Raw genomic sequence first — 115,343 nt, forward strand, 5'->3', positions numbered from 1 at the left:
GAACGCAGAGGGTTCTGGTTCGGCGTCGCCGCGTACGGCGTGTGGGGGCTGTTCCCGCTGTACTGGCCGCTGCTCAAGCCCAGCGGTGCGGGGGAGATCCTCGCGAACCGGATGGTCTGGTCGCTGGTGGCGGTCCTGGCCGTGCTCGCCGCGCAGCGGAACTGGGGGTGGATACGCCCGCTGCTGCGGCAGCCGCGCAGGATCGCGCTGATCGCGCTCGCCGCGACGGTGATCTCCGTCAACTGGGGTATGTACATCTGGGGCGTCAACAGCGGCCATGTGGTGGAGACCTCGCTCGGCTACTTCATCAACCCGCTCGTCACCATCGCCTTCGGCGTCCTCGTGCTGCGCGAGCGGTTGCGCCTGGTGCAGTGGCTGGCCGTCGGCGTCGGGGCGGTCGCCGTGGTGGTGCTGACGCTGGGGTACGGCCATCTGCCGTGGATCGCGCTGACGCTGGCCTTCTCCTTCGGCAGCTACGGACTGATCAAGAAGAAGGTCGGGCTGGGCGGGGTGGAGAGCCTGGCCGGGGAGACCGCCTTCCAGTTCCTGCCCGCGCTGGGCTTTCTGGTCTACCTCGGCGTGAGCGGCAGCGGCACGCTGGGACGCACCCTCCCCGGCTCCTACGGCTGGGGCCACACCGTGCTGCTGCTGCTCTGCGGGGTGGTCACCGCGGTACCGCTGCTGGCGTTCGGCGCGGCGGCGGTGCGGGTGCCGCTGACCATGCTGGGGCTGCTGCAGTACCTCGCGCCGGTATTCCAGTTCCTGCTGGGGATCGCGGTGTTCCACGAGCGGATGCCGACCGCCCGATGGGTCGGCTTCGCCCTGGTCTGGGCGGCCTTGGCCATGCTGACCTGGGATGCGCTGCGCCAGGCGCGGCGGACCAGGAGCCTCGCGGCCGTCCGGGTGGACCGGGCGGCCGAGGGAACCGCGGTTGAACATGTGAGCTAGCGACTCCGGCCGGTGCCTGATCCGTGCGCAGCCCCTTGACATGTGCTCCGCCTGGGCATGTGATATGCGCGGTCCTGTTTGATTCCGTTGGACCGTGTCCGGCTCTGCAGGCAGGGAGTGCGATGCTCGCGAAGCGACGGCAGTCGGTGATTCTGGCCGAGATCCGCCGCAGCGGCAGCGTGCGGGTGGGGGAGCTCTCCGAGCGGTTCGGAGTCTCGGACATGACGATCCGTCGGGACCTGTCGGAGCTGGCCAGACAGGGGCTGGTGGAGAAGGTCCACGGTGGCGCGCTGCAGTCCGGCACGGCGAGCAGTGTCGAACCCGGCTTCGAGGCGAAGACCGAGTGGGAGCCCGAGGCCAAGGACGAGATCGCCCAGGCGGCCGCCGCGCTGGTGCGCCCCGGGACGGCGATCGCGCTGTCCGCCGGGACCACCACGCATGTGCTGGCGCGCTACCTGCTGCGGGTCCAGCGGCTGACCGTGGTCACCAACTCGGTGCGGGTCGCCGACGTCTTCGAGGAGGCCAGGCGGCCGGGCCGGACCGGGCCGACGGTCGTGCTCACCGGAGGAGTGCGGACGCCCTCGGACGCCCTGGTCGGGCCGATCGCGGCGCTGGCCCTGCACGACCTGCACGTGGACCTGCTGTTCATGGGCTGTCACGGCATCGACCCGGGCGCGGGCCTGACCACCCCCAACCTCGCCGAGTCGGAGACCAACCGGGCGCTGATGGAGTGCGCCGCGCAGGTCGTGGTTCTCGCGGACCACAGCAAGTGGGGGATGGTCAGCCTCAGCTCATACGCCCCGCTGGCCGCGGTGGACACCCTGATCACGGACGAGGCGATGCCCCCGGAGATCCAGGAGGCCGCCGCCGCCACGGTCGGACGTCTGATCGTGGCGGGCGCGCGACCGCCCGCCACCGACTAGCACGGCGGCGGGCAGCGTGGCGACGGGTCGTCAGGTGGGCCGGTGCGCTCGCTCAGGTCGCGTGGGTCTGTGCCGCCTGCACCAGCCCCTGCTGGAGCTTCTTCACGTCGGAGTCGGTCAGGTATGTGGTGACCGCCGCGTCGACCGCGGTGTTCCAGGCGCCGGTGGCGACCACCCCGTGCGTGAGCGAGCCGACGATGGTGTTCTTCTTCCACTCGTCCAGGGACCACTGCAGGTAGGGGTCGAACAGGGTGAGCTCGTCGGGGGTGATGCTGGAGCGGGGCGGGATGGCGCCCTTGACCGAGGTGAACGCGTCCTGGCCGCCCTGGCTGCCGCAGACCGTCAGCCAGGCGACCGTGGCCTCGCGGTCCTTCGCGCCGATCGGCAGGGTGAAGCAGTCCGAGGCGAAGAGGAAGAGCCCCTGCGTCCCGGGTACCGGCGCCCAGTTGTACTGGACCCGGGGGGTGAGCTCCATCGTCACGGTGAAGTTGGCCTCGGTCCAGTCGCCCATGATCTGGTAGGCGGCCTGGCCCTTGCCGACCAGCGCGCTGACCTGGTCCCAGCTGACCGCGCTGCCGGTGCCGGGAGCGAAGGACATGATCTCGTTGAACATGTGCAGGCCCTCGGCGACCTGCTGGGAGCCCCAGTCGCCGCCCTTCTTCCACAGCGCCGCCCAGGCGTCCGCGCCCAGGGTGCTCACCAGCACGGTCTCCATGATGTGCTTGACCTGCCATTCCTGGCCCGGGTCCCTGGAGACGGCGAGGGGGATGAAGCCCGCGCTCTTCACCTTGTGCAGGTTGGACAGGAACTGCGACATGTCGCTGGGGGCGGTCGAGATCCCCAGCGACTTGCACAGCTGGGTGTTGGACCAGAGGACGTTGATGTGGTGGATGTCCACCGGCACCGAGTAGTACTTGCCGTCGCGCTGGATCAGCTTCAGCACCTGCTGGTTGAACGACTTGTCCCAACCCTCCTGCTGGTAGAGGAAGGTCAGGTCCTCCAGCTGGCCGGCCGTGATGTAGTCGCCGACCATGGCGCCGGCCTGTGCCTGGAAGGTGTCGGGCGGGGTCTTCGCGGCCAGTCGCCTGGCCAGCACGGCCTTGGCGTCCGCGCCTGCGCCACCGGCCACGGCGTCGTTGACGAACTTGATGTTGGGGTTGTGCTGGTTGAACTCGGCAACCAGGGAGTTGAGGGCATCCTTCTCGCCGCCCGCCGTCCACCAGGAGAACACCTCGAGCGAGCTCGGGGCTCCGTTGGCTCCGGTCACCGGCTTGGCACCGCTGCTGCAGGCAGTGAGCAGTCCCGTGCCCGCAGCGACTCCTGCGACTCCTGTGGCGGCGAGAAAGGAACGGCGGCTCATGGCCATGTGTGGATGTCTCCTGTCGTGCGGGCGAGCGTGCGCCGCCGCCGCCGCACACGGCAGACACGGAGGACCGACCGACGCGTGGGGGCGGCGATCAGTCCAAGTCCTCCGCGCCGCCGCTCGGTCCTGGGACTGAGGGGAGAGGGGATCCACACGACCCGGCACGGATTTCTGTCACACGTTCAGATGAATAGGCATCATCTGACAGCCATACAAGGCCGCGAGTCAAGCTGGCTTTCATGTATCGAGACGGATTCCCGGCACATTTCGGAAAACTGTCGACGCGGAATTGTCACCACTGCGGGTGGTGCGAATGGTAGGAGGGGCGCCCGTTACTCGGACGCCCCTCCCGCTCCCGCAGAGTGACCATAGGGCCGTTTTTCGAGCCCGGCGCCCCCGCGTGTGATACCCGTTACTTTCCTGCGGCCTGCTCCAGCAGAGCCGGGGTGACAGCCCCCGCGTACACCGTGCCGTTGTCGGCCACCAGTACGTTGATGAGCTTGGTGGAGATCAGCGTGCCGCCGGGGACCTGCTTGCCGAAGCTCTTCGCGGCACTCAGCTCACCGGACAGGCTTCCCTTGCCGCTGCCCGTCCCGCTGGTGGCCGACGGGGTGAAGCTGTAGATCGTGCTCCAACCAGAGCCGATCACCTTCTCCTGCGAGCCGGCGCCGGGCTTGGCGTTCAGCGGGCCGTGATCGCCCTGAGCCGCCCCGCCCTTCATGCCCTTTTCCGGCGTGCCCGGGGCGCCCTTGGCGGTCCCGCCTGCTGGGGCCACCTGCTGCGTCACCGTCGCGCCGCTCGGCGGCGTGTAGTCGAAGGTGCTCGCCGCCGGGGTGCCGAAGGACAGGGTGGCGAAGGTGACGTTGAGGATCGAGTCGCTGCCGTCGGCCGGGTTCACCCGCACCTGCAGCGGCATGCCGTTCTTGGCGTCGACCGCGATCCGCACCTCGCCGATGGTCGAGCCCGATCCCTTGGGCTTGACGCTCAGCTCGTACACCGACTGGCCGGCCACCTTGGACGAGCCGGCGACCGACACCGTGGTGGACGGGCCCAGCGCCTTCAGCGCCTCGGCGGCGACCTGCTGCGGGTCCCTCGGCGCCGCGGACTGTGCGGTGGTGTCACCCGAGTGGACGCCAGTACTGGTGATTCCCGAGACATGGGTCGCGCTGTTGCTCTGGCCGTCGTACGCCCAGGCCGAGCTGCCGTTGTGGACCAGGGTGAAGGTACTGCCGGGATCGGTGGAGCTGATCCGCTGCCGGTCCGGTCCGTCCGCCGCCACCTGGAGCGTGTGCGTGCCGCCCGACAGCAGGGCGACGAGCTGCTTCTCGGCCTCCGCCGACTGCGACTGGGTCGCCTTGCCGGCGCCGGCGCTCGCTACCGCCGAGGGCAGCGCGCTGGTCAGGGCCGAGGGGATGCCCAGGTCCACTGTGGTCTGCACGGTGCCGGAAAAGGTCGGCACCTGGGCGGAGAGCGCCTTGGCCAGCAGCTGCTGGGCGGTGATCGACGGCAGGTCCGAGCCGGCGGCCAGCGCCGGCACGACGGCGATGCCCGCGGCCGCGACGGCCGCGATGGCGGCCGGGACCAGAATCCGGCTGCGGCCCCGGCCACGCGGTGCGGCCGCGGTCGCCTCGCCCAGCTCGTCCCCCTGGCCGGCGATGCTCTCGTGGTTCGACATTGCGGTTGTCCCTCCGTCTTCCCGGCGCGCCGCCGGGCCTAGAGCTCGTACGTCTCGGCCGTAGCGCTCCCCTCGGCGGCCACGTGCCCTCGTTCGTCCCGGAGCGGGAAGCCCACTCCTGGGAACAACTCCATTAGACGCCCCCGCCGTTCCCAGCGGATCGACCAGGGGACCGAAGCTTCTCTCCACCTCATGGCTCAGCCGACCCTGAGGCCATCTCAGGGTCGGGCCAGGGAACCGGGCGTAAGGTTCAGCACATGAAGGACCAGGAGCCCCAGGCAGTCGCCACTGTCCCCGTCGCCCCCGCGCCCGTCGCCACGCCGATCACCGCGCCCACCGCCAACGCGATGCGGCGTGCGCTGCACCGGGCGCGTGAGGGCGTCGCGCTGGATGTCGGCGAGGCCGCCGTGCTGCTGCAGGCGCGCGGGGAGGACCTGCGGGACCTGTGCGCCACCGCGGCGAGAGTCCGCGACGCCGGACTCGGAACGGCTGGCCGACCCGGCGTGCTCACCTACTCCAAGAAGGTGTTCATCCCGCTCACCCGGCTGTGCCGGGACCGCTGCCACTACTGCACCTTCGTCACCGTCCCCGGCAAGCTCAGGGCTCAGGGAGACGGCCTCTACCTCTCCCCGGACGAAGTCCTCGACATCGCCCGCCAGGGCGCCGCCCTCGGTTGCAAGGAGGCTCTGTTCACACTCGGCGACCGCCCCGAGGACCGCTGGCCCGAGGCCCGCGAGTGGCTCGACGCGCACGGCTACGACGACACCCTCGCCTACGTCCGTGCCATGTCCGTCCGCGTGCTGGAGGAGACCGGACTCCTGCCGCACCTCAACCCCGGCGTGCTCAGCTGGACGGACTTCCAGCGGCTCAAGCCGGTGGCCCCCTCGATGGGCATGATGCTGGAGACCACCGCCACCCGCCTCTGGTCCGAACCCGGCGGCCCGCACCACGGCTCGCCGGACAAGGAGCCCGCTGTCCGGCTGCGCGTCCTGGAGGACGCCGGACGCTCCAACGTCCCCTTCACCAGCGGCATCCTCATCGGCATCGGCGAGGACTTCGAGGAGCGCGCCGACTCGTTGTTTGCGCTGCGCCGGATCTCCCGCCAGTACCACGGGCTGCAGGAGGTCATCGTCCAGAACTTCCGGGCCAAGCCCGACACGGCGATGCGGGCCATGCCGGACGCGGAGTTGGAGGAGCTGGCCTCGACCATCGCTGTCGCCCGCGTCATCCTCGGGCCCTCGGCGCGCATCCAGGCGCCGCCGAACCTGGTCGACGCGGAGTACGCGCTGATCATCGGCGCCGGCATCGACGACTGGGGCGGCATCTCCCCGCTGACCCCCGATCACGTCAACCCGGAGCGCCCCTGGCCGCAGATCGACGAGTTGGCCGCCCAGTGCGCCGCCCTCGGCTTCGAACTGCGCGAACGCCTCACCGTCTACCCCGAGTACGTGAAGCACGGCGAGCCGTGGCTGGACCCGCGGGTGCTGCCGCATGTCCGCGCCCTGGCGGACCCGGAGACCGGCCTCGCCCGCGCGGACGCGATGCCGGTCGGCCTGCCCTGGCAGGAGCCGGAGGAGGCGTTCGTCCCCTCGGGTCGCACCGAGCTGCACCGCGAGATCGACACCGAGGGCCGCAGCGGCGACCGCCGCGAGGACTTCGACGAGGTGTACGGCGACTGGGAGGCGCTGCGCGAGCAGGCCGTCGCCCACTCCGTCCCCTCCCGCCTGGACGGTGACGTGAGGGACGCCCTCGCCGTGGCCGCCGACGATCCGACCCTGCTGACGGACGATCAGGCCCTGGTGCTGTTCCACGCCGACGGCCCCGCCCTGGACGCCCTCTGCTCCGTCGCCGACGACGTGCGCCGCTCGGCCGTCGGAGACACCGTCACCTACTGCGTGACGCGGAACATCAACTTCACCAACGTCTGCTACACCGGCTGCCGCTTCTGCGCCTTCGCGCAGCGCCGCACCGACGCCGACGCCTACACCCTCTCCCTGGAGCAGGTCGCCGACCGCGCCGCGCAGGCCTGGGAGGTCGGCGCGACCGAGGTCTGCATGCAGGGCGGCATCCACCCCGACCTGCCGGGCACCGCCTACTTCGACATCGCCCGCGCGGTGAAGGCGCGCGTGCCCGGCATGCACGTCCACGCCTTCTCGCCGATGGAGGTCGTCAACGGCGCGACCCGCACCGGACTGTCCATCCGGGACTGGCTGCAGCAGGCCAAGGAGGCGGGCCTCGACACCATCCCCGGCACGGCCGCGGAGATCCTCGACGACGAGGTCCGCTGGATCCTGACCAAGGGCAAGCTCCCCGCCGCCACCTGGGTCGAGGTCGTCAGCACCGCCCACGAACTGGGCCTGCGCTCCTCCTCCACGATGATGTACGGCCATGTCGACCAGCCCCGGCACTGGCTCGCCCACCTGCGCCTGCTCGCCGACATCCAGCAACGCACCGGCGGCTTCACCGAGTTCGTCACCCTCCCGTTCATCCACACCAACGCGCCGGTCTACCTCGCCGGGATCGCCCGCCCGGGACCGACCCTGCGCGACAACCGCGCCGTCACGGCCATGGCCCGGCTGCTGCTGCACGAGCGCATTCCCAACATCCAGACGAGTTGGGTGAAGCTGGGCGCCGACGGCGCGGCCGAGATGCTGCGCAGCGGCGCGAACGACCTCGGCGGCACGCTGATGGAGGAGACCATCTCCCGGATGGCCGGCTCCGCCTACGGCAGCTATGAGTCGATCAGGGGCCTGGAGGCCATCGCCACGGCGGCGGGCCGCCCGTCCGCGCAGCGCACCACCACCTACGGTCCGGTCCCGGAGGAGCGCCGGGCCGCCGCGCTGGCTTCGGACGGACACCTGCCGGAGCTGCTGCCGGTCCTGGACTAGTGACTCCAGTCCGGGCCTTCCCGGGCCTTTGCGGGCCGGTCCGGCGCCCGACGCGGTGGGTCGCTGTCGTTCCGCGACAGCGGCCCACCGCGTGCGTCGGGGGTCAGGCCGCGGCGCGGTCGCGCAGCCCGAGCTCGATCTGCTCCAGGCTGCGGCCCTTGGTCTCCGGGACCAGCCAGCGGACCAGGAAGAACAGCACGGCGTTGATCGCCGCGAACACGTACATGGACTTGCCGATGCCCAGATGGTTGTGGTCGGACATGATCGGGAAGACGGCGGTGATGATGCCGGTGGACGCCCACAGCACCACCGCGCCGACGCCCATGCCCGCGCCGCGTACCTTCAGCGGGAAGACCTCCGCCATCATCACCCACACCACCGCGCCCCAGCCGAGCTCGTACCCGGCCAGGTAGAGCACCAGCAGGATCACGGCGAGGGTGCCCAGGGTGTTCTTGTCGTGCACGTTGATCACCACATAGCCGGTCAGCGCGAGCGTGACGACCATGATGACGTTGCCGATGAGCAGCAGCGGCTTGCGGCCCCAGCGGTCCACCACGAAGACCACCCAGGCGGTGAACGCCAGCTTGGTGACGCCCAGGATGATCGCCGAGAGCAGGGCGGTACTGGTGGTGAAGCCCAGCGAGACCAGCATGGTGGGGAAGTATGCGTTGATCGCGTTGACGCCGCTGAACTGCTGGCCGACGGCGAGCAGCAGGGCGACGAACAGCATCGGGCGGATCCACTTGGCGCCCAGGTCGCGGATGCGGCCGGTCTGCTCGGTGTCCAGCCGGATCACCTCGCGGATGGTCTCGACCTCGGCGTCGATGTCGTCGGCGGCGTGCGTACTGGCGAGCACCGCGCGGGCCTCGTCCTCCTTGCCCAGGTTGAGCAGCCAGCGCGGGGTCTCGGGGAGGAAGGTGAGACCGATGACCAGGATCACGGCGGGGACCAGCGCTCCCGCGAACATCCAGCGCCAGGCGTGGGAGGGGGCCAGCCAGTAGTCGACGAGGAAGGCGATGAGGATGCCGCTGACGATGAAGATCTGGTTGAGCGAGGACATCGCACCGCGCAAGCGGCTGGGCGCCAGCTCGGAGAGGTACGTCGGCACGGTCGCGGAGGAGCAGCCGACGCCGAGCCCGATGATGGCGCGGAAGGCGACCAGCAGCCCGAAGCTGGGCGCGAGGGCGCAGGCGACGGTGCCGACGATGACGATGCCGCCGGCGACCATGATGCTGCGGCGCCGGCCGATGCGGTTGGTGAGGCGGGCGGCGAGCCCGGCGCCGATCATGGCGCCCACGGAGAGGCTGGCGGTGACGACGCCCTTGTCGAATCCGGACAGGTGCCAGACCTTGGAGATCACGACCAGGATGCCGGCGATGACGCCGAGGTCGTAGCCGAAGAGTATGCCGCCGAGGGCGCCGAAGAAGTACAGCGTGGTCGGATGGATCCTGCGCAGGGAGGAGGGCGGTGCCGCTGCGGTTTGGGTCATGCTCGATCGCCTCGTCTCGTTCACGTTCCGGGTGGGTCGGTTGCGCGCTTCGCAGGACCGGATCCGGGGTGCACGGGTGGGGCAGCAGATTGTTGTAAGGATGTCTGACGAACATGCTCTCGCTTCGGGATTGAAGCGCGCTCCTGACCGGGGGTCAAGAGCGCGCGTTCACATCCACGTTCGGTGGATGGAGTGATTTGTCTGCTGACATCCTCTTTGTATGAGCTCAATCGTTCATGTTCGTGAACTCAGATCGACATGCGGAACGATTTTACTCGTCCTTGACTCTCCTGGTGATTGCTTGAAGCGCTCGGGGCTCACCACCATGAACACACGCTTCGTCAGGACCGCATCCAGCACACAGGCAGGAAGGAGTACCTCACTCGTACCGATAGGTCAGGGACTCCGACTCCGCCTGCCTGATGTCCGCGAGAGTCAGCTCCGGCATCCGCAGCTGAGCCAGCGTCACCTCGGCCGAGCTCGGCTGGGCGTCCGCCGCGAGCCACTGCTCCGGCTTCCAGGCGGAGCTGCGCATCAGCGCCTTGGGGCAGTGCGGATACACCTCCTCGATCTCCATCACCAGGGCGCTCACCGGCGGCTTCCCCACGGCGGTGAGCTGGTCCAGCAGCTCCGGGCGCGCGCTGACGCAGGCGCGGCCGTTCACCCGCAGCGTGGTGGTGCGGCCGGGGATCACGAACAGCAGCCCGGCCCGCCCGGTGGCGATCACGTTCCGCAGCGTGTCCAGGCGCTTGTTGCCGGTCGCATCGGGGATCGCCAGGGTGCGCGGGTCGAGTACGGAGACGAACCCGGCGGGCCCGCCGCGCGGCGTCACATCGCAGTTGCCGTCGGCATCGGCGCTGGCCACGAACACCAGCGAGGCGCAGCCGATCAACTGGCGGGTCTGTTCCGTCAGTTCGTTCATCTGCTTGCGCACGGCGGCGGTGCTGGGCTCGGGGTATATCCCGCGCAGCGCGTCCAGGTCGTGGACGGAGTCGGCTCGGAAGGCGTCGAAAAGGCCGGACGTGGTCGTGGTCATGCTCCGACCCTAGGGTCCTGACCAGGTGTGATGCCAGGAGTTTCGGCGCATCGAGCCGTGCTCCGGCGGAGGCGTCAGCGCATCAGCTCCCCGGCGTTGACCAGTAGGGACTGTCCGGTGATCGCCCGCGCCCGGTCCGAGGCGAGGAACAGCGCCGCCTCGGCGACGTCGCCGTCGGTCGCCAGCTCCGGCAACGCCATCCGCTCGCTGAGCCGGCCCTGCACCTCCGCCTCGGGCACGCCTTCGGTGCCTGCCGTCCACTGCACGTACGCAGCGACCGCCGGGCCCCACATCCATCCCGGCAGGACCGTGTTGACCCGGATCCGGTCCGGCCCCAGCTCCCTGGCCAGCGAGTACATGGCGGAAGTCAGGGCTCCCTTGGAGGCGGCGTAGGCCGCCTGCCGGACCTGGCTGGGCGCGGCCACCGCCGACTGGGTGCCGATGAACACGACCGAGCCGCCGCGCTCGCGCAGTGCGGGGAGGCACGCGCGGGTGAGCTGCAGGGTCCCGATCAGGTTGACGTCGAGAACCCGGCGCCAGGAGGCGAAGTCGGCGTCGGCGAGGCCGCCGAAGTGGGTGTCCAGGGCCGCGACGTGGACGACGGCGTCGATCCGTCCGAAGCGCTCCACGGCGAGAGCGGCCAGCGCCGCGCAGGCGGGGTCGTCGGCGATGTCGGTGGAACGCCAGGCCGTACGGGCGGCTCCGCCGCGCCCGGCCTGCGCCGCCTCGATTTCCGCGGCGACCTTGGCGAGGTTCTCCTCGGTGCGGGCGCCGAGGACGACGTTCGCCCCGTCGCGCGCGGCGCGGACGGCGATCTGCTGGCCGAGGCCGGGTCCCACCCCTGACACCACGACCGTACGGCCTTCCAGAAGCAGCATGTCCCGACCACCCTCCCGGTATCTGATGGTGCGTCAGCTTAGGTGGGGCGGCGGGGGAAGACCAGGCCCGTGCACGCTTCCTTCGGCCGCTGCCGCTCAGCTGTCGAGCAGCAGCCAGAAGCGCTCCGTCAGCTCCTCCGGTCCAGGCGGCGGCTCGGCCTCATCCGGGCTGTCGCCGCCCCACAGCGCCCCGGAGGTGTGGCCCTCGTCGTGGAGCACCCGCAGCGCGTGGTCGATCCACTCCCGGCCCAGCGTCGGGACCAGTCGTGCCAACGCCTTCGCCTGCGGCTGCCAGCGGCCGTCGATCGCGCGCTGGAGCAGCACCTGCAGCTCCTCGCCCCGTCCGGTCGCGGCCACCAGGGCGCGCGGGGTCAGCCGCAGCGCCTGTGCCAGCAGATAGGTCTCGTCCTCGTCACCGGTCCACCGCGGGGTGGCTTCCAGCTGCGCGTACACCCTCGGCGTGAGGCCGAGCTGGCGGGCGAGCTCCTCCGGCGGCAGGCCGAGCGCCAGTCGGTGGTCGCGGATGCTCACAGCCCGTCCGCCCATCAGCTGGCCCGGCGGGCACCACAGGGCGCGGGCCAGGGCCACCAGCTGAGCCTCACTGGGGAGCAGCTCTCCGGTCTCCCAGGCGATGACCTGCGGCGGGACGGCGTACACCCCGTGCGAGGCCATGGCACGCGCCACCATCACCGGGCTCAGCCCTAGAACGCCCCGCGCCGCACAGGCGGCGGCGGGGTCGAACGGCACGGGGGCGGCGACAGGTACTGACGTGCGTCTTCGCATGTCGGCTGACGATATGTCCGACTCGCGGTGATGCCCAGGATCGGATCCTCCCAAGCGACCGCCGCAAGCCCGGGTCCGATGTGTCGGATCCGACGGTCGACTGCGGGCCGCAGCCGGGCCGTCTATGGAAACCTCACCTGATCTGACGTACCGTCAGCCAGTCTGGGGACGACGGCTGCGGAGGTCTGGTATGGCAGGCGACGAGGAACTGACGGACGACCTGGGGCAGTACGCCGCGCTCGCCTCACGCGGGCCCTACGGCGTGGAGATCGGTTCGGCGCTGATCACCATGGTGGAACCGCACCCCGGACACGAGTACGGCTACAACCGCTGGTACGAGGACGACCACTTCTACGGTGGCGCGATGGCCATGCCCTGGATGTTCGCGGGCCGGCGCTGGGTGGCCACCCGCGACCTGCAACTCCTGCGGTACCCGGAGAAGTCGGCCGTCGCCGAGCCGGTCACGGCGGGCTGCTACCTCTCCGTCTACTGGCTCACCAAGGGCCGCCACGAGGCGCACATGCGCTGGACCGTCGCGATCAACAAGCGGCTCAACCGGGACGGCCGCGTCTACCGCGACCGGACCCACGTCTTCACGTCCTTCCAGGAGCACGCGGGCGTGGCCTACCGGGACGGCGCGGCCGGTCCGCGGGACGTCCATGCGCTGGACCACCCGTACGCAGGGCTGGTGCTGCAGGTGATCGACACCCCCGACGCGGAGCAGCGCGACCGCCTGTTCGACTGGCTGCTGGAACGCGGCCTGCCCGGCAAGCTCCGCAGCGGCGGCCCGGCCGCGATGTGCGTGCTGTTCCGGCCGCTACCGCTGCCGGTCGACAAGATGTCCTACGTGAAGCCCGTGGACGGCACCGACACCAGGATCACCCTGCTCTGGTTCCTGCAGCAGGACCCCCGCGCCTGCTGGGACGCCTTCACCGGCCTCGACGCGCAGGTGGCGGAGGCGGTCCCGGGCGCGCGGGTGGAACTCGTGGCGCCCTTCGTCCCGACGCTGCCGGGCACGGACGTGTACGTGGACCAGTTGAGGTGAGGGAGAGTCAGCGAGAGACCCCCTCCCATCCACTCAGGATTCGGACGAGGGGGCCTCAGGGGCCTGCGACCTGCTCCCCAGGTCGTCAGCGCCCGTCGAAGGAGTCGCTGCTCACTTCCTTGATGAAGGCCGCCCACGCCTCGCTGGTGAAGGCCAGCGAAGGCCCCATGGGGTCCTTCGAGTCGCGTACCGCCACGCCGGTGTGCGGGGCCGCGACCTCCACACACTGACCGTTCCCCGAGTAGGAGGACTTGCGCCAGTTGAGGCTGTTGGCGTCGTTGGGGTTGCTCTGGTTCATGAGATTCCTGCTCCAGACTCAGTGCTCGTCCCCGTCAGCCGACACAGGATGCGCTGTGCCGCGTCGTGGGTTCTCTCGACTTGTGGCTACTGTGCCCCCGGAAGCGTGCAGTCGGCAAAGGAGCGAGCGTAAGGGCCCCCCAGCTGGGGGGAACTCTGCCTGATTCGGTCGAGATTGGAGTACTGCGGCTGTATCCTCCGCGCGGTCACCTCGTGAACGACTTGGCGATCTTGTCGATCAGGTCGCGCGTGTGGTCAGGATTCAGCGCCTGGGCACGAAGGTGCTCGTACATCATCGAGTAGAGCCGAACGTCAGTTTCCTTCTCCAGGTACAGATCGCTCGTCACCCCTTCGAGGTACACGACGTTGGCATCGAGTGCGTCCTGGAACTCGAGGATGGAGAACGTTCCGCTCATCCCGGGGTGTGCGCCGACGCTGTAGGGGAGGACCTGGACGGTGATGTGGGGTTGGAAGCTTCGCTCGATCAGGTGCTCCAACTGCTCCCGCATCGTCGCCGGGCTGCCCACCTCGCGGTGGAGCGCCGCCTCGTCGATGACAGCCCACAGCCGCAACGGGCTGTCCGGGTCCTTGATCAGATCCTGCCGGACCATGCGGATGTCGGTTCGCTTGTCGATCTGCTCGGGTGTCGCCTCGGGTTGGATGCCGGCCACGACGGCGTGGGCGTATTCACGCGTCTGCAGCAGCCCCGGCACAAAGAGCGACTCGTAGTTCCGTACCGCGATCGCTTCGGCCTCCAGGCCGATGTAGACGCTGTAGGGGACGTCTCCGAAGGCGTGCCACCAGCCGCGCTGGCGGGATTCCCGAGCCATCGTCATCAGGCCGTCGACCATGGACTCGTCAGTGACGCCGTAGACCTCGCAGAGGTCGCGGACGTCGCGCTGGCTGATGCTGCGTCGGCCGTTCTCCAGCCGGCTGATCTTCGACTGGGAGACCAGCAGTTGCTGGGCCACGTCCTCAGCGGTGAGACCCTTCTGCTCGCGCAGCCTGCGTAGCTCCGCGCCGAGCCTGCGACGGCGGACGGTGGGATTGATGCTGGCGGACGACACAGGTCCTCCGGCTCTCGTCTTGGCGGCAACGGGATTGGTTGGAATCCCTTCTCTCCAGCAGGATGCCACCGTGAGGGGTCCTCATGTGGGCCAATCCGCTGGGATCAGGGCGCGCGCGCAAACGCCGACCGCCGCCCCCCGCCGCGAGGGTGGTCGCGGCAAGGGACGGCGGTCGGCGGATCAGGAGGGGTCAGCGCGCGGCGGCACGCACCATCCCCGGTAGTGCGGAAGGGCGTCCGGTCGGCCGGGCAACCGGCCGTCCGGGGGCGGTACCCCGGACCTGGGGCGCGGGAAGACCGTTCTGCACGTCCATGACGGCGTGCGCGACCATCCCGCCAAGCGGGTCGTACCGGATCAGGTCCCGGAGGCGTGACCTCGAGGAGCGACCCTCGTTACCCGGGTAGAGATGCTTCCCAAGACCCACGGCGTGGGCCAGGGCTGCCAGCGCGGCGGTCCGGGGGTCCGGGGGTACTCCGGTCCGGATGGCCGTGTCCAGCCGTTCCTTGATCGCGCTGTTCGTGCAGTCGTCGGACGCCTGGTACCGCGTCGTCGGCAGTACCCCGCACACCTGTCCGGGCACTGCCCGCACCATGTCGCACCGCTCCAGGTGCGCCAGGTACGTCTGGCGCAGCCCCAGGCGGGGCCCGCCGATCCAGTGCACGGCACGCACCGCACTGCCACGTCTGCGCAGCAGTTCGAGCGCGTGGTCCAGTGTCGGGTCGCCGGTCGGTCGTGGATTCACCACGGCGATCCGGTCCCCGTCCGGGACTATTCTTCCAGCCATGGCCAGCTCGACGAGCTGTGCCCCGGCCAGTCCGAGGTCAAGGGTCTGCGGTTGCGCGGTGGTCCCGGTCTGCGGGTCCAGCGCGAGCAACAACAGTTCCTCGGGAATTGTTCTGCGGCTCTTGCCCATCCAAGCCTCCCCGCGTGGATGAAGACAGAGTGACGCCTCTCACACCCTGCTGTCGAGAGTGCCTCGAGAGTGACACGACACCGTGATCTCGGGAACCGTCCCGGCGAGCCTCACGTCTGCCAGTGGAGTGGCTGGTACGACAAAGGAATCGCCGGTGAGAGCCGCTGCGAGCCAGCGTTGTCGTGGTTGTGAAAGAAACTTGAAGGAGGGGCGTCCGGTTCCGGGCGCTTCTTCGGGCGTGCGAGGAGGTTGGGTTACGTGGGCGAGTCCCCCGACAGGGTGGAGCGGAACGGCGAAGCGGGCGGGAGTCGGGCGGCGAAGCCCGAAACCTGGCTCGCTCGGTCCGGCACGGCCGAGGCCGACGCCGAGGCCGGAGCCGCCGCCAGGCGGGACCCCCGGGAGAGCGTGCGCGTCTCGCCTGCCCCCGGCGCGGGCGCGGATGACCGCGTCGCCGAACCCACCAGCCACGAGGTGCGCGTCGACTCGCCCACGACGGCACTGCGCGTTGCTCTGGACGAGCCCACCCGCACGCTCCGCCAGTCCGCTCCCCCGGACGACGGCGCCCGGGAGCATGTCGAGCCCGACGCGGACGGCCAGGCGCCGCGGGCAGAGCAGGAGGTAGAGGTATACGCAGAGGCAGACGCAGAGGCAGAGGCAGAGGTAGAGGAGCAGGAAGAAGCGGTCGCCGCCGATCCCGGCACCCCACCCACCGACACCCCTCCGCCCCCCGCCCCAGCCCCGACGTCGGCTCCTGCCTCGGCTTCAATCTCAACCCCGGCTTCGACCTTGGCTCCGACCCCAACCTCGGAACCGACTCCGACCGCGCCGACGGAGTCGACCTTGTCTCCGGCTTCGGCCCCATCCCCGGCCTCAGCGGCGGCTCCCACCCCGGCTTCGACCTCGGCCCCAACCCCGGCCTCAGCGGCGGCTCCCACCCCGGCTTCGACCTCGGCCCCAACCCCGACCTCGACTCCGATCCCAGCCTCGCCCTCGACCACGACCACGACTTCGGCCCCAGGCCCGACTCCGACCCTGACCTCGGCCCCGACGTCGGTCGCAACCCCAGCCCCGACCTCCCCGCAGACCCCAGCCCCGGCCTCCGCGCCGACCCCAGCCCCGACCTCCCCGCCGACCCCAGCGCTGGCCTCGGCTCCGACCTCCGCGTCGCCTTCGGCCCCGGCCTCCGCGCCGCCCTCGGCTGCACCGCCCGCGGAGCGCGCCCCGCACGCCCCGCGCGGCTCGCACCCGGCAGGCGCGCGGGCGTACGGCGAAGGGGCGAGCGCAGCGGCGATCGCCGCTGCGGCCGAGCAGACCCGGCCCATGTCGCAGGTCGCCCCGCCCCTCCCCGACACCGCAGTCTCCCCCGCCGAGCACCGGCCAACTCCCGCCGCGATCCAATCGTGGGACGCCTCGCCCTCCCCCGAGACGACCTCCGAGGCACTGGAGATCCTGGCCACCCTCAGCAGCCGTCCGGCCTCCCCGCTCCGCCGCGCGATCAAGCGGATCAGTCTGTGGGGCGGCCTGCTGTGCCTCGTCCTGGCGATCCTGGCCGTGGTCCAGGTGCTGCGCCCGCTGCCGAAGGTCAACCTCCGGCTGACCGCCGACTCGACCTACGCCTTCACCGGCTCCACCCCGGCCCTTGCCTGGCCCGCCAGCGGGCAGGCGACCGCCGAGGTCCCCGGTCTCGGCACCCTCGGGCACAGCGGCTCGGACAACCCGGTGCCGATCGCCAGCGTGACCAAGGTGATGACCGCTCATCTCGTCCTCAAGGACCACCCGCTGAGCACGGGTGAGCCCGGGCCGACGATCACCGTCGACCACCAGGCCGCGCAGGAGTACACCACCGGCCTGGCCGGCGGCGAGTCCGTGATGAAGGTCACCGAGGGTGAGCAGATCAGCGAGTACCAGGCCCTGCAGATGCTGCTGATCCCCTCGGCGAACAACATCGCCCGCCTGCTCGGCCGCTGGGACGCGGGCTCTGACGCCGCGTTCGTGACGAAGATGCAGGCCGAGGCGACGGCGCTGGGGATGTCCAAGTCGACCTACACCGACCCCAGCGGCCTCGACGGAACCACCAGGAGCACCGCGAACGACCAGCTCAAGCTGGCCGGAACGGTGATGCAGGACCCGGTCTTCCGGGAGATCGTCAGCACCCCCTCGTTCACTCCGCCCGGGAACGCGTTGACGTACAACAACAACAATCTGCTGGGCAAGAACGGCGTCATCGGCATCAAGACCGGCTCCAGCAGCGCGGCCCTCGGTTGCCTGATGTGGGCGGCGCAGCAGCAGATCGGTGGCACCACGCAGACCATCGTGGGCGTGGTGCTGAGCCAGCCTGCCTCGAAGAGCACCGGCGGCTGGCTGCCCTCGGTGCTGATCAACAGTCAGAAGGTCGTCGTCAGTGCCGAGGGCACGCTGCAGGCGCACACCGTCGCGAAGAAGGGCGACGTGGTCGGCTACGTGGACGACGGGCTCGGCGGCAGGACCCCGGTCGTGGCCTCCAAGGACGTGACGGTCGTCGGCTGGAGCGGGCTGTTGGTGAACGTCACGCTGGTTGCCGCCGACGGCGGGGTTCCGCACACCGGCACGGCGGGCACGACGGTCGGCATGCTGGAGGTGGGATCCGGGCAGAACGCCCAGAAGATCCCGGTCACGCTCCAGCGCGAGCTGTCCCAGCCCTCCCTCGGAGCCAGGCTGACCCGACTCGGGTAGCCGCTTCCCTCCTTCTCCCAGTGACCCGGTGCACCTGTGCACCGGGTCACTGCCGTTCGTGCGGGTGCGGTGATCCATTCAAATGCCCACATAACGGCACCAGGTGGGACCACCGGCGGTGACGGGCATCACAAACCATTGTGGTTTCAACGGCCGCCTGCCTAGCGTGCGAGGCGTCCGCACTTATGCGGAACAGACACCTCCGGAACGCCGAGTCCTGCCACCGGAGGCGTCGAGACCCGACACACCGCACCACGGCAGGAGCGGGGGACCCAGGTAAGTCGCCGCGATCACGCGATCGCGGCTAGGGGTGAAGCCGTGCAGCGCACGGCCGGGCAACTCCAGCCCGAATCCGACAGCTCACCTCGTAGGCGTGGGAGAGGAACTCTTCTTCATGCTGTCCAGCACCGGGCGCCGTCGTGCCCCGAAGGCCCGCCGCAACACCACCCAGCGCCTTATCGCCTCGGCCGGCCTGACCGGCGTCGGCCTCGCCATCCCCCTGGTCAGCGCGACCACCGCCTCTGCCGCCTCCGTCTCGACCTGGGACGCGGTCGCCCAGTGCGAGAGCACCGGCAACTGGTCGATCAACACCGGTAACGGCTACTACGGCGGGCTCCAGTTCTCCGCCTCCACCTGGGCCGCGTACGGCGGCACTCAGTACGCGTCCTCGGCCGACCAGGCCACCAAGGACCAGCAGATCGCCGTCGCGGAGAAGGTCCTCGCCTCGCAGGGCCCGACCGCCTGGCCCGTCTGCGGCCCGCAGGCCGGCCTGAGCCAGGGCGGCGCACCCGCCTCCGTCAACACCTCGTCGTCGTCCACGACCTCCTCGTCCTCCTCGGCGTCCGCGTCCTCCGGCGCCACCACTCCTTCCACCCACTCCGCGTCCACCTCTTCGACCACCACCCCGTCCGCCGGCACCACCGCCGGCAACTACACCGTGGTCTCCGGCGACTGGCTCTCCACCATCGCCGGCAAGGAGCACGTCTCCGGTGGCTGGCAGCGCCTCTACGCCCTCAACAAGTCCACGCTGACCGCGGGCCCGAACGTGATCTACCCCGGTCAGCGTCTCTCCCTCGGCGGCGGCGTCGCGTCCAAGTCCTCCACCAGCTCGGACGCCGGCTCCAGCACGAGCTCCAGCACCACCGCCAGCACTGACGCCGAGTCCGGTTCCGACGCCGCCTCCGCTGCCGCCTCCCACTCGGCTTCCGGCTCCGGCTCGGCGGTCACGCAGGCCACCCAGGCCGTCTCCGCCGCCACGACCAGCAGCACCGTCAGCGGCAACATGGCCGCCGCGGTCGCTTTCGTGAAGGCGCACGTCGGCGACGCCTACGCCTACGGCGGCACCGGCCCGTCCAGCTGGGACTGCTCGGGTCTGGCGCAGGCCGCCCTGGCCCAGGCCGGGATCTCCATCCCGCGCACCAGCCAGGAGCAGGCCTCCGCCAGCACCCGCGTCTCGCTGAGCTCGCTTCAGCCCGGTGACCTGCTGTTCTGGTCCAATGACGGCACCGCTGCCGGTGCATACCACGTCGCCGTCTACGTCGGCGGCGGCGAGTACGTCGAGGCCGCCAACCCGGGCGCCGGTGTCAAGACCGACACCATCAGCAACTGGGCGCCGGACTTCGCCGGCCGCATCAGCTGATCGCAGCTCTCCTGCCTCACCGCCCGGCATCGTGCCCCTGCAGCCGACGAACCGTCAGCCGCAGGGGCACGATGCTGTCGGCTGGGCCGCCGCCGCTGACGCGGAGCGACGTCTCGCAAGCGCGCCTCGCGCCTCCTTGCCGGGCATCGCGGGTCGGCCGTGGTTCGATATGAACCAGTTCGCGGTATTCGCTTCCCGCCCGTTTCGCGCGCCCGGCCGAGTCGCGGCCGGTGTGCGGCGCTGGTTTCCTGGAGCAGGCGCCCGGTCCGCTTCGCGGGGAGGCGTTCACCCCGGTTCACGCCGAGCCAGACCACAGGAGAGGGCGCACCATTGCACACCATCGAACTGACGCCGGCCGTGTTGGAAGACCTTCGGCGTCCCCGGCGCTACCCGGCCGTGTCACTGCTGATGGCCACGCACCGCCGCGAACCCGACAACGCACAGGACCCGATCCGGCTGCGCAACCTGCTGGCCGAGGCGAAGAAGCGCATCGCGGCCGACCCTGAGGTCTCCCGGGAGAGCCGGATCGACCTGGAGCGGCAGCTGGACCAGGCCGCGTCCCAGGTCGACCTGGTCCATGCCGAGGACGGCCTGCTCATCCTGGTCGCGGCCGGTGAGCACCAGGTGTGGCAGTTCGCCGCGCCCACCGCCCCGCCGGAGCGCGTCCTGCTGGAGTCCACGTTTCTGACCCGGAACCTGATCGCCGCCCGGCAGTACCGGCGCCCGTACTGGGTGCTGACCCTGTCCTTGCAGGCCGCCCGACTGTGGGAGGGCACCGAGGACGCGTTCGCCCCCGTCACCGGACACGGGTTCCCGGTGGAGCCCGAGATCCCCGACCCGCAGGACGCGATCCCCGGGCCGAACTTCGGCAACCGTCCCAGTTCAAAGCGCGACGAGCGGGTGCGCCAGTACCTCCGGTCGGTCGACAGCGCGCTCGGCAAGGCCCTGGCCGCGGAGCGGCGGCCGGTCTTCGTCGTCGGTGCGATCGGCGACGTCACCCGCTTCGAGGAGGAGTCGGACCATCAGGTGGACGTGGCCGGCCGGCTGGACCACGGCGGGCTCGACCAGGTGACCGGGCACCAGCTCGCCGAGCTGCTGCGCCCCACCTTCGCCGCACACGCGAAGGCGCGGACCGCGTGGGCCCTGGACCGGCTCGACGCAGCCCGCGGGCAGCGCCTGTTCGCCGGCGGCGTCGACGAGGTGCGGCAGATGGTGCGGGCCGGACGGGTCGCGCTGCTGCTGGTCGAGGAGCACCTGCAGGTGTCCGCTGAGGCGGTTGGCGAGCATCTGGTCGTCCCGTCGGGCGGCACGACCCGGGCAACCGTGGACGACGTGGTCGACTCGATCGTCGAGGCCGCGGCGGACTCGGGAGCAGAGGTGCGCTTCGTTCCCGACGACACGCTCAGCGACGACGGCCGCATCGCCGCTGCGCTGCGCTACTGACGGCTACTGGCTACTGGCGGCTGCTGACGCGTGCCGCAGCCCCGCCGCCCGCCCCGCCCTCTTTCCGGGGCCGGCGGCGGGGCTGCGGCACGCGTCAGCCTGGTCCGTGCGAGAAGGGGTTGCCGAGGCTGCTGGTCCTCAGGGCAGCCCGCCGGGCCTTGAGATGCTCCTCGCGTGCGGTCCTGGCGGCGGCGCGAGTGGCGTGGTGTGCGGCCCTCACGTCGGCTCCCGCCGCGTCGGCCGGGACTCGGGTGAGGGTGCCGTGGTGCCGGGCGGCAAGCTCGTCCGCGACGGCGGCTCTGACCTCGACCGCGTCGACGAACAGGGCGGTGCCGCCGACGGGGATTCGCTCGCTGAGCATGCGCAGGTGATCCTCGATGCCGCTCTCCGCGTGCGTCGTGTCCACCTTCGTGTCCACGACATCGCCCGCCGCAAGGCCGGGCGTCCAGCCGAGCAGGACGCCCAAGGGGCCGCCCACGACGGCGATCACGTTCCCCAACAGGCCGCCTGAGAGGCTGTCCGCGTCCCCGGGCGTCGAGCTGAACGTGTCGGCCGTGCGCAGCACTCCGTCGCCGTCGCGCTCGACGACGGCGGCCTGGAGCAGTCCCGGCAGGAGATCCGTGATCTCGGCGAAGGCCTCGACAGTCTGGTCGCGCTCGGGAAAGGCGAACAGCAGGATGTTGCGCTCCTGGCTCATGACGTCACCTCACATCGCGGGCTCCGCCCTCAGATCGCGTGCTCCGCCGCGCGGACGCTGCCTCGGAGCGAGAAGGCGATGCAGACCTCGACGACGCCCACAGCCAGCAGCCACCAGCCGGCCAGCAGCGTCAGTGCCGAGACGGATCTGAGCGGCTCGACGACCAGCAGGATTCCGCCCAGCACGGTGATCAGGCCCAGGAACATCTGCCAGCCCCGGGCCGGCATGCCCGGTTCCGAGACCGCGAGCGCGACCAGCGTGACGCCGCGGAACAGCCAGCCGAACCCGATCCACAGCGCGAGCAGCACGATGGACTGGTCGAAGCCGCGGAAGCAGATCAGGCCCAGCATGATCGACAGTGCGCCGCCGACGAAGCTCAGCACCCTGGCGGCGGTCTGCACATGGATCGCGAAGGCCACGATCACCTGGAGAATCCCGCTGACCAGTAGGTAGATCCCGAACAGCACGCCAACGACCCGCAGCGTCTGATGCGGCCAGGCAAGGATCAGCACGCCCAGTGCGATCGAGCAGAGGCCGGCCGTCAGAACGGTCTGCCATGCGGAACGGGCCAGCACCGCCAGCGGCGTGGCAAGCGAATCATCCAGTTTTGCACCCATGTCAGCATCATCCGGCGGTCCCTTCGGTGCCGCCTGTCGAACCGGCACCACACCGGCCGACCGCGCCGGTCGTTCCGGTGGTCGCCCGGCTCGCGTTCGGCCGAACGGCCGAGCCCGGGTCCGTCCGCCGTGCGCGACCGGTCAGGGACTCCAAGGATGGGGCACGAGCGGGTGCAGAGCCGTCGGCCCACCTGCGGACCGCTGCGGGCGGCCGTCTTCACCAGCCGGACTCACAAGGGGAAGGGACCCAAGCGATGGTGCGTTATCCGACGAGTGGCGACCGCGCGGTGGCTGTCGATCTGGGTACAGCCCAGATCCGCATCTACCGAAAGGGTGACGGTGTCGTGGTGGACGAGCCCAGCGTCGTGGCGCTCGACCACCACACCAGCACGCTCTGCGGCATCGGCCTGAACGCCAAGAGCATGCTGGGACGGACCCCCGCCGCGATCACCGCGTGCCGACCGCTCGACTGCGGCATCATCATCGACTTCGAGGCCGCCCGGCTGCTGCTGCGCTACTACCTGGCCCAGGTCCGCCGCTCCCGCTACGCGATGCGCCCCATCGTGGTCACCGCCATGCCGGTGGGCCGCACCGGCATCCAGACTCGCGCGGTCGCCGAGGCGTTCCGGCAGGCCGGTGCCGGCGGCGTGCATGTCGTCGACGCGCCTTTGGCCGCCGCGGTGGGGGCCGGGATGTCGGTGCAGGGACCGGGCGGATCGATGGTGGTCGACATCGGGGCCGGGACCACGGACGCGGCCGTGCTCGCGCTGGGCACGATCGTCACGGCGCAGTCGCTGCCGGTGGCCGGGAACGCCTTCGACCAGACGCTCATCGAACACGTGCGCCAGCATCATGCCCTGCAGCTGAGCTCAGTGGCGGCCGAACAGCTGAAGATCGCCGCAGGATCGCCGGAGGCGCGCGCCGACGGCAAACACCGGATCGAGGTCCGCGGCCGCGACTGCGCCAGCGGCCTGCCCAGGACGCTGCAACTGCCCGCGGACGAGATCCATGAGGCGCTTGAGCCCCCGATGCGAACGGTGGCCCAGTCGATCCACGAGGTCCTCGGCCAGGCCCCGACCGACCTGGCCGTCGACGTCATGGAACGGGGCATCGTGCTGACCGGTGGAAGTGCCCAACTTCCAGGACTGGACGAGGAACTGGGGCGCCGCCTGGGCGTGCCCATCATCACCGCGGAGGAGCCGCAGTTCGCCACGGCACGCGGGCTGGGCGCGTGGATCGAGGGTGCGAAGGCCTCTCGGCGCCCGCTTCCGCAGCTCGCCTGAGCCGGAGGCGGCACTGTCGCTCCCCAGGTCGTAAGGTCACAGCCCGGTGCCGGGCGTCGCCACTGCCCAGGTCGGCCATAAACCGTTTCACTGAGTGCGTACTACCATCTTGATCAGCCACTGCCCGACGCATGCTCGATGAGCGCTGCCGTGACAGGCTCCAGAATGAACTGATTCACTGGACGGCAAAGGGCCCCCGGCTCGATGACCGGGTAGTTCGTTGATCATGAGGACGGGGCGCGTGGTTCGCAACGCAGGCATCAAGGACGTCGCGCAACAGGCCGGGGTCTCGGTGGGCACGGTTTCCAATGTGATCAACCGACCGGAACTCGTCTCCGAGGACACCAGGATCCGGGTTCAGGCCGCCATCGCGCGCCTCGGCTACGTCCGCAGCGAGTCCGCCCGCCAACTGCGGGCCGGGCAGAGCCGCATCGTGGCCCTGCTGGTCCTCGACATGGGCAACCCCTTCTTCGTCGACGTCGCCCTCGGCGCCGAGCGCACGGCCCGGGCCGCAGGACTCGGCGTCATGCTGTGCAACAGCGCGCAGAGCCCCGCCGAGGAGGCCGACTACCTCTCGCTGTTCGCCGAGCAGCGAGTCCGCGGCGTCCTGGTCACCCCGGCCGACAGCTCCGGACGCAACCTGGAGGCGTTCCGGCGCCACAACATTCCCTTCGTCCTCGTCGACCGGCAGGACACCTCCGCCCAGGGATGCTCGGTGTCCGTGGACGACGTCGCCGGCGGCGCTCTGGCGCTCCGGCACCTGACGGCGAGCGGACACCGCAGCATCGCCTACGTCAGCGGGCCGCCGCACCTGGCCCAGATCCGCGACCGTCGCACCGGCGCCCTCGCAGCACTCGCCGAGGCCGGACTTCCGCCGGAGAGCCTGGTCGAACTGCCCACCGAGCGCCCGGACGTGGCCGCGGGCCGCGACGCCGGCGCCCGCCTGCTGGGCCTGGCCTCCCGTCCCACCGCCGTCTTCTGCGCCAACGACCTGCTCGCCCTCGGTCTGCTCCAGGCCATGTACAGCGCCGGCATCTCCGTCCCGGGCGACCTGGCCATCGTCGGCTACGACGACATCGAGTTCGCGGCGGCAGCCGCCGTCCCGCTCACCTCGGTACGCCAACCAGCCGCCACCATGGGCACCCTGGCCGCCCAGTTGCTGCTGGAGGAGACCGGTGAGAACGCCGACCAGCACCAGCACCGCCAAGTGGTGCTCCAACCCGAGCTGGTCGTCCGCAGCTCCAGCGTCACCCGGCGCTGAGCCGCCGCTGAGCCATCGCTGAGCCGCTGCTGAGCCGTCGCTGAGTTGTGACTGAGCCGCCCGCGGACCTCAGTAGCTGGTCAGGCTGGAGCTCCGGACCACGAGTTCCGGCTGGAGTACGACCCGTTGGTGTCGGTGCTGGTCGGCGGCAGGACCGGTCTCCTCCAGCAGCAGCTGTGCGGCCATCGCGCCCATGGCGGCGGCGGGTTGGCGTACCGAGGTGAGCGGGACCGCCGCCGCGGCGGCGAACTCGATGTCGTCGTAGCCGACGATGGCCAGATCACCGGGGATGTTGACCCCTGCGGCGAACATGGTCTGGAGCAGGCCGAGGGCGAGCAGGTCGTTGGCGCAGAAGACGGCGGTGGGACGGGAGGCCAGGCCCAGCAGCCTGGATCCGGCGTCGCGGCCCGCGGCCACGTCGAGCCGGTCGACCGGGACGTCCACGAGCGCGTCCGGCGTCAGCCCGGCCTCCGCGAGCGCGGCGAGCGCCCCCGCGCGTCGGTCGCGGACCTGATGCAGGTGCTCCGGACCGCAGACGTAGGCGATGCTGCGGTGACCCGCTGCCACCAGGTGGCGCGCGGCGAGCGCGCCACCGGCGACGTCGTCCACAGAGACCGAGCACTCCCCAGCCCCGCCGCCCACCCGGTCCACCAGCACGAAAGGTATGTTGTGCCGGCGAAATCCCTCCAGGTTCCGTCCGGTCGGATCGGCCGGAGTGATGAGCACACCGCGCACCCGCTGCTCCGCGAACAGGGAGAGGTACTCGGCCTCCTCCAGCGGACTCTGCGCGCTGTTGCAGACCGTCACGCCGAGGCCGGCCGCGCGGGCGGTGCGCTCGGCCCCCCTGGTCAGCTCGACGAAGAAGGGGTTGCCCATGTCGAGGAGCAGCAGGGCAACGATGCGGCTCTGTCCGGCGCGCAGTTGGCGGGCGGACTCGCTGCGCACGTAGCCCAGGCTCTCGATCACGGCCAGCACCCGCAGCCGGGTCTCCTCGGAGACCTTGTCCGGGTGGTTGATGACGTTGGACACCGTGCCGAGCGAGACGCCCGCACGCCTGGCCACGTCCTTGATCCCGACCATGTCTGCCACGTGCTGTCCTGCCAGTTTCACGCCGCCATCCGAGGCACTGTGACCTCGGGCAGGGCTCGTCGTCGTATGGGTGAGTGACGGTCAGGCGAGATGGAAGATCTCGGCCAGCGGCACCATCGCGGCGTCCGGGGCCGCTCCGTCCAGAGCCTCGAAGAACTCCGCCATCTCCGCCTGCCAGCGTTCGTTGACCTCGGTCCGCGCCATCAGGCCGCGCGCGCGGTCGAAGTCCTCGGTCTCCAGGTATCCGACGAGCAGCCCGTCGTCGCGCAGGAAGAGCGAGTAGTCGGTCCAGCCGGCGTCGGTGAGAGCGGCGAGCAGCTCCGGCCAGACCGCGCGGTGGCGGGCTCGGTACTCCTCGAGACGGTCCTGACGGACCTTTAGCAGGAAGCAGACCCGCTGCACGGTGTTCCTCCTTGTCCGGAGGGCGCCGCCACCGGTGGCACGCGGCGGCGCCCTCCTCGGGCCTAGCAGCGACTCAGAAGTTGAACTGGTCGATGTTGGACTTGTCGAAGACGGTGGGCTGGCCGAGCAACACCACGCCCTTGTCCCCGATGGTGAAGGTGCCCAGGTCACCGGCCTTGAAGGTCTGCCCGGCGGCGCCGGTGATCTGCCCGGAGGCCAGCGCGGTGGCGGCGTAGGCGGCGAGGCTGCCGAGCTTGGCCGGGTCCCACAGCTCGAAGCCCTGGACCGTGCCGTCCTTGACGTAGGAGCGCATGTCGTTGGGCGTGCCCAGGCCGGTCAGCATGACCTGGCCCTTGTACTTGGATCCGGTCAGGTACTGGGCGGCGGCCTTGATGCCGACGGTGGTGGGGGAGATGATCCCCTTCAGGTTCGGGTACTGCTGCAGCAGGCCCTGGGTCTGCTGGAACGAGGTCTGGGCGTCGTCGTTGCCGTAGGCGATCTTGACGAGCTTCATCTTGGCGAACTTCGGCTGCTTCAGCTCGTCCTGCATGTAGCCGATCCAGGTGTTCTGGTTGGTGGCGGTCTGCGCCGCCGAGAGGATCGCGATGTCGCCGGTGTAGTTGAGCTGCTTGCCCAGCAGGTCGACCTCGCTGCGCCCCAGCGCTTCGGAGCTGGCCTGGGAGACGAACAGCTGCCGGCAGTCGGGGTTGGTGTCGGAGTCGTAGGTGACCACCTTGATGCCGTTGGACATGGCCTGCTTGAGCGCGGTGCACAGCGCGCCCGGGTCCTGCGCGGACACCGCGATGGCGGAGACCTGCTGCTGGGTGAGGGTGTTGACGTAGGAGACCTGTCCGGCGGTGTCGGTGCCGCTGCTGGTGCCGACCTCCTTGTAGTTCTCGCCGAGTGAGCTGAGGGCCGCCTTGCCGCCGTTGTCGGAGATGGTGAAGTAGGGGTTGTTGACCTGCTTGGGCAGGAACGCGACGGTCAGGCCGGTCTTGGTGGCCGCGTTGGGGGCCGCGGACGCCGACGAGCCGGCCGGGGCGCCGGTCGTGGCCTTGTCGGTACTGGTCTTGGTGGTCCCGCCGCAGGCGCTGAGGCCGAGGGCGAGTGCGGCGGTTGCGGCGAGGGCGATTCCGGTGCGGCTGGTGGAGGTGAGTCTCTGTGACATGGCGGTGGTGTTCCTCTCGCTGCTGTGGCAGCAGATGGGCAGGCTGACGCCTGAACCGGATGGGTGACGACGACGGTTTCGGGCGGGCGGACGGGACTCGCTCCCCAGGTGGTTAGGTGGCCGACGCTGCTGCTTCCGGCGCCGGGCTCTCCGGCGCGGTCTTCCCGAGCCCTATCGCTCCCCAGGTCGTTAGCTGCCGGGCTACCCGGGGGCCGAGCACGGAGGTCACCAGCAGCACTCCGGTGACCACGATCTGGGACTGGGCGGACACGTTGACCAGGCTCATCACGTTCTGGAGGGCGCCCAGCAGGAACACTCCGGCGATCGCGCCGCCGACCGTGCCCCGGCCCCCGTCGAAGTCGATCCCGCCGAGCAGGACCGCCGCGACGACGGACAGTTCGAGCCCGGTGGCGTTGTCGTAGCGGGCGCTGGCGTAGTGCAGGGCCCAGAACACGCCGGTCAGCGAGGCGACGAAGCCGGTGGCGACGAACATCGACAGTTTGAGCCGCTTGACCCGGATGCCGACGAACCGCGCGGCCTCCTGGGAGGCGCCCACGGCGAAGAGCGAGCGGCCGATCCGGGTGGCGTGCAGAACGACGACCGCGACGATCAGCAGGACCGCCCAGGGGATCGCCGCATAGGGGACGAAGGTCCCCGCGATCCGGCCGGAACCGAAGTCCAGGTACTGCTGCGGGAAGTCGGTGACCGAGTTGGCGCCGAGGACGATCTGCGCGATGCCGCGGTAGGCGGCGAGGGTGCCGATGGTCACCGCCAGCGAGGGCAGCCCGAGGCGGGTGACCAGCAGGCCGTTCACCAGTCCGCAGGCGATGCCCAGCAGCAGGCAGATCGGGATGATCGTCTCGATCGCCATGCCGCCGTTCCACAGCGCGCCCATCACGGCCCCGGAGAGGCCTGCGGTGGAGCCCACCGAGAGGTCGATCTCGCCGGAGACCACCAGCATCGTCATCGGCAGGGCGATCATCGCGATCGGCAGCGTGTTCCCGATGAGGAAGGAGAGGTTGAGGGCGTTGCCGAAGTTGCCCACGAAGGAGAACGAGCAGACCAGCAGGACCAGCAACAGCACTCCGACCACGGTGTCCCAGCGGACGGCTCCGCGCAGGCGGGCGGTGATCGCGGTGTCAGCCATGGCGGGCACTCCTTGTCTCCGCTGCCCTCTTGCGCAGGACGTTCGCCACCCGGAGGGCCACGACCCGGTCCACGGCGATGGCGAGGAGCAGCAGGATTCCGTCGATGGCCTGGACCCAGACCGAACTGACGCCGATCGAGGGCAGGACGCTGTTGATGGAGGTGAGCAGCAGCGCGCCCAGGGCCACCCCGTACACGCTGCCCGACCCGCCGGTGAAGGCGACGCCGCCGACCACCACAGCGCTGACGACCGTGAGCTCGAAGCCGCTGCCGGTACCGGAGTCGACGTTGCCGAAGCGGGCCAGGTACAGCGCGCCGGCCAGACCGGCCAGCGCGCCGCAGGCGACATAGGCGGTGAGGATGCGCTTTCGGACCGCGACGCCGGCCAGCCGCGCGGCCTCGGGGCTGGACCCCAGGGCGTAGAACTCCCGGCCGCTGCGGTAGCTGCGCAGGTAGTAGGCGACGGCGACGAGCACCAGCGCCGCCAGGACCGCGAGGTACGGGACGAACGCCAGGCCGTCATGGCCGAACGAGGTGAACCCGGAGGGCAGATCGCCGGCGGTGATCTCGCGGGAGCCGACCCAGATCGAGTCGACGCCGCGGATGATGTAGAGCGTGCCCAGGGTCACCACCAGCGCGGGGACCTGACCGATGCTCACCAGAAGCCCGTTCAGCGCCCCGAAGGCGGCACCCAGCACGACGGCGATCAGGGCCGCGACGACGGGGTTGCCGCCGGACTCGAGGAACGAGCCGGCCGCGAAGGCCGAGACCCCCAGCACCGAGCCGACCGAGAGGTCGACGTTGCGTGTGATCACCACTATCGCCTCGCCGACCGCGACCAGGACCAGGATGGTCGCGTTCAGTAGAAGGTCCTTGACGCCCTGCTCGGACAGGAAGGCGCTGTTGTCGATCTGGGTGGCCGTCAGCATCAGTACGAGGACCGCCAGGATGGCGAGCTCGCGCATCTTCAGCACGCGGTCCACCAGCGCCCGCGGGGCGGGGGCCGAGAGCTGAACGGGTTCCAGCGTCGTCGTCATGCCGCCCTCCTGGTCACGCCGGTGGCGGCCGCCATCACCGACTGCTCGGTGGCTTCGGCCCTGGGGATCTCGGCGGCGATCCGGCCTTCGTGCATGACCAGCACCCGGTCGGCCATGCCGAGGATCTCGGGCAGGTCCGACGAGATCATCAACACCGCGACGCCTTCTGCGGCCAACTGGGACAGGAGCCGGTGCACCTCGGCTTTGGTGCCGACGTCGATGCCGCGGGTCGGCTCGTCCACGATCAGCACGCTGGGGGCGGTCGCCAGCCACTTGGCCAGCACCACCTTCTGCTGGTTCCCACCGGACAACGTGCCCACGACGTCGGCCAGCCGGGCGTACTTGACCTGGAGTCTCACCGCCCAGTCCACGGCCCTGCTGCGCTCGGCGGCACGGTTCATCAGCCCGGCCCGGGAGGTCGCGCGCAGCCCGGTCAGCCCGATGTTTCGCTCGATCGACATCTCCATCACCAGGCCCTGAGCCCTGCGGTCCTCCGGGACCAGCGCGAGCCCCGCGGCCATGGCCAGGCTCGGCGCGCCCGGCCTGAGTGCCCGGCCGTCGACCGACACCTCGCCGCCGTCCCAGCGGTCCACACCGAACACGGCCCGGGCCACCTCGCTGCGCCCCGCACCCACCAGCCCGGCCAGGCCGACGATCTCGCCCCGGCGCACCTCGAACGACACGTCGGTGAAGACGCCCTCCCTGGTCAGCCGGCGCACGCTGAGCGCGACCTCGCCGATCTCGGTGGCCTGCTTCGGGTAGAGCTCGTCCAGGTCGCGGCCGACCATGCGGCGGATCAGGTCGTCCTCGCTCAGGCCTTCGACCGGCTCGCTGGCGATCCACGCGCCGTCCCGCAGGGTGGTGACCCGCTGGCAGAGCGCGAAGACCTCCTCCAGGCGGTGCGAGATGAACAGGACGGCCGCACCCTGCTCGCGCAGGGTCCGCACCACGCCGAACAGACGGCCCACCTCGCTGCCGGTCAACGCGGCGGTGGGTTCGTCCATGATGAGGACGCGGGCGTCGAACGACAGTGCCTTGGCGATCTCGACGAGCTGCTGGTCGGCGATGGAGAGCCCGCGCGCCGGCTGGTCGGGGTCCAGGTCCACGCCGAGCCGCCGGAAGAGGTCGGCGGTCGCGGTCCTGACGGCGCGGTGGTCCACCCGGCCCAGCGAGCGGCGGGGCTGGCGACCCATGAAGATGTTCTCGGCCACGGAGAGGTCGGGGAAGAGAGTCGGCTCCTGGTAGATGACGGCCACACCGGCGTCGCGGGCCTCGGCCGGGCCGTGGAAGACGACGGGGGCGCCGTCCAGCAGGACCGTGCCCTCGTCCGGCCGGTGCACCCCGGCCAGGGTCTTGATCAGCGTGGACTTGCCCGCACCGTTCTCACCTGCCAGGGCGTGCGCCTCGCCCGCATGCAGCTCCAGCGACACGTCGCGCAGGGCACGCACGGCGCCGAAGGACTTGCTCACCCCCTTGAGCGCGAGGACCGGAACCAGGTCCGGGTCGGGGAGGGTCATGGGGAGTCTCCTGGGTCTCCAGGCCGGGGGGCCTAGGGGTGAAATGTTTCAACGGAGTTGCCGTGAAGTTAGCCGTGGCCCTCGGGAGCGTCAAGGGATGCCCGTCGGTCCGTGCGAGGGCGTGATCGGCCGGGGTATCGGCGGGCATACCCGGGCGGGCGCTCCGAGCTGCGCAAATGCCGCAACGGCTGACTCCATGGGCGTTTGACACGATTCAGTAACGTCGCCTGCGGACGGTGCCTGGAGCCGGGCCTGGTCGCCTGGTTCCCGGGCTCCGGCTGAGTGGATGGGCCCCGCCTGTACGGCCCTGGGGTTGAAACGTCATCAAAGTGTGGCCGGCGGTGCGGCGGTCCGGAGTGCCGACCGCCTACGGGGGTGAGCCCTTGACGAGGTGCCGAGCGGTCGATAGCTTCGGACCACTGAAACGATTCACGATGTTCGATCGGCTCGCGATGGGCCGTACTGAGCGCTTACCAAGAGGTGACCATGACTGACGTGTCGGCCGTGAAGGCGGCGCTCAAGTCCCAGCGGATCGAGACTCCGTCCTGGGGCTACGGGAACTCCGGCACCAGGTTCAAGGTCTTCGCGCAGCCCGGCGTGCCTCGCGATCCGTTCGAGAAGCTGGCGGACGCGGCGCAGGTACACGCCGCGACGGGGGTGGCTCCGGTGGTCTCGCTGCACATTCCCTGGGACCGGGTCGAGGACTACGGCAAGCTCGCCGAGCATGCCGGGGGGCTCGGACTGCGACTGGGCGCGATCAACTCCAATGTCTTCCAGGACGACGACTACAAGCTGGGCTCGGTGACCAACCCGGACCCGAAGGTGCGCCGCAAGGCGATCGACCACCTGCTGGACTGCGTCGACATCATGGACGCGACCGGTTCACGCGACCTGAAGCTGTGGTTCTCCGACGGGACCAACTACCCGGGCCAGGACGATGTCGTGGCACGTCAGGACCGTCTGTCCGAGGCACTCTCCGAGGTGTACGCACGGCTGGGGACAGGGCAGCGGATGCTGCTGGAGTACAAGCTGTTCGAGCCGGCCTTCTACACGATGGACGTTCCGGACTGGGGCACCGCCTACGCGCACTGCGTGAAGCTGGGGGAGCGGGCGCAGGTCGTGGTGGACACCGGGCATCACGCGCCGGGCACCAACATCGAGTTCATCGTCGCCTTCCTGCTGCGCGAGCGGAAGCTGGGCGGCTTCGACTTCAACTCCCGCTTCTACGCGGACGACGATCTGATGGTGGGCTCGGCCGACCCGTTCCAGCTGTTCCGGATCCTGCACGAGGTCGCCAAGAACGGCGGCTTCGACGAGGCGACCGGGGTCGCGTTCATGCTGGACCAGTGCCACAACATCGAGGCGAAGATCCCCGCGATCATCCGCTCGGTGATGAACGTCCAGGAGGCCACCGCCAAGGCTCTGCTGGTCGACCGTGCCGCGCTCAGCGCCGCGCAGCGGACCGGGAACGTGCTGGACGCGAACGCGGTGCTGATGGACGCCTACAACACCGACGTCCGCCCGCTGCTGGCCGAGGTCCGCGCGGAGCAGGGCCTGAACCCCGATCCGATCGCCGCCTACCGGGCCACCGGCTGGGCCGAGCGCATCGTCGCCGAGCGGGTCGGCGGGGAGCAGGCCGGCTGGGGGGCGTAGTCCGCGCGCCTCGACCCGACCGCGGGCCGTACCGCAGCGCCCGTCGAGGCGTCGGCGCGGCCCGCAGCGCCACTGCCTCGCCGTTGCCTCTCTGGTGCCCCTCCCTGCCACCCCCTGCCACTTCGCTTGCCTCTCCCTTCCACCTCCCTCCCCTGCCCGGGACCACCGAAGGATCTGCTCACCATGACTGCCACCCCGCACCCCGAGGTCGACGCGCTGCTGGCCCGTTCGAACCGGCTGGGCGCCGACCCGCGCAACACCAACTACGCCGGCGGCAACACCTCCGCCAAGGGCACCGGCACCGACCCGGCCACCGGCCAACCAGTGGACCTGGTCTGGGTCAAGGGCTCCGGCGGCGACCTGGGGACCCTGACCGAGTCGGGCCTGGCCGCCCTGCGCCTGGACCGGCTGCGCGCCCTGGCCGGTGTCTATCCGGCGGTGGAGCACGAGGACGAGATGGTGGCCGCCTTCGACTACTGCCTGCACGGGCGCGGCGGCGCGGCCCCGTCCATCGACACCGCCATGCACGGTCTGGTCGACGCCGCCCATGTGGACCACCTGCATCCGGACTCCGGCATCGCGCTGGCCACCGCCGCCGACGGGGAGAAGCTGACAGCCCAGTGCTTCGGCGACACCGTGGCCTGGGTTCCGTGGCGCCGTCCCGGATTTCAGCTCGGCCTGGACATCGCCGCGATCAAGGCGGCCAACCCGCAGGCCGTCGGCTGCGTCCTGGGTGGCCACGGCATCACCGCCTGGGGTCTGACCAGCGAGGAGGCCGAGGCCAACTCGCTGTACATCATCCGCACCGCCGAGGAGTTCCTGGCGGCCCAGGGCACGGCCGAGCCCTTCGGCCCGGTACTCACCGGCTGCGAGCCGCTGCCGGAGGACGCCCGCCGCGAGCGTGCGGCGATCCTGGCTCCGCTCATCCGTGGCCTGGCTTCTAGCGATCATCCCGTGGTGGGCCACTACTCTGACGCCGCGCCGGTGCTGGACTTCCTCTCCCGCGCGGAGCACCCGCGCCTGGCGGCACTGGGCACCTCGTGCCCGGACCACTTCCTGCGCACCAAGGTTCGCCCGCTGGTCCTGGACCTGCCGGCCGGCGTGCCCCTCGGCGAGGTGACGGAGCGTCTGAAGACGCTGCACGCCGAGTACCGGGTCGAGTACCAGGCCTACTACGACCGCCACGCCACCGCCGACTCCCCGGCCATCCGCGGAGCGGACCCGGCCATCGTGCTGGTCCCCGGCGTGGGCATGTTCTCCTTCGGAAAGGACAAGCAGACCGCCCGCGTCGCCGGAGAGTTCTACCTCAACGCGGTCAACGTGATGCGCGGCGCGGAGTCGGTCTCGTCGTACGCGCCGATCGAGGAGTCGGAGAAGTTCCGGATCGAGTACTGGGCGCTGGAGGAGGCCAAGCTGCAGCGGATGCCCAAGCCCAAGCCGCTGGCGTCCCGGGTCGCCCTGGTGACCGGTGCGGGATCGGGGATCGGCAAGGCCATCGCGCACCGGCTGGCCGCCGAGGGCGCCTGCGTGGTCGTCGCCGACCTCAACGCCGAGAACGCCATCGCCGTCGCGGAGGAGCTGGGCGGCCCGGACCGTGCCGTGGCCGTCACGGTCGACGTCACCTCCGAAGAGCAGATCACCCGGTCGTTCGCCTCGGCCGCGCTCGCCTTCGGCGGAGTGGACCTCGTCGTCAACAACGCGGGCATCTCCATCTCCAAGCCGCTGCTGGAGACCACCGCCCGCGACTGGGACCTGCAGCACGACATCATGGCGCGCGGCTCCTTCCTGGTCTCCCGAGAAGCCGCCCGCATCATGATCGAGCAGCGCCTGGGCGGCGACATCGTCTACATCGCGTCCAAGAACGCCGTCTTCGCCGGCCCCAACAACATCGCCTACTCCGCCACCAAGGCCGACCAGGCCCACCAGGTCCGGCTGCTGGCCGCGGAGCTGGGCGAGCACGGCATCCGCGTCAACGGGATCAACCCCGACGGCGTCGTGCGCGGTTCGGGAATCTTCGCCGCGGGTTGGGGCGCACAGCGCGCCGCGACCTACGGCATCGAGGAGTCCGAGCTCGGCGAGTTCTACGCCCAGCGCACCCTGCTCAAGCGCGAGGTTCTGCCCGAGCACGTGGCCAACGCGGTGTTCGCCCTCACCGGCGGTGACCTCACCCACACCACCGGCCTGCACATCCCCGTCGACGCCGGCGTCGCCGCGGCATTCCTGCGCTGACCCGCGCCCTCCTCACAGCCCGACGCTGCTCGACCGCTCGACCGCTCGACCGCTCGACCGCTCGACCGCTCGACCGCTCGACGCTGCTCGACGACCGTGCTCGACGAAGGTGAACTCCGTGCCCGCTCCAGCCCGCTCCTCCGCCTTCCCGACCGCCTTCGCCGCCGCGGACCTCGGCGCCACCAGCGGCCGGGTCATCGTCGGCCGGGTCGGCCCAGGCAACCTGGACCTGACGGAGAGCCACCGCTTCGCCAACACCCCCGTCCAGCTCCCCGGCGGCCTGTACTGGGACGTCCTGAGCCTGTACCAGGGCGTCCTGGACGGGCTCCGCGAGGCCGCCCGCAGCACGGACCTCGCGTCCATCGGCATCGACAGCTGGGCCGTGGACTACGGCCTGCTCGACGCCTCCGGTGCGATGCTGGGCAACCCCCACCACTACCGCGATCCGCGCACCGAGGCGGTGATCGAGCAGGTGTGGGCCAACGTCGGCGCCACCGAGCTCTACCGCATCACCGGCCTGCAGCACCTGCCCTTCAACACCGTCTACCAGCTCGCCGCCGCTGCCGGCACCCCGCAACTCGCCGCCGCCCGCACGCTGTTGCTCATCCCGGACCTGCTCACCCACTGGCTCACCGGGAGCATCGGGGCCGAGGCCACCAACGCCTCCACCACCGGCCTGTACGACGCGCGCACGGGCACCTGGTCCAAGCCCGTCGCGAGCGGAATCGGCCTCGACCCGCAGCTGCTGCCACCCCTGCGCCGCCCCGGCGACCCGGCGGGGACGCTGCTGCCCGAGGTGGCCGCCTACACCGGGCTGTCCGAGGCGACGCCGGTCACCGCAGTCGCATCGCACGACACCGCGTCCGCGATCGTCGCGGTCCCGGCCACTGGCACCGACTTCGCCTACATCTCCTGTGGCACCTGGTCCCTGGCCGGGCTCGAACTCGACGCCCCCGTGCTGACCGAGGACTCACGTGCGGCGAACTTCACCAACGAGCTCGGCATCGACGACACGGTGCGCTACCTGCGCAACATCATGGGACTGTGGCTGCTGAGCGAGAGCCAGCGCACCTGGGCGTCCAGGGGTCTGCCCGCGCACCTCCCGGAACTGCTCGCCCAGGCCGCCCAGGCGAGGCCCTTCGCCGCCCTGGTCAACCCGGACGCACCGGAGTTCCTCGCCCCCGGCGACATGCCGGCCCGCCTCGCGGCGTACTGCGCACGCACGGGACAGACGCTCCCGGACTCCCAGGGGGCGGTCGTGCGCTGCATCCTGGAGAGCCTGGCGCTCGCCCACCGCCACGCCCTGACCCAGGCAGCCCAACTGGCCGGACGTGACGTCACGGTGGTCCACCTGGTCGGCGGCGGCAGCCGCAATGACCTGCTGTGCCAGCTCACCGCGGACGCCAGCGGCCTGCCCGTGATCGCCGGGCCCACCGAGGCCACCGCACTCGGCAACATCCTGGTCCAGGCCCGGGCCCACGGACTGGTTCAGGACCGCGCCGCGATGCGCCGCCTGGTCGCCGAGACGCAGCACCTGCGCCACTACACCCCGCGGGGCGACGAGAGGGCCTGGGCCGCAGCCGCGGCCCGGGTCGGCCTCGCGTGATCCCCGGCCCGAACCGGGACTTCCCGCGCCCGAACCGGGACCTCCCGCGCCCGAACCGTGAACCTCCCCGCCCGAACCGGGACCTCCCCCGCGCGAAGCGCCATCTCCCCCGCCCGAACCGGAACCCCAAGGAGTCGTGATGCGCGTCGCGCTCTTCGCCACCTGCGTCAACGACGCTGTCTTTCCCGCAACGGCGGTGGCCACCGTCAAGCTGCTGGAGCGTCTCGGCGTGGACGTCGACTTTCCGACGGCCCAGACGTGCTGCGGACAGCCCCAGTTCAACACCGGCTACCGCCGCGAGACCGAGCCACTGGTGCGCCGGATGGGTCGGGCGTTCGAGGGCTACGACTACGTCGTCTCCCCGTCCGGCTCCTGCGTGGCCATGGTTCGCGACAACTATCCGCGGATCGGAGCGCGGGCTGCAGGGGAGGGCAGGGGCTCGGAACTCTCCGACATCAGCGAGTCCCTCGCGCCGCGCACCTACGAGCTCACCGAGTTCCTGGTCGACGTGCTCGGGGTGACCGACGTGGGCGCGTACTTCCCGCACGCCGTCACCTACCATCCGTCCTGCCACGGCCTGCGGATGCTGGGCCTGGCGGAGCGGCCACGGCGGCTGCTGGAGGCGGTCAAGGGCCTGGAGCTGGTCGAGCTGCCCGGCGCGGAGGAATGCTGCGGCTTCGGCGGCACCTTCGCCGTCAAGAACCCGGACGTGTCCGCCGCGATGGGCACCGACAAGGTCCGCAACGCCGCAACGACGGGTGCGGAGGTGCTGTGCGGGGCGGACAACTCCTGCCTGATGCACCTGAGCGGGATCCTGCACCGCCAGGACATCCCGCTCCGCGCCGTGCACATCGCCGAGATCCTGGCCGGAACGGAAGCGGAGGTCCTCGCGTGAGTGGCACCTACCTGGGGATGCCTTCCTTCCCGGAGGCGGCGAGAAGCTCGACCAAGGACGTCCAGCTGCGGGCCAACCTCACCCATGCCACCCGCACCATCCGGGACAAGCGCGCCAAGGCCGTCGCCGAACTCGACGACTGGGCGCAGCTGCGCCAGGCGGGCAAGGAGATCAAGGACCGGACGCTGCGTCACCTCGACCACTACCTGTTCCAGGTCGAGCAGGCCGTCACCGCCGCCGGCGGCATCGTCCACTGGGCGGAGGACGCGGCCGAGGCCAACGCCATCGTCGCCGACCTGGTCAAAGCGAAGGGCGAGACCGCCGTGGTCAAGGTCAAGTCCATGGCCACCCAGGAGATCGGCCTCAACGAGGCCCTCGCCGCCGAGGGCATCACCGCCTACGAGACCGATCTGGCCGAGCTGATCGTCCAGCTCGGCGACGATCTGCCCTCGCACATCCTGGTCCCCGCCATCCACAAGAACCGCGAGCAGATCCGCGACATCTTCGCCGACGCCATGGGCCGCTGGGGCAGGCCCGCCCCCGGCAACCTGACCGACAACCCTGCTGACCTCGCCGAGGCCGCCCGCCTGCACCTGCGCGAGAAGTTCCTGCGTGCCAAGGTCGCCGTCTCCGGCGCGAACTTCGTCGTTGCCGAGACCGGCACCCTGGTCGTGGTCGAGTCCGAGGGCAACGGCCGGATGTGCCTGACCCTGCCTGAGACGCTGATCTCCGTCGTCGGCATCGAGAAGGTCATCCCCACCTGGCGGGACCTCGAAGTCTTCCTGCAACTGCTGCCCCGCTCCTCCACGGCGGAGCGGATGAACCCCTACACCTCCACCTGGACCGGCACCACCGAGGGCGACGGGCCGTCCGAGTTCCACCTGGTCCTGCTCGACAACGGCCGCACCGCGACCCTCGCGGACGAGGTCGGCCGCCAGGCCCTGCGCTGCATCCGCTGCTCCGCCTGCCTGAACGTCTGCCCGGTCTACGAGCGCGCGGGCGGCCACGCCTACGGTTCGCCCTATCCCGGACCCATCGGCGCGATCCTCACCCCGCAGCTGCGCGGGATCCAGAGCGAGGTCGACGCCTCCCTGCCCTACGCCTCCTCGCTGTGCGGAGCCTGCTATGAGGTCTGCCCGGTCGCCATCGACATCCCCGAAGTCCTGGTCCACCTGCGCGAACAGGTCGCCGAGCAGGGCGGCAGGGGCCACCGCCTGGAAAAGCTCGCGATCAAGGGTGCCGGCTGGATCCTGGACCACCCTGCCGTGCTCGCGGCCGGCGAACGCGCTGCGTCCCGAACCCGCAAGCTGCACCCCAAGCGGCTACCCGGGCCGGGTATCGGCCCCTGGACCGAGAGCCGTGACCTGCCCGACCTGCCCGCCGAGCCGTTCCGCGACTGGTGGAAGAAGCACCGCAACCCCAAGGACGGCAGATGAACTCCCGCCACCGGATCCTCGCCCGCGTCCGCACCGCCCTCGCCGACGTCCCCGCGGACGAGACATTCGACACCGCCGGTTGCGAACGCACCTACCTGACAGCACACCTGCCTGACGACCCGTCGGCGTTGCTCGACCTGCTCCACGTCAACCTGGTGGACTACCGGGCCCGGGTCCACCGCACCACGGCGGCGAACCTGGCCGCCACCATCGCCACCCTGCTCGCCGCCCGTGGCACTCGCACGGTCGCACTGCCCGTGGGACTGGACGGCGGCTGGCTCACGGGCGTCACTGCGACCCTGCTGCCCGACGACGGCACGCTGACGGCAGCCCGCCTGGACACCGTCGACAGCGTGATCACCGGCTGCGCCCTGGCCATCGCCGAGACCGGCACCATCGTCCTGGACGGCGGCCCCGGACAGGGCCGCCGCGCACTCACCCTCGTCCCGGACCACCACCTCTGCGTCGTCCGCGCGCCCGACCAGATCGTCGCGTCGGTCCCGCAGGCGCTCCCCCGACTCGACCCGCTCCGCCCGCAGACCTGGATCTCCGGACCCTCGGCCACCAGCGACATCGAACTCGCCCGCGTCGAGGGCGTCCACGGCCCACGCACCCTCGACGTCATCCTCATGTCGCCCGAAGGCCGGTCCGGCCGCAGCAAGATCGCCGAAACCTGTACGCAGGCAGCACCCCGGACCGGGTACGCTAGCCCTCGACCGCTCCCGCAGTGGTCACCGGGGCCGAGCGGGTCTGGTGAGGTCCGATGATCACATCGGAATTCTCCACCACATACCCACCCGACCCCGCGCCTCAGTAGCTCAGGGGATAGAGCACGGCTCTCCTAAAGCCGGTGTCGCAGGTTCGAATCCTGCCTGGGGCACACCACGCCGCCGACGCGGCAGACACGACGAAGGGCCCGTTCGGAGGCTTGATCCTCCAGAACCGGGCCCTTCTCTGCGAAGCGAACGACCAGAGCCGGTGATCCGCGCCGCGCCACTTACGCGCCAGATTGCTCCGGCGGCTCGGTCGAACGCACGCGAATCGGGGTCACGTCAGCGACGGACCACGATCCGCACCCACGACGGCCGGGTCATCCTCGACCATGGCCAGCAGGCGAGCTGAGAGCCGCCGGACGGCATGACCTCGGAAAGCATCCGTTGAGGGTGACCAAGTGATCGGCTCTCGAAGTCATCAGCGGGTTGACCTGATGTATTTCGGCCGCGCGAAACTCCGCTCCTGCGCGTCCGCCTCACAACAGCAAATGCCGCCGGCTGTCAGCTCGGCTACTCCTGCCGGGGGCGGTTCAGCCGCTGAATCACGGTGACCCCCGACTCGGCTGGCGCGCCGCCACGTTCGGGGTCGGGCTCGCGGGAGACCACGGTGAAGCCCAGTCGCCGAGGTACCGCCCCGCTGGCTGTGTTCGCCTCGTCGTGGTGGATCTCGACGTGGGTCACCCCGGGTAGTGCGAAGGCCGCCTCGACCAGGGCGGTCACGGCCATGGTCGCCAGCCCTCGCCCGGTGGAGTCGGGGTGGATCCAGTAGCCGATCTCCAGACCGCCGGGGCCGATCCGCCGCATCAGGCCGCAGGATCCGACGGCCGCTCCCTCGCAGACGATTTCATAGTCGAAGGCTCGACCAGCATCCCAGTCCTGCTGCGCTGCTGTCAGATGCTGCACCAGGGACTCCCTGCTGTATCCGGACGCCCACGGCATCCATGGCCGCAGATGCTCCAATGACTCGACCACGACGCGGTGCTGCTCGTCCACGTTGTCGAGGCCCTTGCGCCGCAGCTCGACCTGGTCATGTATGAGTGTCTCGGCAGGACGATCTTCCATGCCGCGATCCTGCCTACCGACCCGAACCAGTGCAAATGAATTGCGCGCCGCGCTCCTGGGTCGCGAAGCTGACCCGAACCCTGATTGCGGTGGGAGGCCATCGGAACGGGCAGCGGAGTCCGTTCCGTCCACAACGCCCATACCACCGCAGCCGAAACTCCTCTCCAAGCCGCCTCCGCCTGACTGCACGTCACCCTCCCCCGCAGGACTTCCGGGAGCCGACCACTAAGATGCGGTGCTCATGGGGACCTCTGACGCAATCCGTCCCACCGACAACGTGATGTCGTCCGCTGAGATCGCGGTGAACAATCTGGATCTCGACGCATTGCGGCAGTTCCTAGACACGGGCGGCGATGTCAACGACCGGGCCTGGGAGGGCTGGACGCTGTTGATGTCCGCCATCGACTCCGAGGCTTGCCTCGCCGACGACGGTCAACCGTTGCGTGTCGAATGTACTGCGCTGCTGCTCGCTCGTGGCGCTGACACCGGATTGGTGAAGCATGACGGGTCGACGGCCTTGGAGATCGCAGACGAGAGGGGGCACTGGCTCGCCGCCGAACTGATCCGGGCATGGGATGCCAGCAGTCGGGCTTGAAGCCTCTCCCCTCCATCAAGGCACCCCACGCCGCGCACAGAGCGGCGCGGGCCGCCCGGCCGCCCGCCGGGCTCGGGCCCGCGCTCTTGTCTTCGCCCCGCGCGGCCCGGCCCCGCGCGCGTCCGGCGGCTCGCCACACAGACCAGCAATGAACCAGGACGACGCCCACCAGGGCCGAGGCAGGCCCCAGACCACGGTCAGACCGATGCGTCCGGCGGGGGCGCTCCGGCTCCGGGACGGCCACGGTCCGGCCGGCGCGCACCAGTTGCTCGTGGCTGAGGTGGGGCTGCCATCCCGCCTGCCGTCGTCCCAGGCGGAGCCGAGCAGCCGGGCCCCCTGGTGTCCAGGTCGTTCGTGCAGTGGCGCGCTCCACCTGGACACCGGGCAGACGGGATGGCATCAGGGACCGTCGTGGTTCCTGCGGAGCGATACAGTGCGGCACCAGAACGAGGAGGCGGAACGTTCGATGCAGCTCAGGATGGGTGACACGCTTCTAGGGTCGATCATCGTGGAAGAGCGAGACATGCCATGGTGGCTCGGACGATTCGAGGCGGCACCCGAGTTCGACTCGGTTCGACCGCTTTTCGATGACTGGTCGCGGGCAGTGAAAGCCGCTGACGACGGTGCCATGGATGCGGCATTCAATGCGCTACGGGACCTGGGGCTTGTGATCGATCGCGCAGACGGGGCGCCGATCAGCCGCTTCTTTCTCTACATAGACGCTGACCGCGTGCGTCTCAGGTACTGACGGCAGTGTGACGGCAACGTCAACGGACACCACGGTACTTCACGGACACTCGTGGACAAACGATGACAAGCCTGTCCAGCCCTTCCGAGCGATCACCACGTCTGACGGATTCGCCTGAAAAGCGAAGGTCGATTCGGAGGCTGCACCTGACCAGGGTCGATCCCTGTCCTCGCTGAGTCGGGTCATCCATGATGACCACGTGAATCAATGGCTGAATGCCCGCAGCGGCTGGACGATAGCGCTCTGTTGCTGGGGATGCACGTTGACGGGTGCCCTGATCGCGATGGTGACGTCGCAAACGTTTTTCCATCCCCCTCACCGCTCTCTCGCTTCCCAGCTGATGTGGATCTTCGCTGGATCGCTCTTCTGCGCGATCTCGGGCGCTCAAGGCACGCTGAGGCGTCGCAGGCGCGAGAACCGGAGCCAGGGAACCCCTATGTGATCACCCAGTGTGCTTCGGAATCGGAGCGCCCAAGGCTGGGCCGTCGTTGGGCCGTGCGAGGGCAACCAAGGGTGCACAACGGTGGCAACCGCCGATCGTTCCCGTGCAGCTCAGGTGCGAGATCGTCAGTTGGGCTGCAGGTCACAGACCGACGCGTTACTTCTTCGGTTTCTGTTCCTCGGGCAGGCCGTCGATCACCACGAGGGAGCCGTCAGGCTCAAACCGCAGAACACGGGAGCAGCGAGCTGCTTCGGATACTCGATCGGTCAGCTCGGGCTGAAGCTCTTGGAAGCGTTCTTGGAGGAGATCCAGGGCCTCGTGAAGTGAACACCCCTGCGACTCGCGAATGGTCCTCAATGCGGAGATCGTTCGCTTCTCCAAGATGTCGCGATCTACGCTCTCTGGCAGTTCTTCCACAGCTCCTCCGGAGGGGTCCAACATTGGAGTAGAGCAAGACCACCCGCATTGGTCAACTGAGTTGAGCGGGCCCGTCATCGTCGGGCACGTGGACTCGTGGAAGCTTCCGCCCGGCAAGGCCGCGTTCTACGCGCTCGGCGCCGCGCAGAAGGGGGACGAGGTCGACGTCGCCCGAGCCGACGGCACCGTCGTCGTCTTCGTCCACTACGCCGGCCACCGCCGGAACTGACCGGGCGTCAGTCGGTGCGGGTCGCGCTCCACGCAGCGGCCGCGGGCAGTGGGCGCAACGGGCCGCCGCCCGGCTGCCCCTGCCGCGGCCGGTGACGCTCGGTCTCGCCGGTCCGTTCGCACGGCCGGCCCGTACGGCGGCGATGCTGGCCGCCGTCGCGTTCGGCACGATGACCGCGACCTTCGCGCTGGGCCTGACCTCGTCACTCAACGCCGTCGGCGCGGCCGAGAACCGCGGCGACTCCACCGCAGCGGTCCTGGTCAGGACGTTCGGCCCGCCGACCGGAGGCGTCGGCGGCCCCGGCGGGGCGGGGGCGGCGACCGGCGGTATCACGCTGCTCTCCGCCGCCGACGACCTGCGGGTGAGCGCCGCGATCCAGTCGCAGCCGGGCACCGCGTCGTTCTACGGGGAGCGGGCGGGCAGGCCTCGGTGCCGGGTGTTCCGGGCTCGGTCCAGGCGAACCTCTACCAGGGCGACTCGCTCGTGGGCGCCCCCGAGATGATCTCCGGTCACTGGCTCACCGGCCCGGGAGAGGTCGTCGTGCCCACCCACTTCCTGGCCTCGACCGGCACCAAGGTCGGTGACACCATCACCGTGGCCGACCACGGGGTGACGGCGCGGGTCCGGATTGTCGGTGAGGCGTTCGACCCGGGCGACAACGGGATGAGGATGAACCTGGACATCTCCACCTTCGCCTCGGCCAAGGACGGAATCCCGGTCGACACCTACCGCATCGCGCTGAAGCCCGGCGTCTCGGCCGCCGACTACACCGCGAAGCTCAACTCGGCGGTGCGGCCGCTCGGCGCCGACGCGCAGGCGAACACCGGTTCGCACGGCCACGCGATGATCCTCGTCCTGGAGGCGATGGCCGCGATGCTCACCCTGATGCTGGTCACCGTCGCCGGGCTGGGGGTGCTCAACTCGGTCGTCCTCGACACCCGGGAGCGCGTTCACGACCTGGGCGTCTGCAAGGCGCTCGGAATGTCGCCACGGCAGACCACAACCCTGGTGATCGCCTCGGTGATGGGCGTCGGGGTGGTCGGCGGGGTCGTCGGGGTGCCGGCCGGGGTCGCGCTGCACGACTACGTGCTGCCGGTGATGGGACACGCTGTGGGCAGCACCCTGACGCCGCAGATCATGTCCGTCTACCACGCGCTGGAGCTGGTCCTGCTTGGGCTGGCCGGAGTGGCGATCGCGGTCCTGGGCGCCATGCTGCCGGCGAGTTGGGCGGCCAAGGCTCGAACCGCTGTCGCCCTGCGCACCGAGTAGCCATCTCGGCAGAGCGCTGCCGCGGTGTCCCGCACGTCGTGGACGTGTGGGACACCGCGGCCTGCTACGTGCGGCAGTGGGAAAGCGTCACACTGCGGACTTGCCGTTGCGGCGGCGGAGCGCGAAGGTGCCGCCGAGGGCCGCGGCGGCCAGGAGGGCGGCGCCGCCCGCGCTCTCGACGGAGTCCAGACGCGTGATGCTGCCGCCGATGCCGGTGCGCACCGGGCCGAGGGGGGCCGCTGGGGTGGTCGAGGGGGTGGTCGACGAGATGGTGAGCTCGGTGGTGCCCGTCTGGCCGTTGCAGCTGAAGGTCACGGTGTACTGGGCGCCGGGCTTGGCGGTGGAGTCGACCGTCGCGGTGGCGGAGTGCCCCTCGTTGAGGGTGACGGTGTCGAACACCCCGGAGGACACGGTGACCGAGGGGACCTCGCAGCCGGTCGCGTTCAGGGTGACCGTGCCGCCGGGTGCCACGGTGCCCGGGGACACGGTGAAGCCGAAGGAGGTGATGGTGCCACCGCCGCCCTCGGCCAGAGCCAGCGGCGCGGACAGGGCGAGGACCGCGGTGCTGACCACAGCTATCGATGCTGCAGGAGTGGTTCGCATCTGCATTCTCCCAACCCGAGGCGCATCGCTCGGGTGTGTCCCGCAGTAGCGCTTCGACTACGCCTCGTCTCCGGCGACGCTAGGGAGCACACCCGCAGGGCGCGACGCGGATGGGGCATCCGGGTGACCGGTTGTCCGCACCGTGCCGCGTGCTGCGGGTGTGCTCCCTACCTCCTGCTTCCTACTTCCAGGTGTCGTTGAGCGTGGCGCTGCCGGAGGCCGGAGTGGTGGTGCTGCGGTTGCTGCCGCTCTCCCAGGTGACGGTGCCGCTGGCGTCCTTCTTGATGTACTTGTACTCGACGTATGTGTTCGGGGGCAGGGACAGCGTGCCGGTCCAGACCGGGTAGCTCGCGGAGGACAGCAGGACGGCGTTGCTGGTGTTCCAGCCGCCGAGGGCGGGGATGGAGCCGACGACGTAGACGTTCTGGCCCCAGACGGTGGTGGCGTTCTCGCTGAACGTCTCGCTCACGACCGAGGAGGCGGAGACCACGTCGGAGGTGTCGAAGGCGACCGAGTCCATCGCCGGGACGGTGACGCTCGCGTTGCCGCTCCCGTTCACGACGAACGTCGGGCCGCTGCAGCTGCCGCCGCTGACCGCGCCGTGGACGATGTCGCAGTAGGTACCGGCCGCGAGGCCGGTCGCGAAGGTCTTCGTCTGCGCCGAGCTCTCGTTGTTGATGGCGATCCAGCCCTGGTTGCCCCGGCTGAAGGCGATCAGGTTGGATCCGTCGTCGTACCAGTTGGCCACCGACTGCCCGGCCGTGTGGTTGTGCCAGGCCACAAGGTGGTTGACGCCGGTGATCCGGTCGGTGCACTCCCAACCGCTGCCGCAGGTGGTGCCGGTGACGAAGCCGTTGCTGTCGGCCGGGGGCGAGTCGTCGCTGTTGGTGAAGTCGAATCCGGCGTAGACCTCAGGGGTTCCGTAACCCCAGGCGAGTTCGAACTCCGTCGCGAGCGTGTTGGCGGCGCCCGACTTGTAGCTGAGCGTGGAGCCGTCGCGCTCGGTGTCGTGGTTCTCGACGAAGGTCAGTTCCTTGTTGGCCGGGAGCAGGCCCCAGGAGGAGCCGAAGGTCTTCAGGTTGGCGATGCTGCCGGTGAACTGGGCCTTCAGGTCGTCGGCGTAGTCGAAGCCGAGCAGGCTGCCGGTGCCCTCGAAGGCGGAGGGCGCCAGCTGCCCGGTGCCTCCGGCCGCCACCTCCTGGGCGACGTATGGGGCGGTGCCGTCGGCGGTGGTGTTGAGCTTGCCCTCGATGGCGGCGAGGTCGGTCTCGCCGATGTGCTTGGCCGCGTCCACGCGGAAGCCCGAGACGCCGTACCCGATCAGCTTGTTGAGGTATCCGGCGATCTGGGTGCGGACGTAGTCCGACTCGGTGCGCAGGTCGGCGAGGTTGTCGAGCTCGCAGTGGGTGACCTCGGTGTAGTCGTTCCAGTTGTGGATCTGGCCGTCCGACTCCGGGCAGTCGGCCGGGTAGTGGTGGAAGTCGGCGGTGGAGTAGAGCCCTGGGTAGGTGTACTTGCTGTACCCGGTGACGCCGCCGTACGAGCTGCTGCCCTGCCCGGTCATGTGGTTGATGACGGTGTCGACGTACACCTTGACCCCGGCGGCGCGGCAGCTGGAGACCATCGAGGCGAACTGGGTCTCGGTGCCCATCCGGCTGTTGAGGTTGTAGTCGACCGGCTGGTAGATCTCCCACCAGGGGTGGCCGGAGACGGTCGTCGAGTCCTCCGGTGGCGCGACCTGCACGCCTCCGTATCCGGCGGGGCCCAGCACGGTGGTGCACTCGTTGGCGACCGACTTCCAGTTCCACATGAACAGGTTGGCGATGACGTCGCTGCTGTTCATCGCCGCGTGGGCGGTGCCCGCCGAGGCGGCCAGGGTGAGCGGGACGATGCCCGCGGTGAGCAGGGCGCCGGAGGCGAGGACGGCGCGAAGCCTCGCGCGACCTCTGCCGGCGCGTCCTGTTCCGGGTTGTGGAGCGCCGGGTTGTGGAGCGGTCGTCGGCTCGGACTGGTGGCGCATCGGGGACTCCCGTGGGGGTGGGGGCGCACGGCAGGGTGGGGTTTCGCGCGCCAGGTCGGTCCGCCGTCCAGTGCGTTGCTTCGAGGCGCGCGCAGTGCGTGGGCACGACCCTGCTCGCGCCGGAGAGGGCGCGTCAAGGGTGCTGCAGCAAGTTCTTGCAGGGCTTTGCGCAATCTTCGGCCCTGCTGTGCGCGTCGTCTGGACACCCGGCTCCTCGGGAACCTCCGCTCCCTGGAACAAACGGGCCAGGCTCGCAGGTTCCAGCGAGCATGACGACTGCTCCCGGCGCTACCGCCCCCGACGTCCTCCGCTACGCGGCCTTCACCACGGACCCGTCCGGCGGCAATCCGGCAGGTGTCGTGCTCGACGCGACCGGCTTGGACGACGCCACGATGCTCGCTGTCGCCGCCGAGGTCGGCTACTCGGAGACCGCCTTTCTCACTCCCGCGACGGAGACCGCCCCGCTGTCGTTGGCTCCTGGACGGGCGTTCGACGTCCGCTATTTCAGCCCCAGGGCCGAGGTCCCGTTCTGCGGCCACGCCACCGTCGCCACGGCCGTCGCGCTCGCCGAGCGCATCGGCTCGGGCGAGCTGCACTTCGCGACCCGGGCCGGATCGGTGCCGGTCGAGGTGGTCGGTGGACCGGACGGAACCCTGCGGGCCACCCTGACCAGCGTCGCCCCCCACGTGGACGCGGTCTCCGAGGCGGACGTCGCCGAGGCGCTGGACACCCTGGGCTGGAGCACGGACGACCTCGACCCGACCCTGCCGCCCCGGATCGCCTACGCCGGCGCCCGGCACCTCGTCCTGGCCGCGGCCACCTGCGAACGCCTGGCCGAGCTGGCCTACGATTTCGACCGCCTGGCCCGCTTCATGACGGACCGCGACCTGACCACGCTCCAACTGGTGTGGCGACAGGACGCGCACACCTTCCACGTCCGCGACCCCTTCCCGGTCGGCGGCGTCATCGAGGACCCGGCGACCGGCGCGGCGGCGGCGGCCTTCGGCGCGTACCTGCGCGAGCTCGATCAGGTCGGCCCCGCCGCCGAGCTGACGCTGCACCAGGGCGACGACATGGGACGACCCGGCCTGCTCCGGGTGGAACTCCGGGAGGGTGACCTCCGCATCCGGGTCTCCGGCACGGCGGTCCCGATCACCGCCGCCGGCTGAGCCGCCGCTCGCCGAGCGCACGCACACAGGAGGGTGTCGGTGGCCCCGGCTCGCGACGCCCGCACCGCTTTCGGCGGAAGGCCGCCGGGGATCGCCGGGGGCCGCCGGGGGCCGCCGGGGAGTGTCTCAGCTCCCCGGCGGCCCCGTGGTGTCCGCTCAGCCGGGGCTGGTCTTGGCCTTGGTGAGGTCGTAGACCGTCACACCGTCCACCGTGCTGGACGTGTAGTGCGCAGCGACCCAGGTGGCGATCTGCGACGAGTAGGTGCTGCCGCTGCTGCCGCCCATGCCCGTGCTACCGCCGATGAAGTAGTGGATCTTTCCGGCGCGGACGTACTGCTCGAACTGGGCGAGACTGGGGGCGGCGTCCGTGCCGTTGAAGCCGCCGAGGGCCATCACCGGGTCGCCGGTTGCGAGTTGGTAGCCCGCTGAGTTCTGGGAGCCGACGGCGGCGGCGACCCAGGTGTACGTGCCCGCGTCGGCCTTGAGGAGGGCGGTGATCGCGCTGCCCGGGCTGGAGCCGTTCAGGAGAGTGCCGAAGCCGCCCATCCCACCGCCCATGCCGCCCGCGCGACCCGTGCCGGCCGTTCCGCCGGTGCCGGCCTGACCCGTTCCGGCGCCGGGGGCCTGTCCGGTCGTCCCCTGGCCCTGGCCCGCGCCCTGCGGCGGCGTGCCGGGGAAGCCGCCGCCTGCGCCGCCCGGGCGCACACCGGTCCGCCCACCCGCACGACCCGCGCCCCCGCCGAAGCCGCCGCCCCCGCCCCCGCCGAAGCCACCGCCCGACACCGTCGGTCCCGCGCTGGGCAGCGAGCCGCCGTGCGCGGTGCCGACGGTCTGGATCGTGTACGCCGCCGGTCCGGCCAGCGACGCCGCCAGGCCGATGATGGCGAGGGCCCGGCCGAAGCCGGCCGGGAGATGCCCGACGAAGACCAGTCCCAACGCGGCCAGCAGGCCCACAATCAGCACGGTGTACCGCAGCCACGGGAGCCAGTCCGCACTTCGCTCCAGCAGCACGAACGACCACACCGCCGTCGCGCCGACGACCACGGCCAGCCCGATTGCGGCGAACCAGCCGCGTCGCTGCTCCCAGAGCAACCCCGAGCCCATGCCGACCAGCGCCGCGATGTAGGGGGCCAACGCGACGTTGTAGTACGGGTGGAAGATGCCCTTCATCAGACTGAACGTCAGAAACGTCGTCAGCAGGGCCAGACCCCAGAGCACGAACGCCGCGCGTCGGGCGTCGACGCGCGGGCGGCGCCAGGTGAGGAACAGGCCGGCGGCCAGCAGCAGGAACGCCGCCGGGAGCAGCCAGGCGATCTGCCCGCCCATCTCGGAGCCGAAGAGGCGGCCGAGCCCGGTGCTGCCCCACATCCCGGTGCTGGTCGCGCCCCCGCCCCCACCGCCCACGCTGCCGGTCTCGGAGCCGCTGAGGCGCCCGAAACCGTTGTAGCCGAAGGTGAGTTCCAGGAAGCTGTTGTGCTGGCTGCCGCCGATGTACGGGCGGTACGCGGCAGGCGTCAGCTCCACGACGGCGACCCACCAGCCGCTGCTCACCACCAGCACCAGGGTGGCGATCAGCAGTTGCCTGATCCGGCGCCACAGGCCGGTCGGGGCGAACAGCAGGTAGGTGAGACCCAGCGCGGGCAGGATCAGGAACGCCTGCAGGGTCTTGGTGAGGAAGGCCGTGCCCACGCAGGCCGCGGCGAGCACCAGCCAGCGCGTCTGCGCCTGCTCCTGGGCCCGGAGTACGGCGTAGCCGGCCAGGGCGAGCAGCAGCGCGAGTAGCGCGTCGGGGTTGTTGAAGCGGAACATCAGCGCCGCGACCGGGGTGAGTGCGAGGGCTGCGCCGGCGATCAGCCCGGCGGCGGGGGAGAAGCGGCGGCGTACGGCCGCGTACACGACGGCGACGGTGGCGACGCCCTCCAGGGCCTGCGGAGCGAGGATCGACCAGGAGTGGACGCCGAAGATCCGGGTGGAGATCTCCATGACCCACAGGGACGCCGGGGGCTTGTCGACGGTGATGAAGTTGGCGGCGTCGGAGGAGCCGTAGAACATGGCCTCCCAGCTCTTGGTGCCTGCCTGTACCGCCGCCGAGTAGAACTGGTTGGCCCAGCCCGAGGCGCTGAGGTCCCAGAGGTAGAGGACCGCGGTGACGAGGAGGAGGCCGAAGAACGCGGGCCGAACCCAGCGCGGGTCGCCTGCGGCAGGCGGCGCGGGTTCGGCGACTGGCCCAGGGGCAGGTGGTTGGGGATCGACCCGGAGCTGCGGGGCGGTCTCGGTCATCGGGCACCTTCTCGTCGAGGGGCTGGGTGGTCCCCCTCAATCTCGCCGAGCGCGCTGTTGTCGAGGTGTGCCGATGCTGTGCGGGGACTGTCAGTTCGCGGGCGCGGGCGCGGGCGCGGGCGAAGGCGCGAGCGCGAATCCGGGCCCGGATCCGCAGATGGGCAGCCGCACGGTGAAGGCGGTGTCGCCCGGGACGCTCCGTACGCTGACGTCGCCGCCGTGGGAGGCGGCGACAGCCGCGACGATGGCGAGGCCCAGGCCGGTGCTGCCGGCCGCGCGGGAACGGGAGCTGTCGCCACGGGCGAAGCGCTCGAACACGGTCGGCAGCAGTGCGGGTGGGATACCGGGGCCGTCGTCGGCGATCCGCAGTTCGCAGCGGTTCCCCTGCGCGGTGACCGACGCGGTGACCGTCGTGCCGGTCGGCGTGTGCTTGCCCGCGTTGGCGAGGAGGTTGACCAGGACCTGGTGCAGCCGGTGCGTGTCGCCGTTCACCATCACCGGTTCGTCGGGCAGTTCGACCTGCCACTTGTGGTCGGGCGTGGCGGCGTGGGCGTCGCGGACCGCGTCCACGACGAGGGGCGACAGGTCGACGGGCTCCCGCTCCAGCGGGCGCCCCGCGTCGAGGCGGGCGAGCAGCAGCAGGTCCTCGACGAGGCGGGTCATCCGCGCCGCCTCGGACTCGACCCGGCTGAGCGCGTACGCGGTGTCGGGAGGCACGGCCTCGTGTCCGCGCCGGGTGAGTTCGGCGTATCCGGCGATGGACGCCAGGGGGGTGCGCAGCTCGTGGCTGGCGTCGGCGACGAACTGGCGGACCCGGGTCTCGCTGGCATGGCGTGCGGCGAGGGCGTTGGCGACGTGGTCGATGAGTCGATTCAGCGAGGAGCCGACTTGTCCGGCCTCGGTACGGGTGTCGGTGTCCGCGGCGGGCACGCGGACCAGCTTGCCGACCTCGCCCCGGTCCAGCGGCTGCCGCGAGATGCGCACGGCGGTGGCGGCGACCCGGTCCAACGGCCGCAGCGAGAGCCGGATCAGCGCGAACGAAAGAAATCCGGCCACGATCAGGCCCGCGACAGTGACCACCGCCTCCACCGCGATGAGTTGGCTGACCGTGGATTCGCTGCTCGCGAGCGAAACCCCGACGACCAGGGTCTCGCCGTTCACCTGCTGCGAGCTGACCAGATAGTCGCCCAGAACGGGCAGGCTGATCCTCTCGTTCTGCACAGCACCGGCGGCTGCATCCAGTGGCGCCGCCTCACTGTTGGTGACCTGCGTCACCGATCGTTGCGGTGCGGTGCTGGTGTCAGTGCTGTTGGTGATGGTGCCCGCCGTAACGGCACCATCACTGTGTATCCAGGCACCGAGCGTGGAGTCAGGCAGACCCAGGAGGAACTTCAGGCTGTCGGCCGGCTGGGGCACAGAGGGGCTGGGGCCCGGTCCGTCGCCGGCGGAAGTGAAGCGCATCGTCTGACCGAAGGCCTGCTGGAGTTTGACCTCCGCGGCAGCGTTCAGGTTCTGCTTCAGGTTCAGCGTGGTGGCGAGCGCGATCGCGCTGCTCACCACGGCCAGCATCACCGTCGTGGTGACCAGCAGTCTGGTCCGGAGGGACCAGGTTGACCAGCGGCGGAACCGGCTCGCAGTCATCTCATCGCCTCGGCGTGCCCGCGCCAGCGTCCGCGGGCTTGAGGACGTACCCGGCGCCGCGCATGGTGTGGATCATCGGTGCGCGTCCGGCGTCTATCTTGCGGCGCAGGTAGGAGATGTACAGCTCGACGACGTTGCCCTGTCCGCCGAAGTCGTAGGACCACACCCGGTCCAGGATCTGCGGCTTGCTCAGCACCCGGCGCGGGTTCCGCATCAGGAAGCGCAGCAGTTCGAACTCGGTGGCGGTGAGCCGGATCGAGTCGTCGCCGCGGAACACCTCGCGGCTGTCCTCGTCCAGGGTGAGGTCGCCGACGACCAGCACCGACTCGGCCCGCGCGGCAGCCGCGCCCGAGCGGCGCAGCAGCCCGCGCAGCCGCGCGACGACCTCCTCCAGGCTGAACGGCTTGGTGACGTAGTCGTCGCCGCCGGCCGTGAGTCCGGCGATGCGGTCCTCGACGGAGTCCTTGGCGGTGAGGAAGAGCACCGGCACGTCGTGCTGGTCGGCGCGCAGGCGGCGCATCACCTCCAGTCCGCTGAGGTCGGGCAGCATCACGTCGAGGATCACCGCGTCGGGGCGGAACTCGCGAGCGGCGCGCAGCGCTTCCGCGCCGTCGCCGGCGGTCGCGGTCTGCCAGCCCTCGTAGCGCAGGGCCATGGAGAGCAGGTCGGCCAGCGGGGCCTCGTCGTCGACGACGAGGACGCGCACGGGGCTGCCGTCGGGGCGGCGAAGATCGGCGGGGGCCGCCTCGGCGGCAGGGGGCATGGTGGTCATGCCGATACCGTGCCCAGGCCAGATGAGAAAGACATGAGCCGAGTCTGTGGCGGCCCTGTGGATTTGGTGCCGATCTTGTGTTCCGAAGCCGTCAGTCCGGTCAGAGCGCCGAAGTCACAGCGGTCACACCGGTCGCAGCTGTCACAGCAGGCCCAGATCGCCCAGTTCCTTGTGCAGGTCGCTCCGGCTGGGGTCGACGGCGGTCGACGTCTGCGCCGACGAGCGCGTCGGCGTCTGCGCCGGCAGCAGCCCGCCCGGGGCCGGGCCTGCCGCCGCCGGTACCGCCCTCGGCCGTCGGTCGCGCAGCAGCCATGCCCCGATGATGCCGCCGACCAGCCCGCCCAGGTGGGCCAGCCAGCTCACCCCGGGGGTGCCGGGCAGTGCGATCGTCACCAGGTAGGCGAAGGACGCCGCCATCACCACGCCGATGAGGGTGTCGATGAGGTGCCGGTCGAAGATGCCGCGCAGCACCACGTACCCGAAGTAGCCGAAGATCAGCCCGCTCGCGCCGACCCCGAGGGTGTTCGTCCCCTGGAAGATCCACACGGCGAATCCGCTGGTCAGGGCGACGAGCAGAGTCAGCCACAGGAAGCGCACGACGCCCCGGTAGGCGGCCAGGAAGCCGAAGACGAACAGCGGCCCCGAGTTGCCCTCGATGTGCTGCCAGCTGAAGTGCAGGAAGGGCGCGGTGAAGATGTCGGGCAGCCGGCTGGGCTGTTGCGGGACCAGCCCGTAGTCCTGGTCGAGCTGGTAGTGCCCGGCCCAGTTGACGATCTGCACGGTCCAGATGACCACCATGAAGGCGAACATCACGAAGAACGCCTTCCGGGCCTCCGCGATCATCTCCTCGGCGGTCTGCGGACCGGAGTGCGCCCCTGAGATCTGCCGCCAACCCTGCAACGCGCGCATGTGCGTACCCCCTTCCCGCCCAACTCTACGGCGGTGGGGGCCCGGTCCGGCAGCCCTACAGGGCGCTGATCCCCCAGTGGTGCGCCACACGCTCGCCGGGCTCCAGCCGGACCACGTCCTCGCCGGTGGCCAGGGCGTTCGGCGGGCAGCTCATCGGCTCCACGGCGACGCCCGCGCGACGGTAGGCGCCCGGCAGGCCGTCTCCCGAGTAGAGCTGCAGCCAGCCGATCTCCTCGCCGACCCACAGCTCGGCTCCGCGGCCGCCGTCCGGGCTGGTGAGCCGGACCCGGGCGCGCCCGTCGGCGTCCCGGTGCAGGTCGGTGAACGCCGTGTCGAGCCGGGTGTCGCCGATCGCCCTGGCCTTCCGGAAGTCGTACCCGGTGCCGCCCACGTCCTCCCGCCCGGTCGGGATCAGGCGCTCGTCCACCGGGATCCAGGTGTCCGCGGGGAGTTCGAGCACCGCGTCGTCCAGGCTGCCAGGGCCCAGACCCAGCGTCAGGTACGGGTGCGCGCCGATGCCGTAGGGGGCGGCGGTCGGGCCGACGTTGCGGGCGGCGACCTCGACGCTGAGCCCGCCCTCGCCCAGCCTGTACGAGGCCGTCAGTTCCAGGATGTGCGGGTAGCCGTGCATCGGGTAGAGCCGCAGTCCGAAGCGGACCGACGCGGCGTCCTCGGCGACGACCCGCCAGGGGAGCCAGCGGACGAAGCCGTGGCTGGCGTTGTGGGTGGCCGGTTCGCTGATGTCGAGCTGCTGCTCCTGGCCGTTGAACGCGTACCTGCCGTCGCGGACCCGGTTGGGCCACGGAACCAGCAACTGCCCGGCGCCGCCCGGAGGCGCCTGCCCCACCGGGTACTTGACGACCAGGGGACGCCCCCGGTGGCTCAGGCCCCGCAGTCCCGCGCCTACCCCGGTGAGCACCGCACGGTAGTCCCCGTACTCGATCACCTGTTGCGGGCCGGTGGGGGAGAGCGGTTCGGACTGCTCGTTACGGGGCGTTCGGTTCGCGTCAGCCATGACCACATCGTTGCACGAACAGGCACATCACAGACGCCCCAACGGTCGCGTTCCATCCCTTGATCTTCGCAGGGAATCCCGGCCTTCAGGCCGGGCGGGAATGCCATCCCTGGCCCGGAGGCGCGAAGCGCCGGAGCACAGTGCGCATTGTCGGTGGCGTGTGGCATGTTGCTCACATCAACGACCGAAGGGGGTGGGTTGGATGCTCCGTGCGTACAAATTTCTCCTGCGGCCCACCGTCGGTCAGGCCCAGGCGCTGGGCGAGATGCTGCGCGATCACTGTTCCCTCTACCACGGGGCTTTGCAGGAGCGCCGTGACGCCTTCCGGCACGTCTCGAAGACGAGTGTGAAGTACGGGATGCAGTCCGCGCAGCTCAAGGAGATCCGGGTGTTCGACCCGGAGCGTCAGGGCCGGTGGTCGTTCTCCTCGCAGCAGGCCACGCTTCGCCGTCTCGACAAGGCGTTCGCGGCGTTCTTCCGCCGGGTCAAGTCCGGCCAGACGCCCGGCTATCCGCGCTTTCGCGGTCAGAGCTGGTTCGACACGGTGGAGTTCCCGAAGGACGGGGACGGCTGCCGCTGGAACGCGACCCCGCACGACCCCGTTACTCGTGTCCGCTTCCAGGGTGTCGGGCACGTCAAGGTCAACCAGCACCGGACCGTGGTCGGCAAGGTCAAAACCGTCTCGGTCAAACGCGAGAGCCGTAAGTGGTTCGTCGTGCTGACCGCCGAGCAGGAGCAGCCCGAGCCGCTGCCCGCGACCGGCAGCGTCGTGGGTATCGACCTGGGCATCGCCAACTTCCTCGCCGACTCCGGCGGCCGGTTCGTCGCGAACCCCCGGCACGCACGCGCCGCCGCCGCGAAGCTCGAAGCCGCACAGCAGGCGCTGTCCCGGTTCCCGCGTGTCGGGCGGGACAAGCGCACCGGCAACCACCGGCGCGCGGTGCAGAAGGTCGCCGCCCTGCACGGCAAGGTGCGTCGCCAGCGGCTCGACCACGCGCACAAGACCGCCCTCACCCTGGTCCGTGAGCATGACTTCATCGCGTACGAAGACCTCAAGATCCGCAACATGTCCCGCGCTGTCGCGCCCAAGCCCCACCCCGAGCAGCCAGGCGTGTTCCTGCCCAACGGGGCAGCCGCGAAGACTGGACTCAACCGCTCGATCATGGACGCCGGTTGGGGGGTGTTCCTCACGATCCTCACCAGCAAGGCTGAAAGCGCCGGTCGGGAAGTGATCGCCGTGGACCCCCGCAACACCTCCCGCACCTGCCCCGCGTGCGGGCACACCGCGAAGGAGAACCGGCCCACCCAGGAGAGGTTCCACTGCCAGTCGTGCGGCCACAGCGCACACGCCGACACAGTGGCAGCCACCAACGTTCTACGGGCCGGGCTGGTCCGTCGCAACGCCAACTCGGCATAGCGAGAAGCCCCCGGCTTTAGCCGGGGGAGGAGTCACAGCAACTAGTGCTAGCGTTTCCCAGCATTTGGCATGTGTTCGATTGGCGGGGGTGCCAGTCACGGCCGTCGGCAGCGCTGCGGACGGCGTTCGCGCAGGCGGGGAACAGGCCGGGGCATCACGGCTGACCCGCACTTGAGTTCAGGGCAGGGGCACAGCGTTGACAGCAAGACGTGGTCGAAGCACGGCTCGGCATGGACGGTCGAAATCGCGGGTATGGGCCGGCGCCGCTGTCGGACTAGCCGTCTCGGCACTGGTGATAGGCGCGGTGGCCGAGGCTGCGCCGGGCAAGCTGCCGGCACCCGTGGCCAGCCCCGTCCCCGCCTCCACACCGGCGGCGTCCGTCTCGCTGCAGTCGGACTTCACGGCGGCGGCGGCCGAGTTCCACGTCCCGGTCGGCGTGCTGCTCGCCGTCTCGTACCAGGAGACCCTCTGGGAGTCCCACCAGGGCCGGCCGAGTGCCACCGGCAACTACAACGTCATGGGGCTCACCCAGGTCAACGCCTCCGACCTCCGGCCCCTGTCCGACGCGGAGAAGAAGGCGGACCTGGACGCCCGGGGTGACGGACGCAAGCGTCCCGCACCCACCGGCAAGCTGCTCGCCCAGGTCGACACGGTGGACACCTCCGTCCCCGCCCTGCACACCCTGGACGCGGCGGCGGCGCTGACCAAGCAGCCCGCGGCGGCACTGCGTGACGACATGCGGCAGAGCGTCCGCGGCGGCGCGGCCCTGCTCGCCTCCTACGAGCAAAAGCTGAACGGCTCGCTGCCGACCGACCCGGGCCAGTGGTACGCGGCGGTCGCCACGTACTCGCAGGGTCAGGACGCCGGTACCGCGCGGCAGTTCGCCGACCGGGTCTACACGACGATGGCGCAGGGCGCGTCCCGCACCACGAGCGACAACCAGTCGGTGACGCTGGCTGCCCTGCCCTCGGTCCGGCCGCAGACGTCAGCGACGGCCCGGCTCGGACTCGCCCCGCGCGACGCCGGAGCGACCGCGACCGCCTGCTCGGACATCCCGAGCGGGCTGACCTGTGGCTTCGTCCCCGCCGCAGCGAGCAACTTCGACGTGGCGCAGCGCCTCACCGACGGCGACACCATCCGCTACATCGTCCTGCACGACACCGAGGGCTCGGCGACCGGAGCGGTCACCACCTTCGCGACCGCGAACTCCGGGGTCAGCGCCCACTACGTCGTCGCCGCGACCGGCGGCGTGACCCAGATGGTGCAGGTGAAGGACAGCGCCATCCACGCCGACAACAAGACCGTCAACATGCACTCGATCGGCGTCGAGAACGAGGGCTTCGCGCTGCAGTCCGGCAGCTGGTTCTCCGAGCAGGAGTACCAGACCTCCGCCGCGCTGGTGAAGAACCTCGCCAAGAACTACGGCATCCCGCTGGACCGGGACCACATCCTGGGACACGACGACGCGCCGTACGCACTCGACCTGCCCGCGCTGGGGTCCGCGAACCCCGTGGTGAGCCAGCACTACGACCCGGGTCCGTACTGGGACTGGAGTCACTTCATGACCCTGCTGGGCGCTCCGCTCAGCGGCAACGGCACCGCCGTGGTCGGTGGCACGGTGACCGTCGCCCCGCCGTACACGGCGGCCAACGAGCCTGCGCTGACCGGCTGCACGGACCAGAACCACAATCCGGTCGCCTGCACCGCACGCCCCGCCAACTTCGTCTACCTGCACAACGCCGCTTCGGCCACCGCTCCGCTGATCGGCGACTCGCTGCTGAACTCGGTCGGAATGGCGTCCGCCGGGACCACCGGCGGTGACGTCAGCGACAAGGCCGTCTACGGCCAGACCTTCGTCGTGGCCGACATCGCGCCTGACTGGACCGCGATCTGGTTCGGCGGCAAGAAGGCCTGGTTCTACAACCCCGGTGGCCAGAACGCCTATGCGAACAGCAATCCCGCGCTGACCCTGATCTCCCCCAAGGCCAGTGCGGCGATACCGGTGTACGGACGCGCCTATCCGGAGACGTCCGCGTACCCGGCCTCGCTGAGCACGCTCGCCGCCTCGCCGCTACAGCAGCTCACTCCGCTGCCCTACACCATTCCCGCTGGGCAGGCGTATGTCGCTGCGGCCGAGGTGGCCGGCGACTACTACAACTACGACAACAACGGCTGCAGCCCGGCGACGGCCTGCACCGAGCTGATCGGAACCACCCAGTACTACCCGATTCGCTACAACCACCGGATCGCCTACGTGATGGCGTCCGATGTGCAGACCACGGTCCCGCTGACCCCGCCGACCGGCACCTACGTGCCGGTCACGCCGACCCGGGTGCTCGACACCCGGAACGGCACCGGTGGCTTCAGCCAGCCGGTGGGCGTCAACTCCATGATCGCCCTGCAGGTCGCCGGCACGGCGACGGTGCCGGCGACCGGGGTGACGGCGGTGGTCATGAACGTGACCGCGACCGGCGGCAGCGCCGACAGCTGGGTCACGGTCTCCCCCGACGGACCGTCACGGCCGAACACCTCGAACCTGAACTTTCCCGCCGGGCGGACCGTGCCGAACCTGGTCACCGTCCCGGTGGTGAACGGGAAGGTGGACTTCTACAACGCCCACGGAACCGTGAACCTCCTCGCCGATCTGGTCGGCTACTACACCAGCACCGGCGGCGGCTCGACCCTGGTCAGCGCCGGGCCGACCCGGGTACTCGACACCCGGTCCGGAATCGGCGGCTTCAGCAAGCCCGTGGGGGACAACAGCACGATCAGCCTGCAGGTCGCCAACGTGAACGGCGCACCGGCGAACACCACCGCCGTGGTCATGAACGTGACCGCGACCGGCGCCACCGCCGACAGCTTCGTGACCGTCTACCCGGGCGGCCAGGCCCGCCCGAACACCTCCAACCTGAACGTCGGCCCGGGCCGTACCACGCCGAACCTCTCGATCGTCCCGGTGGTGAACGGGAAGGTGAACTTCTACAACGCCCACGGCACGGTCAATCTTTTCGCCGACGTCACCGGGTACTTCACGAGCGACGCTGGCTCGGTGTTCCACACCCTCAACCCGACCCGGCTGCTCGACACCCGCTACGGCGTCGGCGGTTACGCCGCGCCGGTGGGCGCCGGCGCCACGATCGGACTGCAGGTCGCGGGCAACTCCGGGATCCCGCTGAAGGGCGTGACCGCGGTCGTCATGAACGTGACCGCGACCGGGCCGAACTCCTGGAGCTTCGTGACGGTGTACCCGGACGGAACGAGCCGCCCGAACGCCTCCAGTCTCAATGTCTCGCCCGGTCTGACCGTGCCCAACCTGGTGATCATCCCGGTCGTCAACGGCCGGATCGACTTCTACAACTCGAGCGGGAGCCTCAACCTGTTCGCCGATGTGACGGGCTACTTCACCTCGAGCTGACCGGAACTGCCCCGCGCGCAGAGGTCCGCTGACGGACGCCCGCCGCCCCCGCGATCGGTTCGCGGGGGCGGCGGTGTCTGTCGCCTGCGGTTCTATGCGACAAATCGGACAATAGATCGTAGGTTGAACGAGACGGGCGGGCGACCGGCAGGGTGAGGGTCGCCCTATCGATCGTTCAGCAGCGCAGCCGCCAGTGCTGCCCATCTCACATCGGCACGGCCTGGACAGAGCGCCTACTGGCGATTAACTTAACGTTCGTTCGACCAGTGCAACCGGGCAGCTTGGACAGCAGGGAAGGGAGCGCCATCGTGCGCCGCACCGTATTCACCGAGGACCACGAGGCGTTCCGGGAGACCATCCGCGACTTCATCACCAAGGAGGTCGTGCCGGTCTACCCCGAGTGGGAGCAGGCGGGTCGCGCTCCCAAGGACTTCTACCTGAAGCTCGGCGAGCTGGGCGTCTTCGGCATCGAGGTGCCGGAGGAGTTCGGCGGCGCGGGGATGCACGGCTTCAAGTACCAGGCCGTCGTCACCGAGGAGTGCGCCCGCGCCGGCGTCAGCTTCGGCAGTGCCGGGGTGCACACGGGCCTGTGCCTGCCCTACCTCATGGAGTACGGCAGCGACGAGCAGAAGAAGCGCTGGCTGCCCAAGTTCGTCTCCGGCGAGATGATGACCGCCATCGCCATGACCGAGCCGGGTACCGGCTCCGACCTGGCCGGCATGACCACCAACGCCAAGCTCTCCGAGGACGGCACGCACTACGTTCTCAACGGCGCCAAGACCTTCATCACCGGCGGTGTGCAGGCCGACCTGATGCTGGTCGTCGCGCGCACCTCCCCGGCCACCCCGGAGAACCGCCGCACCGGCCTGTCCATCCTCTGCGTCGACACCACCAGCGAGGGCTACACGGTCGGCCGCAAGCTGGACAAGATCGGTCTGCGCACCTCGGACACCGGCGAGCTGTCCTTCGTCGACGTCAAGGTCCCGGTCGAGAACCTGCTCGGCGAGGAGGGCAAGGGATTCTTCTACCTGGCCCACAACCTGGTCCAGGAGCGCCTGGCCATCGCCGTCGGCGCCTACGCCGCGGCCCGCGCCGCCGTGGACCTGGCCGTGGCCTACACCAAGGACCGCAAGGTCTTCGGCCAGGCCGTCGCCGAGTTCCAGAACACCAAGTTCGAGCTCGCCGCCTGTGAGGCCGAGGTCGACGCGGCCCAGGCCGTCGTGGACCGCGCCCTGGAGCACTTCGAGACCGGCGACCTGACCGCCTCCGACGTGGCCAAGGCCAAGCTGTTCACCACCGAGGTCTGCTCCCGGGTCGTCGACAAGTGCCTGCAGCTGCACGGTGGTTACGGCTACATCCTGGAGTACCCGATCGCGCGCCTCTATACGGACAACCGCGTGTTCCGCATCTACGGCGGCACCAGCGAGGTCATGAAGCTCGTCATCGCGAAGTCCCTCGGTCTGTAGCTCCCCAGCTCGTAAGGCCAACTGACGCACCCCCATCCCCGGTACGGCCGGACGGCGCCCCCAGTGCCCTCCCTTCGTACCGGGGTTTCTGCTGCTCTGCGGCTGTTGCGCCGGCCCCTTGGGCCCCTTGGCCCGCTTGGCCCGCTTGGGCGCGCCTGCGACGCGGAGAGCGGGGCGAAATGGACAATAGGGTTAAATCTCCCATATTTGTCCGAGCGGAAGGTCGCGACCATGGAGACTGGCGGTTCCCCTCGTTCGCCCCGCAGGCCCGGCCTGGTCCTCGCCCTGGCGGGCGCGGTGCTCGCGGCGGTGGCGGGGTGCACCAGTGCGCCGTCCTCGTCCGGTTCCGCCCCCTCGCCGAGCGTCAGCAACGACCTTCAGACGGACTACCAGAACACGGTCAAGGCAGTGCTTCCCTCGGTCGTGCAGATCACCGCGCCGAACAGTCTCGGCTCGGGCATCGTCTACGACAGCCAGGGTGACATCGTCACCAACGCCCACGTCATCGGCACCGGGAACAGCTTCCAGGTGACCCTGGCCAACAGCTCCACCGTGCTCGACGCGACGCTGGTGTACTCCTATCCGGTCAGCGACCTCGCCGTCATCAAGCTGACCAAGCCGCCATCGAACCTCAAGCCGGCGACCTTCGTCGACAGCAGCAAGGTGGAGGTCGGCCAGATCGTGCTGGCCATGGGCAACCCGCTGGGACTGGAGAGCAGCGTCACCCAGGGGATCGTGTCGGCCGTCGGACGCACTGTGTCCGAGCCCGGCAGCGCGGGCTCGGCCGGGGTGACCATCCCCAACATGGTGCAGACCTCGGCGGCGATCAACCCTGGCAACAGCGGCGGGGCCCTCGTCAACCTCTCCAACCAGATCGTCGGGATCAACACGCTCGCGGCAATCTCCGCCGGCGAGAGCGGGGCGCAGGCGCCGGGTATCGGCTTCGCGATCCCGAGCTCGGCGGTGACCAATCTGGCCAATCAGATGATCAAGGACGGCAAGGTCACCAACTCCGGCCGTGCCGCCCTGGGCATCACCTCACGGACCGTGCTGACCAGCGCCGGGGACACCACGACCGGCGCGGGCGTGGTGTCCGTCATCAGCGGCGGGCCCGCCGCGCAGGCGGGGATCCAGCCAGGTGACGTGATCACGAAGATCGGCAACACGGCCATCCTGAGCTCCGGTCAGCTGAGCGAGACGCTGGCCGGTCTGCAGCCCGGGCAGAAGGTCCAGGTCAGCTACGAGCGCGGTGGCAACGCGCAGACGACGACGGTCACCCTCGGCACGCTCTGACCCCTCCGCCCTGGCCGCCTGGTCCCGACTTTTCTGCCCCGCCTCCCCGCGTGCGCGCTGCCTATCCGCGCGGGGAGGGGAAGTGCCCCGCTGCTCCTCGGAGCGGCGGGGCACTTCCATCTGCGGACGAGGGCACCAGCGCGGACGCGGACACGAGCGGACAGGGACACCGGCGGACGCGGATCCGCCCGAGCTGGAGTGCTGCCGACGCGACTCCTGACGGATCGTCAGATCGGCGCTAGCCTGGCGGACATGGAGAGCTTCCCCTGGATCATTTCGGTGGACGACCACACCGTCGAGCCGCCGCACGTCTGGCAGGACCGCCTGCCCGCCAAGTACCACGAGGTCGGCCCGCGCATCGTGCGCGCCCCGCTCGCCGAGATGACCTTCGTCGGGGGCCGCTTCGCCCCGCGGATGGGCGAGCCCGGTAGCGACGGACCGCTCGCCGACTGGTGGGTGTACGAGGATCTGCGCCGCCCGCTCACCAGGCTTGACACCGCCGTCGGCTACCCCAGGGAGGAGGTGCGGCTGGAGGCGATCACGTACCAGCAGATGCGGCCCGGGTCGTTCTCGATACCCGAGCGGCTGGAGGACATGGATGTCAACCATGTCCAGTCGGCCCTGTGCTTCCCGACCTTCCCGCGCTTCTGCGGGCAGACCTTCACCGAGGCCAAGGACCACGACCTCGGGTTGCTGTGCGTGCGCGCGTACAACGACTGGATGGTCGAGGAGTGGTGCGGTCCGTCGGCGCGGGGACGCATGATCCCGCTGGCCATCGTGCCGCTGTGGGACGCGGAGCTGGCCGCGGCGGAGGTGCGCCGCAGTGCCGCGCGGGGCGTTCGGGCGGTCTGCTTCAGCGAGATACCCCCGCACCTGGGCCTGCCGAGCATCCACACGGACGCCTGGGACCCGTTCCTGCGTGCCTGCGAGGAGACCGGCACGGTCATCGCCATGCACATCGGCTCATCGTCGCGGATGCCCTCCACCTCGGCGGACGCGCCGCCGGCCGTGGGGTCGACCATCACCTTCGCCAACTGCTGCTTCTCGATGGTGGACTGGCTCATGTCGGGGAAGTTCGACCGTTTCCCGGGCTTGAAGATCATGTACGCGGAGGGCCAGATCGGCTGGATCCCCTACATCCTGGCCCGCGCCGACGTGGTGTGGGAGGAGAACGCGGCCTGGGGCGGGGTCGCCGACAAGGTGCTGACCCGCCCCAGCGAGCTGTTCGCCGAGCACATCTACGGGTGCTTCTTCGACGACCCGCACGGCGTCCGGAACCTGGACGCTATCGGGGCGGCGAACGTCCTCTACGAGACGGACTATCCCCACTCGGACTCGACCTGGCCCAGGAGCCGCGAGGTCGCCGAGTCGCAGATGGGCCACCTGGAGGCCGACGTGGTCGAGCAACTGGTGCGCGGCAACGCCATCAAACTGCTGGACCTCACGCCGGAGGGGCTGTGGAAGGGGTCGGCCAGTGCCTGAGAACGCCGCGCCCGAGAACGCCGTGCCTCAGAACGCCGCGCCCGAGACCGCTGTGAGAGAGACCGCTGTGAGAGAGACCGCTGTGACAGAGACCGCTGTGGCAGAGGCCGCTGTGGCAGAGGCCGCCGCGCCCGGGACCGTTGGGCCCGAGTTCGGTGTCCAGCTTCCCGTGCAGTCGCAGAGCACGATCTACGTCGAGCCCTGGGAGACCGAGGCAGGCCCCGCCGAACTCGCCCAGGCCGCGCAGGCCGCCGACCGACTCGGCTACGCATACGTCGCCTGCTGCGACCACGTAGCGATCCCCCGCCGCCTCGCCGGGCCGATGGGCGCGACCTGGTACGACCCGGTGTCCACGCTCGCCTGGCTGGCCGCGCTCACCACCCGCACCCGGCTGCTCTCGCATGTCGCCGTGGCCCCGCTGCGGCATCCGCTGCTGTCGGCGAAGCAGTACGCCACGCTGGACCTGCTCAGCGGCGGCCGGCTGGTCCTCGGCGTGGGCGCGGGGCACGTCCCCGAGGAGTTCGCCGTGCTCGGGGTGGACTTCCACCGGCGCGGGGCGATCCTCGACGAGACGCTGCAGGCCCTGGACGTCGCGCTGCGCGACGAGTACCCGACGCACGAAGGCCCGCGCTTCCCCTTCACGGGCCTGGCGCTGAGCCCCCGCCCGGTGCAGCGCCCCCGTCCACCGCTGTGGGTCGGCGGTTCCTCGCCGCGCGCGGTGCGCCGCGCGGCCACCCTCGGCGAGGGCTGGCTGTCGCAGGGCGACTCGCTGGCGTCGCTGCCCGCGCAGCTGGAGCTGATCCGCTCCGCCCGGGAGCAGGCCGGTCGGGGCGGACCCTTCGCGGTGAACGTCATCCCCCCGACGCTCTTCGTCGGCGAACCGGGCTGGGACACCGGCTCGCGAACCGTCACCGGCAAGCCCGAGCGCCTCGCCGAGCTGCTCCGCGCCTACGTCGAACTGGGGGCCACGCACCTGCAGTTGCGGCCGCGCAGCCGAAGCCTGGCGGAGTACCTGGAGCAGCTCGAGGCTGTCGCCACCGAAGTCCTGCCGCTCGTGCGGTGACGGTGGACCCGAGTCCCCGGACCCCGCGACCCCGGACCCCGAGACCCCGAGACCCCGAAGAGGAGCCCTTCATGCCCAAGCTTGACGGCCGTACGATCCTGATCACCGGTGCCGCCCGGGGTCAGGGCGAGCAGGAGGCGCGGCTGTTCGCCGCCGAGGGGGCGCGGCTCGTCCTCGCCGACGTCCTGGACGACCAGGGCGAGGCTCTTGCCAAGGAGTTGACCCAACAGCTCGGCGAGGACCGGGTGCGCTACCAGCACCTCGACGTCAGCAGCGAGACGGACTGGGCGGCGGCCGTCGAGACCACCCTGTCCGTGTTCGGCACGCTGGACGGGCTGGTCAACAACGCCGGCATCCTCCGCTTCAACGAACTCGTCAGCACCCCGCTGGAGGAGTACCTGGCGGTGGTTCGGGTCAACCAGGTCGGCTGCTTCCTCGGGATGCGCGCGGCCGCGCCGGTGATCGAGGAGGCGGGGGGCGGCACCATCGTCAACACGGCCTCGTACACGGCGCAGACCGGCATGGCCCTGCTGACCTCGTACGCCGCGACCAAGGGCGCGATCCTCAGCATGACCAGGGTGGCCGCGCTGGAGCTGGCGGCCAAGGGGATCAGGGTGAACGCGATCTGCCCTGGCGCGGTGGACACGCCGATGTCGAACCCGGCGAACGCCTTCGCCGGCGGCTCCGGTGCGCCGGTGATGAGCGCGGAGGACGCCGCCTCGCTGGCCGAGGCCACCGCCGAGCTCTACGCCAAGGTCGTTCCGATGCGGCGGATCGGCCGTCCCGACGAGATCGCGAAGCTGGCGCTGTTCCTCAGCTCGGAGGACTCCTCCTACATCACCGGCCAGCCGGTGATCGTCGACGGCGGCTGGCTCGCGGGCGTCTCCATTGGCTGACGGTGCGTCAGCTATTGACTGGTCCGCACCCCGATGTCAGAGTCGGGCTATATCTGATGGGTCGTCAGATTCAGATTCTATGGCTCCAGACTTCGCGGAAAACATGGACAGGACGGTGAACCAATGGAGTTCGGCATCTTCATCCAGGGCTATGTGCCCAAGAGTCGCTCCCAGGTCGACCCGCAGGCAGAGCACCATGCCCTGATGGAGGAAATGGACTACGTGGTCCAGGCCGACAAGGCGGGCTTCAAGTACGCCTGGGTCACCGAGCACCACTTCCTGGAGGAGTACTCCCACCTCTCCGCGAACGACGTGGTCATCGGCTACCTCACCCACGCCACCGAGCGCATCCACCTGGGCTCCGGGATCTTCAACCCGCTCGCCAAGGTCAACCACCCGGTGAAGGTCGCCGAGCGGGTCGCCATGCTCGACCACCTCTCGGCCGGCCGCTTCGAGTTCGGGACCGGACGCGGCGCGGGCAGCCACGAGATCCTCGGCTTCATGCCCGAACTCACGGACATGAACGGCACCAAGGAGATCTGGGAGGAGACCATCGGGGAGTTCCCCAAGATGTGGCTCCAGGACGAGTACCAGGGCTTCCAGGGGAAGCACTGGTCGCTGCCGCCCCGCAAGGTGCTGCCCAAGCCGTTCGGTCCCGCACACCCCGCCATGTGGTACGCGGCGGGCAGCCCCTCTTCGTACGAGATGGCCGCCCGCAAGGGCCTCGGCGTGCTGGGCTTCAGCGTGCAGAAGGTCTCCGACATGGAGTGGGTCGTCAACTCCTACAAGAACGCCATCCGCGACGCCGAGCCCGTGGGCGCGTACGTCAACGACAACGTGATGGTGACCTCGACGGCGATCTGCGCCGAGACCTCCAAGGAGGCGCGTCGGATCGCGGCCGCCGGCGGGCTCAACTACCTGCAGTCGCTGCTGTTCCGCTACCACGACACCTTCCCCCGCATCGAGGGCATCCCGGTGTGGCCGGAGCTGATCCCGGAGTACACCGAGGAGCTCATCGACCTCCTGGTCCAGGAGGAGCTGATGATCTGCGGGGACCCGGACGAGGTGCTGCAGCAGTGCAAGCGCTGGGAGTCGGCCGGGGCCGACCAACTGGTGTTCGGCCTGCCTATCGGCATCCCGCCGGAGGCCACCGCGACCACCATCAAGCTGATCGGCGAGCACGTCATCCCGAAGATCGACACCGATCCGGTGCACCGCACCACCCGCTTCCGCCAGGCCGCCGGTCCGCAGTAGGGGTAGGCGCAGAACCTGGCGGAGTACGACCGGGCGGGTACGGAGCGGCGGCGGCCCGCTGCCTCGTACCCGCCCGCACCACGTCACCCCTGACGCCCGCACCACGTCACCCCTGACGCCCGCTCGCCGCGACTCCTCCGGAGGGACCGACCATGCTCGACCACCTCATCCAAGGCGCGACGCTGGTGGACGGAACCGGCGCCCCCTCCCGCAGCGCCGACGTAGGCCTGCGCGGCGGGCGGATCGTCAGCGTCACCGACGCCGGGCGCAACGAGGAGACCGCCGCGACCCGCGAGGACGCCACCGGACTCGTGCTCACCCCCGGCTTCGTCGACCCGCACACCCACTACGACGCGCAGCTGTTCTGGGACCCGTACGCCACACCCTCCCTCGGCCACGGCGTCACCACCGTCGCCGGCGGCAACTGCGGGTTCACCCTGGCACCGCTGAACCCCGCCCGTCCCGACGACGCCGACTACACCCGCCGGATGATGTGCAGGGTCGAGGGAATGGCTCTGGCGGCACTGGAGGAGGGCGTCCCCTGGGGCTGGTCCTCCTTCGGCGAGTACCTGGCCGCCCTGGACGGGCACACCGCCGTCAACGCGGGCTTCATGGTCGGCCACTGCGCCCTGCGCCGTTACGTCATGGGCCCGGACGCCATCGGCGGCGCGGCGAGCCCCGCCCAGCTCGAAGCGATGGTGACGCTGCTGCGCCAGTCGATGACGGAGGGCGCGTGGGGACTGTCCACCACCCAGTCCTCCACCCACTCGGACGGTGACGGAAAGCCCGTCGCCTCCCGCCATGCCTCCCGCGAGGAACTGATCGCGCTCAGCAGCGCCGTGGGGGAGCACGAGGGGACGCAGATCGAGGCCATCGTCGCGGGCTGCCTGGACCAGTTCAGCGACGAGGAGATCTCCCTCCTCGTGGACATGTCGGTCGCTGCCGGACGCCCCCTCAACTGGAACGTCCTCACCATCGACGCCGCCGTCCCCGAGCGCGTCCCGCGCCAGCTTCTCGCTTCCTCGCGCGCCCGCGCCGCCGGAGGCAGGATCATCGCGCTCACCATGCCCATCCTCACGCCGATGAACATGAGCCTGGGCACCTTCTGCGCCCTCAATCTCATCCCCGGCTGGGGCGACATCCTCGGTCTGCCCGTTCCCGAACGGATCGTCCGGCTCGCCGACCCGGACGTACGGGCGGGGATGCTGCGCCGCGCAACCAGTCCTGAGGCGGGTGTCTTCCGCCGCCTCGCCGACTTCGGGCGCTATGTCATAGGTGACACCTACTCGGCTGCGAACGCCGGGCTGAGCGGGCGGGTCGTCCGCGACATCGCCGCCGAGCGTGGCCAGGACCCGTTCGCCACTCTCGTACAGATCTGCTCCGCCGACGACCTGCGTACCGTTCTGTGGCCGATGCCCACGGACAACGACCTGGGGAGTTGGGAACTGCGCCGCTCCACCTGGCAGCACCCCGATGTGATGCTCGGCGGCTCCGACGCGGGCGCCCACCTCGACCGCATGTGCGGGGCCCCGTACACCACCCGCTTCCTCGGCGACTGCCTGCGGCGGCGCAAGCTCGTCCCGCTGGAGCAGGCCGTGCAGATGCTCACCGCCGACCCGGCCTCGCTGTTCGGGCTGCGCGAGCGGGGCACCGTCGCCGTCGGCAACCACGCCGACCTGGTGCTGTTTGATCCCGAGCGGATCGACGCCGGTCCCGCCACGCTCGTGCACGACCTGCCGGGCGACAGCCCCCGGCTCGATTCACGGGCCGAGGGCGTGGTCAGCGTGCGGGTCAACGGCGTGGAGACGGTCAGGGACGACAAGCTGAGCGGTGCGGTGCCCGGCACGGTGCTGCGCTCCGGCCGGGACACCCGCACGGTCGCCACGCGCTAAGCACCCTCCCAGAGCCTGCCCGCGAAGACCGGCCGGACCGGCCCTGGCGGTCAGCGCAGCAGTCCGCGTACCAGCGTCCGCTGCACGGTGGCCAGGCCGCGCACCACCCAGGGGGTGACGAACAGCACGATCAGTCCGACCGCGCAGACAGCGGCGATCTGCGGCACGCTGCTCAGGTAGACGGTGTGGCCGTGGTGGGAGTACAGCTGCAGGCCCGGCATGTCCGTGTAGGTGGGGAACACCCACTGCCACAGCGGGTAGCTGCCGTAGCCGAGGCCGATCGCCCACAGCGTCACCGTCAGCGTGAAGGAGAGGACGCCGAACGGCAGCATCAGCACGCCGTACAGCGCACCGCGCCAGCCGGTGCCGTCCTTCAGCGCCGCGACGATCCAGGCCATCAGCCCCGGGCTGCTCGGCCGTACCCGAGCGGGCGGGGTGACGTTCAGCTTCAGGCCCGAGTTCGCGCGTGCTCGCTCCATCGCCCCGAAGGCCCGGGCCCCGACGAGAGCGGCGGCGAGCAGCGGCATCCCCAGGAAGGTCACCACCAGGCCGAGGCCCAGGCTCAGCATCGTGACGATGGAGGAGAAGGTCACGATGCCGATCGGCAGGTTGAGCACCAGGTGCAGGCTCTCCCGCCAGGTGCGGGAGGTGAACGGCGCGGCCAGGAAGCCGGGTTGCGGATGTTGCCTCGACCCGGCGCCGTACTCGGAGGGATGCCTCGTGCTGTCCGCCGCCTCGCTCTTGGCCATACCCGTACCACTCATGGATTCCCGCTCTCCGCAGCTCGCTCGCCCGGCCTGCTCTCTTGTGTCTGCAAGCCTGCCGGGCGGGACGGGCAAAGGCATTGGGGCGAGTTGGTGTCTCCGGGTGGGGTTAGCCCCACCCGGGCGCCCCCACCTGAGCGGGGTCAGCCGAGTGGGGCCGGCGGCACGGTGTCAGTGGGTGTTCTTGGCCAGGCAGAGGACCAGGCTGTCACCGTGGCTGCTGGTCTGCGTGTAGGCGGCGTCGAGCCCGGCCAGGCCCTGGCAGTCGTCCATGTTGGAGCCGTTGATGGTCTTGATCACCTTGTAGTCGGCCTTGGCGTCCTTGCAGTCCAGCACCGAGACGTCCGGCTTGCTGTCGGTCCCGGCGTTGTGGACGCAGTCGCCGGCCGAGGCGGTGGTGGGGTCGCCGGTGGCGTAGTCGTAGGCGAACCAGGCTCCGCCGAGGATGACGAGGACGCCGAGACGGATCGCCATACGCCGCGCAAAACCGCTCTTCTTCGACGGTTGCGGTGCAGGGGTCTGGGCGGCGTAGCCGGGGTGGGTCTCGAAGGAGGGGGGCGTGCTCACGTGGGGACCTCATAGCGAATCGACAGGTAGGGTCGACGCACCTTATTGATCATCAGTTCGCTGCAGCCGCCCCGATGCCGAAAGGTTGTGCAGCAGCACCTCGATCGTGATCAAACAGCAGGTACAGGAGTTGAGGGCAGGTCAGCGTCCGCTGCCCGTGCGCCACGGCAGCTCGACCGTCACCGTCGTCGGACCGCCCACCGGGCTGTCGACGACGAACACGCCGTCCACGGCCCGGATCCGCTCCGCCAACCCCGCCAGGCCGCCGCCCGGGTTCTCCGTCGCCCCGCCGTTGCCGTCGTCCCGGACCTGCAGCATGAGTTGGTTGCCCGAGCGCCAGGCGTCGACCGTGGCGGTGCGCGCGCCCGCGTGCTTGGAGACGTTGGTGAGCAGCTCGCTGACGGTGAAGTAGGCGATGCCCTCCACCGCCGAGTCCGGACGCGAGTCGCGGTCCGCGCCGCCCGGCAGGTCCGCGTTGACCCGTACGCCGCCGGGCACGGTGCAGCGCGAGGCGACAGAAGACAGCGCGGCGTCGAGCCCGCGGTCCGTCAGGACGGCAGGGTGGATGCCCCGGGCCAGGTCGCGCAGCTCCTGCAGGGCGAGCTTCACCTCGCCGTGGGCGTCGGCGACCATCCTCGCCGCCGTCTCCGGGTCCTCCGTCAGCTTCTCCTTGGCCAGGCCGAGGTCCATCGCCAGCGCCACCAGCCGGGCCTGCGCGCCGTCGTGCAGGTCGCGCTCGATCCGGCGCAGGTCCGCCGCGGCGGAGTCGACGACCGTGCCCCGGTCCTGTTCCAGCTCGCGGACCCGTACGGTCAGCGCGGCGGGAGCGAGCAGCGAGGCGGCGAGCAGCCGGTCGACCGTGGACAGCCCGCGCGTGATCCAGGGCAGCACCGGCCAGAGCACGATCAGCGCGACCAGGGTGAGCGCGAAGGTGAGGACGCCCCAGGGCAGCTTGAGGAAGAGATACAGCGCGGTACGCCACGCCAGGCCGTCCGACATGACGTCGAACGTGCGCCGCCAGAAGTTGCCTCCCTCGCGACCGGCCCCGATGGGCAGCGGCTCGGCGATGTCCTCGTCCAGAAGCCCCCGGAGCAGGCCGCGCTCGATCGCGCCGAAGGAGCGGATCGCGACCAGCCCGCCGGCCAGCACCCAGAACCCCACGATGGTGAGGATCAGCCCCGCGCCGAGCGCGACGGCCGTGACGGTGAGGACGAAGCCGACGATCCCCATCGGCAGGTTGGTCATCAGGAACGCGACCTCCCGCCACATCCGCTGGTTGTAGCCGGGACGGCCCCGCTCCGCCTGTCGCGCGGGCGACGTTCGCGTGCCCGGCGTCAGGTCGGAGTCCTCCCGGGAGCCGGGCCAGGTGCTGTCGTGTGGCATGGGGTCCATCCTCGGTTACGCCGGTCGGCACAGGGGCGTCTCCTGCGAAACCAAGCCTGCCGGGGTGGGTGGCCGATGACGATGGGGCGGGTCGGCATCGTCGTAGGGGGGATAACCCCACCTCCGTGGGCGGCGGGGACATCTCGCGAGGTGGGTGCCATGCACACACTCGCTGCCTGTGGACCTAGACTCCCGTGCGTAAAGAACGTCATGGATACGTAAAGGCATCACTGCGCTGGTTGGTGCCTGGCGGGACCGGAGGCGACCGAGCATGGAGGCACTCGCGGCTGCGGCCGCGCCCCAGCAGACGGGCTATTTCCACGCCTATGCGGTGGTGGGACTGCTCGCGGTGGTCGGGGTGCTGTTCGTGGCGTCCGCGTTCGGTGCCAACCGCCTCCTGCGCCCGTACGCGCCGACGCAGGAGAAGCTGCTGGCCTACGAGTGCGGCGTGGACCCGGTGGGAGAGGGCTGGGCGCAGACCCAGGTCCGCTACTACGTCTACGCCTTCCTCTACGTGATCTTCGCGGTGGACGCCATCTACCTGTTCCCGTGGGCCACCGTCTTCGCCGCTCCGGGGTTCGGGGCGGGGACGCTGATCGAGATGTTCGTCTTCATCGGCTTCCTCGCCGTCGGCCTGCTCTACGCCTGGAAGAAGGGCGTCCTGGAATGGACGTGACCTCGCATTCGCATTCGCATGCGCACTCGACCGCCGGAGGACCGGTGCCCCTGGGCATCCCGGACGCCGCCCATCCTGGTGCTGCCCCGGAGCCGCGCACGCTCGGTCCGCTGGCCCGGCTCGCGCCGGACCCGGTGAAGGTGATCCTGAACTGGGGACGCCGCTACAGCCTGTGGTGCTTCAACTTCGGTCTCGCCTGCTGCGCGATCGAGTTCATCGCCGCGTCCATGGCCACGCACGACTTCATCCGGCTGGGCGTCATCCCGTTCGCGCCGGGACCGCGCCAGGCTGACCTGATGATCGTCTCGGGCACGGTGACGGACAAGATGGCGCCTGCCATCAAGCGCCTCTACGAGCAGATGCCCGAGCCCAAGTACGTCATCTCCTTCGGTGCGTGTTCCAACTCCGGGGGCCCCTACTGGGACTCCTACTCGGTCACCAAGGGCGTCGACCAGATCATTCCGGTGGACGTGTACGTGCCGGGGTGCCCGCCCCGGCCCGAGGCGCTGTTGCAGGGGATCCTCAAGCTGCAGGAGAAGATCGCCCACGAGTCGCTGGCCGAGCAGTACCCCGTGCCGGGGGCGGCTCTTCCGGCGGCCGCGCTGAAGCGCCCGCTCGTGGCCGGGCCTACGTCGCCGTCCACATCGGCCGACGGCCCGTCGGAAGGCGTCGCGCGATGAGCCCCGACCAGGCGCCGGGCCAGGTCCCGGACCAGACACCCGACGAGACCCCGGACCAGGGCCCCGACGAGGCCACGGGCCGGGGCCCCGACGAGGCCACGGGCCGGGGCCCCGACGAGGCCACCGACCCGTCGTCTGACCAGGCCACCGAGCAGGCCAGTGAGCAGGCTGCTGAGCAGGCCCGTGGCGGGATCCCCGCCGAGGCAGCTGCGGAAACGGTCGTGGAGGCGCCCGCCGACTCGCCCGCCGGGATCGCGGCCGCGATCGGCCCCTGGGCCACGGCCGAGGAAGCCTTCGCGCTGCTTACCGTCGACGTCCCGGCCGAGCACTGGATCGAGGCCCTGACCGCCGCGCGCGACCGCCTCGGTCTGGCCTTCTTCGACTGGCTGAGCGCAGTGGACGAGCTCGCGGAGGGCTTCTCCGTCGCCGCCCACCTCGCGCACGTGGGCACCCCGTCGGCTACTCCAAGCCGCACCACCTCTCCGGCCTCTCCGGCCTCTCCTATCGCAGGCCGTGCCCCGGGCCTGCGTCGCATCCTGCTGCGTACCCGCATCCCGCGGGACGCCGCCGCGCTGCCGACCGCGACCGGCGTCTACGCCGGTGCGAGCTGGCACGAGCGCGAGACCCACGAGATGTTCGGCATCGACTTCGTCGGGCACCCGCACCTTGCGACGCTGCTCCTCCCGGACGGCTTCGAGGGCCACCCGCTCCGCAAGGAGTTCGTCCTCGCGGCGCGGGTCGCCAAAGCGTGGCCCGGGGCGAAGGAGCCCGGGGAGAGCGACCACGGCACTGGCGACGGCGCCCCGACTCCCGCACGCCGTCGGATGCTGCCACCGGGTGTGCCGGACCCCAACGAGTGGGGACCGCTCGCCGGTACGCTCCCGCCGGTCCCGGAGCGGCCCGCCCGAGGCGCCGCGACACGTGGCGCCCGCGCGGCGGCGGGTGCGGGTGCGGGTGCGGCCGCGGGTGCCGAAGGCGTCGCAGGCGCAGCGCCCGCACCGGCGGAGCGTCCGGTGCGCGCGGACCGTCCGCGGCGTACCCGCAGCGTCGACCAGGGATCGGCCAGCCAGACCCCGCCGAGTCCGCCGCCACCCACTCCTGACGAGGAAGCGGCCGCACCGCCGTCCCCCGAGGCTCCCTCCCCCGACGCCCCGTCCCCCGAGGCTCCCTCACCCGACGCGCCCTGGCAGGTCGCCCCGCCCAAGACAGGAGACGACGCATGATCACCGCGTTTGAAGCGCTGCTGCGCTGCGTCGCCGCCCTGGCCGTCTTCCTGACCTTCCCCCTGATCATCGGTCAGACCGAGCACAAGGTCATGGCCCACATGCAGGGACGCCTCGGCCCCATGTACGCAGGCGGATTCCACGGCTGGGCGCAACTCGTCGCCGACGGGGTGAAGTTCGCGCAGAAGGAGGACATCGTCCCCGCCGGGGCCGACCGCCGCATCTTCCAGCTCGCGCCGGCCATCGCCCTGCTGCCCTACCTCTTCGTACTCATCGCCATCCCGGTCGGTCCGGGCGGCTTCGTCGGGCAGGCCCTGGACGCCGGTCTCTTCTTCGTCCTCGCGGTCATGGGCATCGGGATCCTCGGCAAGCTGATGGCCGGTTGGGCCTCCGCTAACAAGTTCTCCCTCCTCGGTGGAATCCGTACCGCGGCCCAGCTGCTGGCGTACGAGCTGCCGATGGTGCTCGCGGCGGCCTCGGTGGCCATGGCGGCGGGCACGGTGTCGCTGCCCGGTATCGTCGGCGCCTTCCAGTGGTGGTGGGTTCCGTGGCAGATCGTCGGCGGCTTCGTGTTCTTCACGGCAGGGCTGGCGGAGCTGCAGCGGCCGCCGTTCGACATGCCGGTGGCCGACTCCGAGATCATCTTCGGGGCCTACACCGAGTACACCGGCCTGCGCTTCGCGCTGTTCCTCCTTTCCGAGTACGCGGGCATCCTCGTTCTCTGCGCGCTCACCACCGTGCTCTTCCTCGGTGGCTGGCACGGCCCGCTCTCGGCGGACCTCGGCTGGTTGTGGACCCTGCTGAAGACATTCGCCCTCGCCTTCGTAGTGATCTGGCTGCGTGTCACCTATCCGCGGCTGCGTGAGGACCAGCTGATGCGCTTCGCCTGGATCGTCCTTGTCCCGCTCGCGCTCGCCCAGCTCGCCCTCACCGGCATCGTCAAGGTGGTGATCTCCTAGTGGCTCCCCTTCCCGGCACCCACTCCGCCAGGACAGGCTCCTCCGGCGGCTTTCCCGGTCGCGGCCTGGCCAAGGGCCTCGCCGTCACCCTGCGCACGATGACCAGGCGCACCGTCACCGACCAGTACCCGAATGTCCAGCCCGAGCTGCCGCCGCGTTCCCGGGGCGTCATCGCGCTGCTGGAGGAGAACTGCACGGTGTGCATGCTCTGCGCCCGCGAGTGCCCCGACTGGTGCATCTACATCGACTCGCACAAGGAGACGCTTCCGGCGGTCGAACCCAACGCCCGGGCCCGTACCCGCAACGTGCTCGACCGCTTCGCCATCGACTTCTCGCTGTGCATGTACTGCGGCATCTGCATCGAGGTCTGCCCCTTCGACGCCCTGTTCTGGTCGCCTGAGTTCGAGTACTCCGAGACGGACATCCTCGACCTCACCCACGAGCGGGACCGGCTCCGCGAGTGGATGTGGACGGTCCCCGCGCCGCCCGCGCTGGACCCCTCCGCGGAGGAGCCCAAGGAGATCGCCGCCTCCCGGAAGGCCGCGGACAAGCTCGCCGCCGCCGATGCTGCCGCTGCCGCCGAGGCCGCCGCCGCCAAGGCCGCTGCCGCCGAGGCCACCGAGGCCGCTGAAGCCGCCCACCCGGCTCCCGGAGAGGAGTCGGCTCCGTGACCGCCTTCCCGTCGCTGTCCTCCGCGGGCCACTCCTTCCTCTCGCCCACCGGCGTCGAGATCGTCTTCGTCCTGGTCGGCCTGGGCGTGCTCGGCGCCGCCCTGCTCACCGTCACCACCAAGCAACTGGTCCACGCCGCCCTGTGGTTGGTGGTGGCCCTCGGCGGCCTCGCCCTGGAGTACCTGCTCCTCACCGCCGAGTTCATCGCCTGGGTGCAGGTGCTGATCTACCTCGGCTCGGTCGTCGTCCTCCTCCTCTTCGGCCTGATGCTCACCAAGGCCCCCATCGGTCGCTCGCCCGACGCCGACTCGGGCAACCGCTGGGTCGCCCTCGGCGTCGCCGCCACCGCCGCCGCGACCCTGGTCACCCTGGTCGTGGACGCCTTCCGCAGCACCTGGATGGACCTCGCAGCGGGCAACGGAAGCACCAAGGCCAACGGCACGGTGCTGTTCCGCTACTGGGTCCTGCCGTTCGAGGCACTGTCCGTGCTGTTGCTCGCCGCTCTCGTCGGAGCCGTCGTCATCTCTCGCCGTCACCGAGAGGAACCCTGAGCCGGATGCATCTCGCCTACCCCGCCGTCCTGGCAGCCCTGCTGTTCTGCGTCGGCCTCTACGGAGTGCTCGCGCGGCGCAACTCCGTACTCGTGCTGATGTCCGTCGAGCTGATGCTCAACGCGGTCAACCTCAACTTGGTGGCCTTCGACGTCTGGCTGCGCGACACCCTCCACGCCGGCCAGGCGCTCACCCTCTTCACCATCACCATCGCCGCCGCCGAGATCGGTCTCGGTCTGGCCATCGTCCTCATGGTGTTCCGCACCCAGGGCACCGCCGACATCGACCGGCTCCGCGAGCTGTCGGACCGACCCGGCCCGCCCGGTTCCGGCGGTAGCGACAGCATGGCATCGACCACCGACAATCCCTCCGCCGATCCCGCCTCGGCGGAGACCTCCCAGGGGAAGGCCACCGTCGCATGACCCTCGCCCTGGCGGTGCTCGTCCCGCTTCTCCCCTTCCTCGGTGCCCTGGCCGGACTTGCGGCAGGCCGCCGCGCGCCTGGTCTGGTCCGGCCGCTGGCCGTGCTGCCGACCCTCGCTGCGGCCGCCCTCGCCGTCGCGGTGGCGTGCGAACTCGGCACCGGACGGCACCTGGACGCGGCCACCCGGCTCACCCCGACCGGCGGCATCCCCATCGACCTCGCCCTGCACCTCGACGGGCTCTCGACCCTCCTTGCGGTGCTCGTCGGGGTCGTCGCCAGTTGCGTGCAGATCTACTCCACCTCCTATCTGCGCGAGGACCCGCGCTACCCCTCCTACGCCGCACTGGTCTCGCTGTTCACCGCCGCGATGTTCCTGGTCCTCTACTCCGGCGACCTGATCGTCCTGCTCGTCGGCTGGGAGATCATGGGCATCTGCTCGTACTTCCTCGTCGGCCACCACTGGGAGCGGGAAGACGCCCGCTCCGCCTCCATCAAGGCGTTCCTGGTCACCAAGCTCGGCGACATCCCTTTCCTGTTCGGCATCTTCGTGCTCGCCGGTGACGCCGGAACCTTCCGGATCAGCGGTGTCCTCAACGCCGCCGCCGACGGGCAGTTGCACCACCCCACGCTCGCCGCACTGCTGCTGCTCGGCGGCGTCGCCGGCAAGTCCGCACAGTTCCCGCTGCACAGCTGGCTCCCGGACGCCATGGCGGGCCCCACCCCGGTGTCCGCGCTCATCCACGCCGCGACGATGGTCGCCGCCGGCATCTACCTGATCGCCCGGCTGCTGCCGGTGTTCCTCCTCTCCTCCGCAGCTCTGGTCGTGCTCGCGGTGATGGCAGCCGTGACCATGGTCGGCTCCTCCCTCTGCGCCCTCGCCCAGGACGACATCAAGCGCGTCCTCGCGTACTCCACCGTTGGCCAGCTCGGCTACATGGCCGGAGCCCTCGCCGCAGGCGACCGAGACGCCGCCGTCTTCCACCTGCTCAGCCACGGCGTCTTCAAGGCCCTGCTCTTCCTCGCCGCAGGCGTCGTCATCCACGCCGCGCACACCAACTCGCTCACCGCCATGTCCCGGATGCGCGGCCTGCGCAGCCGAGTCCCCGACGCCTACTGGACCATGACGATCGGCCTGCTCGCTCTCGCCGGCATCCCGCCCTTCTCCGGGTTCTTCAGCAAGGAGTCGATCCTCACCGCCGCCGAGCACGCCGCCCACGGCGACGCCCTCACCGGCGGACTCGGCCCCTCGAGCGCCGTACCCACCTCCGTCGGCTGGATCGTCCTCGTCGCCGGGCTGCTCACCGCCCTCCTCACCGCCATGTACGCCACCCGCCTGTGGCTGCTGGCCTTCCGGCCGCCGATGCCGCGCGGCGCCGCCGCGTACCGCTCGCGGGACGTCGACGAACCCCGCGCCATGCGCTGGCCGCTGTGGCTCCTCGCCATCCCCGCCGTCGCCTTCGGACTCACCGGCCTCCACACCAACTGGCTCCCCTCCTTCCTCGACGGAACCTCACTGACGCCCTCGGGCACCACCGCCGTCCTCGGCATCTGCGTCGCCCTCGCCGGTGTGCTCGTCTGCTACGTCGCCTGGCGGCACGCCACCACGCTCGTTGCCGACGCCCGCACTGCCCCGTCGGCCCGCGCCGCCCACGAACTCGACGACGCGACCCGGCCCATCGGCACGGCAGCCGAGCCGACGCAGGTGACCGCCGATCTCTCCACCGTCCCCGGTCGCAGCCTGGACCAGGCCCTCGCCGACGCCGACACGGCGGCCCACACCGCCGAGACCGACCACGCGCCCGACCCGGCCCGCCTCCTCCTCGGACCCCTGCTCGGCCCAGCGACCAACGGCTTCGGCCTCGACCGCCTCTATGCCGCACTCGTCGTCCGCCCCTTCCTCGGCGCGGCAAGCCTCGTCCGCTTCCTCGACCGCGAGGTCATCGAGACCTACCTGGCCGGTGCCACCGGAGCGCCCCGGCTTCTGGGCGCCGCGGTCCGCCGCGCCCAGAACGGCAACGCCCAGACCTACCTGAGCGCCCTCCTGGCCGGAGCCGTCGTCCTCGCCGTCCTCGTGGCGGTGGCGCAGTGACAGCCTCCGTGACAGGTTCCGTGGCAGCTCCCGTGACACGCCGTCAGCACGACCACCCCCGCTCCGGCCGCCCGGAGGCCACCCGATGAACGCCGTCCTCATCGCCCTGCTCCTGCTGCCCCTGGTCGGCGCCGCAGCCACCCTCGTACCCGGCCTCTTCGGCCCGAACGAGCAGACCGCAGGCCGCCGCGCGCTGTACCTGGGCGTCGCCGTCACCGGAGGCACCCTCCTCCTCGCCATCGCGCTCGCCGCCGGGTTCGACCGAGGGCACTCCGCCCGGACACAGGCCGTCACCGACGTGCGCTGGATCCCGGCCCTCAACGTGCGCCTGCACCTCGGCGTGGACGGCATCTCCCTGCCGCTGCTCCTCCTCACGGCACTGCTCACCTTCCTCTGCGCGGTCTACTCCGTCCGCAGGCTCCCCGACGGCCCCGACGTCCCCGGACCTCGCGGCTACACCGGTCTGCTGCTGCTCCTCGAAACCGGCATGCTCGGCACCTTCGCCGTGCTCGACCTGCTGCTGTTCTTCCTGGCCTTCGAGGTCGTGCTCATCCCCATGTACTTCCTCATCGCCCGCTGGGGCGGCGAGAACCGGGGCCCGGCCGCATCCCGCTTCATCCTCTATACCCTCCTCGGCTCCGCGATCATGCTGTTGGGCTTCCTGCTGCTCGGGCTCGACGCAGGCACCTTCGACATGACGGCGCTCGCCCAGCGCCACGGCAGCGGGCTCTCGCACACCACGCAGATCCTCGTCGTCCTCGCCATCGGCCTCGGACTCGCTGTCAAGGCGCCGATGTGGCCGTTCCACAGCTGGCTCCCCGACGCGCACACGGCCGCCCCCACCACCACCGGCTCCGTCCTGCTGGCCGGCGTGCTGCTGAAGATGGGCACCTACGGCTTCGTCCGGATCCTGCTTCCCTCCGCGCCGGAAGGTATGACGACCCTCGCGCCCTACCTGGCGGCTTTCGCAGTCGTCGGCATCATCTACGGTTCCCTCGCCTGCCTCGCCCTCGTTCGACCAGGTGCGAAGGGCGACCTCAAGCGCCTGATCGCCTACTCCTCCGTCGGCCACATGGGCTTCGTCCTGCTCGGCATCGCGACGCTCACCCCCGTCGGAGTCAACGGCGCGCTCTTCGCCAACATCGCGCACGGCCTCATCACCGGCCTCCTCTTCTTCCTGGTCGGCGCCATCAAGGACCGCTACGGCAGCGCCGACCTCGACCGTCTCGCCGGAGCCGGAGCCGGAGCCGGAGCCGGAGCCGGAACCGGCGCGGCCCTGTACGGACGCGCCCCCCGCCTCGGCGGGCTCCTCGCCTTCGCCGCCGTCGCCAGCCTCGGCCTTCCCGGACTCGCCGGTTTCTGGGGTGAACTCCTCGCCATGTTCGGCTCCTTCCAGCCCGCCGCTGGGCTCTCCCGCCCCGCCTACCTGGTCTTCATGGCCTTCGCCGGCCTCGGCACGCTACTCACGGCCGCATACCTGCTGAGCGTCGTCCGCCGGGTCTGCATGGGAGACCCGGGAGATCCCAGGGCGAGCGCCGAACCCACCACGCCACGCTTCGCCGACGTCCAGACCTACGAGTTCGCAGCCTGGACCCCTCTCGTCGCCCTCACTCTTGTCGCCGGGCTCTGGCCGGCCGTGCTCCTCGGCCTCAGCATCCCCGCCGTCAGGGCACTCCTCGGAGGCAGCTGAGCCATGACCGATCTCGCTGTCGCCGCGGCAGGTTCGCTCATCCAGTCCATCGACTGGAGGGCCATCGCCCCGCCGCTCACCACTGCCGTCGTCGGCCTCGGCGTGCTGGTCGCCGATCTCTTCCTGCCGGCGCGGCGTAAGCCGCTCCTCGGCTGGGTCTCCGTCGCGGGCCTGGTCCTGGCGCTGCTCTCGCTGCTGCCACTGCGCCACGGCGCCCGGGCGACCTTCTGCTTCAGCACCGTAGCGGGTGCCACTGACAACTCCGCCTGCTCCTACGTCGCCGACCGCTTCGCCGTGCTCTTCCAACTGCTCGTGCTCGGCGGTGCGCTGCTCGTCGCACTGATCTCGGTTCACACCGTGGAGAAGAACAGGCTGCCCTCCGGCGAGTACTGGTTCCTGCTGCTCAGCTCCGCTGCAGGTGCCGCGCTGCTGCCCGCGTCGCGGGACCTGGCGACCCTGGTGGTGGCGCTCGAAGTCACTTCGCTCCCGGCGTTCGCCCTGGTCGGTCTGCGCCGGGACGGCAGAGGCGGCGAGGCCGCGTTGAAGTTCTTCCTCTCCTCGGTCGCGGCCACCGCCGTCATGCTGCTCGGCGTCAGCTTCGTCTATGCGGCCACCGGCAGCCTGCAGCTGACCCGCATCGCCGCCGCGCTGCCGGGCGTTCCCGGCCAGCTCAAGACCCTTGCCCTGGTCGGTGCGGTGCTCACCCTGGTCGGCTTCGCCTTCAAGATCGCCGCCGTGCCGTTCCACTTCTGGGTGCCCGACACCTACGCCGGCGCGCCCATCGCGGTGGCCGCCTACCTCTCCGTCGTCAGCAAGGCTGCCGGACTCTCCGGCCTGGCGCTGGTCGCTGTGGTCGGTTTTCATCCGTACGGACGAACCTGGGGCCTCGCCCTCGCCGTCCTCGCTGCGCTGACCATGACGCTCGGAAACGCCGCGGCGCTGCGCCAGCGCTCCGACGCCCCGTACAGCGCCGTGCGCCTGCTGGCCTGGTCCTCCATCGCCCAGGCCGGGTACCTGCTGGTCCCCATCGCCGCAGCGGGCTACGGCAGCGCGAACGGCAGCGATCCCCTCGGCGCGACCCTGGCGTACGCGCTGATCTACGGTGTGGTCAACCTCGGCGCCTTCGCGGTCGTCAGCCTGGTCGCCGGTCGCATCGACGACTATCGCGGTATGTTCGCGGCCCGCCCGGCAACCGCCCTGGCCATGGCGTTCTTCCTGCTCTCCCTGGCGGGCCTGCCGCCAGGCGTGATCGGCCTCTTCGGCAAAGTCGTGGTCTTCCGTGCCGCCGTCGACGCCCACCTCGGCTGGCTGGCCGTGGTCATGGCACTGAACGTCGTCGTCGCGCTGTACTACTACCTGGCCTGGACGGCGAAGCTGTTCCTGCCGGCCGCAGCAACCGAGGACGCCTCAGGCGCCCGCCGGGTCCGCAGCCTCCCGCTCCCGCTCCCGCTCGCCGTGTGCCTGGGCCTCGCCGCCGTCCTCGGCGTGGTCCTCTCCGTCGCGCCGCAACTCGTGCTGCAGGTCGCAAGCGGTTCCCTCTTCGGCTGAGGAGGGCACATCCTGGGCGGTCGCCCGGGAGGTACGTGGGCCCTCGGTCGCGTTTGCGCGCCCCCGCTCAGCAGGGCACAAGGGAACCAGGGCATCCGCCTCGGCCGTTGAACCGGCGAGTAGACACAAGGGCTGTGAAGAAGACGCCCCTCATCGCACGTCTTGGAGGGCACCCGTGCACCGCCGGCACAACGGTCTGAAAACCGCCGCGCTCCTCGGCGGCCTCTCGGCGCTGATCATCCTGATCGGCGGCTTCTGGGGGCGTACGGGTCTTCTGATCGGGCTGGTGGTGGCCCTGGCTACAAACGGGTTCGCGTACTGGAACAGCGACAAGCTCGCCCTGCGCGCGATGCGGGCCCGCCCGGTCAGCGAGATCGAGGCACCGTGGCTGTACCGGATCGTGCGCGAGCTCTCCACATCCGCCCGGCAGCCGATGCCCCGCCTCTACATCTCCCCGACCGAGGCCCCCAACGCCTTCGCCACCGGCCGAAACCCGCGCAACGCCGCCGTCTGCTGCACCCAGGGCATTCTCGGAATCCTCGACGAGCGGGAACTGCGTGGAGTCCTCGGCCACGAGCTGTCGCATGTCTACAACCGGGACATCCTCATCTCCTCCGTGGCCGGAGCGCTCGCCTCGGCGGTGCTGTTCCTGGTCAACTTCGCCTGGTTGATCCCGGTCGGCCGGGACGACGACGACGGTCCGGGGCTGGTCGGACTGCTGTTGATGATGATCCTCGGCCCGATCGCCGCAAGCATGATCCAACTTGCGGTCAGCCGCTCCCGCGAGTACCAGGCGGACGCCTCCGGGGCCCAGCTGACGGGCGATCCGCTGGCGCTGGCGAGCGCCCTGCGCAAGCTGGACGAGGGCACCAGAAGGCTGCCCCTGCCTCCGGAGCCGCAGCTCCAGACCGCCAGTCACATGATGATCGTCAATCCGTTCCGTCCCGGCAGCGCGGGCGGCCGGCTGTTCTCCACCCACCCGCCCATGGCGGAGCGCATCGCCCGGCTGGAGCAGATGGCCGGGTACCTCAGGTAGGACCCGTCGGGTAGGACCCGGAGCCGCCGCCGGCAAGGCATCGGGACTGCTCGTCACCCACACTGATGAGAGGCGGCGCTCCACCGCCGTCCGGAGAGGCGTAGGAGGCTTGCAGGCCATGAAGATGATGAACCTCGTCCTGAACGTCATTTGGGTGCTCTTCTGCGGCTTCTGGATGGCCGTCGGCTACGCCATCGCCGGCATCATCTGCTGTGTGTTGATCATCACCATTCCGTTCGGCATCGCGGCCTTTCGCATCGCCGGGTACGTGCTGTGGCCGTTCGGGCGCACCACGCGTGAGCGGGCCGACGCCGGGCCGGCGTCCTTCGTCGGCAACGTCATCTGGGTGATCGTCGCCGGCCTGTGGCTCGCGATCGGGCATCTGGTCACCAGCGTCCCGCTGTTCCTGTCGATCATCGGGATCCCGTTCGGATGGGCGAACCTGAAGATGATCCCGATCTCGCTCATGCCGCTGGGCCGCGAGATCGTCTCCACGGAGCAGAAGTTCGGAACCTTCTGATCGTTTCCACGCCGGCGGCGTCACCGCGGGCCACCGACAGGGCGAGCGGTGCGAGGGTCAGGCACGCGGGCGTGTAGGCCAGCAGGTTCAGCCAGTAGAAGGGGCTGCTGGTGTCCGCCCCGAATCCCGTGATCCACACCAGTCCCGCCGCTCCGCGGACGGCCAGGCCGCCCGCGACGGCCGCGCTGACCAGAGCCGCAGGCCGCCCACCGCGCCCGTTCGCCCGTGCCAGGAGCAGCGTGGCCCCGGTGAGCAGTAGTCCCGCGATCGGCAGCAGCACCGGTGGCGTGAACTTCCCGTCGAGGTTCAGCACGGCCTGCGAGAGCGACTGCTGCGACGCCGCCGGCCAGGTCGCCCCCGTGGTCCAGTAGAGATGGATCGCGGCGTCGACCGTGAGCACGGTCGCCACGACGACACCCTTGGTGTGTGTCCTCATCAGTTCCTCCAGGAAGCGGGCACGCGGACTCGTCCAGGAGGAGTCCGCGATGCGACCGGACGTTCCATCGGACTCGCAGCGGACGACCCGGAGAACTCTTCGGACCGGAGGGAACCTTTGGCCGCGGTGCCCCCTCCTGTAGGTGTGACCCGGATCCGGAAAACGCCCGACGGCCGTGTGCCGGGAGGCGGGTATGGCGACTGACGACCTCCCAGGCCTGGTGCGGAGAGCCCAGCGGGGCGACACCATGGCGATGAGCGAACTGCTGGCCCGGTTGACCCCGTACGTCACCCGGGTCTGCGGCCCGATCGCGCTTGCGGACGGTGCCGACGCCGCGCAGGAGACGCTGATCTCGGTCTTTCGGAACCTTCGTTCGCTGCAGGACCCGGCAGCCTGCTACGGCTGGGTACGTTCGATCGCGGTCCGCGAGTCGGTACGGCTCGCCAAGCGGTCGGCGCGCAGCACGCCCATGGACGAGTTCGACCACCTGCCCTCCCGCGCCGATGTGGAACAGGCTGCGGACATCCGCGACGTCCTGGCCCGGCTGACCCCCGAGCACCGGGCGGTGATCGTGCTGCGCGATCTGGAGGGGCTCGAGGAGAACCAGGCGGCCGAACTGCTCGCCCTTCCCGTCGGCACGGTCAAGTCCCGGCTGCACCGGGCCCGTGACAACTTCCGGAAGGCGTGGAGCGCATGAGCACATCCTGGCCTGTGGCCGAGTTCGACCCGGTGCGCCGCCTGCGGGTACTCGCCGCAGGCATCGCCGGTGCCCGGGTCGCCGAACAGGTCATCCATGCGCCGTTTGAACAGGTCTGGGCGATCGTCAGCGACCTGGAGCACGAACTCGGCACCTTCGAGGCTGATATGCGTCAGGTCACCGTGCGGCGTGTCGGCGACGGCGTCGAGGCGTACGCACGGGGCCGACTGGGTCTCCGGGCCCGCTTCGACGTGGACCTCGGACCTGGCTGGTGCTGGATGCAGAGCCGCTTCCTCATGATCGGAGTCGCGGCCGCCCCCGTCCCCGAAGGCACGCTGGTCGCCGCGACCGGCGGGCTGCGCGTTCCCGGCCGGGCGGCACTGATCCCGATCGGAGTCGGGACCACGAACAGACGCGCCCTCCGCCGCCTCGCCGCCCGAATCGCCCGTCCGGCCTAGAACGGCCCCCGCTCTTCGATCGCTCAGACCTCGCCCGGCCCTCGCCCGGCCGCTTCGGCGGGCCGAGGGACGGCCTGTGCAGCTGACCCTGCACAGGCCGAGACCCGTCGCCCGTCTCCCTGGCGGGTCAGCGGTAGTTGACGAACTGGACTGCGAAGTCGAGGTCCTTGCCCTTCACCAGCGTCTGGACGGCCTGGAGGTCGTCCCGGCTCTTGGAGGTGACGCGCAGTTCGTCACCCTGGACCTGGGCCTTCACGCCCTTGGGGCCCTCATCGCGGATGATCTTGGCGACCTTCTTGGCGTTCTCCTGGGAGATGCCCTCCTCGATGGTGGCGAAGATCTTGTACTCCTTGCCGGAGAGCTGCGGCTCGGCGGCGTCCAGGGCCTTCAGCGAGATGCCCCGCTTGACCAGCTTGGTCTGGAAGACGTCCAGGACCGCGTTGACCCGCTCCTCGGAGTTGGCCCGCATCTCGATCTTGTCGCCGGACCACTCGATCGAGGCGCCGACGTTCTTGAAGTCGAAGCGGGTGGCCAACTCGCGGGAAGCCTGGTTCAGCGCGTTGTCGACCTCCTGCCGCTCGACCTTCGAGACGATGTCGAAACTGGAGTCGGCCATGATCAGTGAGTCTCCTTGAGGGTGCTACGACACGGATGGCGTCGGCGACCCCGGTACGGGGTCGCTGCCGATCCAGCCTAGCCATCGCGGGCCACCTGCGCCGTCCCCCTGGCATCCCGCCGGCGTCCTTCTCGGTCCGATCAATCGAGTGGCGGAGCACCCCCTGCGATCAGGTATTGTTTACGACGTCGAACGGGAGACCGCGAGACGATCCCTGGCGGGTTGCCCGAGCGGCCAAAGGGAGCAGACTGTAAATCTGCCGGCTATGCCTACGTTGGTTCGAACCCAACACCCGCCACGGTCAGCCGAACGGCCCTGTGACCAGCACCAACGGTCCAGGGCCGTTCGCATGTCCGCTGCCGTGACTCACCGTCATCCGCAGGCGCTTCCGCGTCCTGCCCAGGGCCCCGGACACTGCGGTCTGCACGGGGTGACAGGTCGGACGAGATTCTGCGAGAGTTGACCATGACTTCGGCTTCGACTTTCGGTGTTGTCGGCAGCGGCTGGCGCGCAGAGTTCTTCGTCCGCCTGGCCGGCCTGCTGCCGGACCGCCTGACCCTGGTGGGCGCTGCGGTCCGGCGCTCCGAGAAGGTCGAGGAGGTCGGTCGGCGGTGGAAGGTCCCGGTGTACCTCACGCCGCAGGACCTGGTGAGGCATCAGCGACCCGACTTCGTCATCAGCAGTGTGCCGTGGTCCGCCAACGCGGAAGTGGTTACCGCCTTGGTCGAGGCGGGTGCACGTGTGCTCAGCGAGACGCCGCCCGCGCCCGACGCGGATGGGTTGCGGCGGCTGTGGGAGTGCGTGGGCGGCGCCCGGGTCCAGGTGGCCGAGCAGTACCTGCTGATGCCGGGCCATGCCGCCCGCCGGGTCCTGGTCGAGCGCGGCGTCATCGGGCAACCCACCAGCGTGCAGGTCTCCTCAACGCACATGTACCACGCGGTGTCGATGATCCGTGGGTTGCTGGGCGTCGGCCTCGGCCCGGTGACCGTCTCGGCCACGCGGTTCCGTGCCCCGCTGGTCGACCCCCTCAACCGGGACGGCTGGACGGGCGATGACACTCCGACAGACGCGGCGACGACGATCGCCACCCTGGACTTCGGCGGGGCCTCGGGCCTGTACGACTTCACAGACAACCAGTGGCACAACCAGCTGCGGCTGCGGCGGATCCTGATCCGGGGAAGCCGCGGCGAGATAGCCGACGACACGGTGGTACGGCTGGCAGCAGAGCGCACCATCACCAGGTCGGCGCTGGTGCGCTCGCAGCTCGGGTACGACCTCAACCTGGACGGGTACGACACCGAGCACATCTCCTTCGAGGGCGGCGTCGTGTACCGCAATCCCTTTCTCGGCCTGCGACTCATGGACGAGGAGATCGCAATCGCGTCCTTGCTGACCGCGACCGGGGCCTGGGCCCGGGAGGAGGGACCGGAGCCCTACCCGCTGGCCGAGGCGTGCCAGGACCACCTGATCGCTCTCGCGGTGGAGGAGTCGGTGCTCAAGACCACCTCGGTGCGGACCGGCACCGAACCCTGGCACAGCCCGGAATCACGCACGTAGCAGTTGGTGCAGCGGTTCCGCTGCTCACGATGTCCAGAGAGTGCAGAGTGGGGCAGGCATGTGCCCGGGAGCCCCTGATCGGGCCCGGTTGTCGCAGGACCGTGGTAGAAAGCCAGTCAACCGGTGGGGGAGCACGGGAGGCTCAACGGAGGGGACAGGGGGCGCATATGGGCGAGACAGTGGCTGTACGTGAGGCCACGAGCAGCGACGTCGACGAAGCGGTCGCGCTGTGGACGCATTCGCATGTCGTCCGGCGCAATGGCAGGCCGCTGCCGGAGGCTCATATCGACTCTGCCCACCAGCGGATGGCAGCTCCCGGCGTCTTACTGCTGCTCGCTCACGAGACCGCGCGCGAACCGGGCCTGATCGGCACGATCATCGGAGTCCAGGGCTGCGAACAGGACGGGACCGGGACACCGATCCCGGGGCTGCTCCACATATCGCTGCTCAGCGTGGCGCCGGACAGGTGGGGTCAGCACGTCGGACGGCTGCTGGTCGAGGAGATGCTCGCCCGTGCCCCGGACCGTGGTTTCGATCAGGCTCAACTGTGGACCCATGCAGATAATCTGAGGGCCAACCGGCTCTACAAGGCGATGGCTTTCCGGCGGAGCGGCCGGGTCAGAGTCGATGACTGGGGCGAGCTCCTGGTCCACTACCGTCGCGGGTTGACGGTCTGAGGCCCCAGGGCCACTGCGCGGGCCGTCCCGCACGCCGACGCGGCCGACGGCTCAATCCGGACAGAGCGGACCGCTCCGCCCCTGCCGAGGCACCGCCGGGACGGTCGCCTCGGCGAACTCCCGGACTGCGCTCGTCCTGCTGACGACCCGTCCGCCGCGCAGCACCACCCTGCTGTGTCCCGCGGACAGCACACCCCGCAGGCAGTCTCCCCGTACCGCCAGGATGTCGGCGGGGAATCCGGCTGCGACCTGGACGGCGGGCAGGCCCAGCGCCGCCCTGGCCGTGCCGCTGACCGTCTCGTAGGCCGCCGTCTGGTCCAGCTCGCCCGACGCGGCGAGCAGGAAAGCCGCCTCCAGGGGGTCCACCCGACCCACCGGGTTGGCTGCGTCCCGCAGCGCCCCGCTTCCCGCCGCGATCCGCACCCCGCCCGTCCGGAGCAGTCGCACCGGCACCGGCCAGGCGGTCCTCCCTGCGCCCGGCGGTGACTGGGAGCCCCCAACGGCGCGCACGCCCGCGCCCGTCCCGACCTCCGCACCCAGGCCAACGCCCACGCCAACGCACGCGCCCGCGCCGACGCACGCCCAGCTCTGCGGCAGCGCTACCACGAACACCCCGGCGGAGGCGAGCAGTTCAACGGAGCGTCCGGCCACCTCGGGGGGCATCAGGCCGAGTGCGGCGCACGGTCCGATCACGGCCCCGGGGCGCAGCGGGCCCAACGCCGAGGCGAGCCGGGCGAGGCGCACCGGATCGGCGGCCTGCGTGTGCAGGTCGACCGGGCGGCGCCACTCCTCGGCAAGCGCGACGACCGCGGCCACATGCCCGTCCGGATCGGGATCGAGATCGGGACGGCCGCCGACCGCGTGCGCGCCCATCGCCAGTGACTCCCGGAGCACCGCTCGCCCGTCCGCGCCCGCGACACCGGCGAGCAGCCCCGGGAGGGCCACCACCTGAAGCTCCATCAAACCGTGCAGCGCCCGCGCCGCCTGGAGCGCGGCGGTGACTGCGGTGAGCCCGTGCCCGCCGCCGACGCGTACGTGCGTTCGCTGGACCGTCGCCCCGTAGCCGAGACCGCAGAGCGCAGCCTCGGTGATACGGCGCTGCAGGGACTCCAGGCACCGTCGACCGCCGCCGTTCCCGCCGGTGCCTGCCGGCGCGCATCCCGGAGTCGCGGTGAACGCCTCGTCCAGGTGGGCGTGGGCCTCGACCGGCGCCGGAAGGAGCAGGTATCCGGTGAGGTCCAGTCGTTCCGGGGCAGTGAGGCTGCCGGCGGTGCCGACCGCCTCGATCCGCTCGCCGCTGATGCGCACGTCCACCACGCGCCCGTCGGGCAGTCGGGCCCCGGACAGCAGCAGTGGCGGTCCGCCGGGCACTGTCTGGCCGCCTTGGAGCGCGTCGGCGGGCATGGGCTGCTCCTTCCCGCCGTGGTGCGGCTCTGCGCGCGACGCCCGGCCGGGGGCGCTCAAGATCGCTGAAGGGAGCCTAGGGCGAAGCCACCGGTGCACCAGGGGAGGCGCGTGCGGCGAGCGGCGGGGCGCATAAGTCGTACCGGGCCGGGGCGTCTTGGCGGCGGTCGGCCGCACCCGTCGGCGCGATTCCGGAACGAACGTCTGAGCTGCGCTGCAACGCCAGGGCGGGGTGGGTGACCGGGCCTGAACCCCGTGCGCCGACTGGGATTCGGCGGGGCGGAAACGGATTTCACGGATCGGCCGGGGAGCGTGTAATGTCTTCCTCGGCCAGCCCCTATAGCTCAGTCGGTAGAGCGTCTCCATGGTAAGGAGAAGGTCTGCGGTTCGATTCCGCATGGGGGCTCGGATGAGAGGGTGCCCCGCTTCGGCGGGGCCCTGATCGTCGTGGCGGTGTAGCTCAGTTGGTAGAGCAAGCGGCTCATAATCGCTGTGTCACCGGTTCAAGTCCGGTCACCGCTACCATGCCAGTTTGTAGCCGATTGTAGGGTCATCCTCCCGGTCGGCTACTCTTGTCTGTGTTCATAACGTTGTCTGTCTGAGGAAGGCACTCCTGTGGCCGCCACTGATGTCCGCCCGAAGATCACGCTGGCCTGCGTGGAGTGCAAGGAGCGGAACTACATCACCAAGAAGAACCGGCGTAACGACCCGGACCGTCTTGAGATGAAGAAGCACTGCCCCCGTTGCAACGCGCACACCGCGCACCGCGAGACCCGCTGAGCTCTGCGTTCCCACGCAGGGCCGGTGTTCTCCACCAGGCCATAGGTGAAGGCCGTCCCCATTCGTGGGGGCGGCCTTCACCGCGTTCCCGGCCGCCCCCGGCCGTTCTCGCCCGCCGCCCTCCCCGCCTGTCGTGTCGTCCCTGCCCCCCGAAGCCCTTTCGAGTGCTTCTGACCAGTGAGGAGCTGCCCATGCCGCTGGATCCCTCCTTCATCGGACGGACGTATCCGCCGACCACGCCGTACGAGGTCGGACGCGAGAAGATCCGCGAGTTCGCGGAGGCCGTCGGTGACGCCAATCCCGCGTACCTGGACGCCGATGCCGCCAAGGCGCTCGGCCACCCCGATGTGATCGCCCCGCCGACCTTCCCGTTTGTGATCACCTACCGCGCAGCGGCGCAGGTCGTGAACGATCCCGAGCTCGGCCTGGACTTCTCCCGGGTGGTCCACGGCGACCAGCGGTTCGTCTACTCCCGCCCGGTCCGGGCCGGAGACCGGCTCTCGGTCACCTGCGTCATCGAATCGATCAAGTCGCTGGCCGGCAACGACGTCCTCTCGGTGCGTGGCGAGGTCCACGAGGAGAGCGGCGAGCACGTGGTGACCGCCCACATGATGCTGGTGGCCCGCGCCGCCGAGGGGGAGTGACTATGTCCGCGAACGTGAACTACGACCAGGTCGAGGTCGGCGCCGAGCTTCCGGCCCAGTCCTTCCCGGTGACTCGGGCCACGCTGGTCCAGTACGCCGGAGCCTCGGGCGACTTCAATCCGATCCACTGGAACGAGAGCTTCGCCACAGCGGTCGGACTCCCCGACGTGATCGGCCACGGCATGTTCACCATGGCCGAGGCCATCCGGGTGGTCACCGACTGGCTCGGCGACCCGGGCGCGGTCGTGGAGTACGGCGTGCGGTTCACCAAGCCCGTCGTCGTTCCCAATGACGCCATCGGCGCGCTGATCGAGGTCTCCGCGAAGGTCGCAGCCAAGCTGGACGACCGCCGGGTGCGGGTGGACCTGGTGGCGACCAGCGCCGGGCAGAAGGTTCTGGGTATGGCCAAGGCCGTCGTGCAGCTCTCCTGAGCAGGCGACCAAACCGGTGCCCGGCGGCGGAGCTCGCAGCCGGGCACCGGACCGTCCGAAGTCGTCCTGGGTGGCCCCTTGACGAAGTTAGTAATCAACCACTAACTTTCTACTCATGGCGAAGACGAGCATCAGGATGAGCGCGGAGGAGCGGCGCGAGAGCGTCATCCGAGCTTCCATGATCGAGTTTGCCCAGCGCGGCTACAACGGCACCTCCACTCAGGCCATCGCGACCCGGGTCGGCGTCTCGCAGCCGTATCTGTTCCGGCTGTTCCCCAGTAAGAGGGCCCTCTTCGAGGCCGCGGTGCGCCGCTGCATGGAGGAGGTCCGGGATGCCTTCCTCGAGGCGTCCGACGGCCTGGAGGGCGAGGCGGCGAGGGATGCCATGGGCCACGCCTACTTGGACCTGGTCGCCGACCGCAGCCGGCTGATGATGCAGATGCAGATGTACGTCTCCACCGCCGCCGCCGAGGCGGCGGGGGAGGTCGAGGTGGGTGAGGCGGTACGGGAGCTGTGGACCGAACTCTGGGACTCGGTCACCGCCCGCGCCGGGATGAGCCCGGAGGAGGCGCGCGACTTCTTCGCGCAAGGAATGCTGATCAACGCAATGGTCGCCATGGGCTTCCCGCCGGAGCACCGCCTGTGGCAGGGGTTCAACTTCGAGGACGGTTGCTGATCGGTCCGCCCGGGCTGTTCGGCAGTGGCACTCCTATGCCCGCAAAAGTTATTGATCCATAACTAACCATGGTTCCCCCGTCGGGGGACTTCATCCAAGGGAACCGACATGCGTTCGAGAAACCCAGCAGTCTGGGCCTTCGTCATCACCAGCACCGCCGGATTCATGGCAGCGCTCGACAACCTCGTCGTCACCACCGCCCTCCCCTCGATCCGTGCCCACCTCGGCGGCGGAATCACCGACCTCGAGTGGACCGTCAACGCCTACACCCTCACCTTCGCCGTGCTGCTGATGCTCGGTGCCGCGCTCGGTGACCGCTTCGGCCGCCGCCGCGTGTTCATCATCGGCCTGGCTCTCTTCACCCTCTCCTCGCTCGGCGCCGCACTCGCCCCCGGTATCGGGGCGCTCATCGCCGCCCGGGCCGCCCAGGGGGTGGGGGCCGCGCTGCTCGCCCCGGTCAGTCTGACCCTGCTCACCTCCGCCGTCCCAGCCGCCAAGCGCGGCCTGGCCTTCGGCGCCTGGGGTGCGGTGAACGGCATGGCCATCGCCATGGGACCGCTGATCGGCGGCACCATCGTCGAGCACCTCTCCTGGCAGTGGATCTTCGCCCTGAACGTTCCCATCGGTCTGGCCCTGCTGCCGCTCGCCCGGCTCCGCCTGACCGAGAGTCACGGACCGAACAGCCGCCTGGACATCCCCGGTACCGCCCTCGCCAGCGCGGGCCTCTTCGGAATCGTCTACGCCCTGATCCGCGGCAACTCCGACGGGTGGACCAGCGGCACCGTCCTCACCGGGCTCGTCACCGGCGCGGCGCTGCTGGTCGGCTTCGTCGTCTGGGAGCTGCGAACGGGCGCCCCGCTGCTGCCCATGCGCCTCTTCCGCAACCGCGCCTTCGCCGCGGTCAACACGGCCTCGATGCTGATGTCCCTGGGCATGTTCGGGTCCATCTTCCTGCTGAGCCAGTTCCTGCAGAATGCCCAGGGCTACAGCCCGATGGAGGCCGGCGTCCGGATGCTGCCGTGGACGGCCATGCCCATGGTCGTCGCTCCCATCGCAGGGGCGCTGTCGGACCGGATCGGCGGACGGATCATCATCGCCACCGGCCTCGCCCTGCAGGCCGCCGGCCTGGTCTGGTTCGCCCTGATCGTGACCGCCCACGTGAGCTACGGGGCGCAGATCCCCGCGCTGGTCCTGTCGGGCACCGGCATGGCGCTCTTCTTCGCCCCGGTCACCACGGTGCTGATGGGTTCGGTCAAGCCCGAGGAACAGGGCATAGCGTCCGGCGCCAACAACGCCCTCCGCGAGATCGGCGGAGCCCTCGGGGTCGCCGTCCTCACCTCGGTCTTCACGGCCCACGGCGACTACAGCAGTGCCCAGCGCTTCGCCGACGGACTGACGCCCGCGCTGTGGGTCGGCGCGGCGGCCATCGGCGCCGCGACCGTCGCCAGCCTGATCGTCCCCAGGTGGAAGCGAACCCGCGACGGCGCGGCGACCACCGCGGAGGTGGCCCCTTCGCTCTCCGCCGTCGCCTGACCGCACGCGTGTGCCCTGCTCACCCCCCACCGAACCAGGGGGACGAGCAGGGCACACGCGTGCGCCCCCTTAGTCTTGGAGCGTGCAGGAACTCCAGGACGCCCCTCTCGCCCCGCTGACCACCTTCCGCCTCGGCGGACCCGCGCGCAGGCTGGTGACCGCCACCACTGACGCCGAGATCGTCGAGACCGTGCGGAGCGCGGACCGGTCCGGCGAGCCGCTGCTGATCATCGGCGGCGGCAGCAATCTGGTGATCGGTGACAAGGGCTTCGACGGCACCGCGCTGCATATCGCCACCCGCGGCTACACCCTCGACGGCACCAGGCTGGACGCAGCCGCCGGAGAGGTCTGGACGGACCTGGTCGGTGAGACGGTCCTGCGCCACGGACTCGCGGGGATCGAGTTCCTGGCCGGCATCCCGGGCTCCGTCGGGGCGACTCCCGTGCAGAACGTCGGCGCCTACGGCCAGGAGGTCGCCTCCAGCATCACGGAGGTCGTCGCGTACGACCGCAGGACCGAGCGGACGGTGACCCTGAGCAACGCCGACTGCGCCTTCTCCTACCGGCACAGCACCTTCAAGGCGGAACCCGACCGCTATGTGGTCCTGCACGTCCGCTTCGCACTCGAGGACGCTCAGGGCCGGTCCACCCCGGTCCGGTACGCCGAGACCGCCCAGCGGCTCGGCGTCGACCAGGGGCAGCCCGCGGACCTGCGGGAGGCGCGGGCGGCGGTCCTGGCGCTGCGGGCCGGCAAGGGCATGGTCCTGGACCCGGAGGACCACGACACCTGGTCGGCAGGCTCCTTCTTCACCAACCCGGTCCTCAGTGCCGAACAGTTCGCTGCGTTCCTCGACCGGGTGCGCGACCGGCTCGGTCCCGAGGCCGTTCCTCCGGCCTTCCCGGCCGCCGACGGCAGCACCAAGACCTCGGCGGCGTGGCTGATCGACAGGTCGGGCTTCAGCAAGGGCTACGGCACCGGACCGGCACGTCTCTCCACCAAGCACACGCTGGCCCTCACCAATCGGGGCGGGGCCACCACCGACGACCTTCTCGCCCTCGCCCGCGACGTACGGGACGGCGTCCACGCCGCCTTCGGCGTGTGGCTCGTCAACGAGCCCGTGCTCGTCGGCGTCGAGCTCTGACGGCCAGGCCGTAAGCCGGCTCTGCTGCAGAGCCGGCTCCAGCGCCGCGGAGCAGCGCAAGCTCAGCTGACCAGCCAGGCGTCGATCCCCGCGAGCAGCCGGGCTCGTACGTCCTCCGGCGCGCGCGAGCCGCGCACCGACTGCCGGGCCAGCTCTGCCAGTTCGGCATCGGTGAAGCCATGCACCTCACGCGCCAACTGATACTGCGCGGCCAGCCGGGAGCCGAACAGCAACGGGTCGTCCGCGCCCAACGCCAGCGGCACTCCTGCCTCGAACAGGGTGCGCAGCGGCACGTCCTCCGGTTTCTCGTACACGCCCAGGGCGACGTTGGACGCCGGGCACACCTCGCACGTGATCTGACGGTCCGCCAGTCTCTGCATCAGGCGCGGATCCTCGGCCGCCCGTACGCCGTGGCCGACCCGCCCCGCGCCCAGGTCGTCCACGCAGTCCCTGACACTGGTCGGCCCGGCCAGCTCGCCGCCGTGCGGAGCCGCGAGCAGCCCGCCCTCCCGGGCGATGGCGAAGGCCCGGTCGAAGTCCCGCGCCATCCCGCGCCGCTCGTCGTTGGACAGGCCGAAACCGACCACGCCCCGGTCCGCGTAGCGGACCGCCAGTCTGGCCAGCGTCCGCGCGTCCAGCGGGTGCTTCATCCGGTTCGCGGCGACCAGAACCCTGATCCCGACACCAGTCGCCCGGGAGGCGTCGTCGACCACGCTCAGGACCAGCTCCAGCGCGGGGATCAGCCCGCCCAGCCTGGGGGCGTAGGAGGTCGGATCGACCTGGATCTCCAGCCAGCCGCTGCCGTCCGCCCGCTCGTCCTCGGCGGCCTCGAGCACCAGTCGTCGGATGTCGTCCTCGTCGCGCAGCACCGATCGCGCCATGTCGTAGAGCCGCTGGAAGCGGAACCAGCCGCGTTCGTCGGTCGCCCGGAGCTTGGGCGGTTCGCCGGAGCTCAGTGCCTCGGGCAGGTGCACTCCGTGCTTGTCGGCGAGCTCCAGCAGCGTGGCGGGACGCATGGAGCCGGTGAAGTGCAGGTGCAGGTGCGCCTTGGGCAGGAGGCGGACATCACGTTCCATCCGCAGATCTTCGCGTATTCAGCCTGATGGGGGAAAACTACGAGGTCAAGACCCTCGATCGAGTGAACCGGACGCTCGGAACCGCTCCGCGGAAAGGCCTGCCGCCCCGGCCGGAGCCGGGACAGCGGGCCTGATCCAAGCCTGGCCGGCCGTGCGTCAGTCCTGCGCCTCGCCGAGCAGCTTCTGCAGCCGCGAGACACCTTCGGCCAGGTCCTCGTCCCCCAGCGCGTAGGACAGCCGCAGATACCCGGGCGTCCCGAACGCCTCGCCCGGCACGACCGCCACCTCGGCCTCGTCCAGGATCAGCGAGGCCAGCTCCGCCGAGGTCTGCGGGCGCTTGCCCCGGATCTCCTTGCCCAGCAGCTCCTTCACCGAGGGGTACGCGTAGAACGCGCCCTCCGGCTCCGGGCAAACCACGCCGGGGATCTCGTTCAGCATCCGCACGATGGTGCGCCGACGCCGGTCGAACGCGACCCGCATCTCGTGCACCGCCGCCAGGTCGCCCGACACCGCTGCCAGCGCCGCCACCTGCGCGACGTTGCTGACGTTGGACGTCGCGTGCGACTGCAGGTTCGTCGCCGCCTTGATCACGTCCTGCGGGCCGATCACCCACCCGACGCGCCACCCGGTCATCGCGTACGTCTTCGCCACGCCGTTGACGACGATGCACTTGCCGACCAGCTCCGGCACGGCCACGGGCAGCGACACGAACTCCGCGTCCCCGTACACCAGGTGCTCGTAGATCTCGTCAGTCAGCACCCACAGCCCGTGCTCGGCCGCCCAGCGGCCGACGGCCTCGACCTCGGCGCGGGTGTAGACGGCGCCGGTCGGGTTGGAGGGCGAGACGAACAGCAGCACCTTGGTCTGCTCGGTGCGTGCGGCCTCCAACTGCTCCACCGAGACCTTGTAGCCGATGGTCTCGTCGGCCACGACCTCGACCGCGACACCGCCCGCGAGCTGGATCGACTCGGGGTAGGTGGTCCAGTACGGAGCGGGGACGATGACCTCGTCGCCCGGGTCGAGGATCGCGGCGAAGGCCTCGTAGATGGCCTGCTTGCCACCGTTGGTCACCAGCACCTGGGAGGCGTCGACGGCCCAGCCGGAGTCCCGCAGCGTCTTCGCCGCGATGGCCGCCTTCAGCTCGGGGAGCCCGCCCGCAGGCGTGTAGCGGTGGTTCTTGGGGTCGCGGCAGGCGGCGACGGCCGCGTCCACGATGTAGTCGGGCGTCGGGAAGTCGGGCTCGCCGGCGCCGAAGCCGATCACCGGACGCCCGGCGGCCTTGAGGGCCTTGGCCTTTGCGTCGACGGCGAGGGTCGCGGACTCCGCGATCGCGCCGATGCGGGCTGAGACCCGACGGTCGGCGGGACGGATGCTGGTGTCAGGGGTGGGGGAGGCAGCGCTCATACCTGCATCGTCCCAGACGCCACCCCGGTCGGGCATCGTTGTTTCACTGCTCGAACGCCCTACCGCCCGGTCACCGCCCGGACCTTCGAGGGGGAGCCGCAGATCAGAGAGCATCCAACTCATTCGACCAATCACGGTTCCACCCCCTACACTCAACCCTCGATGGACCCGGCCGACGGCTCGGGGCCTGCGCACACCGCGCAGTCACCCGGATGCGGTAGGTTGGGGCACGCGAATCCGGCCCGCCCGGATTCAAAGGGTCGTAGCTCAATTGGTAGAGCACCGGTCTCCAAAACCGGCGGTTGGGGGTTCAAGTCCCTCCGGCCCTGCTGTCCGCTCTGTTGCCATCACGGAACAGGCGGTACCCTCAGCAGTGCATTTACGAGCTCGCAACATTGCGAGTCTCGACAGGTACCCGATTTCAGGTGAGGGACGAGTGACGGAGACCGTGGGCTCCACCGCGACACCTGATCGTGGTAACGCGGAGGACGAACAGGGCGAGGCCCTGTCGCGCCGCGACCGCAAGCGCGCCAACAAGGCGGCTGGCAAGGACGGCAAGAAGAAGCGCGGCGACCGGCCGAACATCTTCGCCCGTACTGCCCTTTTCTACCGGCAGATCATCGCCGAGCTGCGCAAGGTCGTGTGGCCCAGCCGCAACGACCTGACCACGTACACGACGGTCGTGATCGTCTTCGTCGTGGTGATCATGGCACTGGTCTACGGTCTGGACACGGGCTTCTCCCAGCTCGCCAAGGTCGTCTTCGGCTGACGCCGGCACCTCCGCAGAATCTCTCGGTGCAGCGCCCCGCGTTGTGCCGCACCTTCGCGGGACAATACTGTCCGGGCGCTCCGCTACCGTTGTGTCGGTATCGTTGAGTATCCGAGCCGTCCGCAGCCAAGCCCTGCTTCTCCCTGTGGACGGTCCGGAACCGTCCCACCTTTCATCTCCAGGAAGAAGCAGCCAACGTGTCTGAGTCCCACCTGTACGACGCCGCGCAGGCCCCCGAGGCTGACGAAGCCGTCGAGTCGGCCGACGCTGCGGAGCAGGACGCGTCTGCGTGGGCCGAGGCCGACGACTCCGCCGAGCAGATCATCGACAACGTCGATAGTGACGCCGACGAGGTCGAGGCTGCCGACGACGCCGACGGGCTCTCCGCCGAGGAAGAGGCGATGAGCGTGGTCACCTCCGAGGAGTCCGAGGCCCTCGAGGCCAGCGAAGGAGCCGAGGCCGAGGCCACCGCGGAGGACGAGGTCGAGATCGACCCGATTGTCGCCTTCCGTGAGGAGCTGCGCATCGCTCCCGGCGAGTGGTACGTCATCCACACCTACGCCGGTTACGAGAACCGGGTGAAGTCCAACCTGGAGCAGCGCGCCGTCTCGCTCAACGTCGAGGACTACATCTACCAGGCCGAGGTGCCCCAGGAAGAGGTCGTCCAGATCAAGAACGGCGACCGCAAGACCATCCGCCAGAACAAGCTCCCCGGCTACGTGCTGGTGCGCATGGACCTGACGAACGAGTCCTGGGGCGTCGTCCGCAACACTCCCGGTGTCACCGGCTTCGTCGGCAACGCCTACGACCCGTACCCGCTGACGCTGGACGAGGTCGTCAAGATGCTCGCCCCGGATGTCGAGCGCGCCGCGGCCAAGGAGGCCGGCCGGCCGTCCAACGTCCGTCCGTCCGAGGTCCAGGTCCTGGACTTCGAGGTCGGGGACTCGGTCACCGTCACCGACGGCCCGTTCGCCACGCTCCAGGCGACGATCAACGAGATCAACCCGGACTCCAAGAAGGTCAAGGGCCTGGTCGAGATCTTCGGCCGGGAGACCCCGGTCGAGCTCTCCTTCGACCAGATCGCCAAGAACGACTGACGTCCGGCACCGCGTCATCCGAGGGCCCCGCACCGCTTCGCCGGTACGGGGCCCTCGCGCATGGGTAGGACCCCCCACGACAGTGAGCTGGCAGGGGGAGCAGATATGGACACCGCCGGGATGGTCGCCCTGCTCCATCGCGCCGCCCTGGCCGAGCACGACGTCACGGGCGTGCTCGCGGTCCATCGCGATCCGACCGCCGACCGGCGGCTGTCCGAACGGGTCGACCGTGAGATGCGCAACCGGATCGCCGAGCTCGGGGGTTTCGGCGGATTCGCCGGGGCCGACGGCTTCGAGGACTTCCCGGCCGCCTCGGACTTCCCGGGCATGGAGCACGACACGCCCGACGGCGCTGGCCCGGACGGCCGGATGAGCTTTCGGCTCGCCGCGATCGACCGCTATCGGTGCGAGTGGGCCGACAGCGGCCGGGTCGAGGTCTGCGACGGCGTCGGCGCCTGGGAGTTCACGCCGGCCGACCCGACCGAGCCCGCACACGTCGTCGACCCATGGACGGACGCGACGCTCTTCGGCCTGTTCGATCCCTCCTGGCTGCTCTCCGGCTACGACCTGACGGTCCGTGAACCGGCGGCCGCTCCGGCCACGGCGGCCGGACGCCCGGCCTACCGGCTGTGTGCCGTGCCGCGCGAGGCCGCCGGACCCGGCCCGGTCCCCGGCCGGGAGGCCTTCCTCGACCGGATCGAGGTCGCGGTCGACGCCGAGACCGGCATCCTGCTCCAGACCGCCGAGATCTACGAGGGCCGGCCCGCAAAGACCAGGGAGCTCACCTCGCTGGCCTTCGGGAAAGGGAAAGGGACAGCCACAGGGACGACAGGGACGGGGGCGGAGTGGGACGAGTGCGACTTCCGCCCTCCCGCAGGCACACCCGTCGCACCCGAGCGCCCCGGCGACTTCGTCATCCACGCGCCCGTCCCGGCGCGGGTCATCGCTCACGGGGTGGGCATGGGCGTGCAGTACCTCGCCTGGCGGACAGCCGGATTCCTGCTGCGCCGCAGCGCCCACGTCGAGGAGTCCGCGCCCGACCAGGAGCCCTGGTGCGACCTCCTCCCCGCGCCCGAGCCCCTGGAGGAGGCGCCGCCGAGCCGCGACGAGCTGGCGGTGCTGCTGCACCGTGGCGGACGGTCCCTGCCCCTGCTCAGGGCCGAGCTGCACCACTGGACCGATCTCGCGGCGTTCCTGCGGCAGCTCCGCGGTCCGCGCGAGGACGACACCGCGCCGCCCGCCGGCTTCGAAGCGGAGCTGGCCGGATTCGCCCCACCGCGCAGCCACGCGATCAGCCGCTTCACTCTCGCCGGGCTGTCCCGCTACCGCGTCGAGTACCTGCGCGGTCCGCTCCCCGTGGCCGACGCGCGGGGCGCCCGGATCGTCAGCTGTGACGGCGTCCGCCGCTACGCCCTGCATCCGAACCGCCTGGTGACCGGCCTGCCTGAGCAGGTCGAGTGGAGTATCGGCAGTCTCGTCGACCCGGCCTGGCTGCTCTCCGCCCAGCTCACGCCGCACGGGTACGTCCGGCTCGGCGGGCGCCGCGCCGTCGCGGTGACCGCCGTGCCTCGCCGGCGTTCCGCCGCGGGAGCCGGTCGGCCCTTCCGCCGGGCCGAACTGGTCGTCGACGCCCAGTCGGGCATCCTGCTGCGCCTGACTCAGGGTGAGCCGGGCGAGATCACCGAGTGCCGCGAGCTGCGCGGGCTGGAGGCGGTGGCGGCCGGGACCAGCGCCGGCGACGGACTGTTCCGGCTGGCCGCGCCGCCCGGCGTGCGTACGGTGGAGAGCAGCGGAGGGCCGCTGGGCGACCTGGGGCTGCCGGCGCCGGTACGGGCGGCCGTGGGTGCCGCGACGCACCTGGCCAGCGGGGTGGCGCTGGCCGCGATCCTGCTTGCCCGTCGGCGGCGCCCGGTCCGGGGTGGACGCTCCCGCGACCAGTGAGTTACGGCCTGGGGAGCGATAGGGCTCGGGTCAGCGCACGCCGTCCGGTGCCTTCGATTGCAAGGCGCCGGGACGCCCTTGTAGCGGAGCTACTGGGGCCCCGCGGCGCCGGCCGCTGATGTCAGAGCGGCAACGCGGCAAGCGGAGGTGCCGGACGGCGTGCGCCCGAGCCCTATCGCTCCCCAGGCCGTTTAGGCTCGCCGCCCCTTTCGGGCTATCCTGGTTCGATGTGTGCGCAGAGCCAGGCCGTCCGGCCGGCGAGCCACACGGAAACCCAAGGCCCCGCCGCCGCGCTTCAGCGTGCCGGTCGGGAACACCTCTCGTAAGGACCCGGAGAGAGCATGCCTCCCAAGAAGAAGAAGGTCACGGGGCTTATCAAGCTCCAGATCAACGCCGGCGCGGCCAACCCCGCGCCGCCCGTCGGCCCCGCGCTGGGCCAGCACGGTGTCAACATCATGGAGTTCTGCAAGGCCTACAACGCCGCGACCGAGTCGCAGCGTGGCATGGTCGTGCCGGTGGAGATCACGGTCTACGAAGACCGTTCCTTCACCTTCATCACCAAGACTCCGCCGGCCGCTCGCCTGATCCTCAAGGCCGCGGGCGTGGAGAAGGGCTCCGGCGAGCCGCACAAGACCAAGGTCGCCAAGATCACGGCTGCCCAGGTCCGCGAGATCGCCACCACCAAGCTGCCCGACCTGAACGCCAACTCCCTGGAGCAGGCCGACAAGATCATCGCCGGCACTGCCCGGTCGATGGGCATCACCGTCGAGGGCTGAGTACCTCTCAGCACTTGATCGGTAGTGGTAGGGCCGAGCGCGGCCCGCAGCCACCACAACTCCACGTCTTTAAATCCACAGGAGCAGCAGTGAAGCGCAGCAAGGCTCTGAACGCCGCGGCGGAGAAGATCGACCGCGAGCGTCTGTACGCCCCCCTCGAGGCCATCCGCCTCGCCAAGGAGACCTCCACCTCCAAGTTCGACGGCACCGTCGAGGTCGCCATGCGTCTGGGTGTCGACCCGCGCAAGGCCGACCAGATGGTCCGCAGCACCGTCAACCTTCCGCACGGCACCGGCAAGACCGCCCGGGTCCTGGTCTTCGCGACCGGTGACCGTGCCGCGGCTGCGGAGGCTGCGGGTGCCGACATCGTCGGCGCCGACGAGCTGATCGACGAGGTCGCCAAGGGCCGTCTGGACTTCGACGCCGTCGTGTCCACCCCGGACCTGATGGGCAAGGTCGGTCGCCTGGGCCGCGTGCTCGGCCCCCGTGGCCTGATGCCGAACCCGAAGACCGGCACCGTGACCCCGGACGTGGCCAAGGCCGTGACCGAGATCAAGGGCGGCAAGATCGAGTTCCGCGTCGACAAGCACTCGAACCTGCACCTGATCATCGGCAAGGTGTCCTTCGACACCGACAAGCTGGTCGAGAACTACGCCGCCGCCCTGGACGAGGTGCTCCGCGCCAAGCCGTCCGCGTCGAAGGGTCGCTACATCAGGAAGATCGCGATCAGCACGACGATCGGCCCCGGCATCCAGGTCGACCCGAGCCGCACCCGCAACCTCCTCGTCGAGGAGGACCCCGCGTCGGTCTGACGACCGAGCGAGGCAGCAGTCGCGTTCTGACGGGCCGGTACTTCTTCCGCAACGGAAGGGGTACCGGCCCGTCCGCATGTCGGTGGCCCGGTGTAGCGTCTGCTCGCAGATCTCACACGAACCACAGGGGGGTTCCACATGCGTACGACCCGCACGCTCTGTATCGCCACCGCCATGACCGCAGCGCTGGCGGCTCTGAGCGCCTGCTCCGCCTCGACCGAGAAGGCAGCGACCGGCGCGGCCAAGTCCGCCGTCGCCACCGTCGCCGATGCGATGTCGCTGACCACCAAGACGACCGCCGGCTACACCTCCTCGAAGGTGAAGATGACGATGGTCATACCCACCGCCGGCACGATGACGATGTCCGGGTCGATGTCCCGCAATCCCATAGCGGTGGATCTGACCATGAACACCGCGCAGCTCCCTGACGGCATGCACCTGCTGATGTCCGGGGCCACCGAGTACATCAACATGGGTGCCGCCGGTGCCAAGCAGTTCAGCGGCAAGCACTGGCTGAAGATCGACTTCGCCTCGCTCGGCGCCCAGGGCAAGGCCCTCGCCGACTCCCTCAACAAGAGCGGCGGCCAGGACCCGTCGACGGCGGTGAAGCTGATGACCTCGTCCGGGGACATCAAGCGGGTCGGCCAGGAGACCGTGGACGGGGTGTCCACCACGCGCTACTCCGGCACGGTGGACATCGCGAAGCTGGCCGCCGCCGCGGACCCGGCTTTCAAGTCGCTCATCGACCAGGAAACCAAGCTGGGGATGTCCACGGAGACCGTGGACATGTGGGTCAACGACCAGAACCTCCCGGTCAAGGTGCACGAGACGGCGGCGACCGCCAAGGGCACCATGGACATCACCATCCAGTACTCGGACTTCGGTAACACCCCGGTACAGATCACCGTGCCGCCGGCCGGTGACACCACGGATCTGGGCAGCCTGATGAAGAGCACCGGCTGACGCCTGCCGCACCGCCCGGCGGGCGATTTGCCCGCCGGGCCCGTTGTCACGTACCTTGGGGACTGCCAAAGACCGCTGGTCGTTGCTACCTGCCCTGCGAAGGGTCAGTGTGGTGGCCGAAGGATCCGCGAAGGATGCGGACGACCCGCGCAGGATGGATGAGGACAATCGCGCTCCGGGTGCGTGCCGCAAGGCATGTCACGCGTTGAGCATGTTGAAGCCCCGTGCGCCTGCGCCGGGGCTGTCGTGTTTTTTCTGAGCACTTCTTCCGGCGGGACGGGCGTAGCAGGTCGACTCAACGGTCGGCCACGCATCGACATCACGGAAGGAGGCGTAAGCCTATGGCAAGGCCCGACAAGGCTGCCGCCGTCGCCGAGCTCACGGACAAGTTCCGTGACTCCAACGCGGCCGTGCTGACCGAGTACCGCGGTCTGACCGTGGCGCAGCTGAAGAAGCTGCGTCGCTCGCTCGGCGACAACGCCAATTACGCCGTGGTGAAGAACACGCTGACCAAGATCGCTGCCAATCAGGCCGGGATCTCAGAGCTTGACGACCTGTTCGCGGGTCCGACGGCTGTCGCCTTCGTCGCCGGTGACCCGGTGGAGTCGGCGAAGGCTCTGCGTGACTTCGCCAAGGAGAACCCCGCACTGATCATCAAGGGCGGTGTCCTTGATGGTAAGGCGCTGTCCGCCGATGACATCAAGAAGCTCGCGGACCTTGAGTCCCGCGAGGTGCTGCTCGCCAAGCTGGCGGGTGGCCTGAAGGCGTCGATGGCCAAGGCCGCCGCCACCTTCCAGGCCCCCCTCACGGAGTTCGTCCGCACTGCGGAGGCGCTCCGGGCCAAGGTCGAGCAGGGCGGTGCCGGTACGCCGGCTCCCGCCGCCGAGGACGACGCTCCCGCCGCGGAGTAGGACCCTCGCAGCGGGCCCGTACGCCCGCCTATCCGTACATCCGGCACCTGCCGAAATAGTGGAAGGACGCCATCATGGCGAAGCTGTCCCAGGAAGAGCTGCTCGAGCAGTTCGCAGAGCTGACCCTCATCGAGCTCTCTGAGTTCGTCAAGGCCTTCGAGGAGAAGTTCGACGTCAAGGCTGCCGCCCCGGTCGCCGTCGCCGCCGGTGGTGGCGCTGCCGCCGTGGCCGACGAGGTCGAGGAGCAGGACGAGTTCGACGTCGTCCTCACCGCCGCCGGTGACAAGAAGATCCAGGTCATCAAGGAGGTGCGCTCCCTGACGTCCCTCGGCCTGAAGGAGGCGAAGGACCTCGTTGACGGCGTGCCCGCCACCGTCCTGGAGAAGGTTGCCAAGGACGCCGCGGAGAAGGCCAAGGCTGCCCTCGAGGCCGCTGGCGCCTCGGTCACCGTCAAGTAATTTCGATTACCTGATCGGCGGTCTGCTCGCGCACCTGGTGCGCCGAACGGACCGAGCGCTCTGCACCGCCGAGGCGGTCACCCACTTGGGTGACCGCCTCGGTTTTTTGTTTGCTCCCCTTTCCCTGTCCCATCTATGACGATTCGCCACTTCTGTCGCCTGCCTGCTCCTCAGCATGTGCGGGGGCGAGTATGGTGATCGTCGTCGCTGCGGGTACGACCTGCCCGCAGCGGGCGCCGCGGAGTGTCCGGGGTCCACTCCGGAGCCGTACAGCGGTCGCCGAGCGGCCACCCCACCAGGGCAGTCGCCCGGCCCGACCGCCGGCGTCGGGCCTCGCCGGAGTGGGGTCGGCGGTGAGGTCGACAGGGGCTCGCCCTTGACGAACGGCACGCGGCGCGCAATTCTCAGGACGCGAGGTTGTGCACGCGGCGGGAGTCCCCGAACCGTGCGGAGCAGCGGTGAGCAGGACCGGTTCCAGCTGTGGGCCAGAACCACGGGCCCGCGAATCTTCCGGATCGCAGGCATGGAACCAGGGTGTGGTGGGGAATACACACCCAGTAGGCAGTGACCGCCCCAGGGGGCGCCCTCAGCGAGGGTGATCCCGCGAGGTAGGGAGTTCGACGATTCGGTCTCCGAATCCGGACTGGACAGCAGTGTGCCTTGTGGCTACACTGTCCCTTTGCGCTGCCTTTTAGCTGCTCCGTGACTCGACCCCCGGAGTCTGCACTACCCCGACCAGGGGTGGCACCCCGTTTGCGCACTGGCTCTGACCTGGAGATATGTCCGGGTTGTCGGCCCGTGCGGAAGCGCGGATGCTACCCGTGAGACGGGTGGGCCCGGTACGCGCGTAGTGAGTCCGAGCCCTCGGAAGGACCCCCTCTTGGCCGCCTCGCGCAACGCCTCGAACAACTCCGCATCCACCGCACCGCTCCGTATTTCCTTCGCGAAGATTCGTGAGCCCCTCGAGGTTCCCAACCTCCTCGCCCTGCAGACCGAGAGCTTTGACTGGCTCCTCGGCAATCAGGCGTGGAAGGACAGGGTTGAGGCGTCGCTCGCAGAAGGACACGATGTCCCGCAGAAGTCAGGTCTGGAGGAGATCTTCGAGGAGATCTCCCCGATCGAGGACTTCTCCGGTTCGATGTCGCTGACCTTCCGCGACCACCGCTTCGAGCCCCCCAAGAACTCGATCGACGAGTGCAAGGACCGCGACTTCACGTTCGCGGCTCCGCTCTTCGTCACCGCCGAGTTCACCAACAACGAGACCGGCGAGATCAAGTCGCAGACGGTCTTCATGGGCGACTTCCCGCTCATGACCCACAAGGGCACCTTCGTGATCAACGGCACCGAGCGTGTCGTCGTCTCACAGCTGGTGCGCTCTCCGGGCGTCTACTTCGACACCACCCTGGACAAGACGTCCGACAAGGACATCTACTCCGCCAAGGTCATCCCGTCCCGCGGTGCCTGGCTCGAGCTCGAGATCGACAAGCGCGACATGGTCGGTGTCCGCATCGACCGCAAGCGCAAGCAGTCCGTCACCGTACTGCTGAAGGCCCTCGGCTGGACCTCCGAGCAGATCCTGGAGGAGTTCGGCCAGTACGAGTCGATGCGCGCCACCCTGGAGAAGGACCACACCCAGGGCCAGGACGACGCACTGCTCGACATCTACCGCAAGCTGCGCCCCGGCGAGCCGCCGACCCGCGAGGCCGCGCAGACGCTTCTGGAGAACCTCTACTTCAACCCGAAGCGCTACGACCTCGCGAAGGTCGGCCGGTACAAGATCAACAAGAAGCTCGGCGTCGAGCAGCCGCTCGACGGCGGCGTGCTGACGGTTGACGACGTGCTGGCGACCATCAAGTACCTGGTCCAGCTGCACGCGGGTGAGACCGAGACGGTCGCGCCCAACGGCAACACCATCGTGGTCGAGGACGACGACATCGACCACTTCGGCAACCGTCGTCTGCGTAATGTCGGCGAGCTGATCCAGAACCAGGTCCGTACGGGTCTCGCCCGTATGGAGCGCGTCGTGCGCGAGCGCATGACGACTCAGGACGTCGAGGCGATCACGCCGCAGACCCTGATCAACATCCGGCCGGTCGTCGCCTCCATCAAGGAGTTCTTCGGCACCAGCCAGCTGTCCCAGTTCATGGACCAGACGAACCCGCTGTCGGGGCTGACCCACAAGCGTCGTCTGTCCGCGCTGGGCCCCGGTGGTCTGTCCCGTGAGCGGGCCGGCTTCGAGGTCCGTGACGTGCACCCGTCCCACTACGGACGCATGTGCCCGATCGAGACCCCGGAAGGCCCGAACATCGGTCTGATCGGTTCGCTCGCCTCCTACGGCCGGGTCAACGCCTTCGGCTTCGTGGAGACCCCGTACCGCAAGGTCGTCGAGGGCATCGTCACCGATGACCTCGACTACCTGACCGCGGACGAGGAGGACCGGTTCGTCATCGCCCAGGCCAACGCGCCGCTGACCGATGACAACCACTTCGCCGAGGGCCGCGTGCTGGTCCGTCGCCGTGGTGGCGAGATCGACTACATCCCCGGCGTCGAGATCGACTACATGGACGTCTCGCCGCGCCAGATGGTGTCGGTCGCGACCGCCATGATCCCGTTCCTCGAGCACGACGACGCCAACCGCGCACTCATGGGATCCAACATGATGCGCCAGGCCGTCCCGCTGCTGAAGAGCGAGTCGCCGCTGGTCGGCACCGGCATGGAGTACCGCGCCGCGGTCGACGCCGCCGATGTCATCGCCGCCGAGAAGTCCGGTGTGGTCCAGGAGGTCTCCGCCGACTACATCACGGTGGCCAACGACGACGGCACCTACACCACGTACCGCGTGGCCAAGTTCACCCGCTCCAACCAGGGCACGGCCTTCAACCAGAAGGTCATCGTGGACGAGGGCGCGCGCATCGAGGTGGGCCAGGTCCTCGCCGACGGTCCCTGCACGGACCAGGGCGAGATGGCGCTCGGCAAGAACCTGCTTGTGGCGTTCATGCCGTGGGAGGGTCACAACTACGAGGACGCGATCATCCTGTCGCAGCGCCTCGTGCAGGACGACGTCCTCTCCTCGATCCACATCGAGGAGCACGAGGTCGACGCCCGTGACACCAAGCTCGGCCCGGAGGAGATCACCCGGGACATCCCGAACGTCTCCGAGGAGGTCCTCGCGGACCTGGACGAGCGCGGGATCATCCGCATCGGCGCCGATGTCACCACCGGTGACATCCTGGTCGGCAAGGTCACGCCCAAGGGCGAGACCGAGCTGACCCCGGAGGAGCGCCTGCTGCGCGCGATCTTCGGCGAGAAGGCCCGTGAGGTCCGCGACACCTCGCTGAAGGTGCCGCACGGCGAGCAGGGCAAGATCATCGGCGTCCGCGTCTTTGACCGTGAGGAGGGCGACGAGCTTCCGCCCGGCGTCAACCAGCTGGTCCGCGTCTACGTGGCCCAGAAGCGCAAGATCACCAACGGTGACAAGCTGGCCGGCCGCCACGGCAACAAGGGTGTTATCTCCAAGATCCTTCCGGTCGAGGACATGCCCTTCCTCGAGGACGGCACCCCGGTCGACATCGTCCTCAACCCCCTCGGCGTCCCCTCCCGAATGAACCCGGGACAGGTACTGGAGACCCACCTCGGCTGGCTCGCCAAGACCGGCTGGGACGTCTCCGGACTCGGCGAGGAGTGGGCCCGCCGGCTGCAGAAGATCGGCGCCCACAAGGTGGAGGCCGGTACCAACCTGGCCACCCCGGTCTTCGACGGCGCCCGCGAGGACGAGATCACCGGTCTGCTGGACCACACCACGCTCACCCGGGACGGCGACCGTCTGGTCGGCTCCTCCGGCAAGGCGCGGATGTTCGACGGACGCTCCGGTGAGCCGTTCCCGATGCCGGTCTCGGTCGGCTACATGTACATCCTCAAGCTGCACCACCTGGTCGACGACAAGCTCCACGCCCGTTCGACCGGTCCGTACTCCATGATCACGCAGCAGCCGCTGGGTGGTAAGGCACAGTTCGGTGGTCAGCGCTTCGGTGAGATGGAGGTGTGGGCGCTCGAGGCTTACGGAGCCGCCTACGCCCTCCAGGAACTCCTCACCATCAAGTCCGACGACGTGCTCGGCCGCGTGAAGGTCTACGAGGCCATCGTCAAGGGCGAGAACATCCCCGAGCCCGGCATCCCCGAGTCCTTCAAGGTGCTCATCAAGGAGATGCAGTCGCTCTGCCTGAACGTGGAGGTGCTGTCCTCGGACGGTATGTCCATCGAGATGCGTGACTCCGACGAGGACGTGTTCCGCGCCGCGGAGGAGCTCGGTATCGACCTGTCCCGGCGCGAGCCGAGCAGCGTCGAAGAGGTCTGACGGAGGTTCGGGTCCACGCCGCCAGGCGTGGGCCCGTCACCCCCAGGACCCCCTCAGACCAGCGTTAACTTCGACCCCGAAGGTGGGACTGACGACCCGTGCTCGACGTCAACTTCTTCGATGAACTCCGTATCGGCCTTGCGACCGCTGACGACATCCGTCAGTGGTCCCACGGCGAGGTCAAGAAGCCCGAAACCATCAACTACCGCACCCTCAAGCCGGAAAAGGACGGACTCTTCTGCGAGAAGATCTTCGGCCCCACCCGGGACTGGGAGTGCTACTGCGGTAAGTACAAGCGTGTCCGCTTCAAGGGCATCATCTGCGAGCGCTGCGGCGTCGAGGTCACTCGCGCCAAGGTGCGTCGTGAGCGGATGGGCCACATCGAGCTGGCCGCCCCCGTCACGCACATCTGGTACTTCAAGGGCGTGCCCTCACGCCTCGGCTACCTCCTGGACCTTGCTCCCAAGGACCTCGAGAAGGTCATCTACTTCGCCGCCTACATGATCACGTGGGTCGACGACGAGCGCCGCACCCGCGACCTGTCCTCGCTGGAGGCCCAGGTCTCCGTCGAGCGCCAGCAGATCGAGCAGCGCCGCGACGCCGACCTGGAGACCCGCGCCAAGAAGCTCGAGGGCGACCTCGCCGAGCTCGAGGCCGAGGGTGCCAAGGCGGACGTGCGCCGCAAGGTGCGCGAAGGCGCCGAGCGCGAGATGAAGCAGCTCCGTGACCGGGCCCAGCGCGAGCTGGACCGCCTGGACGAGGTGTGGGCCCGCTTCAAGTCCCTCAAGGTCCAGGACCTGGAGGGCGACGAGCTGCTCTACCGCGAGCTGCGCGACCGCTTCGGCACGTACTTCTCCGGTTCGATGGGTGCCGCGGCGCTGCAGAAGCGCCTCGAGACCTTCGACCTGGAGGAGGAGGCCGAGCGCCTCCGCGAGATCATCAAGACCGGCAAGGGACAGAAGAAGACCCGCGCGCTCAAGCGCCTCAAGGTCGTCTCCGCGTTCCTGCAGACCACCAACAAGCCCAGCGGCATGGTGTTGGACTGCGTCCCGGTGATCCCGCCGGACCTTCGCCCGATGGTGCAGCTGGACGGTGGCCGCTTCGCGACCTCCGACCTGAACGACCTGTACCGCCGCGTGATCAACCGCAACAACCGCCTCAAGCGGCTCCTTGACCTCGGCGCGCCCGAGATCATCGTGAACAACGAGAAGCGCATGCTTCAGGAGGCCGTGGACGCGCTGTTCGACAACGGCCGTCGTGGCCGTCCGGTCACCGGTCCTGGCAACCGCCCGCTGAAGTCCCTGAGCGACATGCTCAAGGGCAAGCAGGGTCGTTTCCGCCAGAACCTGCTCGGCAAGCGAGTCGACTACTCGGCCCGTTCGGTCATCGTCGTCGGCCCGCAGCTCAAGCTGCACCAGTGCGGTCTGCCGAAGGCCATGGCGCTGGAGCTCTTCAAGCCATTCGTGATGAAGCGCCTGGTCGACCTCAACCACGCGCAGAACATCAAGTCGGCCAAGCGCATGGTCGAGCGTGCCCGTCCGGTCGTGTGGGACGTGCTCGAAGAGGTCATCGCCGAGCACCCGGTTCTGCTGAACCGTGCGCCCACCCTGCACCGCCTCGGCATCCAGGCCTTCGAACCGCAGCTGGTCGAGGGCAAGGCCATCCAGATCCACCCGCTCGTCTGCACCGCGTTCAACGCGGACTTCGACGGTGACCAGATGGCCGTCCACCTGCCGCTCTCCGCGGAGGCGCAGGCCGAGGCCCGCATCCTGATGCTGTCCTCCAACAACATCCTGAAGCCGGCCGACGGTCGCCCCGTCACCATGCCGACCCAGGACATGGTGCTGGGCCTGTTCTTCCTCACCTCGGAGCGCGACCCGGAGACCCTTCGCGGCGTCGGTCGCGCCTTCGGCTCGACGCCGGAGGCCGTGATGGCCTTCGACGCCAAGGAGCTGGACCTCCAGTCGCCGATCGACCTGCGCCTGCCCCTGGGCACGGTGCCTCCGCGCGGCTGGACCCCGCCGGTGGACGAGGACGGCAAGACGAGCTGGAACGAGGGTGAGCAGCTGCGGCTGCGGACGACCCTGGGCCGCGCGCTCTTCAACGAGCAGCTGCCCGAGGACTACCCCTTCGTCGAGGACGAGATCAACAAGAAGGCGCTCTCGGCGATCGTCAACGACCTCGCCGAGCGCTACCCCAAGGTCGTCGTCGCGGCGACGCTGGACAACCTCAAGGCGACGGGTTTCCACTGGGCCACCCGTTCCGGCGTCACCGTCTCCATCTCGGACATCGTGGTCCCGCCGAACAAGCCCCAGATCCTCGAGGGCTATGAGGCGCAGGCCGAGAAGGTCCAGAAGCAGTACGAGCGCGGCCTGATCACCAAGGACGAGCGCCAGCAGGAGCTCGTCGGGATCTGGACCAAGGCGACCGCCGAGGTCGCCGAGGCGATGAACGCGAACTTCCCGAAGACCAACCCCATCTTCATGATGGTGGACTCCGGGGCTCGCGGAAACATGATGCAGATGCGTCAGATCGCCGGTATGCGTGGTCTGGTGTCCAACGCGAAGAACGAGACCATCGCGCGACCCATCAAGGCGTCGTTCCGTGAGGGCCTCTCCGTGCTGGAGTACTTCATCTCCACCCACGGTGCCCGTAAGGGTCTCGCGGACACCGCCCTGCGTACCGCCGACTCCGGCTACCTCACCCGTCGTCTGGTCGACGTCTCCCAGGACGTCATCATTCGCGAGGAGGACTGCGGCACCGAGCGCGGCCTCAAGCTGCCGATCGCCGACCTGGGTGCGGACGGCGTGCTGCGCAAGCGCGACGACGTCGAGACCGCCGTGTACGCCCGTGCGCTCGCCGAGGAGATCGTCGTGGACGGGCAGGTGCTGGCTCCGGTCAACACCGACCTGGGCGACGTCCTGATCGACGAGCTGATCCGTCTGGGCATCTCTGCGGTCAAGACCCGTTCCATCCTGACCTGCGAGTCCTCCGTCGGCACCTGCGCCATGTGCTACGGCCGCTCGCTGGCCACCGGCAAGCTGGTCGACATCGGTGAGGCGGTCGGCATCATCGCCGCCCAGTCCATCGGTGAGCCCGGTACCCAGCTGACGATGCGTACCTTCCACACCGGTGGTGTGGCCGGTGACGACATCACCCAGGGTCTGCCCCGTGTCGTCGAGCTCTTCGAGGCCCGTAACCCGCGTGGTGTGGCCCCGATCAGCGAGGCCGAGGGTCGGGTCCGGATCGAGGACACCGAGAAGACCCGCAAGCTCGTCGTCACCCCCGACGACGGCAGCGAGGAGATCGCCTACCCGATCTCCAAGCGCATCAAGCTGCGGGTCAGCGAGGGCGAGCACGTCGAGGTCGGCCAGCAGCTCACTGCCGGTACCGTCAACCCGCACGACGTGCTGCGGATTCTGGGCCAGCGCCAGGTGCAGATCCACCTGGTGGCCGAGGTCCAGAAGGTCTACAACTCGCAGGGTGTGTCGATCCACGACAAGCACATCGAGATCATCATCCGGCAGATGCTCCGCCGAGTGACGATCATCGAGTCCGGCGACGCCGAGCTGCTGCCCGGCGAGCTGGTCGAGCGTGGTCGCTTCGAGACCGAGAACCGTCGTGTGGTGTCCGAGGGCGGCCAGCCCGCCTCCGGCCGTCCGCAGCTGATGGGTATCACCAAGGCCTCGCTGGCGACCGAGTCCTGGCTGTCGGCCGCCTCCTTCCAGGAGACGACCCGGGTGCTCACCGACGCGGCGATCCACGCCAAGTCGGACCCGCTGCTGGGCCTCAAGGAGAACGTCATCCTCGGCAAGCTCATCCCGGCCGGTACGGGTCTTCCCCGCTACCGCAACATCCGGGTCGAGCCCACCGAGGAGGCGAAGGCTGCGATGTACTCGGCCGTCGGCTACGACGACATCGACTACTCGCCCTTCGGCTCCGGCTCCGGCCAGGCAGTCCCGCTGGACGACTACGACTACGGCCCCTACACGGGCTGAACGCCGTAGCAGTCTCGACCGCAGGGCGGTCACCCCACCCGGGGTGGCCGCCCTGCGGCGTTTCGTCAGTCAGACCAGTACCGGTGAAGCCGGCCTACGCGCCTGAGAGCAGACGCCGCGCGAGCTCCGCGGTGGTCGTGGTCGGCGCGTGGCGGCGGCGCGACCGGTCGAAGGTGGGCATCCTCGACTCGGCCCGGGTCCCCGGGGCGCGCTCCACCACGGTCACTCCCGTCTCCGCCTCCAGCACCGGCGCGTAGCCCGCCGCGCGCAGCGCGTCCAGGGTGGCGCTCGGCGAATGAGTGCTGATCAGCACCGTCGGCGCGATCCGGCGCAGCGCCAGCTTCGCCAGCACCCGGGTCCGGGACAGCTCCAGCACCAGCGCCTCGTCGTCGGAGCGGATGCAGCAGGCCGAGCGGACCACCCGTACCTGACCGTGCGTCCGCCCGGTGTCGCGGACCAGGTACTCGAGCGGCTGGGGGAGTGCGCCCTCGGCGGCCTCGCGCAGCGCCGCAAGCAGTTCCTCGGAGGTCTGCCCGCCGTCCAGGGCCCGGCGCACCGAGGCGGCGCTGAACCGCCACACCACGGCATGGCCCTCCGACTCACGGTCGGCCGCGGAGCCCAGCAGCTCCGCCAGCGCGGCCGACGGCGCGCCCGCGGCGATCGCCGTCAGGTCCGCCTGGAAGCGTGCGGTCTCCTGAGGCGGCGGCAGCAGGTCCGCCACGGCGGCTCGCAGGGCGGCGAGCGGGTCCGCGTACGCCTCGTCGTCCTTCCCGGCGACTCCCGGCACGTAGGGGAACCAGTCGGCGGCGTCGGTGCGCTCCAGCAGCGCGAGAACGCCCTCTCCCAGGGGCGTCAGCCGGCCGTGGGCGACCACGCCCAGCAGCTCGGCCTCCCGCAGGGTGGCGAGCACCCGGCCGTCGCTCTCCGCGCGGGTCTGGTCTGCGCCGGGCTGCTGGGTGTCGGGCGGGCCCGACACCACCAGCCCGGGGCAGCGCCAGCCGATCAGCCCGGTGAGCTCGGCCAGGGTGTCGGGCCCGATGACGGCCACCGGGCCGAGGCCCTCGCCCGGCGGCAGGGACGCCAGCGCGGCCAGGACGTGCCGTCGCAGCGGCACCGCCTCCTGGTCCTGCGGGGTGACCAGGGCGACCGGGGTCTCGTCGCGCTCCTCGGGCCACCAGCTGAGGATCTCCGGCATGACAGCCCAGGTCGTGACGACCGGGACCAGCCGTTCGGCGGGGGAGCGGCTCAGCCAGCCGTCGTAGCGTGCCGTCGGCAGCAGTCGCAGCGGAGTGCTGGGGGCGACGGGACGGCGGCTGCGACCGCGCGGTGCGGGCCCCTCCGGCTGCTCCTGGTACTCGCCGAGCAGGTCGGCGTTGTAGGCCAGGTCGATCCAGAACCGGGTCCGGTCCTCGGGGGCGTCGATCGCCTTGGCCAGGCGCCGGGTGTCCCGTACGGCGAGGCCGCCGGCCTTGCGTACGTTCGGCGGGACGGCGGCGCAGGCGGCGAGCAGTAGTTCGACCTTCCTGCTCGCGGTCGCCGCCGCAGCCTGCGCCTCGCGCAGTGAGCCGGGGACCGGGCTCAGGCCATGGCCTCCCCGACCGAGCACCGGCGGATCGGGTTCGAATCGCGCCGTGACCCTGCCGTCGGCGAGGGCGTCGATCACCTCGAACGGCAGCTCCGCCAGATCGGGCCCGATC

Annotated in this window: 96 protein-coding genes, 5 tRNA genes, 1 pseudogene and 1 riboswitch (2 of these 103 running past the window's edge); of the genes and pseudogenes, 67 read left to right on the plus strand and 35 right to left on the minus strand. The window is 70.1% G+C overall.

The window, feature by feature from the left end; translation table 11 throughout:
- Both rarD and ABIA33_RS01025 read left to right on the plus strand, forming a co-directional pair.
- Positions 1–948: the 3' portion of an EamA family transporter RarD gene (rarD, locus tag ABIA33_RS01020; RefSeq protein WP_370075842.1), read on the plus strand. It extends 9 nt beyond the left edge of the window; the window shows 948 of its 957 coding nt (coding positions 10–957); its start codon lies off the left edge, out of view; its stop codon occupies positions 946–948.
- Between the two features lie 122 nt (positions 949–1,070).
- The gene (locus ABIA33_RS01025) at positions 1,071–1,871 is read left to right on the plus strand and encodes a DeoR/GlpR family DNA-binding transcription regulator (protein WP_370075844.1); all 801 of its coding nucleotides are present in this window, start codon (positions 1,071–1,073) and stop codon (positions 1,869–1,871) included.
- A 52-nt stretch (positions 1,872–1,923) separates the two neighbouring features.
- Here ABIA33_RS01025 and ABIA33_RS01030 read toward each other — a convergent pair whose 3' ends face one another.
- Both ABIA33_RS01030 and ABIA33_RS01035 read right to left on the minus strand, forming a co-directional pair.
- Entirely contained in the window at positions 1,924–3,237 is a 1,314-nt protein-coding gene (locus tag ABIA33_RS01030; protein WP_370075846.1) for an ABC transporter substrate-binding protein, read from the minus strand.
- 409 nt (positions 3,238–3,646) lie between these two features.
- Complete coding sequence (locus ABIA33_RS01035) at positions 3,647–4,909, minus strand: outer membrane lipoprotein carrier protein LolA (RefSeq protein WP_370075848.1); 1,263 nt, start codon at positions 4,907–4,909, stop codon at positions 3,647–3,649.
- Positions 4,910–5,166: 257 nt separating this feature from the next.
- On the opposite strand from ABIA33_RS01035, the gene ABIA33_RS01040 reads away from it, so the two are divergent.
- Positions 5,167–7,797 carry a bifunctional FO biosynthesis protein CofGH gene (locus ABIA33_RS01040; protein WP_370075850.1) on the plus strand — a complete coding sequence of 877 codons (2,631 nt, stop codon included), beginning with the start codon at positions 5,167–5,169 and terminating at the stop codon, positions 7,795–7,797.
- A 103-nt stretch (positions 7,798–7,900) separates the two neighbouring features.
- Here the strand turns inward: ABIA33_RS01040 and ABIA33_RS01045 are convergent, their stop codons facing one another.
- From ABIA33_RS01045 to ABIA33_RS01060, 4 genes are all read right to left on the minus strand, one after another.
- Positions 7,901–9,286 carry a sugar porter family MFS transporter gene (locus ABIA33_RS01045; RefSeq protein WP_370075852.1) on the minus strand — a complete coding sequence of 462 codons (1,386 nt, stop codon included), beginning with the start codon at positions 9,284–9,286 and terminating at the stop codon, positions 7,901–7,903.
- A gap of 379 nt (positions 9,287–9,665) precedes the next feature.
- Positions 9,666–10,322 (minus strand): MSMEG_1061 family FMN-dependent PPOX-type flavoprotein, encoded by a 657-nt coding sequence (locus ABIA33_RS01050; RefSeq protein ID WP_370075854.1) that lies wholly within the window; start codon positions 10,320–10,322, stop codon positions 9,666–9,668.
- Positions 10,323–10,396: 74 nt separating this feature from the next.
- Entirely contained in the window at positions 10,397–11,200 is an 804-nt protein-coding gene (locus tag ABIA33_RS01055; RefSeq protein ID WP_370075856.1) for an SDR family oxidoreductase, read from the minus strand.
- A gap of 96 nt (positions 11,201–11,296) precedes the next feature.
- Positions 11,297–11,983, minus strand: coding sequence for an XRE family transcriptional regulator (locus ABIA33_RS01060; protein WP_370075858.1), 687 nt, complete (start codon positions 11,981–11,983; stop codon positions 11,297–11,299).
- Positions 11,984–12,173: 190 nt separating this feature from the next.
- On the opposite strand from ABIA33_RS01060, the gene ABIA33_RS01065 reads away from it, so the two are divergent.
- On the plus strand, positions 12,174–13,028 hold the full coding sequence (locus ABIA33_RS01065; protein WP_370075860.1) for a hypothetical protein: 855 nt from the start codon (positions 12,174–12,176) through the stop codon (positions 13,026–13,028).
- Between the two features lie 85 nt (positions 13,029–13,113).
- On the opposite strand, the gene ABIA33_RS01070 is transcribed toward ABIA33_RS01065, so the two are convergent.
- From ABIA33_RS01070 to ABIA33_RS01080, 3 genes are all read right to left on the minus strand, one after another.
- Entirely contained in the window at positions 13,114–13,326 is a 213-nt protein-coding gene (locus tag ABIA33_RS01070) for a DUF397 domain-containing protein (RefSeq protein ID WP_370075862.1), read from the minus strand.
- A 205-nt stretch (positions 13,327–13,531) separates the two neighbouring features.
- On the minus strand, positions 13,532–14,392 hold the full coding sequence (locus tag ABIA33_RS01075) for a helix-turn-helix domain-containing protein (protein ID WP_370075864.1): 861 nt from the start codon (positions 14,390–14,392) through the stop codon (positions 13,532–13,534).
- A gap of 190 nt (positions 14,393–14,582) precedes the next feature.
- Entirely contained in the window at positions 14,583–15,305 is a 723-nt protein-coding gene (locus ABIA33_RS01080) for a GPP34 family phosphoprotein (protein WP_370075866.1), read from the minus strand.
- 1,320 nt (positions 15,306–16,625) lie between these two features.
- Between ABIA33_RS01080 and ABIA33_RS01085 the strand changes: the two genes are divergently transcribed.
- The 3 genes from ABIA33_RS01085 to ABIA33_RS01095 all read left to right on the plus strand — a co-directional run bounded on the left by ABIA33_RS01085 (position 16,626) and on the right by ABIA33_RS01095 (position 21,099).
- Positions 16,626–18,017 (plus strand): D-alanyl-D-alanine carboxypeptidase, encoded by a 1,392-nt coding sequence (locus ABIA33_RS01085; RefSeq protein WP_370075868.1) that lies wholly within the window; start codon positions 16,626–16,628, stop codon positions 18,015–18,017.
- 235 nt (positions 18,018–18,252) lie between these two features.
- Positions 18,253–18,406, plus strand: a riboswitch (cyclic di-AMP (ydaO/yuaA leader).
- A complete protein-coding gene (locus ABIA33_RS01090; RefSeq protein WP_370075870.1) occupies positions 18,391–19,656 on the plus strand; it encodes a transglycosylase family protein in 1,266 nt (421 codons plus the stop codon). Its footprint overlaps the riboswitch before it by 16 nt.
- 330 nt (positions 19,657–19,986) lie before the next feature.
- Positions 19,987–21,099, plus strand: coding sequence for a chemotaxis protein (locus ABIA33_RS01095; protein WP_370075872.1), 1,113 nt, complete (start codon positions 19,987–19,989; stop codon positions 21,097–21,099).
- 94 nt (positions 21,100–21,193) lie between these two features.
- Here ABIA33_RS01095 and ABIA33_RS01100 read toward each other — a convergent pair whose 3' ends face one another.
- Positions 21,194–21,796: a hypothetical protein gene (locus ABIA33_RS01100; protein ID WP_370075874.1), complete on the minus strand. Its 603-nt coding sequence runs from the start codon at positions 21,794–21,796 to the stop codon at positions 21,194–21,196.
- A gap of 29 nt (positions 21,797–21,825) precedes the next feature.
- On the minus strand, positions 21,826–22,413 hold the full coding sequence (locus tag ABIA33_RS01105; RefSeq protein WP_370075876.1) for an HdeD family acid-resistance protein: 588 nt from the start codon (positions 22,411–22,413) through the stop codon (positions 21,826–21,828).
- A 254-nt stretch (positions 22,414–22,667) separates the two neighbouring features.
- Here ABIA33_RS01105 and ABIA33_RS01110 point away from each other — a divergent pair, with 254 nt between their 5' ends.
- Together ABIA33_RS01110 and ABIA33_RS01115 are read left to right on the plus strand one after the other, a co-directional pair.
- Entirely contained in the window at positions 22,668–23,696 is a 1,029-nt protein-coding gene (locus ABIA33_RS01110; protein ID WP_370075878.1) for a rod shape-determining protein, read from the plus strand.
- A gap of 226 nt (positions 23,697–23,922) precedes the next feature.
- Positions 23,923–24,957 (plus strand): LacI family DNA-binding transcriptional regulator, encoded by a 1,035-nt coding sequence (locus tag ABIA33_RS01115; RefSeq protein ID WP_370075880.1) that lies wholly within the window; start codon positions 23,923–23,925, stop codon positions 24,955–24,957.
- 69 nt (positions 24,958–25,026) lie between these two features.
- Here ABIA33_RS01115 and ABIA33_RS01120 read toward each other — a convergent pair whose 3' ends face one another.
- The 6 genes from ABIA33_RS01120 to ABIA33_RS01145 form a co-directional block, all read right to left on the minus strand.
- A complete protein-coding gene (locus tag ABIA33_RS01120; protein ID WP_370075882.1) occupies positions 25,027–26,046 on the minus strand; it encodes a LacI family DNA-binding transcriptional regulator in 1,020 nt (339 codons plus the stop codon).
- An 81-nt stretch (positions 26,047–26,127) separates the two neighbouring features.
- The gene (locus ABIA33_RS01125) at positions 26,128–26,448 is read right to left on the minus strand and encodes an L-rhamnose mutarotase (protein WP_370075884.1); all 321 of its coding nucleotides are present in this window, start codon (positions 26,446–26,448) and stop codon (positions 26,128–26,130) included.
- A 73-nt stretch (positions 26,449–26,521) separates the two neighbouring features.
- On the minus strand, positions 26,522–27,616 hold the full coding sequence (gene rhaS / locus ABIA33_RS01130; RefSeq protein ID WP_370075886.1) for a rhamnose ABC transporter substrate-binding protein: 1,095 nt from the start codon (positions 27,614–27,616) through the stop codon (positions 26,522–26,524).
- A 112-nt stretch (positions 27,617–27,728) separates the two neighbouring features.
- Entirely contained in the window at positions 27,729–28,763 is a 1,035-nt protein-coding gene (locus tag ABIA33_RS01135; RefSeq protein WP_370075888.1) for an ABC transporter permease, read from the minus strand.
- Positions 28,756–29,799 (minus strand): ABC transporter permease, encoded by a 1,044-nt coding sequence (locus ABIA33_RS01140; RefSeq protein ID WP_370075890.1) that lies wholly within the window; start codon positions 29,797–29,799, stop codon positions 28,756–28,758. The genes ABIA33_RS01135 and ABIA33_RS01140 overlap by 8 nt, the downstream gene beginning before the upstream one ends.
- A complete protein-coding gene (locus tag ABIA33_RS01145; protein WP_370075892.1) occupies positions 29,796–31,316 on the minus strand; it encodes a sugar ABC transporter ATP-binding protein in 1,521 nt (506 codons plus the stop codon). Before ABIA33_RS01145 ends, ABIA33_RS01140 begins: the two co-directional genes overlap by 4 nt.
- Before the next feature lie 486 nt (positions 31,317–31,802).
- On the opposite strand from ABIA33_RS01145, the gene rhaI reads away from it, so the two are divergent.
- The 7 genes and pseudogenes from rhaI to ABIA33_RS01180 all read left to right on the plus strand — a co-directional run bounded on the left by rhaI (position 31,803) and on the right by ABIA33_RS01180 (position 40,015).
- A complete protein-coding gene (rhaI, locus tag ABIA33_RS01150; protein WP_370075894.1) occupies positions 31,803–32,969 on the plus strand; it encodes an L-rhamnose isomerase in 1,167 nt (388 codons plus the stop codon).
- A 183-nt stretch (positions 32,970–33,152) separates the two neighbouring features.
- Positions 33,153–35,198 (plus strand): bifunctional aldolase/short-chain dehydrogenase, encoded by a 2,046-nt coding sequence (locus ABIA33_RS01155; protein ID WP_370075896.1) that lies wholly within the window; start codon positions 33,153–33,155, stop codon positions 35,196–35,198.
- A gap of 118 nt (positions 35,199–35,316) precedes the next feature.
- Positions 35,317–36,804 (plus strand): rhamnulokinase family protein, encoded by a 1,488-nt coding sequence (locus tag ABIA33_RS01160; protein ID WP_370075898.1) that lies wholly within the window; start codon positions 35,317–35,319, stop codon positions 36,802–36,804.
- A 139-nt stretch (positions 36,805–36,943) separates the two neighbouring features.
- Positions 36,944–37,699, plus strand: coding sequence for a (Fe-S)-binding protein (locus ABIA33_RS01165; RefSeq protein ID WP_370075900.1), 756 nt, complete (start codon positions 36,944–36,946; stop codon positions 37,697–37,699).
- Positions 37,696–39,135: a LutB/LldF family L-lactate oxidation iron-sulfur protein gene (locus tag ABIA33_RS01170; protein ID WP_370075902.1), complete on the plus strand. Its 1,440-nt coding sequence runs from the start codon at positions 37,696–37,698 to the stop codon at positions 39,133–39,135. The genes ABIA33_RS01165 and ABIA33_RS01170 overlap by 4 nt, the downstream gene beginning before the upstream one ends.
- Positions 39,132–39,770: pseudogene (locus ABIA33_RS01175) on the plus strand (lactate utilization protein C); the annotation flags it as partial. The gene ABIA33_RS01170 and the pseudogene ABIA33_RS01175, both read left to right, overlap by 4 nt.
- 172 nt (positions 39,771–39,942) lie before the next feature.
- Positions 39,943–40,015: transfer RNA gene (locus tag ABIA33_RS01180), tRNA-Arg, on the plus strand.
- 403 nt (positions 40,016–40,418) lie between these two features.
- On the opposite strand, the gene ABIA33_RS01185 is transcribed toward ABIA33_RS01180, so the two are convergent.
- Positions 40,419–40,970, minus strand: coding sequence for a GNAT family N-acetyltransferase (locus ABIA33_RS01185; RefSeq protein WP_370075904.1), 552 nt, complete (start codon positions 40,968–40,970; stop codon positions 40,419–40,421).
- Positions 40,971–41,211: 241 nt separating this feature from the next.
- On the opposite strand from ABIA33_RS01185, the gene ABIA33_RS01190 reads away from it, so the two are divergent.
- Positions 41,212–41,565 (plus strand): ankyrin repeat domain-containing protein, encoded by a 354-nt coding sequence (locus ABIA33_RS01190; protein WP_370075906.1) that lies wholly within the window; start codon positions 41,212–41,214, stop codon positions 41,563–41,565.
- Positions 41,566–41,998: 433 nt separating this feature from the next.
- Positions 41,999–42,313, plus strand: a complete 315-nt coding sequence (locus tag ABIA33_RS01195; protein ID WP_370075908.1) for a hypothetical protein — start codon at positions 41,999–42,001, stop codon at positions 42,311–42,313.
- Between the two features lie 598 nt (positions 42,314–42,911).
- Here ABIA33_RS01195 and ABIA33_RS01200 read toward each other — a convergent pair.
- Positions 42,912–43,172, minus strand: coding sequence for a hypothetical protein (locus ABIA33_RS01200; RefSeq protein WP_370075910.1), 261 nt, complete (start codon positions 43,170–43,172; stop codon positions 42,912–42,914).
- Between the two features lie 88 nt (positions 43,173–43,260).
- Between ABIA33_RS01200 and ABIA33_RS01205 the strand changes: the two genes are divergently transcribed.
- The 3 genes from ABIA33_RS01205 (at position 43,261) to ABIA33_RS01215 (ending at position 44,670) form a co-directional block, all read left to right on the plus strand.
- Positions 43,261–43,401, plus strand: coding sequence for a hypothetical protein (locus tag ABIA33_RS01205; RefSeq protein WP_370075912.1), 141 nt, complete (start codon positions 43,261–43,263; stop codon positions 43,399–43,401).
- Between the two features lie 91 nt (positions 43,402–43,492).
- Positions 43,493–43,903 (plus strand): hypothetical protein, encoded by a 411-nt coding sequence (locus ABIA33_RS01210; RefSeq protein WP_370075914.1) that lies wholly within the window; start codon positions 43,493–43,495, stop codon positions 43,901–43,903.
- Positions 43,831–44,670 carry an ABC transporter permease gene (locus ABIA33_RS01215; protein ID WP_370075916.1) on the plus strand — a complete coding sequence of 280 codons (840 nt, stop codon included), beginning with the start codon at positions 43,831–43,833 and terminating at the stop codon, positions 44,668–44,670. The genes ABIA33_RS01210 and ABIA33_RS01215 overlap by 73 nt, the downstream gene beginning before the upstream one ends.
- Positions 44,671–44,757: 87 nt before the next feature.
- Here the strand turns inward: ABIA33_RS01215 and ABIA33_RS01220 are convergent, their stop codons facing one another.
- Complete coding sequence (locus tag ABIA33_RS01220) at positions 44,758–45,273, minus strand: hypothetical protein (RefSeq protein WP_370075918.1); 516 nt, start codon at positions 45,271–45,273, stop codon at positions 44,758–44,760.
- Positions 45,274–45,454: 181 nt separating this feature from the next.
- Positions 45,455–47,293 carry a carbohydrate-binding module family 20 domain-containing protein gene (locus tag ABIA33_RS01225; RefSeq protein WP_370075920.1) on the minus strand — a complete coding sequence of 613 codons (1,839 nt, stop codon included), beginning with the start codon at positions 47,291–47,293 and terminating at the stop codon, positions 45,455–45,457.
- 269 nt (positions 47,294–47,562) lie between these two features.
- On the opposite strand from ABIA33_RS01225, the gene ABIA33_RS01230 reads away from it, so the two are divergent.
- On the plus strand, positions 47,563–48,462 hold the full coding sequence (locus ABIA33_RS01230; RefSeq protein WP_370075922.1) for a PhzF family phenazine biosynthesis protein: 900 nt from the start codon (positions 47,563–47,565) through the stop codon (positions 48,460–48,462).
- 156 nt (positions 48,463–48,618) lie between these two features.
- On the opposite strand, the gene ABIA33_RS01235 is transcribed toward ABIA33_RS01230, so the two are convergent.
- The 5 genes from ABIA33_RS01235 to ABIA33_RS01255 form a co-directional block, all read right to left on the minus strand.
- Entirely contained in the window at positions 48,619–50,742 is a 2,124-nt protein-coding gene (locus ABIA33_RS01235) for an ArnT family glycosyltransferase (RefSeq protein ID WP_370075924.1), read from the minus strand.
- Between the two features lie 90 nt (positions 50,743–50,832).
- Positions 50,833–52,383 (minus strand): sensor histidine kinase, encoded by a 1,551-nt coding sequence (locus ABIA33_RS01240; protein WP_370075926.1) that lies wholly within the window; start codon positions 52,381–52,383, stop codon positions 50,833–50,835.
- Position 52,384: 1 nt separating this feature from the next.
- Complete coding sequence (locus ABIA33_RS01245; RefSeq protein WP_370075928.1) at positions 52,385–53,155, minus strand: response regulator transcription factor; 771 nt, start codon at positions 53,153–53,155, stop codon at positions 52,385–52,387.
- Between the two features lie 141 nt (positions 53,156–53,296).
- Positions 53,297–54,064 (minus strand): rhomboid family intramembrane serine protease, encoded by a 768-nt coding sequence (locus tag ABIA33_RS01250; RefSeq protein WP_370075930.1) that lies wholly within the window; start codon positions 54,062–54,064, stop codon positions 53,297–53,299.
- Positions 54,065–54,119: 55 nt separating this feature from the next.
- Positions 54,120–55,079: an aldose 1-epimerase family protein gene (locus ABIA33_RS01255; RefSeq protein ID WP_370075932.1), complete on the minus strand. Its 960-nt coding sequence runs from the start codon at positions 55,077–55,079 to the stop codon at positions 54,120–54,122.
- Positions 55,080–55,281: 202 nt separating this feature from the next.
- Between ABIA33_RS01255 and ABIA33_RS01260 the strand changes: the two genes are divergently transcribed.
- From ABIA33_RS01260 to ABIA33_RS01300, 9 genes are all read left to right on the plus strand, one after another.
- On the plus strand, positions 55,282–56,496 hold the full coding sequence (locus tag ABIA33_RS01260) for an RNA-guided endonuclease InsQ/TnpB family protein (RefSeq protein ID WP_370075934.1): 1,215 nt from the start codon (positions 55,282–55,284) through the stop codon (positions 56,494–56,496).
- A 304-nt stretch (positions 56,497–56,800) separates the two neighbouring features.
- Entirely contained in the window at positions 56,801–59,911 is a 3,111-nt protein-coding gene (locus tag ABIA33_RS01265; RefSeq protein ID WP_370075936.1) for an N-acetylmuramoyl-L-alanine amidase, read from the plus strand.
- A gap of 308 nt (positions 59,912–60,219) precedes the next feature.
- Positions 60,220–61,377, plus strand: a complete 1,158-nt coding sequence (locus tag ABIA33_RS01270) for an acyl-CoA dehydrogenase family protein (RefSeq protein ID WP_370075938.1) — start codon at positions 60,220–60,222, stop codon at positions 61,375–61,377.
- A 231-nt stretch (positions 61,378–61,608) separates the two neighbouring features.
- Positions 61,609–62,670, plus strand: coding sequence for a S1C family serine protease (locus tag ABIA33_RS01275; RefSeq protein ID WP_370075940.1), 1,062 nt, complete (start codon positions 61,609–61,611; stop codon positions 62,668–62,670).
- Between the two features lie 252 nt (positions 62,671–62,922).
- Positions 62,923–64,152 carry an amidohydrolase family protein gene (locus tag ABIA33_RS01280; RefSeq protein WP_370075943.1) on the plus strand — a complete coding sequence of 410 codons (1,230 nt, stop codon included), beginning with the start codon at positions 62,923–62,925 and terminating at the stop codon, positions 64,150–64,152.
- A 112-nt stretch (positions 64,153–64,264) separates the two neighbouring features.
- Positions 64,265–65,215 (plus strand): TIGR03619 family F420-dependent LLM class oxidoreductase, encoded by a 951-nt coding sequence (locus ABIA33_RS01285; protein ID WP_370076234.1) that lies wholly within the window; start codon positions 64,265–64,267, stop codon positions 65,213–65,215.
- A gap of 71 nt (positions 65,216–65,286) precedes the next feature.
- Entirely contained in the window at positions 65,287–66,111 is an 825-nt protein-coding gene (locus ABIA33_RS01290) for an SDR family NAD(P)-dependent oxidoreductase (RefSeq protein ID WP_370075945.1), read from the plus strand.
- 123 nt (positions 66,112–66,234) lie between these two features.
- Positions 66,235–67,365, plus strand: a complete 1,131-nt coding sequence (locus ABIA33_RS01295; protein ID WP_370075947.1) for an LLM class flavin-dependent oxidoreductase — start codon at positions 66,235–66,237, stop codon at positions 67,363–67,365.
- Positions 67,366–67,517: 152 nt separating this feature from the next.
- Positions 67,518–69,257, plus strand: coding sequence for an amidohydrolase family protein (locus ABIA33_RS01300; RefSeq protein ID WP_370075949.1), 1,740 nt, complete (start codon positions 67,518–67,520; stop codon positions 69,255–69,257).
- A gap of 50 nt (positions 69,258–69,307) precedes the next feature.
- On the opposite strand, the gene ABIA33_RS01305 is transcribed toward ABIA33_RS01300, so the two are convergent.
- The 3 genes from ABIA33_RS01305 to ABIA33_RS01315 all read right to left on the minus strand — a co-directional run bounded on the left by ABIA33_RS01305 (position 69,308) and on the right by ABIA33_RS01315 (position 71,971).
- Complete coding sequence (locus tag ABIA33_RS01305; protein ID WP_370075951.1) at positions 69,308–70,021, minus strand: sensor domain-containing protein; 714 nt, start codon at positions 70,019–70,021, stop codon at positions 69,308–69,310.
- 171 nt (positions 70,022–70,192) lie between these two features.
- Complete coding sequence (locus tag ABIA33_RS01310; RefSeq protein WP_370075953.1) at positions 70,193–70,588, minus strand: hypothetical protein; 396 nt, start codon at positions 70,586–70,588, stop codon at positions 70,193–70,195.
- A gap of 141 nt (positions 70,589–70,729) precedes the next feature.
- Positions 70,730–71,971, minus strand: a complete 1,242-nt coding sequence (locus tag ABIA33_RS01315) for a sensor histidine kinase (RefSeq protein ID WP_370075955.1) — start codon at positions 71,969–71,971, stop codon at positions 70,730–70,732.
- Positions 71,972–72,242: 271 nt separating this feature from the next.
- Between ABIA33_RS01315 and ABIA33_RS01320 the strand changes: the two genes are divergently transcribed.
- The 12 genes from ABIA33_RS01320 to ABIA33_RS01375 all read left to right on the plus strand — a co-directional run bounded on the left by ABIA33_RS01320 (position 72,243) and on the right by ABIA33_RS01375 (position 84,037).
- A complete protein-coding gene (locus tag ABIA33_RS01320; RefSeq protein ID WP_370075957.1) occupies positions 72,243–72,647 on the plus strand; it encodes an NADH-quinone oxidoreductase subunit A in 405 nt (134 codons plus the stop codon).
- Entirely contained in the window at positions 72,638–73,327 is a 690-nt protein-coding gene (locus tag ABIA33_RS01325; protein WP_370075959.1) for an NADH-quinone oxidoreductase subunit B, read from the plus strand. The genes ABIA33_RS01320 and ABIA33_RS01325 overlap by 10 nt, the downstream gene beginning before the upstream one ends.
- Positions 73,324–74,550, plus strand: coding sequence for an NADH-quinone oxidoreductase subunit C (locus ABIA33_RS01330; RefSeq protein ID WP_370075961.1), 1,227 nt, complete (start codon positions 73,324–73,326; stop codon positions 74,548–74,550). The genes ABIA33_RS01325 and ABIA33_RS01330 overlap by 4 nt, the downstream gene beginning before the upstream one ends.
- Entirely contained in the window at positions 74,547–75,509 is a 963-nt protein-coding gene (locus ABIA33_RS01335; protein WP_370075963.1) for an NADH-quinone oxidoreductase subunit H, read from the plus strand. The genes ABIA33_RS01330 and ABIA33_RS01335 overlap by 4 nt, the downstream gene beginning before the upstream one ends.
- A gap of 98 nt (positions 75,510–75,607) precedes the next feature.
- Positions 75,608–76,180, plus strand: a complete 573-nt coding sequence (locus ABIA33_RS01340) for a 4Fe-4S binding protein (RefSeq protein ID WP_370076236.1) — start codon at positions 75,608–75,610, stop codon at positions 76,178–76,180.
- A complete protein-coding gene (locus ABIA33_RS01345) occupies positions 76,177–76,731 on the plus strand; it encodes an NADH-quinone oxidoreductase subunit J (RefSeq protein ID WP_370075965.1) in 555 nt (184 codons plus the stop codon). The genes ABIA33_RS01340 and ABIA33_RS01345 overlap by 4 nt, the downstream gene beginning before the upstream one ends.
- Before the next feature lie 5 nt (positions 76,732–76,736).
- Positions 76,737–77,153, plus strand: coding sequence for an NADH-quinone oxidoreductase subunit NuoK (nuoK, locus tag ABIA33_RS01350; RefSeq protein WP_370075967.1), 417 nt, complete (start codon positions 76,737–76,739; stop codon positions 77,151–77,153).
- Positions 77,150–79,243 carry an NADH-quinone oxidoreductase subunit L gene (locus tag ABIA33_RS01355; RefSeq protein WP_370075969.1) on the plus strand — a complete coding sequence of 698 codons (2,094 nt, stop codon included), beginning with the start codon at positions 77,150–77,152 and terminating at the stop codon, positions 79,241–79,243. Before nuoK ends, ABIA33_RS01355 begins: the two co-directional genes overlap by 4 nt.
- 85 nt (positions 79,244–79,328) lie before the next feature.
- Positions 79,329–80,933 (plus strand): NuoM family protein, encoded by a 1,605-nt coding sequence (locus ABIA33_RS01360; RefSeq protein ID WP_370075971.1) that lies wholly within the window; start codon positions 79,329–79,331, stop codon positions 80,931–80,933.
- Between the two features lie 3 nt (positions 80,934–80,936).
- The gene (locus ABIA33_RS01365) at positions 80,937–82,481 is read left to right on the plus strand and encodes an NADH-quinone oxidoreductase subunit N (protein ID WP_370075973.1); all 1,545 of its coding nucleotides are present in this window, start codon (positions 80,937–80,939) and stop codon (positions 82,479–82,481) included.
- 175 nt (positions 82,482–82,656) lie between these two features.
- A complete protein-coding gene (htpX, locus tag ABIA33_RS01370) occupies positions 82,657–83,517 on the plus strand; it encodes a zinc metalloprotease HtpX (protein WP_370075975.1) in 861 nt (286 codons plus the stop codon).
- Positions 83,518–83,635: 118 nt separating this feature from the next.
- The gene (locus ABIA33_RS01375) at positions 83,636–84,037 is read left to right on the plus strand and encodes a YccF domain-containing protein (protein WP_370075977.1); all 402 of its coding nucleotides are present in this window, start codon (positions 83,636–83,638) and stop codon (positions 84,035–84,037) included.
- Here the strand turns inward: ABIA33_RS01375 and ABIA33_RS01380 are convergent.
- A complete protein-coding gene (locus tag ABIA33_RS01380; RefSeq protein WP_370075978.1) occupies positions 83,982–84,473 on the minus strand; it encodes a DUF3995 domain-containing protein in 492 nt (163 codons plus the stop codon). The genes ABIA33_RS01375 and ABIA33_RS01380 overlap by 56 nt on opposite strands.
- A gap of 193 nt (positions 84,474–84,666) precedes the next feature.
- On the opposite strand from ABIA33_RS01380, the gene ABIA33_RS01385 reads away from it, so the two are divergent.
- Both ABIA33_RS01385 and ABIA33_RS01390 read left to right on the plus strand, forming a co-directional pair.
- Entirely contained in the window at positions 84,667–85,170 is a 504-nt protein-coding gene (locus ABIA33_RS01385) for an RNA polymerase sigma factor (RefSeq protein WP_370075980.1), read from the plus strand.
- Complete coding sequence (locus tag ABIA33_RS01390; RefSeq protein ID WP_370075982.1) at positions 85,167–85,628, plus strand: hypothetical protein; 462 nt, start codon at positions 85,167–85,169, stop codon at positions 85,626–85,628. The genes ABIA33_RS01385 and ABIA33_RS01390 overlap by 4 nt, the downstream gene beginning before the upstream one ends.
- Before the next feature lie 127 nt (positions 85,629–85,755).
- Here ABIA33_RS01390 and ABIA33_RS01395 read toward each other — a convergent pair whose 3' ends face one another.
- The gene (locus ABIA33_RS01395; protein ID WP_370075984.1) at positions 85,756–86,244 is read right to left on the minus strand and encodes a YajQ family cyclic di-GMP-binding protein; all 489 of its coding nucleotides are present in this window, start codon (positions 86,242–86,244) and stop codon (positions 85,756–85,758) included.
- Between the two features lie 216 nt (positions 86,245–86,460).
- Here ABIA33_RS01395 and ABIA33_RS01400 point away from each other — a divergent pair.
- The 3 genes from ABIA33_RS01400 to ABIA33_RS01410 all read left to right on the plus strand — a co-directional run bounded on the left by ABIA33_RS01400 (position 86,461) and on the right by ABIA33_RS01410 (position 88,478).
- A tRNA-Tyr gene (locus tag ABIA33_RS01400) sits at positions 86,461–86,542 on the plus strand.
- A 167-nt stretch (positions 86,543–86,709) separates the two neighbouring features.
- Positions 86,710–87,801 carry a Gfo/Idh/MocA family protein gene (locus ABIA33_RS01405; protein ID WP_370075986.1) on the plus strand — a complete coding sequence of 364 codons (1,092 nt, stop codon included), beginning with the start codon at positions 86,710–86,712 and terminating at the stop codon, positions 87,799–87,801.
- Positions 87,802–87,968: 167 nt separating this feature from the next.
- Entirely contained in the window at positions 87,969–88,478 is a 510-nt protein-coding gene (locus ABIA33_RS01410; protein WP_370075988.1) for a GNAT family N-acetyltransferase, read from the plus strand.
- 51 nt (positions 88,479–88,529) lie between these two features.
- On the opposite strand, the gene ABIA33_RS01415 is transcribed toward ABIA33_RS01410, so the two are convergent.
- Entirely contained in the window at positions 88,530–89,882 is a 1,353-nt protein-coding gene (locus tag ABIA33_RS01415) for a hydrolase (protein ID WP_370075990.1), read from the minus strand.
- 333 nt (positions 89,883–90,215) lie between these two features.
- Here ABIA33_RS01415 and ABIA33_RS01420 point away from each other — a divergent pair.
- From ABIA33_RS01420 to ABIA33_RS01455, 8 genes are all read left to right on the plus strand, one after another.
- A tRNA-Thr gene (locus tag ABIA33_RS01420) sits at positions 90,216–90,288 on the plus strand.
- 43 nt (positions 90,289–90,331) lie between these two features.
- Positions 90,332–90,407 (plus strand) — tRNA-Met (locus ABIA33_RS01425).
- A gap of 90 nt (positions 90,408–90,497) precedes the next feature.
- Positions 90,498–90,662, plus strand: coding sequence for a 50S ribosomal protein L33 (gene rpmG / locus ABIA33_RS01430; protein WP_004571794.1), 165 nt, complete (start codon positions 90,498–90,500; stop codon positions 90,660–90,662).
- Between the two features lie 191 nt (positions 90,663–90,853).
- The gene (locus tag ABIA33_RS01435) at positions 90,854–91,306 is read left to right on the plus strand and encodes a MaoC family dehydratase N-terminal domain-containing protein (protein ID WP_370075992.1); all 453 of its coding nucleotides are present in this window, start codon (positions 90,854–90,856) and stop codon (positions 91,304–91,306) included.
- A 2-nt stretch (positions 91,307–91,308) separates the two neighbouring features.
- Positions 91,309–91,737, plus strand: coding sequence for a MaoC family dehydratase (locus ABIA33_RS01440; protein WP_370075994.1), 429 nt, complete (start codon positions 91,309–91,311; stop codon positions 91,735–91,737).
- A 115-nt stretch (positions 91,738–91,852) separates the two neighbouring features.
- Entirely contained in the window at positions 91,853–92,413 is a 561-nt protein-coding gene (locus ABIA33_RS01445; protein ID WP_370075996.1) for a TetR/AcrR family transcriptional regulator, read from the plus strand.
- A gap of 108 nt (positions 92,414–92,521) precedes the next feature.
- A complete protein-coding gene (locus ABIA33_RS01450; RefSeq protein ID WP_370075998.1) occupies positions 92,522–93,946 on the plus strand; it encodes a DHA2 family efflux MFS transporter permease subunit in 1,425 nt (474 codons plus the stop codon).
- 82 nt (positions 93,947–94,028) lie between these two features.
- Positions 94,029–95,087 carry a UDP-N-acetylmuramate dehydrogenase gene (locus tag ABIA33_RS01455; RefSeq protein WP_370076000.1) on the plus strand — a complete coding sequence of 353 codons (1,059 nt, stop codon included), beginning with the start codon at positions 94,029–94,031 and terminating at the stop codon, positions 95,085–95,087.
- A 62-nt stretch (positions 95,088–95,149) separates the two neighbouring features.
- On the opposite strand, the gene ABIA33_RS01460 is transcribed toward ABIA33_RS01455, so the two are convergent.
- Both ABIA33_RS01460 and ABIA33_RS01465 read right to left on the minus strand, forming a co-directional pair.
- Entirely contained in the window at positions 95,150–96,163 is a 1,014-nt protein-coding gene (locus ABIA33_RS01460; protein ID WP_370076002.1) for an adenosine deaminase, read from the minus strand.
- A 156-nt stretch (positions 96,164–96,319) separates the two neighbouring features.
- The gene (locus ABIA33_RS01465; RefSeq protein WP_370076004.1) at positions 96,320–97,567 is read right to left on the minus strand and encodes a pyridoxal phosphate-dependent aminotransferase; all 1,248 of its coding nucleotides are present in this window, start codon (positions 97,565–97,567) and stop codon (positions 96,320–96,322) included.
- Positions 97,568–97,823: 256 nt separating this feature from the next.
- On the opposite strand from ABIA33_RS01465, the gene ABIA33_RS01470 reads away from it, so the two are divergent.
- The 11 genes from ABIA33_RS01470 (at position 97,824) to ABIA33_RS01520 (ending at position 113,646) form a co-directional block, all read left to right on the plus strand.
- Positions 97,824–97,896 (plus strand) — tRNA-Trp (locus tag ABIA33_RS01470).
- Between the two features lie 107 nt (positions 97,897–98,003).
- The gene (gene secE, locus ABIA33_RS01475) at positions 98,004–98,336 is read left to right on the plus strand and encodes a preprotein translocase subunit SecE (protein WP_370076006.1); all 333 of its coding nucleotides are present in this window, start codon (positions 98,004–98,006) and stop codon (positions 98,334–98,336) included.
- 197 nt (positions 98,337–98,533) lie between these two features.
- On the plus strand, positions 98,534–99,433 hold the full coding sequence (gene nusG, locus ABIA33_RS01480; RefSeq protein ID WP_370076008.1) for a transcription termination/antitermination protein NusG: 900 nt from the start codon (positions 98,534–98,536) through the stop codon (positions 99,431–99,433).
- 105 nt (positions 99,434–99,538) lie between these two features.
- On the plus strand, positions 99,539–101,374 hold the full coding sequence (locus tag ABIA33_RS01485; protein WP_370076010.1) for a hypothetical protein: 1,836 nt from the start codon (positions 99,539–99,541) through the stop codon (positions 101,372–101,374).
- A gap of 341 nt (positions 101,375–101,715) precedes the next feature.
- Positions 101,716–102,150 carry a 50S ribosomal protein L11 gene (gene rplK, locus ABIA33_RS01490; RefSeq protein WP_134003899.1) on the plus strand — a complete coding sequence of 145 codons (435 nt, stop codon included), beginning with the start codon at positions 101,716–101,718 and terminating at the stop codon, positions 102,148–102,150.
- A gap of 89 nt (positions 102,151–102,239) precedes the next feature.
- On the plus strand, positions 102,240–102,962 hold the full coding sequence (rplA, locus tag ABIA33_RS01495) for a 50S ribosomal protein L1 (protein ID WP_370076012.1): 723 nt from the start codon (positions 102,240–102,242) through the stop codon (positions 102,960–102,962).
- Positions 102,963–103,100: 138 nt separating this feature from the next.
- Entirely contained in the window at positions 103,101–103,925 is an 825-nt protein-coding gene (locus tag ABIA33_RS01500; RefSeq protein WP_370076014.1) for a hypothetical protein, read from the plus strand.
- Positions 103,926–104,266: 341 nt separating this feature from the next.
- Complete coding sequence (gene rplJ, locus ABIA33_RS01505) at positions 104,267–104,836, plus strand: 50S ribosomal protein L10 (RefSeq protein WP_370076016.1); 570 nt, start codon at positions 104,267–104,269, stop codon at positions 104,834–104,836.
- Positions 104,837–104,910: 74 nt separating this feature from the next.
- A complete protein-coding gene (gene rplL, locus ABIA33_RS01510; protein WP_370076018.1) occupies positions 104,911–105,294 on the plus strand; it encodes a 50S ribosomal protein L7/L12 in 384 nt (127 codons plus the stop codon).
- 880 nt (positions 105,295–106,174) lie between these two features.
- Positions 106,175–109,648: a DNA-directed RNA polymerase subunit beta gene (gene rpoB / locus ABIA33_RS01515; RefSeq protein WP_370076020.1), complete on the plus strand. Its 3,474-nt coding sequence runs from the start codon at positions 106,175–106,177 to the stop codon at positions 109,646–109,648.
- A gap of 98 nt (positions 109,649–109,746) precedes the next feature.
- Complete coding sequence (locus ABIA33_RS01520; protein ID WP_370076022.1) at positions 109,747–113,646, plus strand: DNA-directed RNA polymerase subunit beta'; 3,900 nt, start codon at positions 109,747–109,749, stop codon at positions 113,644–113,646.
- Between the two features lie 94 nt (positions 113,647–113,740).
- On the opposite strand, the gene ABIA33_RS01525 is transcribed toward ABIA33_RS01520, so the two are convergent.
- Positions 113,741–115,343 carry the 3' portion of a helicase-associated domain-containing protein gene (locus ABIA33_RS01525; RefSeq protein WP_370076024.1) on the minus strand. Its footprint extends 818 nt past the window's final position, so the window shows 1,603 of its 2,421 coding nt (coding positions 819–2,421); its start codon lies off the right edge, out of view; the stop codon is at positions 113,741–113,743.

The sequence above is a fragment of the Streptacidiphilus sp. MAP12-16 genome, from assembly GCF_041262165.1.
In the GTDB taxonomy this organism is placed as follows: domain Bacteria; phylum Actinomycetota; class Actinomycetes; order Streptomycetales; family Streptomycetaceae; genus Streptacidiphilus.

Coding starts and splice junctions, on each gene's coding strand:
- ABIA33_RS01025 (WP_370075844.1), top strand. CDS start 1,071: ATGCTCGCGAAGCGACGGCAGTCGGTGATTCTGGCCGAGATCCGCCGC.
- ABIA33_RS01030 (WP_370075846.1), bottom strand. CDS start 3,237: ATGGCCATGAGCCGCCGTTCCTTTCTCGCCGCCACAGGAGTCGCAGGA.
- ABIA33_RS01035 (WP_370075848.1), bottom strand. CDS start 4,909: ATGTCGAACCACGAGAGCATCGCCGGCCAGGGGGACGAGCTGGGCGAG.
- ABIA33_RS01040 (WP_370075850.1), top strand. CDS start 5,167: ATGAAGGACCAGGAGCCCCAGGCAGTCGCCACTGTCCCCGTCGCCCCC.
- ABIA33_RS01045 (WP_370075852.1), bottom strand. CDS start 9,286: ATGACCCAAACCGCAGCGGCACCGCCCTCCTCCCTGCGCAGGATCCAT.
- ABIA33_RS01050 (WP_370075854.1), bottom strand. CDS start 10,322: ATGACCACGACCACGTCCGGCCTTTTCGACGCCTTCCGAGCCGACTCC.
- ABIA33_RS01055 (WP_370075856.1), bottom strand. CDS start 11,200: ATGCTGCTTCTGGAAGGCCGTACGGTCGTGGTGTCAGGGGTGGGACCC.
- ABIA33_RS01060 (WP_370075858.1), bottom strand. CDS start 11,983: ATGCGAAGACGCACGTCAGTACCTGTCGCCGCCCCCGTGCCGTTCGAC.
- ABIA33_RS01065 (WP_370075860.1), top strand. CDS start 12,174: ATGGCAGGCGACGAGGAACTGACGGACGACCTGGGGCAGTACGCCGCG.
- ABIA33_RS01070 (WP_370075862.1), bottom strand. CDS start 13,326: ATGAACCAGAGCAACCCCAACGACGCCAACAGCCTCAACTGGCGCAAG.
- ABIA33_RS01080 (WP_370075866.1), bottom strand. CDS start 15,305: ATGGGCAAGAGCCGCAGAACAATTCCCGAGGAACTGTTGTTGCTCGCG.
- ABIA33_RS01085 (WP_370075868.1), top strand. CDS start 16,626: ATGTCGCAGGTCGCCCCGCCCCTCCCCGACACCGCAGTCTCCCCCGCC.
- ABIA33_RS01100 (WP_370075874.1), bottom strand. CDS start 21,796: ATGAGCCAGGAGCGCAACATCCTGCTGTTCGCCTTTCCCGAGCGCGAC.
- ABIA33_RS01105 (WP_370075876.1), bottom strand. CDS start 22,413: ATGGGTGCAAAACTGGATGATTCGCTTGCCACGCCGCTGGCGGTGCTG.
- ABIA33_RS01110 (WP_370075878.1), top strand. CDS start 22,668: ATGGTGCGTTATCCGACGAGTGGCGACCGCGCGGTGGCTGTCGATCTG.
- ABIA33_RS01115 (WP_370075880.1), top strand. CDS start 23,923: ATGAGGACGGGGCGCGTGGTTCGCAACGCAGGCATCAAGGACGTCGCG.
- rhaS (WP_370075886.1), bottom strand. CDS start 27,616: ATGTCACAGAGACTCACCTCCACCAGCCGCACCGGAATCGCCCTCGCC.
- ABIA33_RS01135 (WP_370075888.1), bottom strand. CDS start 28,763: ATGGCTGACACCGCGATCACCGCCCGCCTGCGCGGAGCCGTCCGCTGG.
- ABIA33_RS01140 (WP_370075890.1), bottom strand. CDS start 29,799: ATGACGACGACGCTGGAACCCGTTCAGCTCTCGGCCCCCGCCCCGCGG.
- ABIA33_RS01145 (WP_370075892.1), bottom strand. CDS start 31,316: ATGACCCTCCCCGACCCGGACCTGGTTCCGGTCCTCGCGCTCAAGGGG.
- rhaI (WP_370075894.1), top strand. CDS start 31,803: ATGACTGACGTGTCGGCCGTGAAGGCGGCGCTCAAGTCCCAGCGGATC.
- ABIA33_RS01155 (WP_370075896.1), top strand. CDS start 33,153: ATGACTGCCACCCCGCACCCCGAGGTCGACGCGCTGCTGGCCCGTTCG.
- ABIA33_RS01165 (WP_370075900.1), top strand. CDS start 36,944: ATGCGCGTCGCGCTCTTCGCCACCTGCGTCAACGACGCTGTCTTTCCC.
- ABIA33_RS01185 (WP_370075904.1), bottom strand. CDS start 40,970: ATGGAAGATCGTCCTGCCGAGACACTCATACATGACCAGGTCGAGCTG.
- ABIA33_RS01190 (WP_370075906.1), top strand. CDS start 41,212: ATGGGGACCTCTGACGCAATCCGTCCCACCGACAACGTGATGTCGTCC.
- ABIA33_RS01220 (WP_370075918.1), bottom strand. CDS start 45,273: ATGCGAACCACTCCTGCAGCATCGATAGCTGTGGTCAGCACCGCGGTC.
- ABIA33_RS01225 (WP_370075920.1), bottom strand. CDS start 47,293: ATGCGCCACCAGTCCGAGCCGACGACCGCTCCACAACCCGGCGCTCCA.
- ABIA33_RS01230 (WP_370075922.1), top strand. CDS start 47,563: ATGACGACTGCTCCCGGCGCTACCGCCCCCGACGTCCTCCGCTACGCG.
- ABIA33_RS01235 (WP_370075924.1), bottom strand. CDS start 50,742: ATGACCGAGACCGCCCCGCAGCTCCGGGTCGATCCCCAACCACCTGCC.
- ABIA33_RS01240 (WP_370075926.1), bottom strand. CDS start 52,383: ATGACTGCGAGCCGGTTCCGCCGCTGGTCAACCTGGTCCCTCCGGACC.
- ABIA33_RS01245 (WP_370075928.1), bottom strand. CDS start 53,155: ATGACCACCATGCCCCCTGCCGCCGAGGCGGCCCCCGCCGATCTTCGC.
- ABIA33_RS01250 (WP_370075930.1), bottom strand. CDS start 54,064: ATGCGCGCGTTGCAGGGTTGGCGGCAGATCTCAGGGGCGCACTCCGGT.
- ABIA33_RS01255 (WP_370075932.1), bottom strand. CDS start 55,079: ATGGCTGACGCGAACCGAACGCCCCGTAACGAGCAGTCCGAACCGCTC.
- ABIA33_RS01260 (WP_370075934.1), top strand. CDS start 55,282: ATGCTCCGTGCGTACAAATTTCTCCTGCGGCCCACCGTCGGTCAGGCC.
- ABIA33_RS01275 (WP_370075940.1), top strand. CDS start 61,609: ATGGAGACTGGCGGTTCCCCTCGTTCGCCCCGCAGGCCCGGCCTGGTC.
- ABIA33_RS01280 (WP_370075943.1), top strand. CDS start 62,923: ATGGAGAGCTTCCCCTGGATCATTTCGGTGGACGACCACACCGTCGAG.
- ABIA33_RS01290 (WP_370075945.1), top strand. CDS start 65,287: ATGCCCAAGCTTGACGGCCGTACGATCCTGATCACCGGTGCCGCCCGG.
- ABIA33_RS01295 (WP_370075947.1), top strand. CDS start 66,235: ATGGAGTTCGGCATCTTCATCCAGGGCTATGTGCCCAAGAGTCGCTCC.
- ABIA33_RS01300 (WP_370075949.1), top strand. CDS start 67,518: ATGCTCGACCACCTCATCCAAGGCGCGACGCTGGTGGACGGAACCGGC.
- ABIA33_RS01305 (WP_370075951.1), bottom strand. CDS start 70,021: ATGAGTGGTACGGGTATGGCCAAGAGCGAGGCGGCGGACAGCACGAGG.
- ABIA33_RS01315 (WP_370075955.1), bottom strand. CDS start 71,971: ATGCCACACGACAGCACCTGGCCCGGCTCCCGGGAGGACTCCGACCTG.
- ABIA33_RS01320 (WP_370075957.1), top strand. CDS start 72,243: ATGGAGGCACTCGCGGCTGCGGCCGCGCCCCAGCAGACGGGCTATTTC.
- ABIA33_RS01325 (WP_370075959.1), top strand. CDS start 72,638: ATGGACGTGACCTCGCATTCGCATTCGCATGCGCACTCGACCGCCGGA.
- ABIA33_RS01330 (WP_370075961.1), top strand. CDS start 73,324: ATGAGCCCCGACCAGGCGCCGGGCCAGGTCCCGGACCAGACACCCGAC.
- ABIA33_RS01335 (WP_370075963.1), top strand. CDS start 74,547: ATGATCACCGCGTTTGAAGCGCTGCTGCGCTGCGTCGCCGCCCTGGCC.
- ABIA33_RS01340 (WP_370076236.1), top strand. CDS start 75,608: ATGACCAGGCGCACCGTCACCGACCAGTACCCGAATGTCCAGCCCGAG.
- nuoK (WP_370075967.1), top strand. CDS start 76,737: ATGCATCTCGCCTACCCCGCCGTCCTGGCAGCCCTGCTGTTCTGCGTC.
- ABIA33_RS01355 (WP_370075969.1), top strand. CDS start 77,150: ATGACCCTCGCCCTGGCGGTGCTCGTCCCGCTTCTCCCCTTCCTCGGT.
- ABIA33_RS01360 (WP_370075971.1), top strand. CDS start 79,329: ATGAACGCCGTCCTCATCGCCCTGCTCCTGCTGCCCCTGGTCGGCGCC.
- ABIA33_RS01365 (WP_370075973.1), top strand. CDS start 80,937: ATGACCGATCTCGCTGTCGCCGCGGCAGGTTCGCTCATCCAGTCCATC.
- ABIA33_RS01375 (WP_370075977.1), top strand. CDS start 83,636: ATGAAGATGATGAACCTCGTCCTGAACGTCATTTGGGTGCTCTTCTGC.
- ABIA33_RS01380 (WP_370075978.1), bottom strand. CDS start 84,473: ATGAGGACACACACCAAGGGTGTCGTCGTGGCGACCGTGCTCACGGTC.
- ABIA33_RS01385 (WP_370075980.1), top strand. CDS start 84,667: ATGGCGACTGACGACCTCCCAGGCCTGGTGCGGAGAGCCCAGCGGGGC.
- ABIA33_RS01390 (WP_370075982.1), top strand. CDS start 85,167: ATGAGCACATCCTGGCCTGTGGCCGAGTTCGACCCGGTGCGCCGCCTG.
- ABIA33_RS01395 (WP_370075984.1), bottom strand. CDS start 86,244: ATGGCCGACTCCAGTTTCGACATCGTCTCGAAGGTCGAGCGGCAGGAG.
- ABIA33_RS01405 (WP_370075986.1), top strand. CDS start 86,710: ATGACTTCGGCTTCGACTTTCGGTGTTGTCGGCAGCGGCTGGCGCGCA.
- ABIA33_RS01410 (WP_370075988.1), top strand. CDS start 87,969: ATGGGCGAGACAGTGGCTGTACGTGAGGCCACGAGCAGCGACGTCGAC.
- ABIA33_RS01415 (WP_370075990.1), bottom strand. CDS start 89,882: ATGCCCGCCGACGCGCTCCAAGGCGGCCAGACAGTGCCCGGCGGACCG.
- ABIA33_RS01435 (WP_370075992.1), top strand. CDS start 90,854: ATGCCGCTGGATCCCTCCTTCATCGGACGGACGTATCCGCCGACCACG.
- ABIA33_RS01440 (WP_370075994.1), top strand. CDS start 91,309: ATGTCCGCGAACGTGAACTACGACCAGGTCGAGGTCGGCGCCGAGCTT.
- ABIA33_RS01445 (WP_370075996.1), top strand. CDS start 91,853: ATGGCGAAGACGAGCATCAGGATGAGCGCGGAGGAGCGGCGCGAGAGC.
- ABIA33_RS01450 (WP_370075998.1), top strand. CDS start 92,522: ATGCGTTCGAGAAACCCAGCAGTCTGGGCCTTCGTCATCACCAGCACC.
- ABIA33_RS01460 (WP_370076002.1), bottom strand. CDS start 96,163: ATGGAACGTGATGTCCGCCTCCTGCCCAAGGCGCACCTGCACCTGCAC.
- ABIA33_RS01465 (WP_370076004.1), bottom strand. CDS start 97,567: ATGAGCGCTGCCTCCCCCACCCCTGACACCAGCATCCGTCCCGCCGAC.
- ABIA33_RS01485 (WP_370076010.1), top strand. CDS start 99,539: ATGGACACCGCCGGGATGGTCGCCCTGCTCCATCGCGCCGCCCTGGCC.
- rplK (WP_134003899.1), top strand. CDS start 101,716: ATGCCTCCCAAGAAGAAGAAGGTCACGGGGCTTATCAAGCTCCAGATC.
- ABIA33_RS01500 (WP_370076014.1), top strand. CDS start 103,101: ATGCGTACGACCCGCACGCTCTGTATCGCCACCGCCATGACCGCAGCG.
- rplJ (WP_370076016.1), top strand. CDS start 104,267: ATGGCAAGGCCCGACAAGGCTGCCGCCGTCGCCGAGCTCACGGACAAG.
- rplL (WP_370076018.1), top strand. CDS start 104,911: ATGGCGAAGCTGTCCCAGGAAGAGCTGCTCGAGCAGTTCGCAGAGCTG.